The sequence below is a fragment of the Bradyrhizobium sp. KZN70725 genome (assembly GCF_055264925.1).
In genome coordinates this window covers 224,717-334,452 of the sequence record NZ_JBUYWT010000002.1, presented here as the reverse complement: position 1 = coordinate 334,452, position 109,736 = coordinate 224,717, and the positions used below count along the sequence as shown (strand labels likewise).

The 109,736-nt window shown below is 61.6% G+C and carries 118 protein-coding genes and 5 pseudogenes (2 of these 123 running past the window's edge); 71 read left to right on the top strand and 52 right to left on the bottom strand.

Annotation, left to right across the window (positions count from 1 at the left end):
* The 11 genes from ACZBJS_RS03575 to ACZBJS_RS03525 form a co-directional block, all read left to right on the top strand.
* Positions 1-1,431, top strand: partial view of a sugar ABC transporter ATP-binding protein gene (locus tag ACZBJS_RS03575; protein WP_316399201.1) — the 3' portion only. The gene continues 66 nt to the left of window position 1, outside the view; 1,431 of the gene's 1,497 nt are visible here — the last part of the coding sequence; its start codon lies off the left edge, out of view; the stop codon is at positions 1,429-1,431.
* A 15-nt stretch (positions 1,432-1,446) separates the two neighbouring features.
* Entirely contained in the window at positions 1,447-2,388 is a 942-nt protein-coding gene (locus tag ACZBJS_RS03570) for an ABC transporter permease (protein WP_141340193.1), read from the top strand.
* A 3-nt stretch (positions 2,389-2,391) separates the two neighbouring features.
* Positions 2,392-3,339, top strand: coding sequence for an ABC transporter permease (locus ACZBJS_RS03565; RefSeq protein ID WP_463438368.1), 948 nt, complete (start codon positions 2,392-2,394; stop codon positions 3,337-3,339).
* Positions 3,340-3,346: 7 nt separating this feature from the next.
* Positions 3,347-4,030, top strand: a complete 684-nt coding sequence (locus ACZBJS_RS03560) for an SGNH/GDSL hydrolase family protein (RefSeq protein WP_316399197.1) — start codon at positions 3,347-3,349, stop codon at positions 4,028-4,030.
* A 419-nt stretch (positions 4,031-4,449) separates the two neighbouring features.
* Positions 4,450-5,361 (top strand): helix-turn-helix transcriptional regulator, encoded by a 912-nt coding sequence (locus tag ACZBJS_RS03555; protein ID WP_463438367.1) that lies wholly within the window; start codon positions 4,450-4,452, stop codon positions 5,359-5,361.
* Positions 5,362-5,608: 247 nt separating this feature from the next.
* Complete coding sequence (locus ACZBJS_RS03550; protein WP_229189061.1) at positions 5,609-6,121, top strand: GlcG/HbpS family heme-binding protein; 513 nt, start codon at positions 5,609-5,611, stop codon at positions 6,119-6,121.
* 10 nt (positions 6,122-6,131) lie between these two features.
* The gene (locus ACZBJS_RS03545; RefSeq protein ID WP_463438366.1) at positions 6,132-7,181 is read left to right on the top strand and encodes an alpha/beta fold hydrolase; all 1,050 of its coding nucleotides are present in this window, start codon (positions 6,132-6,134) and stop codon (positions 7,179-7,181) included.
* 18 nt (positions 7,182-7,199) lie between these two features.
* Positions 7,200-8,075: an ABC transporter ATP-binding protein gene (locus tag ACZBJS_RS03540; RefSeq protein ID WP_316399190.1), complete on the top strand. Its 876-nt coding sequence runs from the start codon at positions 7,200-7,202 to the stop codon at positions 8,073-8,075.
* Positions 8,076-8,188: 113 nt separating this feature from the next.
* Positions 8,189-8,902 (top strand): ABC transporter permease, encoded by a 714-nt coding sequence (locus ACZBJS_RS03535; protein WP_229189057.1) that lies wholly within the window; start codon positions 8,189-8,191, stop codon positions 8,900-8,902.
* 88 nt (positions 8,903-8,990) lie between these two features.
* Positions 8,991-10,145: an ABC transporter substrate-binding protein gene (locus tag ACZBJS_RS03530; RefSeq protein WP_463438365.1), complete on the top strand. Its 1,155-nt coding sequence runs from the start codon at positions 8,991-8,993 to the stop codon at positions 10,143-10,145.
* A 162-nt stretch (positions 10,146-10,307) separates the two neighbouring features.
* Positions 10,308-11,924 (top strand): dihydroxyacetone kinase subunit DhaK, encoded by a 1,617-nt coding sequence (locus ACZBJS_RS03525; protein WP_463438364.1) that lies wholly within the window; start codon positions 10,308-10,310, stop codon positions 11,922-11,924.
* A gap of 19 nt (positions 11,925-11,943) precedes the next feature.
* Here ACZBJS_RS03525 and ACZBJS_RS03520 read toward each other — a convergent pair.
* A pseudogene (locus tag ACZBJS_RS03520) lies at positions 11,944-12,078 on the bottom strand (nitroreductase family protein); the annotation flags it as partial.
* 97 nt (positions 12,079-12,175) lie between these two features.
* Here ACZBJS_RS03520 and ACZBJS_RS03515 point away from each other — a divergent pair.
* Positions 12,176-12,412: a hypothetical protein gene (locus ACZBJS_RS03515; RefSeq protein WP_456851631.1), complete on the top strand. Its 237-nt coding sequence runs from the start codon at positions 12,176-12,178 to the stop codon at positions 12,410-12,412.
* 149 nt (positions 12,413-12,561) lie between these two features.
* On the opposite strand, the gene ACZBJS_RS03510 is transcribed toward ACZBJS_RS03515, so the two are convergent.
* From ACZBJS_RS03510 to ACZBJS_RS03465, 10 genes are all read right to left on the bottom strand, one after another.
* On the bottom strand, positions 12,562-12,996 hold the full coding sequence (locus ACZBJS_RS03510; RefSeq protein ID WP_456851629.1) for a hypothetical protein: 435 nt from the start codon (positions 12,994-12,996) through the stop codon (positions 12,562-12,564).
* 23 nt (positions 12,997-13,019) lie between these two features.
* Complete coding sequence (locus ACZBJS_RS03505; protein ID WP_309143781.1) at positions 13,020-13,169, bottom strand: hypothetical protein; 150 nt, start codon at positions 13,167-13,169, stop codon at positions 13,020-13,022.
* Positions 13,170-13,267: 98 nt separating this feature from the next.
* On the bottom strand, positions 13,268-13,516 hold the full coding sequence (locus tag ACZBJS_RS03500; protein ID WP_456827375.1) for a hypothetical protein: 249 nt from the start codon (positions 13,514-13,516) through the stop codon (positions 13,268-13,270).
* 26 nt (positions 13,517-13,542) lie between these two features.
* Positions 13,543-14,331 carry a 3-hydroxybutyrate dehydrogenase gene (locus ACZBJS_RS03495; RefSeq protein ID WP_463438363.1) on the bottom strand — a complete coding sequence of 263 codons (789 nt, stop codon included), beginning with the start codon at positions 14,329-14,331 and terminating at the stop codon, positions 13,543-13,545.
* Positions 14,332-14,404: 73 nt separating this feature from the next.
* Entirely contained in the window at positions 14,405-15,196 is a 792-nt protein-coding gene (locus ACZBJS_RS03490) for an acetoacetate decarboxylase (RefSeq protein WP_456851625.1), read from the bottom strand.
* A gap of 29 nt (positions 15,197-15,225) precedes the next feature.
* On the bottom strand, positions 15,226-16,398 hold the full coding sequence (locus ACZBJS_RS03485; RefSeq protein ID WP_456851623.1) for a DUF3734 domain-containing protein: 1,173 nt from the start codon (positions 16,396-16,398) through the stop codon (positions 15,226-15,228).
* 40 nt (positions 16,399-16,438) lie between these two features.
* The gene (locus ACZBJS_RS03480) at positions 16,439-17,041 is read right to left on the bottom strand and encodes a PepSY domain-containing protein (RefSeq protein WP_463438362.1); all 603 of its coding nucleotides are present in this window, start codon (positions 17,039-17,041) and stop codon (positions 16,439-16,441) included.
* A gap of 30 nt (positions 17,042-17,071) precedes the next feature.
* The gene (locus ACZBJS_RS03475) at positions 17,072-17,779 is read right to left on the bottom strand and encodes a hypothetical protein (protein WP_456851619.1); all 708 of its coding nucleotides are present in this window, start codon (positions 17,777-17,779) and stop codon (positions 17,072-17,074) included.
* A 21-nt stretch (positions 17,780-17,800) separates the two neighbouring features.
* Complete coding sequence (locus tag ACZBJS_RS03470; protein ID WP_168857423.1) at positions 17,801-17,956, bottom strand: hypothetical protein; 156 nt, start codon at positions 17,954-17,956, stop codon at positions 17,801-17,803.
* The gene (locus ACZBJS_RS03465) at positions 17,953-18,156 is read right to left on the bottom strand and encodes a hypothetical protein (RefSeq protein ID WP_141340181.1); all 204 of its coding nucleotides are present in this window, start codon (positions 18,154-18,156) and stop codon (positions 17,953-17,955) included. Before ACZBJS_RS03465 ends, ACZBJS_RS03470 begins: the two co-directional genes overlap by 4 nt.
* A gap of 152 nt (positions 18,157-18,308) precedes the next feature.
* Between ACZBJS_RS03465 and ACZBJS_RS03460 the strand changes: the two genes are divergently transcribed.
* The 3 genes from ACZBJS_RS03460 (at position 18,309) to ACZBJS_RS03450 (ending at position 19,728) form a co-directional block, all read left to right on the top strand.
* Positions 18,309-18,560, top strand: a complete 252-nt coding sequence (locus ACZBJS_RS03460; RefSeq protein ID WP_141340180.1) for a hypothetical protein — start codon at positions 18,309-18,311, stop codon at positions 18,558-18,560.
* Positions 18,561-18,631: 71 nt separating this feature from the next.
* The gene (locus ACZBJS_RS03455; RefSeq protein WP_168857422.1) at positions 18,632-19,069 is read left to right on the top strand and encodes a hypothetical protein; all 438 of its coding nucleotides are present in this window, start codon (positions 18,632-18,634) and stop codon (positions 19,067-19,069) included.
* 8 nt (positions 19,070-19,077) lie between these two features.
* Positions 19,078-19,728, top strand: a complete 651-nt coding sequence (locus ACZBJS_RS03450; RefSeq protein ID WP_463438361.1) for a TetR/AcrR family transcriptional regulator — start codon at positions 19,078-19,080, stop codon at positions 19,726-19,728.
* Positions 19,729-19,772: 44 nt separating this feature from the next.
* Here the strand turns inward: ACZBJS_RS03450 and ACZBJS_RS03445 are convergent, their stop codons facing one another.
* Positions 19,773-20,426, bottom strand: a complete 654-nt coding sequence (locus ACZBJS_RS03445) for a TetR/AcrR family transcriptional regulator (protein WP_141340178.1) — start codon at positions 20,424-20,426, stop codon at positions 19,773-19,775.
* 207 nt (positions 20,427-20,633) lie between these two features.
* On the opposite strand from ACZBJS_RS03445, the gene ACZBJS_RS03440 reads away from it, so the two are divergent.
* Genes ACZBJS_RS03440 through ACZBJS_RS03425 form a run of 4 tightly spaced genes read left to right on the top strand, consistent with a single transcriptional unit; the run spans position 20,634 to position 26,840 of the window.
* Complete coding sequence (locus tag ACZBJS_RS03440) at positions 20,634-21,503, top strand: histidine kinase dimerization/phosphoacceptor domain -containing protein (protein ID WP_463438360.1); 870 nt, start codon at positions 20,634-20,636, stop codon at positions 21,501-21,503.
* The gene (locus ACZBJS_RS03435) at positions 21,500-22,624 is read left to right on the top strand and encodes an efflux RND transporter periplasmic adaptor subunit (protein WP_463438359.1); all 1,125 of its coding nucleotides are present in this window, start codon (positions 21,500-21,502) and stop codon (positions 22,622-22,624) included. The genes ACZBJS_RS03440 and ACZBJS_RS03435 overlap by 4 nt, the downstream gene beginning before the upstream one ends.
* Positions 22,621-23,697, top strand: coding sequence for an efflux RND transporter periplasmic adaptor subunit (locus ACZBJS_RS03430; protein WP_463438358.1), 1,077 nt, complete (start codon positions 22,621-22,623; stop codon positions 23,695-23,697). The genes ACZBJS_RS03435 and ACZBJS_RS03430 overlap by 4 nt, the downstream gene beginning before the upstream one ends.
* Positions 23,694-26,840: an efflux RND transporter permease subunit gene (locus tag ACZBJS_RS03425; protein ID WP_463438357.1), complete on the top strand. Its 3,147-nt coding sequence runs from the start codon at positions 23,694-23,696 to the stop codon at positions 26,838-26,840. Before ACZBJS_RS03430 ends, ACZBJS_RS03425 begins: the two co-directional genes overlap by 4 nt.
* A 501-nt stretch (positions 26,841-27,341) precedes the next feature.
* Here the strand turns inward: ACZBJS_RS03425 and ACZBJS_RS03420 are convergent.
* Together ACZBJS_RS03420 and ACZBJS_RS03415 are read right to left on the bottom strand one after the other, a co-directional pair.
* Positions 27,342-27,530 carry a hypothetical protein gene (locus tag ACZBJS_RS03420; RefSeq protein WP_456851604.1) on the bottom strand — a complete coding sequence of 63 codons (189 nt, stop codon included), beginning with the start codon at positions 27,528-27,530 and terminating at the stop codon, positions 27,342-27,344.
* Positions 27,531-27,596: 66 nt separating this feature from the next.
* Positions 27,597-28,493 carry a LysR family transcriptional regulator gene (locus ACZBJS_RS03415; RefSeq protein ID WP_456827385.1) on the bottom strand — a complete coding sequence of 299 codons (897 nt, stop codon included), beginning with the start codon at positions 28,491-28,493 and terminating at the stop codon, positions 27,597-27,599.
* 81 nt (positions 28,494-28,574) lie between these two features.
* On the opposite strand from ACZBJS_RS03415, the gene ACZBJS_RS03410 reads away from it, so the two are divergent.
* The 5 genes from ACZBJS_RS03410 to ACZBJS_RS03390 are packed head-to-tail and all read left to right on the top strand — an operon-like array spanning position 28,575 to position 34,040.
* Positions 28,575-29,150, top strand: coding sequence for a hypothetical protein (locus ACZBJS_RS03410; protein WP_463438356.1), 576 nt, complete (start codon positions 28,575-28,577; stop codon positions 29,148-29,150).
* 2 nt (positions 29,151-29,152) lie between these two features.
* Complete coding sequence (locus ACZBJS_RS03405) at positions 29,153-30,358, top strand: efflux RND transporter periplasmic adaptor subunit (protein ID WP_463438371.1); 1,206 nt, start codon at positions 29,153-29,155, stop codon at positions 30,356-30,358.
* Complete coding sequence (locus ACZBJS_RS03400; RefSeq protein ID WP_463438355.1) at positions 30,355-33,486, top strand: efflux RND transporter permease subunit; 3,132 nt, start codon at positions 30,355-30,357, stop codon at positions 33,484-33,486. The genes ACZBJS_RS03405 and ACZBJS_RS03400 overlap by 4 nt, the downstream gene beginning before the upstream one ends.
* 54 nt (positions 33,487-33,540) lie before the next feature.
* The gene (locus tag ACZBJS_RS03395; protein WP_463438354.1) at positions 33,541-33,897 is read left to right on the top strand and encodes a hypothetical protein; all 357 of its coding nucleotides are present in this window, start codon (positions 33,541-33,543) and stop codon (positions 33,895-33,897) included.
* Complete coding sequence (locus tag ACZBJS_RS03390; protein WP_316398799.1) at positions 33,894-34,040, top strand: hypothetical protein; 147 nt, start codon at positions 33,894-33,896, stop codon at positions 34,038-34,040. Before ACZBJS_RS03395 ends, ACZBJS_RS03390 begins: the two co-directional genes overlap by 4 nt.
* Before the next feature lie 74 nt (positions 34,041-34,114).
* Here the strand turns inward: ACZBJS_RS03390 and ACZBJS_RS03385 are convergent.
* Positions 34,115-34,198, bottom strand: a pseudogene (locus tag ACZBJS_RS03385) (FMN-binding negative transcriptional regulator); the annotation flags it as partial.
* A gap of 247 nt (positions 34,199-34,445) precedes the next feature.
* Here ACZBJS_RS03385 and ACZBJS_RS03380 point away from each other — a divergent pair.
* Entirely contained in the window at positions 34,446-35,312 is an 867-nt protein-coding gene (locus ACZBJS_RS03380) for a LysR substrate-binding domain-containing protein (protein WP_316398798.1), read from the top strand.
* Positions 35,313-35,718: 406 nt separating this feature from the next.
* A pseudogene (locus ACZBJS_RS03375) lies at positions 35,719-35,895 on the top strand (FUSC family protein); the annotation flags it as partial.
* An 80-nt stretch (positions 35,896-35,975) separates the two neighbouring features.
* Here ACZBJS_RS03375 and ACZBJS_RS03370 read toward each other — a convergent pair.
* Entirely contained in the window at positions 35,976-36,923 is a 948-nt protein-coding gene (locus ACZBJS_RS03370) for a helix-turn-helix domain-containing protein (protein WP_463438353.1), read from the bottom strand.
* A 223-nt stretch (positions 36,924-37,146) separates the two neighbouring features.
* Here ACZBJS_RS03370 and ACZBJS_RS03365 point away from each other — a divergent pair, with 223 nt between their 5' ends.
* Positions 37,147-38,823 (top strand): winged helix-turn-helix domain-containing protein, encoded by a 1,677-nt coding sequence (locus tag ACZBJS_RS03365; protein ID WP_316398772.1) that lies wholly within the window; start codon positions 37,147-37,149, stop codon positions 38,821-38,823.
* A gap of 404 nt (positions 38,824-39,227) precedes the next feature.
* Here ACZBJS_RS03365 and ACZBJS_RS03360 read toward each other — a convergent pair whose 3' ends face one another.
* The 10 genes from ACZBJS_RS03360 to ACZBJS_RS03315 all read right to left on the bottom strand — a co-directional run bounded on the left by ACZBJS_RS03360 (position 39,228) and on the right by ACZBJS_RS03315 (position 47,427).
* On the bottom strand, positions 39,228-40,010 hold the full coding sequence (locus ACZBJS_RS03360; RefSeq protein ID WP_463438352.1) for a 3-hydroxybutyrate dehydrogenase: 783 nt from the start codon (positions 40,008-40,010) through the stop codon (positions 39,228-39,230).
* Positions 40,011-40,022: 12 nt separating this feature from the next.
* Positions 40,023-40,427 (bottom strand): hypothetical protein, encoded by a 405-nt coding sequence (locus ACZBJS_RS03355; RefSeq protein WP_463438351.1) that lies wholly within the window; start codon positions 40,425-40,427, stop codon positions 40,023-40,025.
* Positions 40,428-40,460: 33 nt separating this feature from the next.
* On the bottom strand, positions 40,461-41,636 hold the full coding sequence (locus ACZBJS_RS03350) for a DUF3734 domain-containing protein (protein WP_463438350.1): 1,176 nt from the start codon (positions 41,634-41,636) through the stop codon (positions 40,461-40,463).
* 29 nt (positions 41,637-41,665) lie between these two features.
* Positions 41,666-42,457: an acetoacetate decarboxylase gene (locus tag ACZBJS_RS03345; protein WP_463438349.1), complete on the bottom strand. Its 792-nt coding sequence runs from the start codon at positions 42,455-42,457 to the stop codon at positions 41,666-41,668.
* A 70-nt stretch (positions 42,458-42,527) separates the two neighbouring features.
* The gene (locus ACZBJS_RS03340) at positions 42,528-43,460 is read right to left on the bottom strand and encodes an MBL fold metallo-hydrolase (protein WP_463438348.1); all 933 of its coding nucleotides are present in this window, start codon (positions 43,458-43,460) and stop codon (positions 42,528-42,530) included.
* A 76-nt stretch (positions 43,461-43,536) separates the two neighbouring features.
* On the bottom strand, positions 43,537-44,754 hold the full coding sequence (locus tag ACZBJS_RS03335) for an NAD(P)/FAD-dependent oxidoreductase (RefSeq protein ID WP_456851555.1): 1,218 nt from the start codon (positions 44,752-44,754) through the stop codon (positions 43,537-43,539).
* A gap of 112 nt (positions 44,755-44,866) precedes the next feature.
* Complete coding sequence (locus tag ACZBJS_RS03330) at positions 44,867-45,169, bottom strand: hypothetical protein (RefSeq protein WP_463438347.1); 303 nt, start codon at positions 45,167-45,169, stop codon at positions 44,867-44,869.
* Between the two features lie 97 nt (positions 45,170-45,266).
* Entirely contained in the window at positions 45,267-45,530 is a 264-nt protein-coding gene (locus tag ACZBJS_RS03325; protein ID WP_316398780.1) for a hypothetical protein, read from the bottom strand.
* Between the two features lie 212 nt (positions 45,531-45,742).
* Complete coding sequence (locus ACZBJS_RS03320; protein WP_456851553.1) at positions 45,743-46,417, bottom strand: SDR family NAD(P)-dependent oxidoreductase; 675 nt, start codon at positions 46,415-46,417, stop codon at positions 45,743-45,745.
* Between the two features lie 56 nt (positions 46,418-46,473).
* Positions 46,474-47,427, bottom strand: a complete 954-nt coding sequence (locus tag ACZBJS_RS03315) for a helix-turn-helix transcriptional regulator (RefSeq protein WP_456848452.1) — start codon at positions 47,425-47,427, stop codon at positions 46,474-46,476.
* Positions 47,428-47,999: 572 nt separating this feature from the next.
* Here ACZBJS_RS03315 and ACZBJS_RS03310 point away from each other — a divergent pair.
* Positions 48,000-48,686, top strand: coding sequence for a helix-turn-helix domain-containing protein (locus tag ACZBJS_RS03310; RefSeq protein WP_463438346.1), 687 nt, complete (start codon positions 48,000-48,002; stop codon positions 48,684-48,686).
* 5 nt (positions 48,687-48,691) lie between these two features.
* Here the strand turns inward: ACZBJS_RS03310 and ACZBJS_RS03305 are convergent, their stop codons facing one another.
* Positions 48,692-49,555, bottom strand: a complete 864-nt coding sequence (locus ACZBJS_RS03305) for a catalase (RefSeq protein WP_463438345.1) — start codon at positions 49,553-49,555, stop codon at positions 48,692-48,694.
* Between the two features lie 483 nt (positions 49,556-50,038).
* Here ACZBJS_RS03305 and ACZBJS_RS03300 point away from each other — a divergent pair, with 483 nt between their 5' ends.
* The 3 genes from ACZBJS_RS03300 (at position 50,039) to ACZBJS_RS03290 (ending at position 52,024) form a co-directional block, all read left to right on the top strand.
* Entirely contained in the window at positions 50,039-50,617 is a 579-nt protein-coding gene (locus tag ACZBJS_RS03300; protein ID WP_456851547.1) for a hypothetical protein, read from the top strand.
* 202 nt (positions 50,618-50,819) lie between these two features.
* Complete coding sequence (locus ACZBJS_RS03295; protein ID WP_316398786.1) at positions 50,820-51,572, top strand: SDR family oxidoreductase; 753 nt, start codon at positions 50,820-50,822, stop codon at positions 51,570-51,572.
* 62 nt (positions 51,573-51,634) lie between these two features.
* Positions 51,635-52,024, top strand: coding sequence for a cupin domain-containing protein (locus ACZBJS_RS03290; protein WP_316398787.1), 390 nt, complete (start codon positions 51,635-51,637; stop codon positions 52,022-52,024).
* A 736-nt stretch (positions 52,025-52,760) separates the two neighbouring features.
* Here the strand turns inward: ACZBJS_RS03290 and ACZBJS_RS03285 are convergent.
* Complete coding sequence (locus tag ACZBJS_RS03285) at positions 52,761-53,543, bottom strand: hypothetical protein (RefSeq protein WP_456851543.1); 783 nt, start codon at positions 53,541-53,543, stop codon at positions 52,761-52,763.
* Positions 53,544-53,885: 342 nt separating this feature from the next.
* Here ACZBJS_RS03285 and ACZBJS_RS03280 point away from each other — a divergent pair, with 342 nt between their 5' ends.
* Positions 53,886-54,455, top strand: coding sequence for a DUF992 domain-containing protein (locus ACZBJS_RS03280; RefSeq protein ID WP_463438344.1), 570 nt, complete (start codon positions 53,886-53,888; stop codon positions 54,453-54,455).
* 107 nt (positions 54,456-54,562) lie between these two features.
* On the opposite strand, the gene ACZBJS_RS03275 is transcribed toward ACZBJS_RS03280, so the two are convergent.
* Positions 54,563-54,793 carry a helix-turn-helix transcriptional regulator gene (locus tag ACZBJS_RS03275; protein WP_316398789.1) on the bottom strand — a complete coding sequence of 77 codons (231 nt, stop codon included), beginning with the start codon at positions 54,791-54,793 and terminating at the stop codon, positions 54,563-54,565.
* A gap of 122 nt (positions 54,794-54,915) precedes the next feature.
* Positions 54,916-55,551: an AraC family transcriptional regulator ligand-binding domain-containing protein gene (locus ACZBJS_RS03270; protein ID WP_316398790.1), complete on the bottom strand. Its 636-nt coding sequence runs from the start codon at positions 55,549-55,551 to the stop codon at positions 54,916-54,918.
* A gap of 233 nt (positions 55,552-55,784) precedes the next feature.
* Here ACZBJS_RS03270 and ACZBJS_RS03265 point away from each other — a divergent pair, with 233 nt between their 5' ends.
* From ACZBJS_RS03265 to ACZBJS_RS03250, 4 genes are all read left to right on the top strand, one after another.
* Positions 55,785-56,195, top strand: a complete 411-nt coding sequence (locus ACZBJS_RS03265; protein WP_463438343.1) for a helix-turn-helix domain-containing protein — start codon at positions 55,785-55,787, stop codon at positions 56,193-56,195.
* A gap of 402 nt (positions 56,196-56,597) precedes the next feature.
* Positions 56,598-57,083, top strand: coding sequence for a helix-turn-helix domain-containing protein (locus ACZBJS_RS03260; RefSeq protein WP_316398792.1), 486 nt, complete (start codon positions 56,598-56,600; stop codon positions 57,081-57,083).
* A gap of 59 nt (positions 57,084-57,142) precedes the next feature.
* The gene (locus tag ACZBJS_RS03255) at positions 57,143-57,445 is read left to right on the top strand and encodes a hypothetical protein (RefSeq protein ID WP_063790084.1); all 303 of its coding nucleotides are present in this window, start codon (positions 57,143-57,145) and stop codon (positions 57,443-57,445) included.
* 228 nt (positions 57,446-57,673) lie between these two features.
* Entirely contained in the window at positions 57,674-58,615 is a 942-nt protein-coding gene (locus ACZBJS_RS03250) for a hypothetical protein (RefSeq protein ID WP_463438342.1), read from the top strand.
* Positions 58,616-58,625: 10 nt separating this feature from the next.
* On the opposite strand, the gene ACZBJS_RS03245 is transcribed toward ACZBJS_RS03250, so the two are convergent.
* Complete coding sequence (locus tag ACZBJS_RS03245; protein WP_463438341.1) at positions 58,626-58,853, bottom strand: hypothetical protein; 228 nt, start codon at positions 58,851-58,853, stop codon at positions 58,626-58,628.
* A gap of 48 nt (positions 58,854-58,901) precedes the next feature.
* On the opposite strand from ACZBJS_RS03245, the gene ACZBJS_RS03240 reads away from it, so the two are divergent.
* From ACZBJS_RS03240 to ACZBJS_RS03220, 5 genes are all read left to right on the top strand, one after another.
* Positions 58,902-59,621 (top strand): outer membrane protein, encoded by a 720-nt coding sequence (locus tag ACZBJS_RS03240; protein ID WP_057017172.1) that lies wholly within the window; start codon positions 58,902-58,904, stop codon positions 59,619-59,621.
* Positions 59,622-59,820: 199 nt separating this feature from the next.
* Positions 59,821-60,174: an HdeA/HdeB family chaperone gene (locus ACZBJS_RS03235; RefSeq protein WP_076826357.1), complete on the top strand. Its 354-nt coding sequence runs from the start codon at positions 59,821-59,823 to the stop codon at positions 60,172-60,174.
* Between the two features lie 169 nt (positions 60,175-60,343).
* Positions 60,344-61,252, top strand: a complete 909-nt coding sequence (locus ACZBJS_RS03230) for a helix-turn-helix domain-containing protein (RefSeq protein WP_316398794.1) — start codon at positions 60,344-60,346, stop codon at positions 61,250-61,252.
* A gap of 129 nt (positions 61,253-61,381) precedes the next feature.
* The gene (locus ACZBJS_RS03225; RefSeq protein WP_463438340.1) at positions 61,382-62,128 is read left to right on the top strand and encodes an outer membrane protein; all 747 of its coding nucleotides are present in this window, start codon (positions 61,382-61,384) and stop codon (positions 62,126-62,128) included.
* Between the two features lie 88 nt (positions 62,129-62,216).
* A complete protein-coding gene (locus ACZBJS_RS03220; protein ID WP_194295334.1) occupies positions 62,217-62,873 on the top strand; it encodes a hypothetical protein in 657 nt (218 codons plus the stop codon).
* 197 nt (positions 62,874-63,070) lie between these two features.
* Here the strand turns inward: ACZBJS_RS03220 and ACZBJS_RS03215 are convergent, their stop codons facing one another.
* Positions 63,071-63,508, bottom strand: coding sequence for a DUF2721 domain-containing protein (locus ACZBJS_RS03215; protein WP_076826362.1), 438 nt, complete (start codon positions 63,506-63,508; stop codon positions 63,071-63,073).
* A 198-nt stretch (positions 63,509-63,706) separates the two neighbouring features.
* The gene (locus ACZBJS_RS03210) at positions 63,707-65,137 is read right to left on the bottom strand and encodes a DUF1254 domain-containing protein (protein WP_316398795.1); all 1,431 of its coding nucleotides are present in this window, start codon (positions 65,135-65,137) and stop codon (positions 63,707-63,709) included.
* 382 nt (positions 65,138-65,519) lie between these two features.
* Between ACZBJS_RS03210 and ACZBJS_RS03205 the strand changes: the two genes are divergently transcribed.
* The 3 genes from ACZBJS_RS03205 to ACZBJS_RS03195 all read left to right on the top strand — a co-directional run bounded on the left by ACZBJS_RS03205 (position 65,520) and on the right by ACZBJS_RS03195 (position 68,688).
* Positions 65,520-66,959, top strand: coding sequence for a DUF1254 domain-containing protein (locus ACZBJS_RS03205; protein ID WP_253625998.1), 1,440 nt, complete (start codon positions 65,520-65,522; stop codon positions 66,957-66,959).
* Between the two features lie 111 nt (positions 66,960-67,070).
* A complete protein-coding gene (locus ACZBJS_RS03200) occupies positions 67,071-68,195 on the top strand; it encodes an HlyD family secretion protein (RefSeq protein ID WP_229189067.1) in 1,125 nt (374 codons plus the stop codon).
* 61 nt (positions 68,196-68,256) lie between these two features.
* Complete coding sequence (locus tag ACZBJS_RS03195; protein ID WP_316398796.1) at positions 68,257-68,688, top strand: hypothetical protein; 432 nt, start codon at positions 68,257-68,259, stop codon at positions 68,686-68,688.
* 224 nt (positions 68,689-68,912) lie between these two features.
* Here the strand turns inward: ACZBJS_RS03195 and ACZBJS_RS03190 are convergent, their stop codons facing one another.
* Positions 68,913-69,947, bottom strand: coding sequence for a helix-turn-helix transcriptional regulator (locus ACZBJS_RS03190; protein ID WP_463438339.1), 1,035 nt, complete (start codon positions 69,945-69,947; stop codon positions 68,913-68,915).
* Between the two features lie 473 nt (positions 69,948-70,420).
* Here ACZBJS_RS03190 and ACZBJS_RS03185 point away from each other — a divergent pair, with 473 nt between their 5' ends.
* Positions 70,421-70,786, top strand: coding sequence for a helix-turn-helix transcriptional regulator (locus tag ACZBJS_RS03185; RefSeq protein ID WP_082653779.1), 366 nt, complete (start codon positions 70,421-70,423; stop codon positions 70,784-70,786).
* A 637-nt stretch (positions 70,787-71,423) separates the two neighbouring features.
* Here ACZBJS_RS03185 and ACZBJS_RS03180 read toward each other — a convergent pair.
* Positions 71,424-72,029, bottom strand: coding sequence for a MarR family winged helix-turn-helix transcriptional regulator (locus tag ACZBJS_RS03180; protein WP_463438338.1), 606 nt, complete (start codon positions 72,027-72,029; stop codon positions 71,424-71,426).
* Between the two features lie 40 nt (positions 72,030-72,069).
* On the opposite strand from ACZBJS_RS03180, the gene ACZBJS_RS03175 reads away from it, so the two are divergent.
* From ACZBJS_RS03175 to ACZBJS_RS03160, 4 genes are all read left to right on the top strand, one after another.
* Positions 72,070-72,810, top strand: a complete 741-nt coding sequence (locus ACZBJS_RS03175; RefSeq protein ID WP_410469692.1) for a 4-hydroxyphenylacetate 3-hydroxylase C-terminal domain-containing protein — start codon at positions 72,070-72,072, stop codon at positions 72,808-72,810.
* A 16-nt stretch (positions 72,811-72,826) separates the two neighbouring features.
* Positions 72,827-73,207: a cupin gene (locus ACZBJS_RS03170; RefSeq protein WP_463438337.1), complete on the top strand. Its 381-nt coding sequence runs from the start codon at positions 72,827-72,829 to the stop codon at positions 73,205-73,207.
* Positions 73,208-73,228: 21 nt separating this feature from the next.
* Complete coding sequence (locus ACZBJS_RS03165) at positions 73,229-73,999, top strand: DUF3363 domain-containing protein (protein WP_463438370.1); 771 nt, start codon at positions 73,229-73,231, stop codon at positions 73,997-73,999.
* A gap of 105 nt (positions 74,000-74,104) precedes the next feature.
* A complete protein-coding gene (locus ACZBJS_RS03160) occupies positions 74,105-75,247 on the top strand; it encodes a nucleotidyltransferase family protein (RefSeq protein WP_316394739.1) in 1,143 nt (380 codons plus the stop codon).
* A 414-nt stretch (positions 75,248-75,661) separates the two neighbouring features.
* On the opposite strand, the gene ACZBJS_RS03155 is transcribed toward ACZBJS_RS03160, so the two are convergent.
* Positions 75,662-75,805 carry a hypothetical protein gene (locus tag ACZBJS_RS03155; protein WP_316394973.1) on the bottom strand — a complete coding sequence of 48 codons (144 nt, stop codon included), beginning with the start codon at positions 75,803-75,805 and terminating at the stop codon, positions 75,662-75,664.
* Between the two features lie 466 nt (positions 75,806-76,271).
* Here ACZBJS_RS03155 and ACZBJS_RS03150 point away from each other — a divergent pair, with 466 nt between their 5' ends.
* A complete protein-coding gene (locus ACZBJS_RS03150) occupies positions 76,272-76,436 on the top strand; it encodes a hypothetical protein (RefSeq protein WP_463438336.1) in 165 nt (54 codons plus the stop codon).
* Positions 76,437-76,897: 461 nt separating this feature from the next.
* Positions 76,898-77,626, top strand: a complete 729-nt coding sequence (locus ACZBJS_RS03145) for a Crp/Fnr family transcriptional regulator (RefSeq protein ID WP_316394743.1) — start codon at positions 76,898-76,900, stop codon at positions 77,624-77,626.
* On the opposite strand, the gene ACZBJS_RS03140 is transcribed toward ACZBJS_RS03145, so the two are convergent.
* Positions 77,623-77,778, bottom strand: a complete 156-nt coding sequence (locus ACZBJS_RS03140; protein WP_473965366.1) for a hypothetical protein — start codon at positions 77,776-77,778, stop codon at positions 77,623-77,625. The genes ACZBJS_RS03145 and ACZBJS_RS03140 overlap by 4 nt on opposite strands.
* Before the next feature lie 1,132 nt (positions 77,779-78,910).
* On the opposite strand from ACZBJS_RS03140, the gene ACZBJS_RS03135 reads away from it, so the two are divergent.
* A complete protein-coding gene (locus ACZBJS_RS03135) occupies positions 78,911-79,186 on the top strand; it encodes a PRC-barrel domain containing protein (protein WP_316394747.1) in 276 nt (91 codons plus the stop codon).
* Between the two features lie 880 nt (positions 79,187-80,066).
* Here ACZBJS_RS03135 and ACZBJS_RS03130 read toward each other — a convergent pair.
* The 4 genes and pseudogenes from ACZBJS_RS03130 to ACZBJS_RS03115 all read right to left on the bottom strand — a co-directional run bounded on the left by ACZBJS_RS03130 (position 80,067) and on the right by ACZBJS_RS03115 (position 82,031).
* Positions 80,067-80,264 (bottom strand): hypothetical protein, encoded by a 198-nt coding sequence (locus ACZBJS_RS03130; RefSeq protein ID WP_233475604.1) that lies wholly within the window; start codon positions 80,262-80,264, stop codon positions 80,067-80,069.
* 463 nt (positions 80,265-80,727) lie between these two features.
* Positions 80,728-80,877: pseudogene (locus ACZBJS_RS03125) on the bottom strand (ATP dependent DNA ligase); the annotation flags it as partial.
* A 270-nt stretch (positions 80,878-81,147) separates the two neighbouring features.
* A complete protein-coding gene (locus tag ACZBJS_RS03120) occupies positions 81,148-81,309 on the bottom strand; it encodes a hypothetical protein (RefSeq protein ID WP_309143532.1) in 162 nt (53 codons plus the stop codon).
* Between the two features lie 386 nt (positions 81,310-81,695).
* A complete protein-coding gene (locus tag ACZBJS_RS03115) occupies positions 81,696-82,031 on the bottom strand; it encodes a nuclear transport factor 2 family protein (protein WP_057017189.1) in 336 nt (111 codons plus the stop codon).
* Between the two features lie 152 nt (positions 82,032-82,183).
* Between ACZBJS_RS03115 and ACZBJS_RS03110 the strand changes: the two genes are divergently transcribed.
* A complete protein-coding gene (locus tag ACZBJS_RS03110) occupies positions 82,184-82,432 on the top strand; it encodes a hypothetical protein (RefSeq protein ID WP_057017190.1) in 249 nt (82 codons plus the stop codon).
* A gap of 733 nt (positions 82,433-83,165) precedes the next feature.
* On the opposite strand, the gene ACZBJS_RS03105 is transcribed toward ACZBJS_RS03110, so the two are convergent.
* Positions 83,166-83,450 (bottom strand): hypothetical protein, encoded by a 285-nt coding sequence (locus ACZBJS_RS03105; RefSeq protein ID WP_253587186.1) that lies wholly within the window; start codon positions 83,448-83,450, stop codon positions 83,166-83,168.
* Positions 83,451-83,912: 462 nt separating this feature from the next.
* Positions 83,913-85,259, bottom strand: coding sequence for an ATP-binding protein (locus ACZBJS_RS03100; protein ID WP_316394756.1), 1,347 nt, complete (start codon positions 85,257-85,259; stop codon positions 83,913-83,915).
* Between the two features lie 72 nt (positions 85,260-85,331).
* Here ACZBJS_RS03100 and ACZBJS_RS03095 point away from each other — a divergent pair, with 72 nt between their 5' ends.
* Positions 85,332-85,976 (top strand): response regulator transcription factor, encoded by a 645-nt coding sequence (locus ACZBJS_RS03095; protein WP_026192607.1) that lies wholly within the window; start codon positions 85,332-85,334, stop codon positions 85,974-85,976.
* 136 nt (positions 85,977-86,112) lie between these two features.
* Here ACZBJS_RS03095 and ACZBJS_RS03090 read toward each other — a convergent pair whose 3' ends face one another.
* Complete coding sequence (locus ACZBJS_RS03090) at positions 86,113-86,553, bottom strand: hypothetical protein (RefSeq protein WP_057017192.1); 441 nt, start codon at positions 86,551-86,553, stop codon at positions 86,113-86,115.
* 727 nt (positions 86,554-87,280) lie between these two features.
* Positions 87,281-87,427, bottom strand: a complete 147-nt coding sequence (locus ACZBJS_RS03085) for a hypothetical protein (RefSeq protein ID WP_162832411.1) — start codon at positions 87,425-87,427, stop codon at positions 87,281-87,283.
* Positions 87,428-88,483: 1,056 nt separating this feature from the next.
* Between ACZBJS_RS03085 and ACZBJS_RS03080 the strand changes: the two genes are divergently transcribed.
* The 4 genes from ACZBJS_RS03080 to ACZBJS_RS03065 all read left to right on the top strand — a co-directional run bounded on the left by ACZBJS_RS03080 (position 88,484) and on the right by ACZBJS_RS03065 (position 90,811).
* Positions 88,484-88,693: a hypothetical protein gene (locus ACZBJS_RS03080; protein ID WP_092088827.1), complete on the top strand. Its 210-nt coding sequence runs from the start codon at positions 88,484-88,486 to the stop codon at positions 88,691-88,693.
* Between the two features lie 129 nt (positions 88,694-88,822).
* On the top strand, positions 88,823-89,923 hold the full coding sequence (locus tag ACZBJS_RS03075) for a glycosyltransferase family 4 protein (RefSeq protein ID WP_316394767.1): 1,101 nt from the start codon (positions 88,823-88,825) through the stop codon (positions 89,921-89,923).
* 21 nt (positions 89,924-89,944) lie between these two features.
* Positions 89,945-90,151: a hypothetical protein gene (locus ACZBJS_RS03070; protein WP_141343184.1), complete on the top strand. Its 207-nt coding sequence runs from the start codon at positions 89,945-89,947 to the stop codon at positions 90,149-90,151.
* Between the two features lie 147 nt (positions 90,152-90,298).
* Positions 90,299-90,811, top strand: a complete 513-nt coding sequence (locus ACZBJS_RS03065) for a PRC-barrel domain-containing protein (RefSeq protein ID WP_463438335.1) — start codon at positions 90,299-90,301, stop codon at positions 90,809-90,811.
* A gap of 254 nt (positions 90,812-91,065) precedes the next feature.
* Here the strand turns inward: ACZBJS_RS03065 and ACZBJS_RS03060 are convergent, their stop codons facing one another.
* Positions 91,066-91,293, bottom strand: coding sequence for a hypothetical protein (locus tag ACZBJS_RS03060; protein WP_057017197.1), 228 nt, complete (start codon positions 91,291-91,293; stop codon positions 91,066-91,068).
* A gap of 225 nt (positions 91,294-91,518) precedes the next feature.
* Here ACZBJS_RS03060 and ACZBJS_RS03055 point away from each other — a divergent pair, with 225 nt between their 5' ends.
* Positions 91,519-92,631, top strand: a complete 1,113-nt coding sequence (locus tag ACZBJS_RS03055; RefSeq protein ID WP_253587181.1) for a DUF1236 domain-containing protein — start codon at positions 91,519-91,521, stop codon at positions 92,629-92,631.
* Between the two features lie 24 nt (positions 92,632-92,655).
* The gene (locus ACZBJS_RS03050) at positions 92,656-92,973 is read left to right on the top strand and encodes a hypothetical protein (protein WP_057017199.1); all 318 of its coding nucleotides are present in this window, start codon (positions 92,656-92,658) and stop codon (positions 92,971-92,973) included.
* A 103-nt stretch (positions 92,974-93,076) separates the two neighbouring features.
* Here ACZBJS_RS03050 and ACZBJS_RS03045 read toward each other — a convergent pair whose 3' ends face one another.
* Entirely contained in the window at positions 93,077-93,235 is a 159-nt protein-coding gene (locus ACZBJS_RS03045; RefSeq protein WP_159109475.1) for a hypothetical protein, read from the bottom strand.
* A gap of 79 nt (positions 93,236-93,314) precedes the next feature.
* On the opposite strand from ACZBJS_RS03045, the gene ACZBJS_RS03040 reads away from it, so the two are divergent.
* The gene (locus ACZBJS_RS03040) at positions 93,315-94,742 is read left to right on the top strand and encodes a TAXI family TRAP transporter solute-binding subunit (protein WP_463438334.1); all 1,428 of its coding nucleotides are present in this window, start codon (positions 93,315-93,317) and stop codon (positions 94,740-94,742) included.
* Between the two features lie 111 nt (positions 94,743-94,853).
* Here ACZBJS_RS03040 and ACZBJS_RS03035 read toward each other — a convergent pair whose 3' ends face one another.
* A complete protein-coding gene (locus ACZBJS_RS03035) occupies positions 94,854-95,102 on the bottom strand; it encodes a hypothetical protein (RefSeq protein WP_316394780.1) in 249 nt (82 codons plus the stop codon).
* Between the two features lie 532 nt (positions 95,103-95,634).
* Here ACZBJS_RS03035 and ACZBJS_RS03030 point away from each other — a divergent pair.
* From ACZBJS_RS03030 to ACZBJS_RS03005, 6 genes and pseudogenes are all read left to right on the top strand, one after another.
* Positions 95,635-95,835, top strand: a complete 201-nt coding sequence (locus ACZBJS_RS03030) for a hypothetical protein (protein WP_141343189.1) — start codon at positions 95,635-95,637, stop codon at positions 95,833-95,835.
* Between the two features lie 36 nt (positions 95,836-95,871).
* Positions 95,872-96,201, top strand: coding sequence for a hypothetical protein (locus tag ACZBJS_RS03025; protein WP_410469693.1), 330 nt, complete (start codon positions 95,872-95,874; stop codon positions 96,199-96,201).
* 329 nt (positions 96,202-96,530) lie between these two features.
* Positions 96,531-96,893: a PRC-barrel domain-containing protein gene (locus ACZBJS_RS03020; protein WP_057017299.1), complete on the top strand. Its 363-nt coding sequence runs from the start codon at positions 96,531-96,533 to the stop codon at positions 96,891-96,893.
* A 79-nt stretch (positions 96,894-96,972) separates the two neighbouring features.
* Entirely contained in the window at positions 96,973-97,359 is a 387-nt protein-coding gene (locus ACZBJS_RS03015) for a response regulator (RefSeq protein WP_076826395.1), read from the top strand.
* A gap of 677 nt (positions 97,360-98,036) precedes the next feature.
* Complete coding sequence (locus tag ACZBJS_RS03010; RefSeq protein ID WP_463438333.1) at positions 98,037-98,987, top strand: sensor histidine kinase; 951 nt, start codon at positions 98,037-98,039, stop codon at positions 98,985-98,987.
* A 243-nt stretch (positions 98,988-99,230) separates the two neighbouring features.
* Positions 99,231-99,479 (top strand): annotated as a pseudogene (locus ACZBJS_RS03005) (HEAT repeat domain-containing protein); the annotation flags it as partial.
* A gap of 356 nt (positions 99,480-99,835) precedes the next feature.
* Here the strand turns inward: ACZBJS_RS03005 and ACZBJS_RS03000 are convergent.
* On the bottom strand, positions 99,836-100,201 hold the full coding sequence (locus ACZBJS_RS03000; RefSeq protein ID WP_076826400.1) for a PRC-barrel domain-containing protein: 366 nt from the start codon (positions 100,199-100,201) through the stop codon (positions 99,836-99,838).
* A 176-nt stretch (positions 100,202-100,377) separates the two neighbouring features.
* Here ACZBJS_RS03000 and ACZBJS_RS02995 point away from each other — a divergent pair, with 176 nt between their 5' ends.
* Positions 100,378-100,596 (top strand): DUF3606 domain-containing protein, encoded by a 219-nt coding sequence (locus ACZBJS_RS02995; protein WP_375166489.1) that lies wholly within the window; start codon positions 100,378-100,380, stop codon positions 100,594-100,596.
* Between the two features lie 517 nt (positions 100,597-101,113).
* Here the strand turns inward: ACZBJS_RS02995 and ACZBJS_RS02990 are convergent.
* From ACZBJS_RS02990 to ACZBJS_RS02980, 3 genes are all read right to left on the bottom strand, one after another.
* The gene (locus ACZBJS_RS02990) at positions 101,114-103,378 is read right to left on the bottom strand and encodes a thiamine pyrophosphate-requiring protein (RefSeq protein ID WP_463438332.1); all 2,265 of its coding nucleotides are present in this window, start codon (positions 103,376-103,378) and stop codon (positions 101,114-101,116) included.
* A 232-nt stretch (positions 103,379-103,610) separates the two neighbouring features.
* On the bottom strand, positions 103,611-104,795 hold the full coding sequence (locus tag ACZBJS_RS02985) for an ABC transporter substrate-binding protein (protein WP_244558760.1): 1,185 nt from the start codon (positions 104,793-104,795) through the stop codon (positions 103,611-103,613).
* 71 nt (positions 104,796-104,866) lie between these two features.
* Positions 104,867-106,006, bottom strand: a complete 1,140-nt coding sequence (locus ACZBJS_RS02980; RefSeq protein WP_463438331.1) for an acyl-CoA dehydrogenase family protein — start codon at positions 106,004-106,006, stop codon at positions 104,867-104,869.
* A gap of 81 nt (positions 106,007-106,087) precedes the next feature.
* On the opposite strand from ACZBJS_RS02980, the gene ACZBJS_RS02975 reads away from it, so the two are divergent.
* The 3 genes in view from ACZBJS_RS02975 to ACZBJS_RS02965 are tightly spaced (at most 57 nt apart) and all read left to right on the top strand, a layout consistent with a single transcriptional unit that may run on beyond the window.
* Positions 106,088-106,954, top strand: a complete 867-nt coding sequence (locus tag ACZBJS_RS02975; protein WP_083714940.1) for a FadR/GntR family transcriptional regulator — start codon at positions 106,088-106,090, stop codon at positions 106,952-106,954.
* Positions 106,955-107,011: 57 nt separating this feature from the next.
* On the top strand, positions 107,012-107,821 hold the full coding sequence (locus ACZBJS_RS02970; RefSeq protein ID WP_225648237.1) for an enoyl-CoA hydratase/isomerase family protein: 810 nt from the start codon (positions 107,012-107,014) through the stop codon (positions 107,819-107,821).
* Between the two features lie 13 nt (positions 107,822-107,834).
* Positions 107,835-109,736, top strand: partial view of an acyl-CoA dehydrogenase family protein gene (locus tag ACZBJS_RS02965; RefSeq protein WP_463438330.1) — the 5' portion only. 336 nt of this gene lie beyond the right edge of the window; only the first 1,902 of its 2,238 coding nucleotides appear in the window; it begins with the start codon at positions 107,835-107,837; its stop codon lies off the right edge, out of view.

Sequence of the window (109,736 nt, the reverse complement as noted above, 5' to 3'; positions counted from 1 at the left end):
GTCGATTTTCAACTGCTTCCCGGATCGGTTCATGCGCTCATGGGCGAAAACGGAGCCGGCAAGTCGACCCTCATGAAGGTCTTGGCAGGCGTCGTTCAGCCTGATGCCGGCATGATTCGGAAGAATGGTCACATCGTCCGCTTTGCCTCACCTCGTGAGGCGCTCGATGCCGGAGTATCGACGGTGTTCCAGGAGCACTCGCTGCTTCCCAATCTGTCGATTGCCGAGAATATGTATCTTGGCAAGGAGCCGGTCACGAAGTTCGGCACGACCGACACGGCCCGCATGGAGCGGCAGGCGAAAGACATCCTGCGTGAGCTCGGCCTGGATCTTGATCCGGCGACGCTCGTCGGAAATCTTACGATCGCGGAGCGACAATTTGTCGAGATCGCGCGTGGCATCTCGGCACGCGCCGACGTGGTCATTCTCGACGAGCCGACGGCCGCGCTCAACGCCGCCGATGTCGAGGTTCTCAATGCTCAGATTCTCGCGCTCAAGAAGGAGCAGAAGGCGGTCGTCTACATTTCTCACCGCATGGAGGAAATCTTCAAGATCTGCGACACGATCACCGTGCTGAAGGATGGTCGGAATGTCGATGCCGTGCCGGTATCGTCGATCACCCCCAAGCAACTGATCGCGATGATGGTGGGGCGGGAGCTGAGTGAGTTGTTCCCGCCGAAGCCGGATCGGACGGACGGGGAGGTCGTTCTTTCGATCGATGGCCTGCGATTGACGCCGGAGGCGACGCCCTCTTCAATCGTGCTCCGGCGCGGCGAGATCGTCGCGCTTGCGGGCCTGGAGGGACAAGGGCAGCGTGAGCTTGTCAGATCGCTCATCGGACAATATGCGCCCCACGGTGGCAAGGTGGCCGTCAGGGGGCGGGAGTTTGCCCTGCCGCTCTCGGAAGAGCTAGGCATTCGAGAGATGCAGGCGCTGGGCCTCGGCTTTGTGCCCGAGGACAGAAAGCTCGAAGGTCTGTTTCTTGACCTCTCGCTGGCGCACAATCTCACCATCGGTCTGCACAGCCGGCATTTTGAGCTGAAGCCGGCCGCGGCTCATCGCGAGGTGATCGCGAACTCGATGAAGAACCTATCCATAAAGGCCGCAAGACCGTCCCTTCCGGTCAACGCGCTCTCGGGCGGAAATCAGCAAAAGGTTTTGCTGGGGCGATATCTAGCCTTGGGCGCCGACATACTGATCATCGAGGAGCCGACCCGTGGCGTCGACGTTGGCGCGAAGGCCGAGATTTACAGGCTACTTCGCGACTACGCGAACGCTGGCGGCTCGGTCGTCGTCCTCTCGCGGGAGACCCTGGAGCTGATCGGGCTTTGTGACCGCCTCTACGTGATCCACGACAAGCATGTGGTGACCGAAATGCCGGCCAGATCGGCGACCGAGCATGCCATTCTCGAAGCTGCCCTGCGTGGTTGAGCGGACACGATAGTGATGAGCCACCTTGGTCGCATGTTTCTCGGCGCAAATTCCCGGCACGGGTTGTGGACCGTTCCGCTGGTCGCGGCGCTGGCCTGTTGTGCGGGCCTGACCCTCTCGACGGCCGAGTTCGCGAGCTCGCAGAACATTCTCAACTTGGTCGCACAAGCAGCGCCACTCATCCTCGTGAGCATAGGACAGATGATCGTGATCCTCGTCAGAGGGCTCGATCTGTCGGTCGGCTCCGTCGTCAGCCTGACGACGGGAATTCTGTCGCTCAATGCTCCGGCCTATGTTTCGGTGCCCGCCGTCATCCTCGCGGCCGTGGCGATCGGGCTCCTGAACGGAATTTCAGTCACCTCGTTCAGGGTGCATCCGATCATCGCGACCCTCTCGATGACCGGCATCGTGCAGGGCGTCGCGATGTTTGTGCGCCCCTCTGCCGGCGGTGCAGTGCCATCGGAGATTCTGTTCCTCGTGAGCGGTAAGGTTTTCGGCATCTACATGCCTGTCCTATGGGTTGCTGCCGCAATCCTGGTCGCCTGGAAGGTGGTGCACGGCTCCCGTTTCGGCTTGCACCTCTTTGCGATTGGTGGAGGTGAAACGGCTGGCACCTTCGGCATCGCCGAGCAGCGCAATGTCGTCGCGGCATACGTCCTGAGTTCCTGTTTCGCCGCGGTCGCCGGGATCTTCCTGGCGGGCCGCATCGTTTCGGGCGACCCAAACATCGGGGCACAATATGCGGTGGATTCAATCACGGCCGTTGCGCTTGGCGGCACCCAGCTTGCCGGGGGGATCGGCAGCCTTCACGGCACCGTCGTCGGCTGTGCGCTTCTTGCCGTCATTGCGAACGGCATGAACCTGCTCAATGTCTCTGCCTTCATACAGACCATCGTGAAGGGGCTGATACTGCTTGCCGTCATCTCGCTTCAGCCCCGCAAGACGATTGGACTGTAGGTTATGCAGCGACTTTACAGCCTGTCTCGTGTGGCGTTGCGGATGCCGCCTTCCTACATCGTTGTTGCGGTGCTCCTCGTCACCTTGTGGATGATGCGGCCCAATCTGATGAATGTCGCGATTCTCGGCACGTTCGCCCGTCAGGTCGTGCCGCTCGGCATCGTCGTTCTGGGGCAACTGCTCGTCATCTCCTCACGCTCCATCGATCTGTCCGCCGGCGGAGTCATTCTGCTTGTCAATTACTTGATTTCTTCCGGCCTCCTTTACGACCGGCCGATTCTCCAGGTCATTCCTCTCTGCCTTGCTGTCGGACTTTCGGTCGGGCTTTTGAACGGGCTTCTCGTCGGCAAGCGAAGGGCTTCCGCCGTCATCGTGACGCTTGCGGTGAACATCGTTCTGATTGGACTGGTCGAATATCTCGCGAACGGGAAGCCGCCGGGGGACGTCCCGGACCAGTTCCGCCAGCTCTATAATGTGCGGCTCGGGACGCTGCCGGCTCCGGTCATCTTCTGGTTCGTGCTTGCCGGGCTGATGAGTGCGTTTCTCGGAAGATCGGTGTTTGGCCGTTTCGTCTGGTCGATCGGCAGCAATCCGATAGCCGCACATTTTTCGGGCGTGCCCGTCGAACGGACCGTCGTGCTAGCGCATGCGATCTCGGGACTCATGTCTGCCGTGGCTGCGCTGGTCCAGACATCCTCGATAGCCGTCGGAAGCGTGCGGTTCGGACCTGAACTCGTCATGAACTCGATCGCGGCAACGATTCTAGGCGGCGTGGTCTTCGGCCGACCCGCGCAAGTCTGGGGACCATTCGTCGGCGTGCTCTGCTTCGCTCTCTTGTTCGTGGTCATGACGACCATGGGCGTTCAGGAGCCCGGCAAACTCATTGTCCAGGGGCTCATCATTCTTCTCGCCGCCGTCTTCTATGGCGTTCGTTCCAAATCAAACTCGTGAGGGACCGATGACGAAACGTATCCTGTGCTTTGGAGACTCGCTTACCTGGGGATGGGTTGCCGTCCCGGAGGGCTCGCCGACGACGCGTTTTCCCTATGCGGAGCGGTGGACGGGAGCCATGGCGGCGAAACTCGGACCGGACTATGAAATCATCGAGGAGGGCTTGAGCGCACGCACGACGTCGCTCGATGATCCAGCGGATCCACGGCTGAACGGGTCGGCCTATCTTCCATCCGCCATTGCAAGTCATCTTCCGCTGGATCTCGTCATCCTCATGCTCGGGACCAACGATACGAAGAGCTATTTTCGCCGCACCCCTTACGAAATCGCGGTCGGTATGTCCAAGCTGGCGGGGCAGGTGCTCACCTCGGGCGGCGGAGTAGGAACGGTGTATCCCGCGCCCAAAGTGCTCATCGTTTCGCCGCCCCCACTCGCCGATTTGCCGGACCCGTGGTTTCAGGGAATGTTCGAAGGTGGTCGCGAGAAGACGGTTGAACTCGCCAAGCAGTACAGATCACTAGCGGCTTTCCTGAAGGTCGATTTCCTCGATGCCGGGAGCGTGATCTCGACCGATGGAGTGGATGGCATTCATTTCACTGCCAAAAACAATGCTGACCTTGGAACGGCGCTCGCGGAAAAAGTGGCGGACATCTTTTCCGTCATCCAGAAGCGCGAGATGGTGTTGACGTAGTCCGCGTCAACGAGGGCATGCTGCCTTCAGCCCGCTGCGATGGCCGCTTTTGCGAATTGCGCCGCGCCACTGCCGCGTGCGCTCCGTTGTCCCGCATGGGACGTTCCTCCCTGGACTGGTCATGGACGCCATGACCGAGCCCGCTCCTCTTGCGAGGAGCGGGCTTTTTTTGGGGCCAGCCGAGGCCGTGACAAGGTGGTCGTACCTTCAAAGAGATCGTGAACCTCGCTTATTCTTCGCCCCACGAGAAGCTAGGACAAAAACGACACTATCGATCCTGCACTGGCCGATCCGGATTTGACTTGGAAGGGGGGTGGCATAAGATCGAAGGAAGAGCATCTTGTCGCCCGGTGCCCATCTCCCGTAAATTTCGCCAGCCGTACGCCCGCGAGATGGGAAGTCGAAACAGGGAGGAGTTGTTGGGCGCGCAAAGCCATGAAGCGTGGCATATCCCAACCTTTGCAGACGATTTCCGCGAGGATGTCTTTGTAAAGCAGCGGAAGCTGCGCACCCGGCTTCTTGATTGTGGTGCGATCCGCAACGCCCATGCGCGCGATCTGGCCGCCCACATGCTTCTGTATCTTGATGACCTGTCGGGCTGCTGGTCGATTGCGACCAGCTGGCTGCGGGCCGAGCTTCGATGTCAGCGTGTCGACACCGGCTTCGGAATGCGCGAGGCGAGGGACTATTTCCCGGGTTTCGCGGAAGCAAAAGACGCGAACTACGACGTTCCCTCGTTCGGCGGCAAAGCCGTCGATAATCGGGATGCCGCGATGCAGGCGATGTGGCTGGATCCCCACCCGGTGATCTTTGCCGATATCAAGCAGGACAGCCGCATCACGATGCGACTGCGGCAAAGGCTTGCGGGAGCCCGGACGAAGTCGAAGTTCGCCTGGGCGCTTCGGACCGGACGCGGCAGCTACGGCCTGATCTGCGCCGACTGGACTGAACATTTTGCCCCCTGGGAATCTGGCCTGTACGACTGTTTCGAGCAGACGGTGGTCGATGTCCTCAACCCGATCGTGGCCGTTGCCAAGGAGATTGCCGATCGAGATCCGGTGAGCCGGAATGGAGAGGCGCAGGGTGGCTATCCACTGACCTTGTCCATGGGCCTTTCGGCGCCGGCCTGGCTGGCAACTCTTACGCAATCAGAAATCGAGGTTGCCTCGCTGGTCGCGAAGGGCATGAGCTACAAGGAAATCGCCAAGGTTCGCCGCAGGTCCTTTTCCACGATCGATCATCAGCTCAGAAGCATCCGGCAGAAGACCGGCGTTTCAAGCACCTCCGCCCTGGTCAGCCTGCTTGCGCGGACCGAGTTGCCGCCGGTCTGAAGCACCGCGGGAGCAGCGCCGACGAAGGTCGCATTCGTGACATCGCGGAGCGAACGCCTCTCCTGACGAAAACCGGCAATGCCATGATGTTGGATCGATGAAGCCATGCTTCGCCGATTCCGATTGGTATCGCGAACCTTCGCGATAGATGGCCCCACGCGTCGCTTGGTAGACCCGTATTGCACCCGAACCGTCGTGCCGCGCTGAATCATCCTGGACGGATGGTCTTGCGAAGGGGGGAGGCGAGATGACCAGACAAATGCTTGCGGCAGCAATGCTCATGGCTTGCTTGCCAACGCTCAGCGTGGCCGAGGGCTCAAAGAGCAAGCCGATACTTACCTATAACGCGGCTGAAGCGATGATTGCAGCCTGTTTCGCTGCGCAGGCGGCCGCCGGATACGCGAAGGTGAATGTCGTCGTGGTTGACGACGGGGGGCGGCTGATTGCCGCCGCGCGACAGGATGGGGCCTGCAAGGCCTGCACGGACATTGCGCAGAACAAGGCGATCACGTCGTCGCTGTATGCTGCACCGACCCGGACCTTTGCCGACCTGTCTTTTGGTGTGAAGCGCGATGGCGTGAACGCCGGATTGCCGGGTGCGGCCTTTGTCCCTGGCCTTGTGGCGTTTGCAGGCGGCCTGCCCATAAAGACCGCGACAGGCGATGTCGTCGGCGGGATCGGTGTCAGTGGCGGCAGCGAGGATCAGGACGAAAGCTGCGCGCAAGCAGGTCTCAACGCAGTGTCGAAAAGCCTGAACTGAGAGCGGCGCCATGATCAACAACCCGTTCTACGGCCCCGAGACGCAGGGCAATTTCAAGCTCTACGATCTCGGCAATCTGATCCTGGAAAGCGGCGAAACCCTCCGCGGAGCAAAGCTTGCCTACCGTACCTTCGGGAGGCTGAACGCAAGGAAATCCAACGCCATTCTGGTGACGACCTGGTTCTCCGGAACCGGCAAGGTGATGGAGGACGTATATGTCGGCCAGAGCCACGCGCTTGATCCGGACCGGTACTTCATTGTCATCGTGGATCAGCTTGGCAGCGGCGTGTCATCGTCGCCGCAGAACACGCCCGCGCCACAGGCGATGGCGAAGTTTCCGAAGCTTGCCATTGGCGACGATGTCCGCGCCCAGCACCGGATGTTGACAGACCTGTTCGGCATCGAACGGCTCGCGCTTGTGGTCGGTGGGTCGATGGGCGGGCAACAGGTTTATGAATGGGCCGTCGCCTATCCGATGATGGTTGAACGGGCAGCGCCGATTGCTGCGACGGCCCGCGTTTCGCTGCACCAGCAGGTTTTTGTCGAAACCCTGAAGGAGGCGATCACGTCGGATCCCTGCTGGAACGGCGGCTGGTACGCCTCGGGCGTCGTTGTGCGCGAGGGCATGGACCGGATGGCGCGGATCGTCGCGACACTCGCCTGGTCCACGCAGTTCTACCAAGAGGAGCGGTGGCGCAGCATAATTGGCATGTCGTCGCTTGACGATTTCATCAACGGTGTGATGAAGGCCTATTTCGAGCCGATGGATCCCAATGTCCTGTTGTGTGAGATGCACAAGTGGCAACTGGCCGACGTATCGCGGCACACCGCGGGTGATCTCGCTCGAGCGCTGGCGCGGGTGAAGGCAAAGACAATGGTCATGCCGATCAGCCACGACAGTTTCTTTCCTCCGCAGGAATGCGAGGCCGACTATCGACTTGTCCCGCACGCTTTGTTTCGGGTGATCGACTCACCTGAAGGGCACATGGGCCTGAACGGATTCGAACCGCGATACATGGAGCAGGTTGATCGTTACTTGAACGAGCTGCTAGCCACCTGACGATTTCTACACTCAGTTTTGAATCTCCCCCGAGCGCCGTCGCTTCGGGGAACGGGCGGGCATGTCCCGATTACCGCGCCTGAGGACGCGTGCAAGATGCAACAGACCAAAGGCAAGGCGCTCAACGTCAGAGGCGCTACCAAGACCTACAGGACACAATCGGGCGAAGTCCATGCACTGAAGGACGTCGATCTGACCGTGCGGCAGGGCGAATTCATCGCCGTCGTTGGTCCCTCGGGTTGCGGCAAGACCACGCTGCTTTGGTCGATCGCGGGATTGCACAAGCTGACCTCAGGCGCCATCGCCCTTGGCGAGGAATGGATCACCGGCCCGCATCCAAGTATCGGCATGATGTTTCAGGAAGCGAATCTTCTGCCCTGGCGGACGATCCGCAAGAACATCGAGCTTCCGTTCGAGATTCGCCGAACACGCCCGGACGCAGCGCGGATCGATACGTTCCTGCAGCGGGTCGGGCTGGGCGGTTTCGGCGACAGGATGCCTCGTGAACTGTCGGGAGGGATGCAGCAGCGCGCGTCCATCGTGCGCGCGCTGGCCAGTGACCCCGCGGTCCTGTTGATGGACGAACCCTTCGGGGCGCTCGACGCCTTCACCCGTGACGAGATGAACAAGCTGGTGGAGGAGATCTGGCTCGAGTCCCGCAAGACGGTGATCCTGATCACCCATTCGATCGCAGAGGCGGTGTTTCTGGCCGACAAAGTCTACATCATGAGCGCGCGGCCGGGCCAAATCGCGCGAATGGTGGACATTCCGTTTCCGCGGCCGAGGTCTCTGGCCCTGATGGAATCGCGCGAGTTCTTCGACCTCGTAAACATGATCAAGCACGACATTCAGCACCAACGGCCGGCCACGCCAGCGGTCGTCATGGCAAGATGAGGGGTGCCACCATGAGCCAGACAACCCAGACCGGTGCCGGCATCGCGGGCGCAACGGGAATTGCCAGCGGGCTTGGTGACCAGGGAGCCAAGGAAGTCGCCGCGATCATCGCGGTGGCCCTGCTCGTCATCGGCGGAGGAGAGTTGCTGCTGCGTCTGTTCGAGGTGCCGCGATACATCCTGCCTGCCCCCTCGGCCATCGCCAGCGTGTTTTTCTCCCAGGAGATCTCGACTATCTGCGCACACTATTCCTTCACGCTGATCGAGCTCTTTGCTGGTTATGCCATCGGTGCGTCGATCGGGTTGCTCCTCGCTGCGGTCATTACGCAATTCCCGTTCGTGGAAAAAGTGATCACGCCCTACATCCTGCTGCTGGTGACCACGCCGATGCTGGCGCTCGTGCCGCTCTTGATCTTGAATTTCGGCTTCGGATTCACGCCGAGGATCATCGCTGTCTCTCTTGCGTCTGGTCCGATGGTGATGATCAACGCAGCCACCGGATTTCGGCGTGTCGATGCGATGAAGATTGCGCTGGCGCGATCCTGCGGGGCGTCGACCCTCCAGATCTTTACCAAGATCCGCATTCCGATGGCCATGCCGATGGTGATCGTTGGCCTGATGATCGGGGCGATCTTCGGCATGATCACCGCTGTCGGCGCCGAGATGTCGGGCGGTGGGTTCGGGCTTGGCAGCCGCCTGACGACTTATTCGTCAACGCTTCGCATGCCGGAGTTCTTTGCTTGCATCGTGATCCTCGCTGCCACCGGGATCACGATCTACGCCTTCTTTTTCTGGCTCGGAAAAAGGCTGGCCGGCTGGGAAAGCTGACTACAAACGGGCGAGACGCCGCGCGCGACCCGGGAAAGACAAACACGGCGGCCCAACCAACGAGGGAGGAGACCCTATGGCTCACCAAATGATGACACGTCGGCGGCTGCTGCAGGTCAGCGCCACCGGCCTTGTGACCACCACCGTTCTCGGCGGCGGCCTGCTGAACCCCGGCCCGGCCCAGGCCAAGCCCTACAAATCACCCTTCACCTGGATTTCGCCGCGCGGCACGATCGAGGTGATGGACGACTACCCTTACTGGGTGGCCAAGAAGATGGGCTACTTCGGTGACCTTGGGGTAGAGACCGGTATGGAGCCAGGCCCCTCAGACGGGACCGCGGTGGTGAAATTCCTGGCGGTGCAACAGGCCGACATCGGCTTTCCCTCGCCGGGCGTCCTGTCGTTCGCAGTCAACGCGGGGATGGACCTCGTCTCGGTCTTCGGCAGCGGTTGTCTCGATCTCTTCAACGTCGCTTTCCGCAAAGGCGAGGGAGTGAAGGATCTGAAACAGCTCGAAGGCAAGACCGTGCTTCTGGGGTCCGCCGCCTGGCAGTCGATCTGCGACCCAATGTTCGCCGCCGTCGGCGTCAATCCCAAGAAGATCACCTATGTCGAGGCCGGCTGGCCGACCTGGACAACTGCGCTGGCCGGCGGGCAGGGGCATGCCTGCCTCGCATGGGAGGGCCTAAGGGCTGATCTCGGCGCAAAGGGCCTCGATTTCGACTACTGGCTGGGCATGCGCGGCTCACCCCTGCCGTCGAATTCGTTGGTCGTGCGGAGGTCCGATCTCGAGGATCCCGATCGGCTGAAGTTCCTGAAGAAGTACCTGAAGGGCTGGGCGATAGGCAGCGAATTCGCCGACCGCAACCCGCGCGCCGCCGCAGATATCGTCTTCAAGGCGTTGCCGACGACCAAGGCAAACTACGGTCCGCGGGCAGGCACAGAAAGCCTCATGCAGATTCACCGCACCTTCAAGGGCAATATGGCGGCACGCGCGGGCTGGGGAGAGCACAACATTCCGGCCTGGGACAATTTCTTCAAGATACTGAAGGCCATCGGCCAGTCGAGTATCGACATCGATACCACCCGCTATGTCACCAATGAATTCATCGCTGGAGCGAATGAGTTCGACAAGGCGAAGGTTCATGCCGATGCTGACGCTTATGCACTGCCCAGTGACCTTGCGGCGATCGACATGGCCGACGTCGAGGCGAAATTCTACAACAACGTGATCAACGGATAGAACCAGCGACGCTGGCGGCGTGCGTACCGAAGCATGGCGTGATCCCGGTCACCTGAAGGACCAGGCACAGGCATCGGCCATGCCACCTCGCCGGGCACTCACCTCCCGATGCCCGGCGAGGAGTTGCATTCGACCTGATGCCCAAACCAAGAGACGATCAGAATGGCGCAGTTCATCAACTCCAAGGAACACATCGTTCAAGAGGCACTTGACGGCTTGGTTGCCGCTTCTGGCGGCCAGCTTGTCAGGTTGGACGGTTACCCATTCATACGCGTGATCGCCCGGTCGGATTGGGATCAGTCCCGCGTCGCCGTGATCTCCGGCGGCGGGTCCGGGCATGAGCCGGCACACGCCGGCTTTGTCGGCCCGGGCATGCTGACGGCGGCCGTATGTGGCGACGTCTTTGCCTCTCCGTCCGTTGACGCGGTGTTGGCAGGAATCCAGGCCGTGACAGGAGCTGCCGGCTGTGTCCTCATCGTCAAGAATTACACCGGCGATCGCCTGAACTTCGGTCTTGCTGCTGAACGGGCACGAGCACTGGGCAGGAAAGTGGCCATGGTGATTGTCCAGGACGATATCGCCATCCCGGACATCAGCCGTCCTCGGGGTATCGCTGGAACGCTCTTCGTGCACAAGATCGCCGGAGCAGTGTCCGAGAGCGGAGGCGACCTCGAGGCCGTGACTGCGGCCGCGCGTCGCGCGGCCTCCAATGTCATGAGTATCGGGATGTCGTTGGACACTTGCACGGTGCCCGGTTCGCCCAAGGAAAACCGAATCCGGCCGGGAGAGATTGAACTGGGGCTTGGCATTCACGGCGAAGCTGGCGCTGCGAAGTTGCCCTATCTCGGTGCACGTCAGGCCATGGCTGACGCGGTCGCGAGACTTGTCTCAAGAATGAGCGGGAGCGGCTATGCGGCGCTTCTGAACAATCTCGGCTCTACGACAGCCCTTGAAATGCCGGTTCTTGCACAAGAATTGCGGCAGTCCGCGCTCGGCCCTGCGGTGTCCCATATCGTTGGTCCTGCCTCGATGATGACGGCCCTCGACATGCATGGCTTTTCGCTCACACTCTATTCGCTGAGCGCCGAGGACGAAAAACTGCTGACCACAGAAACGCCACTGCGTAGCTGGCCGGGGCTTCAGCCTTTCGTGGCGCCTTGCATCGTGCCCTTGCCCGATGGGTTGGCTCGCGTGCGGCCAACGCCTTCCGCCGATCCTGCGACCGAGGAATTCCTCATCCGGTGCTGCAAGGCGCTGATCGCCGCCGAAGCGGATCTGAACGCGCTCGATGCCAGAGCAGGAGATGGCGATACCGGAACAACCCTTGCGAGCGCGGCGAGCGCCTTGATCCAAAACGTCGGTCAGCTTCCGCTGTCGGACCCCACGCAACTCTATCGCACGCTGGGGCAGGAGCTCAGCCAGACCATGGGGGGCTCGTCGGGTGTCCTGCTCGCGATCTTCTTCGCTGCGGCAGGCGATGCGGTATCAAGCGGCCACAGCCCGATCGACGCGCTCAAGGTTGGATTGGCCAGGATGCAGGAGGTGGGTGGCGCGCAACCGGGTGACAGGACCATGATCGACGCGCTACTGCCCGCCCTTGATGCCTTGCCGCAGGGGCTGAACGACGCAGCTCGCGCAGCAAGAGAGGGTGCGAACCTGACGGCCACCATGTCCAAGGCGCATGCTGGAAGAGCCGTCTACATCAGCGCGGAACGGTTGACAGGGCATGCTGACCCCGGGGCGGAGGCCGTTGCGAGATTGCTTGAGAGCTTGTGCTAAGTCGGCATTGAACGAGTTGCCAGGGCTGGGTGTTCATCGACAACAGAAAGGGCATCGCCAAACCAATGATTTCCGCAATCAGCGCCTTGGGTACTGGATCAGGTTTGTAACCGCGGATACTCCTGCGACCGCGGATAACATCGTCAAACTGCATCTGAGTGGTGGGATGGTGAAATTGTGCCGCGGATTTGCCCGACGTGTCGAGGTTTCGGTGCAAGCCGTCGGTTGCGGCGGGCCGCCGGCTACTTTGCATGGGGTTGTTTTCGATATTTGGCCGAAGCTGCGGCGGCGCCGACCGAACGGCTCTTCAGGCCGGTGCTCAAATCGTGGGTTTTGGTCTGGAAAGGTCGGGAATTCCAGATCTTTCAATGGGGATTGACCGACACTCTCTCCGCCATTTCTACGATCTCGTGCGCCGGTTTACGATCTTGTCCGATTTCGTGCGCCTTGAATTCGTTGTTCGTATCGGGATGCATGCCAAGGGCTAGCTATGACACTCCCAGGTCGCAACTCCGAATGCATCAATGGGAGGCAGGACGACAAAGCCTGGCGTTAGCACACGAACATGGCTCAGCTTGATAGGTCCAATGCTCGTTTAACTGCGCCCCGGGATATGTCTCTGGTAAAGCGAGCGCGCTCAGCTCTTCGAGCTAGAGCCCTTCAGCGCATTCCAAGCCGCTTGGTTGGCCCGATCGAACGCGTTGCGGGATTCCGCGAGCGCTGCGCTCAGCACGGACCATGACTCGCTGCCGGCCTGCTTTAGCTGCTGCAGACGCGCTTCCGCCTCTGATGCATCGGATTTCATCTGCTTGAGGGCTGCATCAAGGTCCCCGGTGTGGGTTGCGGCCACCTTGCCGGCCGCCTCACGGAACGTGTCTGCGGCCTCGCGCCAAGCCTTTGCCTGCGCGGCGGCGATGTCCTTGAAGGTCGCTTGCTGCTGTTCGAGCTGCTTGCCGGCGCTTTCGAAGTAGGTCTTCATCTGCGCCTCGAACCCGCTCCATTGCTTCTCGAGTTCTGTCCTGCTGCGTGCCCAGGCCGCTTCGCCGGCTTCGGTTTGCGCCTTGGGCTGCACCTGGAATTCGTCGCGGCGCTTCTTCAGATCGGCGATGATCTGCCTGCTTTGACCTTGGATTCGGCCTTCGCCTGCCCGGCCTTCATCTCGAACGAGGCGAGTGCGGCATCCATCTCGTCGATGCGCTCCTTGGCCCAATTCAGGTAAAAATGCACGTTGCTCTGCTCTGACATGATCGTCTCCGCTCGGTGCTCGAATTGAATGATCTCCCAAGTCAATTCTGCAGATGTTGACTTGAGTCGACCGCCCCGATTGTCTGATGCAGCGTCCCTCAGGCCGCGAGATAGGGAAACAGCCTTGCCTCATCACCGTGCGCCGTTGACCAAGTGCGCGACGGTCCGGGAGCCATCGCTGCGTAGAAGTCGCTCGGAGCCATCAACTCGGCGTCGCCTGGCAGCACATCCTCATTGAATATCTCCTCACAGGCGCGGAGAGCGTTCGCAAGGCGGTTATCTTCCGAAGGGTTGAGCTGGAAACGGCGTATCGTCTCGTTCCGGTTGGCTCGCCTGACAGGGGACATGATTGAAGCTCCGTGAATTGAACTGGCTAGGCGACCGTCCAGCCCCCATCCATCGAGAGGTTGGCGCCCGTGATTTGAGCGGCATCGTCGCTGCACAGGAACAGTGCCAGCGAAGCAACCTGTTCGGCGGTGACGAACTCCTTCGTTGGCTGCGCGGCGAGCAGGACATCATTGATGACTTCATCCCGCCGCATGCGCCGGGCCGCCATCGTGTTCGGAATTTGCTTCTCGACGAGCGGCGTCCAGACGTAGCCGGGGCTGATGCAGTTGCAGGTGATCTTCGAGCGAGCGAGTTCCAGCGCGACGGTCTTGGTAAGGCCCGCAATGCCGTGCTTGGCTGCGACATAGGCCGACTTGAAGGGCGAGGCGACCAGCGAATGCGCCGAGGCCGTGGTGATGATGCGGCCCCAGCCGCGCTTCTTCATGCCTGGTGCCGCCGCGCGGCTGGCATGGAAAGAGGCAGACAGGTTGATCGCGATGATCGCATCCCACTTCTCGGCGGGGAATTCCTCGATCGGCGAAACGTGCTGGATGCCGGCGTTGTTGACCAGGATGTCAACGCTGCCGAAGATCTCCTCACCGAGAACGATGAGCTCGGCAATCTCGCTTGGCTTCGCCATGTCCGCGGGTGAGTAGATCGCCCTGACCGTGAAATCGCGTTCGATCGCGGCACGCTCCTGCTCGACATCGGCAGGCGCGCCCATGCCGTTGATGACGACGTTGGCGCCCGCGCCGGCAAAGGTTCGCGCGCACGCGAGGCCGATGCCGCTGGTCGAGCCGGTGACGACAGCTGTCTTTCCGTTCAGAAATCCCATTTCGTACACTTTCCTCACTACACATGCGAATGACGATAGCTGCTGCGCCGGAGTTCGCGACGCCCAGTTGAACTTAAAAGACCAAGGCTTTCTCACCGGCTCGAATCGAGCCGCGAGCCGGCTGCTGCAAATAGTCGTGCACCACCTTTCCGAGGCCGAGCGTAAGGTCGGCGCGGATGTGGACGGCAGAGATGATCTCCAGGACCGGAAGGTCGGCAACGGGCGCCAGGGCGTGGGGCGCCAAGGCGAGGGCCGCGGGTCCGGCCCAGGCACCCTTCAGCACGATGTCTTCGAGATGATATTGGACGAGTTCGCAGATGCGGGAGCTGCCGTCGACATGTGGGATGATCTTGAGCAGGAAGTTCGGCTCGTTCAGGGCCGCCTTGATTTTCGACAAGTCGGCCGCGCGATGCTTGTAGCCCATCGTCCCGGTCGCAACCCGGAGCGGGCCGTAATCCAGCGTGCCGATCAATGTGTCGATCTCGGTTCGCAATGTCGGCTGGGCGAGCTTCTTCGGAAAGCCCCATAGCTCGCGCCCGCCCGCAATGGGGCCTTCGTCGTTGAGGAACATGCAATGCGTATAGCCGCCCTTGCGTCCGCGGAAGGAGACGGGGATGACCTGTCCGCTTTCCGTGTAATCGCCAAAGCCGTTCGAATCCGGCATGCGAATGAATTCATACTTGACCAGAGCTTCTCGCACGTCGACCTCAAGCGGCTCAGGAACCACCGCCTGGAGCTTGGCCGGATCGGTGCGATAGGTGATGATCAGGTATTCGCGATCGACGAACCGGTAAGGCCCGGGCGGATACGCCGGGTTGGTCAGCGGCATCGCAAAGGCTCGTTGTTTCACGTCAATCTCGCGCATTTGTGCTCTCCAGGCGGTTGGGGTGGGGCCTACTCGCGGCCGTCTTGTTCGAGATCAAACGTGAAGACCCCGTCGGGGCTCGAAGGCCGCGCGAGCACCTCGGGATGGCGCAGCGTGCGCAGCGCGTCGTGGTAGCCGGCTTGCCAGTGGTCCTGCATCGAAAGGCGCGAGAATTCGTAATCCTTGGAGTGCCCCTCGTGATTGCGCGCGCGATAGATCAGATGGACGATGTTGTAGACGTTGCGGGACACTGCCGTGCTGAGGAGTTTTACGTTCTCGTGCTGGCTGAGATCGTCAGGCAGTCGGCCAAGCAGATCCGTGAGTGCGCGCCGCAGGCGCTGCACGCGCTTGAATTGGTCGGTGCTGGCGCGGGTGCGGCTGGAATACTGGATCTCCTTGTGTCGCGTGACGACTTCAGCCATGTTGCGCGGAAGTTGACCGCGGGCGCTCCAGAGGTCGACCTGGAAGGCAAGCATGTCCTGCGGGGCATCAGACTCGATCACCCATTGCAGCGGTGTGTTGGAGACGAGACCGCCGTCCCAATAGTGCTCCCCCTCGATTTCCACGGCAGGGAAGCCCGGCGGCAGCGCGCCGCTTGCCATGATATGCTCGGGCCGGATCGTATGGGTCGTGTTGTCGAAATAGACGAAATTCCCTGTTCGTACGTTGACCGCGCCCGCGCTGAAGCGCGTCGTTCCATCATTGAGACGATCGAAGTCGACCAGGCGCTCCAGCGTCGTCTTGAGTGCGCGTGTGTCGTAAATACTGGTCGCATCGTTGGCGCCAGCGAGCTGCAGCCAGGGTGGGATGGGGCGGGCGGAAAAAAATCCGGTTGCGCCGCACGCCGCTGCCAGGCCGGCGCTCATTTGATTGATGAGGTTGCGCGTGTTGTCGCTCTTCGCCCAATCAAGGAAAGGTGTTCCGGATAAGTCCCAGGGCGCCGTTGAAGTGACCTGGGTCCAGAAGTCGCGCAGGCGCTCGACACGGGACTCAGGCGGGTTGCCCGCGATGATGGCGGCGTTGATGGCTCCGATCGAAATGCCGGCGACCCAATCAGGATCAATGCTGGCTTCGGCCAAGGCTTCGTACACGCCCGCCTGATAGGCGCCGAGCGCGCCACCGCCTTGCAACAGCAGCGCGATGCAGTCAAAGGGTAACCGTCGTTGCGCGGAAAAGAGCTCGGATCGAGGCTGGAAGTTCATGGTGCGGTTGCTCTTGAGTTTTGCGAAGTGAACACGCGTTTCAGCGCTGGCTTGCGCTCTGCTTTCCAACTCTGCGCGGCTCGAGCATCACTTCCTTCAAATGGTCCCCGGCGGCGACGACGACCACGAAATTCAGCCTGCCTTCTTGTCTCACGAGACCACCGGCGAGCGCACTGCCGGCCGCAGCTCTTTCGGCGACTTGCACCGCATCCGACATTTCCTGCTTGCTCCATTTCAAGGCAGTCATCTTGGCGAGATCGTCCCGATCGAGCTCCTTCAGGGAAGACGCCAGCTCCTTGCCCGTGAAGCTTCCGGTATTTGCATCGATGGCGTTCTCCCACACGTTTTCATTTCTCATCGTGCGAACGCGGTAGACGGGTGGGTTGGCGAGTTCAAAGCTGATGTCGGCAGTCTTCGAGCCGTCATGCAGACGCTCGGCGATCTCCATTGCCCGGCTGAGCGGGACTCGTATGGTGCGGAATTCCGTGAGTACGCGCCGGATCGCAGCGTCCTCGGCTTCGCTTTGCGCCGTCGCGCTCGGCCTGTCCCCGTCTGCGGGATTTTGTGCCACGTCGGCAACCGCGCCGGTCGTCGTGAGCGCAGCGGACCATACAATCAGGGCAAACAAATGCTTCTTCGACATTGGTGAACCTCGTTTAGATTGGTCGACCGCCTACCAAAGGCGAGTGAGGGCGAACGTATCGCTGCAAGAGCTGTGGCCTGCCGAGCCGCAAGATCCCGCAGTGCCATGCGGTGTCGCGCGCCGCGCGGCTTGCCGTCGTTTCTCGGCAGATAGGTGAGAAAGCTTGTGGGTTATCTCCGGCGAAGCCAATACAATGGAATTTCGGGAGACGTCCTCGACCGCCGACTGTGCAAGACTGTTGCGCGGTTGTGGGGGCATCGTCACGGGAGAAACCTCGTCTTCATCGGTTTGAACGTCCGAGCCCGTGTTTTGAATCGTATCGGGTGCATGGTCCGGCTGCGTAGTGGCTGCGGCGATCTCCTTGTCAGCGGATGACGGCAGGAGCTGATTGGTATCGATCACGACTCGCTCCGGTCCCTTGAGGCCGGAGTGGACGCGAATTGAAGGCCGCACAGCATCTGGTCCGGCAAAGTGGTCCGGGAGCTGCACCGGCAGCACCCAGTCGGTCGCCAGAAGCAAGCAGACCAGGGCGCTGCCAACCGTAAGAAAATAGCCGCGCAAGGGAAGGCCGTGATCAGTCGATCGGCTCGCGCGCATGAACTCGAGGGATCGTCGGTTCACGGCACGCGTCGCCTGGCAGCGGAATAATTCAGTCTCATTGTCGGATACTCCAAAGGGCGCGATGCCGGCTCGCGTGCTCGGCATTTGCCACTTCAAAACTTCGGCGATGTTCGGCACGCCAGGACTCCGGATGCCGTCTCACGCGGTGTGCGCGTGATAGTCGATTTCGTCGGGCGCAACGCCTCTGCGCGCCAGTTCGGACTCGATCATGTCGAACATGCATTCGAGCGGCGCGAGCCAGACGTTGACCCAGTAAATGATGCTGTTGCGGGCCATCAGCAGAGCTGGCGTCATGCGAATGTCCTCCGTTCCTGGCCAAGCCTGACGGTACTGAGCCGGCGGACGAGGGTTCGGACCCACGCGACCATCGAGATCGTGATGCCGAGCAGCAGGCTCAGGACCACGAGACACAAAGCGAGGACAACGTTCAGCGACGCCGCGGCGAGCCCCGGTAAGGGGTTTTCACGCATCAACGCGAAGAGAAGAGTTGACATTCTCGACCTCATTAATAAACTATACCGTATATTTCATATAAAACATGCTTCATGGTTGATGTCAAAGGCAAGGGCCTCACAAACGCGTTACGGCGAAGCGAGGCTCCGCTCCGGCGAACCAGAAGCTTCAAGCGGTGAGAGGATTCGACGTGATGAGATTGACGCTGGCGCTGTTCATCGGCGCGGGGGTCGTGGCTGCGAGCTCAGCCGCGTCCGCCCAGGAGAACCGTGGCACTCCGGAGCAGAGAGCGGCCTGTGCGCCCGACGCCTTTCGTCTGTGCAGTGTCTACATTCCCGATCCGTCGGGAGTAGAAGCCTGTCTGCGGCTCAGGAAGTCGGACCTCAGCGAAGCGTGCAAAACAGTGTTCGAGCAGGCGAGCACCGGATCAGACAGGGCCAAATAGAAGCAGCTTCGCAGGGGCGAGATCAGATCCGCGTTGATTGCATCAATCCTTTTGGAAACAGGAGCGACATAATGAGTACCATGTACATACCGGCTTTGGCCGCCTTCGGCGGCTCTGCGTTCGGATCGGTTTCGACCATCGTGAGTGGATGGTTCAGCCGACGACGTAAATTGCGTGAGCGTCATCACGCCCGCTCGTTCTCGAAGCGTGAGCGGCTGTATCGCAGCTTCATCGAGGAAGCATCACGGCTCTACGCCGAGGCCCTGGTCAATGATCAGGCAGAAATTCCGCAGCTCGTCAGTCTCCATACGCTGGTGGGACGAATGCGGATTCTCTCGAGCAACGAGGTTGTTCAGGCCGCCGAGCGCACCGGGCGTCTGATCATCGAAACCTATCTGTCGCCAAATCGCACGTTTGTGGATCTGCCCAACTTCATCGAGGAAATAGATCCATTGCGCGATTTCGGCGAAGCTTGCCGTCGCGAACTCATGAACCGGCCAGCTCCGTGAGAAGCGTGATGCGGGAGCAGATTGACGACCGGACCAGGAATGCGGGCGGGCGCCGCAGGATCGTGCGGGCAGCCAAGGCCCTCTATTGTCAGATCGGTCACAACAAGACCACCGTGGCCGACATCGGCCGGAGCTTGTCGATGTCCTCAGCCAACATCTATCGCTTCTTTCGCTCAAAACAGGCGATCGAGGAGGCTGTCGTAGGTGAATTGCTCGATGAGATCGTGAGCGCGGCAGCCGAGGCGGGGCGCGGCGGCGGGTCGGTGCTGCGGCGCCTGACCGCAATCCTGAAGGCGATTGCCGAGTGTAACGAAGGTCGACCCGCAAGGGACCGGAGACTGCAGGACCTTTTGGCCTCGGCGGTTCGGCAGAATTGGTCCGTCGTCCTCGCCTACGAGGACCAGATCAGGGGGGTGGTCCGGCCAGTGATCGGCACCGGTCAAGAAAACGGGGAGTTGCGGGACGGCAGTCCGATGGCATTGACCTGCTGCCTTCTGGAGGCCCTTGATGTCTACCTCAATCCCTCGCGGACCGGAGTGATGACGCTTCGGCCGAGTTTCGAGGAAATGTTGAGTTTCTGTACGGGTGCGTTGCGCCGCACGCCGTCGGTGCAAGCGCTCGATATGGCATCGCACCTGGAGATAGCGGTGGGCCGCTGACGGATCGGCTCGGGCGGCCCCGCGATCAGACGGCAGGCCTGCAACTAGTGGTACCAGTCCGACTCGCACGCCGCCAGGAAGAAGCCGACCCGTTCGCGCACGAAACCGGGAAGCTCCTTCTTCAGGTCTTTCGGCGTCTCGCCGATGAGCGAGCGAAACAGCATCGGCAGCAGGACCAGGTCAAGGAAGATCTGCGCCGTGGCGCGGCTTCGTTTGGCGCTGAACGGTCCCCTTGGTGTACGGGCAAGCTTCTGGGTGGCGTTATCCAGCCACTGCGACACCGCAGCCAGGGAGCGATCGCGCGCGGCGTCGTGGACGTTGCGGCTCAGTTCGGGAAACCGCTGAGATTCGGCGATCGTCGCCCGGACCATGCCCAGCGACTCCTCGATAACCCTATCGACAATGGCGATTCCGAGGCTCATCAACTTGTCCTCGATGGTGCGGCCTTCGGGCGAGAAGCCCTCAAAATCCGTCAGCCCGTCGATGCTGCGAGCCACCACGGCCGCGAACAGTGCTTCTTTGCCGGGGAAATGAGCATAGATGGTCGGCTTGCTCGCGGGAGCAAGTTCGGAAATGTCGTCGATGCTTGCGCTGCGGAAGCCTTTTTCGAGAAACAGTTGCTGGGCTGCATCGAGAATTCGCGCCTGCGCGTCGCCGGCAAGATCCTTGGGCGGTCTGCCTCGCTTCGTCTTCTTCATTCTTGGACCTCCAAAATCACGAATCTGTGCGCGTCGGTTTCCCACTTGACACGGGCCGCAAAGAAAGGCAAGAAAAAGAAAATATACGGTATAGTTTATTAAGTGGGGGCTCGATGGTTGCGGGCCTGGCGAATGCTCCTGCGAGGATCAGGCTCGCATAGGTGGGGCGTTCGAGCCCAATCGTCCGAGCAAAATGAGGAGAGTGTCGTGACTATCTTGAGCCCAGACCCGTCCGGCTTGCCGGAGCGCGTTCTGTTGCGCGAACTGCATCACAGGGTCACCAACGGGGTTGCCTTCGCCATCGATGTTGTCTCCGCCGCCGCCGTTCGGGTCGAGGGGAAGGAAGCCAAAAGCGCACTCAGCGATGTCGTGGAGCTGCTGCACGGTTATGCCGACGTGCATCGCGCTCTGGCGATGCCTGCGGGAGATACGCTGATTCACGCCGCCACCTACATTCGCAAATTGGAAGGTGGCATGCGCCGAGCGCTGCTGGACCGGATGAACATTCAACTGGCCTTCGCGACTCACTGCCTCGCGCTTCAGCCGGAGCGCTGCTGGCACCTGGGGCTGATCGTCCATGAACTCGTGATGCACGCGGCTAGGCACGCCTGCTTCGACGGGCGGGCCGGGCAGATCAAGGTCAAGCTGACGCGCGCCGGCGCCCTGGTGAATTGCGTCGTTCTGGACAACGGCTCGCGCCCGGCGCGCGACGTCTCTGACCGCGAACTGCGAACAGCGAGAGATCTTGCCAGGGCTCTCGGCGGCCGGATCGAGCAAGGCTTTGGCGCCGAATTCACCTCGATTGTCCTCTCTTTTCCGCTCAGCGAGCGCGAACTGGGTCCAAACCGGTCAATCGCGACGCGCCAGGCGAGGGCTCCGCGCCGCACGAGAGCTGCCGCTTCAGACAAAGTGGTGTTGAAGGCCAGCGCAGCGGCCGATCAATGCGGGCCTACCGCTGCGATAGACCCGTTTGCGGGATTGCTGTGCCAGCACGACCGCGAGCTGGTCCTCCCCTGTCGGTCCGCCGATGTCCTTGGCGGGCTGCTGTCGCCTTCCCATCCTGCGGACGCGTCATGACAACCCATTCTTCCAATCCGACCGATCCGCTTCGGACGCTCCCTGCGGCCAAGGCCCTCGTCGCGGCGGCCGTGCTTGCCGGCGTCGCGCTGAGCGGCTGCAACGACCGCGCGTCACAGACGGCCGCGCGCGCCACACTGGTCCGGACCACGATCGTGCAGCCGCGCGACCGGCAAGCCTCTCTCACGCTGACCGGGGAGATCCAGGCGCGCTTTCGTGCCGATCTATCTTTCCGCGTCAGCGGACGCGTGGTTGCCCGTACCGTGGACGTCGGTGCTCACGTCAACATAGGCGACGTTCTCGCCCGTCTCGATCCGGCGGAGCAACAGGCCGACGTCGATGCCGCGACCTCGGCAGTGGCCTCGGCCGAAGCCCAGCTGCGCGTGGCGAAGGCTACCTTCGAACGTCAGAAAGCGCTCATCGCAAGCGGCTTCACCACCCGGACCGTGTACGACCAGGCCCAGGAAGGTTTACGAACCGCAGAGGGCGTGCTGGAAGCCGCCAAGGCCCAACTGGGCACCTCCAAGGATGCGCTCGGCTATGCCGTCCTGCGCGCTGAAGCCGACGGTGTCATTACCGCTCGAAACCTCGAGGTCGGCCAGGTCGTTCCGGCTGCCCAGCCTGTGTTCTCGCTTGCCCAAGATGGGGAGCGGGATGCCGTCTTTGAGGTCTATGAATCCGTATTTCTTGGCGAGACCGACAGCCGCCGCATCACGCTGGCGCTGGTCTCCGATCCCGCCGTGATCGCGACGGGTGAGGTGAGAGAGATCTCACCGGCGATCGACGCGAAGAGCTCCACGATCCGCGTCAAGGTGTCCATCGACAATCCGCCGGCCGCGATGACGCTGGGCAGCGCCGTCGCCGGAACTGTCAAGACGAAAGCTCAGAAGGACATCACCTTGCCCTGGAGCGCGCTGATGGCCGCAGGCAGGAGGCCTGCCGTCTGGACCGTAGACCCGAAAACGAAGACTGCGTCGCTGAAGTCCGTCACGGTCGGCGCTTATGAAGCCGGTCAGGTGCTGATCAAGTCAGGCCTCGAGCCCGGCGAGCGCGTCGTCGTCGACGGCGGCAAGCTTCTGAGTGTCGGCCAGTCGGTCACTGAGGAGGGAGATCAGTCATGAAGCGACAGGTCATGATGATCGCTGGCACGCTCGCGGCGGCCTCGTTGCTCACCGACTGCCAGCAGGAGATGAACGCGCCGGAGCCCGTGCGCCCCGTGCTCTCAATGGTGGCCAAGCCGAACAGCGGTGACAGTACGGTTGCCGTCGGCGTCGTCGAGCCGCGCTACAAGACCAACCTTGGTTTTCGCGTGCTCGGACGGCTGACTTCGCGCCCGGTCTACGTTGGCGACATCGTCAGCGAAGGACAAATCATCGGGACGATTGATCCCACTGCACTCGATCTCGCCGTTCGCGCGGCCAAAGCTCAACTTGCGAAGGCCGAGGCGCAGTTTGCGACGGCCAAGGCCACGGAGGAGCGGCAACGCACGCTCATCACCAGCGATGCGACCACCAGGCAGACGCTGGATAATGCCGAGCAGGCCCGCGCCGGCGCCGAAGCAAGCGTCGCGCAGGAGCAGGCGAACCTGACCAAAGCCATCGAGCAACTCGGCTATGCCCAGATCAAGGCCGACTTCGGCGGTGTCGTCACCGCCGTCGGCGCGGAAGTCGGCCAGGTGGTCTCGCCCGGTCAAACCGTAGTGACGGTCGCGCGGCCGGACATTCGCGAGGCGGTCGTCGATATCGGGGAAGACCTACCAGTGCCGCTCGAAGTCGGTCTCCCGTTCACCGTCAGCCTGCAGCTCCTTCCCGCGGTTCAGGTCGAAGGCAGCATCCGCGAAATCGCACCGCAGGCCGATGCGGTGACGCGGCTGCGACGTGTCCGGATTGCGCTCGACAACCCGCCCGAAAGCTTCCGTCTTGGCGCGACCGTCACGGCAAAGCTCGGGAAGGACCAGAGCAAGGTCTTGCGCCTACCCGCATCAGCGGTGCTCGCCCGGGACGGCGCAGATTTCGTCTGGGTGGTCGATCAGTCCGCCGGCACCGTCTCGCTGCAGAAGATCGATGGTGTCGCCGAACAGGCGGGCATCCGCGTCACCGGCGGACTTGCCGCCGGCGCCCGCGTCGTCACCGCCGGAGTCCACAGCCTCAAGCCCGGACAACACGTCCGTATCGAACAGGATCAAGAGCCATGAAGTCTTTCAACCTTTCGGACTGGGCGCTCGGCCATCGTTCGCTCGTCTGGTATTTCATGATCGCCTTCATGGCGGCCGGCCTGTTTGCCTATCTCCAGCTGGGACGACAGGAGGATCCTGACTTCACCATCAAGACCATGGTGATCCAGGCGCAGTGGCCGGGCGCCTCGCCCGAGGAGATGACGCGTCAGGTCACCGACCGGATCGAGAAGAAGCTGGAGGAACTGGAATCGCTCGACTACACCAAGAGTGTAACGGTCGCGGGTCAGGCCACCGTCTTCGTCTACTTGCGCGATTCGACCAAGGCGGCCGACGTCAAGCCGACCTGGGTGCGCGTCCGAAACATGATCGCAGACATCAGGGGCGATTTCCCACAAGGCGTGATCGGGCCCGGTTTCAACGACCGCTTCGGTGACGTCTTCGGCAACGTCTATGCCTTCACCAGCGACGGCTTGAGCCAGCGACAGCTCCGCGATCAGGTCGAGGATGTCAGGGCCAAGGTGCTGACGGTGCCCGATGTCGGCAAGGTCGACATTCTCGGCGCGCAGGACGAGGTGATTTATCTGGAATTTTCTACCCGCAAGATCGCAGCGCTCGGTCTCGACGTCCACGCCATCATGAATTCGCTCCAGGGCCAGAACGCGGTGGCGCCCTCCGGCGTGTTCCAGGAGGGGCCGGAGCGGATCAGCGTCCGCGTCAACGGCCAGTTCACCTCGGAGGCGAGCCTGAAGGCGGTCAATCTGCGCATCAACGACCGCTTCTTCCCGCTGACCGATGTCGCGACCATCACGCGCGGCTATGCCGATCCGCCGTCAACCCTGTTTCGGTACAACGGTCAGCCCGCCATCGCCCTCGCGATCGGCATGAAATCCGGCGCCAACCTGCTGCAGTTCGGCGAGGCGCTGAAGGAGGAGATGACGAAGATCATCGCCGACCTGCCGATCGGCGTCGGCGTCCACCTGGTTGCCGACCAGCCCGTCGTGGTCGAACATGCGGTCTCGGGCTTCACCGAAGCCCTGTTCGAGGCCGTGATCATCGTGCTCGGCATCAGCTTTCTGAGCCTGGGCATGCGAGCCGGTCTCGTGGTCGCCATCGCCATTCCGCTCGTGCTCGCGATCACCTTCGTCGTGATGGCCTATTGCGGCATCTCGCTGCAGCGCATTTCGCTGGGCGCCTTGATCATCGCGCTTGGCCTCTTGGTCGACGACGCCATGATCGCGGTCGAGATGATGGTGGCGCGGCTCGAGATCGGCGATCCCCTCGAAAAGGCGGCAACCCACGTCTATACGTCGACCGCGTTCCCGATGCTGACGGGAACGCTTGTCACGGTTGCTGGCTTCATCCCGATCGGGCTCAACAGCAGCAATGCCGGCGAGTTCACGTTCACGCTGTTCGTCGTGATCGCGGTGTCGCTGATCGTCTCCTGGATCGTGGCCGTCTTGTTCACGCCGTTGCTCGGCGTCACCATTCTGCCAGCGAAGATGAAGGGACACCACGAGCAAAAGGGGCGCGTCGCGCAGATGTTCGCGCGCCTGCTGCTGTTCTGCATGCATCACCGTTGGAGCACCGTCGCTGTCACGGCCGGGGCCTTCCTGCTCGCCCTGTTCGGCTTGCAGTTTGTGCAGCAGCAGTTCTTCCCCTCGTCCGACCGTGCCGAACTCGTGATCGACTGGAACCTGCCACAGAACGCTTCGATCACCGAGACCAATACCCAGATGGCGCGCTTCGAGCGCGAGCAGTTGCAGGGCAATGACTCCATCGAGCACTGGTCCACCTATGTCGGCACCGGCGCGCCGCGCTTCGTTCTGTCGTTCGACCTGCAGACCGCCAACACCTGGTTCGGTCAGCAGGTGATCGTGACCAAGGGCGGCATCGCCGCGCGCGACAAGCTCAAGTCGCAGTTCGAGGACTATTTGAGGAAGACGTTCCCGGGCACCGACACCTACGTCAAGCTGCTCGAGGTCGGCCCTCCCGTGGGACGTCCGGTGCAATACCGCCTGAGCGGCCCCGACATCGCCGAGGTACGCAACCTCGCGCAGAATCTCGCAGGCGTCATCCGCAGCAATCCTGACCTCGGCAATGTGGTGTTCGACTGGATGGAGCCGGCGCGCGTCGTCAAGGTCGACGTGCTCCAGGACAAGGCGCGCCAGCTCGGCGTGACCTCGGAAGATATCGCCACCACCCTGAACTCGGTGCTTCAGGGCTCGCCGGTCACGCAGGTGCGTGACAGCATTTATCTCGTCAACGTCACGGGACGAGCGACCGCGCCGGAGCGCGCTTCGATTGATACGCTGCGCGACCTGCAGATGACCGGGCTCGGCGGCCAATCGGTGCCGCTCGGCGCGGTCGCCAATCTGCGCTACGAGCTGGAGCAGCCCACGATCTGGCGCCGCGCCAGGATCCCGACGATTACTCTCAAGGCCGCCGTGGTCGGCAACGTTCAGCCGAAGACGGTCGTCGACCAGCTCGCGCCGAAGGTGGCGGAATTTACCAAGCAGCTGCCCGCGGGCTACTCGATCAAGATCGGCGGCTCGGTGGAGGAGAGTGCCAAGAGCCAGGGGCCGATCGTCGCGGTCGTACCATTGATGCTGTTCATCATGGCGACCGTGCTGATGGTGCAGCTGCAGAGCTTTTCGCGCCTGTTTCTGGTGTTCGCTGTCGCCCCGCTCGCGCTGATCGGCGTTGTCATGGCCATGCTGCCAAGCGGCGCGCCGCTGGGCTTCGTGGCCATCCTCGGCGTGCTGGCTCTCATCGGCATCCTGGTCCGGAACTCCGTGATCCTGATCGTGCAAATCGAGGATCTCAAGAAGGAGGGCAGGCCCGCCTGGGATGCCGTGGTGGAAGCAACCGAGCACCGCATGCGACCAATCTTGTTGACCGCGGCCGCCGCAAGTCTCGCGTTGATCCCAATCGCACGCGAAATTTTCTGGGGGCCGATGGCCTATGCCATGATGGGTGGGATCATCGTCGGTACGCTGCTGACGCTGCTGTTTCTGCCGGCGCTGTATGTGGCGTGGTTTAGAATTCATCCTGATCACAGCGATCAACTGCATGGGGCCGATGCTCCGGTGCACGAAATCGCCGCGCCCGGGCGAAGCTCCCCGCGCGATGCGTCAGCGCCGACCCTTGAGCCGCAATTCTAGCAAGGGAGACGCTATGTCCCGAAAGAAACCGTTGACGCTGGCTGCGACGTTCGCAGCGATTTCGCAGGTGCCAGGTGCGGCGTTTGCGCAATTCCCGCCGCCTCGTGCTGCGGATACGATGCCAATAGCACCTGTTGCTACGCCCCACAGCGCTACCGGCGCGTCCTCATCTCCGATTAGCTCCCGCTCATCCTCCCAAGTATGCTCATGGATATCGTAGGCGCCCTGGCTTGGCTGGTTCGTGTGCCGAAAACCGGCTCGATTTCAGCAGTGGCACGCAGGATCTTTTCCCTCGATCAGTATTTGGGCGTCCGTCCTCTGTGTCGAACTGCGTAGCTCGGTCTATGTTGGTTCCTAAGTCCCACTCCCGATGGTGCCGGTCTTCCAACGTGCTCGCGCAGAGGAATTTTCAATTCTGCGCGTAGCTGAATTGGTGGGTTTTGGTCTACGAAGGTCGAAAATGCTTTATCTTTCAACGGGGATTGACTGACACTCTCTCCGTCACATCATTCGGCTGACAGCGGCTCGCCCGATATCGTCCAGCTTTCTCCTGTCAAAGATCGCTATCCGCAAGGTCTTGAAAGAGGTGTAATCGTCGGGCTTCGCGCCGATCCAGATGCCGGGAAGCATCATCGGCAACCGCTCGCCATGCAGTGACGTCGCCTGGAGGATGAGGTTTTCCGGGGTCAATGCCCCCGTAAAATCAGGCTGATCTGCACACCGAGGATCTCTGGTGTAGCCACATGCCGCTCGTCGTCAGATTGCGGCTGTCGCTGCCACGATGGTGTCGCGCAGCCAGCGATGGGCCGGCACGTCGTCGAACCGGCGGTGCCACATCATGACGCTGCGCAGCCTGGGAGTGTCGAATGGAAGCTCGTGGATCTCGATGGCATGGGCCCGACGAAACTCCTGCGCGAGCTTGCGCCCGAGGATGGCGATCAAGTTGGATTGGACCAGAACAGCACCAGCGGACAGATAGGGCACGTCAAGTGCAACGGTGCGGGTCCCCTTCTGCGTCAATGCCTGATCGATGAACTCCAGATCCTCGCCACTTGAGCTGATCGCAAGATGGGGCGTTGCCGCGAGGGCCTCGACCGTCAGCTTCTTCCGTAGCGCGGGGTGGCCGCCTCTCAAAGCCGCGACATAGCGATCATCGATCAATAGCCGCGAGGCAAATCGCTCGCCGGCCGCTTCCCTCGCGGCGATCGCGAGATCGAGTTCGCCGCGATCGAGCCGATCGGCAAGATTGAGCGTGCCGCTCGGGACCAACGACAACCGCACTTTCGGCGCCTGGGCGCGGACGGCGGCCACGATAGGGCCCACCGCGACGACTGCGGCATAATTGTTGACCGCGATGGCAAAGCGCCGGTCGGCCGTGGACGGCTCGAAGCTGTCGCCTTCCACTGCGAGCTGGAGCTCGTTGAGCGCTTTTCGGACCGGTAGCGCAAGCTGCTCGGCCCGCGGCGTCGGCATCATTCCCGACGGCGTGCGGACGAACAATTTGTCCTTCAGCGCGTGTCGAAGCCTGTTCAGCGCGTGGCTGACTGCGGGTTGGCTGATCGAAAGCGCATCGGCCGCCCGCACGACGCTTCTCTCATGCAGTACGGCGTCAAATACCAGCAGCAGATTGAGATCGAGATTGCGAAGTCTCATGGCGGACTAGATGCACAACGTGAATTGAGAGATAAAGGCAATTCATTTGAATAATAGGCTGAGGAACGCCAGTTTCCCAGCATGTTCTTCGTCAGTCACACCGCGACGCCCTCGGCGCGGCCCAATGCAAGGATCATGGTCGTGCTGATTGCCGGCCCGGAACCGTCGACCCTAGCGCCGGAAGATCTGGCGCCCTGGCGGCAGGTAATCCCCTCCGCAATGTGGGCTCTCATCGGCCTGACCCAGGTCAACCGGACCACGATTCTCGACAATATCGCCGCGCTGATGAAGCGAAGGGCGGCCAACCCCCGGCGGTTGATTCTCCTCGGTTGTGGCGAAACCGGGCGTCGAGCGTTCGAGCTCGTCGCCCAAGGTACGATCGACTGCGCAGGGATCGTCGCGATCGACATACCCTGCCACCCGCTCTCGTTCGCCATCGTTCCAACGCCTGCGGCTATCCGCCTCGTCGTGCATCACCACGGCTCGGGGCGGGCCGGAGATGGCCTCGTCGAGCAATTGCAGCGCGCGGACATTGACGTTCGCGTCATCGGACTTGGTGCTGTCGCCAACAAATCAGCGACAATCGCGAGCGCTGCGGAAGCCTTTGTGCTGGAGCTGGCCGCGATGGTCGGTCGTCACACCGGACACGGAGCTTGAAGATGATGATGCCAAGACCTCTGAAGATGGCGGGTGCAGCTCTTCTAGTCACCGCGGCGGCCGGCTTTGGCGGATATATCTGGCTGGGTTCGGCGAAAAGCGCCGCATCCCGTGGCGAGGCCTCCCGCACGCCTGTCCCCATACAGGCCGCTATCCCGGTGACAGCCGCAGGCGTCGCGCAAGGTGATGCGCCTATCGTTGTGGAAGGCCTTGGCACAGTCAGCCCGCTCAACACCGCGACCATTCGTACTCAGGTGCAGGGCACTCTCGAAAGCGTCGACTTTGTCGAGGGACAGGAGGTGAAACGTGGCCAGGTGCTGGCCCGCATCGATCAGCGCGTCTACGAGGCGCAGGTGGACCAGGCGGAAGCGGCGCTCGTTCGCGACCAGGCAAGCCTGAAAAATGCGAAGGCAAACCTAGCGCGGACACGACCGCTTGCGGACCGTGGCTTTGCCACCCAGCAAGCGCTGGATACGCAGAATTCGCAGGTGGCGCAGGGCGAGGGTACCATTCAGCTCGACCAGGCAGCGCTCGAGGCGGCGCAAACGCAGTTGAGCTTCACCACGATCACCGCGCCATTGGATGGCGTTACCGGCATCCGCCGAATCGATCCAGGCAATATCGTCCAGCCCAGTGATCCCAACGGTCTCGTCGTGCTGACCCAGCTGCAGCCGATCGCAGTAATCTTCACCTTGCCATCCACCGAGATCCCCGATGTGCAGAAGGCGATTGCGGCGGGAGACGTCGCGGTCGACGCCTATGATGCTTCGAACCGCCGCAGGCTCGATCATGGCAGCCTGATGCTGATCGACAATCAGGTGGACAGCTCGACCGGCACGGTGCGGCTCAAGGCCTCCTTTCCCAATGCCGCCCGGACTCTCTGGCCCGGCGCGTTCGTCAACATCCATCTGACCATCGCGGTCCGCAAGAATGCGCTGACCGTGCCACTGACGGCGGTCCAGCAGGGCCCGAACGGCGTCTTTGTGTACGTGATCGGGCCCGACCACAAGGTAACTGTGCGCCAGGTCGTAGCGGGGCAATCGCGTGCCGGCAAGGTGCTGATCGAGCAGGGGCTGTCACCGAACGAGACCGTGGTGACCGCAGGTCAATACCGGCTCAGCGCGGGAACGAGGGTCGAACTCGTTCCGGACAGCCAGAGCAGCCGGGTTCAGAACGCCACCACCGCAAGTGCAGGGATGCTGCCATGAACGTTTCAGCAGGGTTTATTCGCAAACCCGTCGCGACCGCTTTTCTCACCATTGGGATTACCCTGATCGGGTTGGTTGCCTTCTTTCAACTGCCGATCTCGGCGTTGCCGACGGTGGATACGCCCACGATCCAAGTGACCGCGCAGTTGCCGGGCGCCGATCCGCAGACCATGGGCTCCTCGGTTGCAACGCCCTTAGAGCGGCAATTCGGCCAGATTGCAGGGCTGACCGTCATGAGCTCGAGCAGCGGGCTCGGCAATACGCAGATCACCCTGCAATTTGCGCTGAACCGCAGCGTCGATGCCGCCGCACAGGACGTGCAGACGGCGATCAATGCGGCCTCAGGCCAGTTGCCGAAGAACATGCCGTCACCGCCGATCTTCCGGAAGATCAACCCAGCCGATGTCCCGGTGCTTTTGATCGCATTGACGTCGGACACCCAGCCGCTCACCAAGGTCAACGACTATGCCGACAGCATTTTGGGGCAAAAACTCTCCCAGGTGCCGGGCGTGTCGCTGGTCACAATCGGCGGCGCGCAGAAGCCGTCGATCCGGGTACAGGTCAACCCGGCGAAGCTCGCGGCGGCGGGGCTCGATCTCGAACAGCTCCGTGCAACGCTGGGCGTCGCGACCGTCAACCAGCCGAAGGGCGCGCTCTACGGGGCGCAGCAATCCTTCACGCTGGCCACTAACGACCAGATCCTGACCGCCAAGGGCTATGACGACCTCATCATCGCCTATCGGCATGGCGCGCCGCTGAGGCTTCGCGACGTCGGCCAGGCGATCGTCGCCGCCGAGGACATTACGCTGCATGGCTGGTTCAACGACAAGCCGGCCGTCGTCCTTGCGATTCAGCGGCAGCCCGGCGCCAACGTAATCGCCACCGTCGACCGGATCAAGCAGCTGCTTCCGCAGCTGATCTCAGGCCTGCCGTCTGACATCAAGGTCGAGATTGCCTCCGACCGCACCCAGACCATCCGCGCGAGCGTGGCGGACGTGCAGTTCACATTGGTGCTGACGATCGCTTTGGTCGTAGGCGTGATCTTCCTGTTCCTGCGCAACGTCCGAGCGACGCTGATCCCCGGCATCTCCGTGCCGATCTCCCTGATCGGCACCTTCGGGGTGATGTATCTGTTCAACTACAGCCTCGACAACCTGTCGCTGATGGGACTGTCGATCGCGGTCGGTTTCGTGGTCGACGACGCCATCGTGATGATCGAGAACATTTCGCGGCATATCGAGGAAGGCTTGCCGCCATTTGAGGCGGCGTTGAAAGGGGCCGGCGAGATCGGCTTCACCATCATGTCGATCTCGGTGTCGCTGGTGGCGGTGTTCATTCCGCTGCTCTTGATGAGGGGCGTCATCGGACGCATGTTCCAGGAATTGGCCGTCACGGTGTGCGTCGCGATCGCGGTATCCGTTATCGTCTCGGTGACGCTGACACCAATGATGTGCGCCTACCTTCTCGACTCAGGGCACGGCGCGAACCCGGGAGCGCTGTTGCGCGGCCTTGAGCGGGGCTTTGTCGCGATCCAGGCCGGCTACGAAGCCGTGCTCCGGCTCACGCTGCGGTTCAAGCCGCTAACCATGGCGGTGTTGCTCGCAAGCGTAGGAGTCACAGGTGTGCTGTTCGCGGGCATTCCGAAAGGGTTCTTCCCTCAGCAGGACACCGGCATGATCGCCGGCATCACGGAGGCGTCCGCCGATGTCTCGCCGAGCCAAATGGCGGAGCTGCAGCGTCATGTCATCGACATCATCGCAAAAGACCCTTCGGTCGCCAATGCAACCGGCTATATCGGGCCGGGCGGCCCGACCGTCACCGAGAACAACGGTCGCCTGTTCGTGCTGCTCAAGCCGCGCGCGCAGCGGCAGTACTCGTCCGACCAGGTGATCCGTCAGCTCGATGCCAAGCTGCAGACGCAAAAGGGCATTCAGGTGTTCATGCAGTCCACGCAGGACATCAACCTTGCGAGCCGGCTATCGAAGACGCAGTATCAGTTCACGCTGACGGATGTGAATCAGGACGAGCTCAACAGCTGGTCCGACAAGCTGTTCAATAAGCTCAAGACGCTGCCGGAACTGGCCGACGTCGCGACCGACCAGGCCAATGCCGCCCGCCAGCTCAAGCTGAATATCGACCGCGACGCCGCGTCTCGGTTGGGCATCGATCCCGCGGCGGTCGACAATGCGCTCTATGACGCGTTCGGTCAGCGCCACGTCGCCCAGATCTTCACGACGCTCAACACCTACTATGTCATCCTGGAAGCCGATCCTTCGTTCCAGCTTGGGCCCTATGCGTTGAACCGCATTTATGTCAGCTCCTCCAACGGGTCTATGGTGCCGCTGAGCCAGTTCACCTCGATCGAATACGGTGTTGCACCGCTCTCAGTGAACCACCAGAGCCAGTTTCCGTCGGTGACATTGAGCTTCAACCTCGCGCCCGGGACGGCGGTGGGTACGGCGGTAGCTGCCGTGCAGAAAGCCACGGCCGACTTGCACATGCCTTCGACAGTCGCGACCAGCTTCCAGGGCAATGCCCAGGCATTCCAATCCTCGCTGTCTTCTACGCCGATCCTCATCGTTGCCGCCGTGATCGCCGTCTACCTCATCCTGGGCATGCTGTATGAAAGCGCTATTCACCCGGTCACCATTCTGTCGACGCTGCCGTCCGCAGGGCTGGGCGCTCTGCTGACGCTCTGGGCGTTCGGCTTCGGTCTCGACGTGATTGGGTTGATCGGGATTATCCTGCTGATCGGCATCGTGCAGAAGAACGGCATTATGCTGATCGATTTCGCGCTCGAAGCCGAGCGCAACAGAGGGCTAACGGCCGAGCAATCGGCATACGAAGCCTGCCGCATCCGGTTTCGTCCAATCCTCATGACGACGATGTGCGCGATGCTCGGCGGCGTGCCGTTGATGATCGGCACCGGCACCGGCGCAGAGCTACGCCAGCCGCTAGGATACGCCATAGTCGGTGGCCTGATTGTATCTCAGCTGATGACGCTGTTCACCACGCCGGTTGTCTACATCTACCTCGATGGGATGAGCCGGTGGTTTGCCGGCCTGCGTGCGAAGGTTTGGCCCTCGCGAGGCGACCACGGAGCCGGCGCCGCGGAGACGGTTTCGTAAACGCTGCAGGAGATATTCGAGTGCCCTAGACATGCTCGGGTCAGCTGCGTCGCTTTGACAACTCTGCGCACGTTCTGGCTCGCCCAGGCGCTGGTGACCGCATCGGGCGACATCGACGGACAGGCGCTGCTTCGCGGGATCGATCTGAGCCCTTGGGCCGCGGCAGCGGCCATTGTGCCGATCTGCCAGCTTAGCGTTGTGGCCGTGCCGTCCGTGCGCCGACGAAATCCGCACACCGTTTTCTGGGGTGCCATTGCGATGCTGAGCGAGGCGGCGACTGTGTTCGCGCAAAATGTGGACACATTTCTCGGGGTAGGGGACCTGCCCGCCAGCCTCCATGTCGCGGCCTTGCTGCTGCTCGCGATTATCGTCGACCATCGCCTGGCCGGCATGATCGCGGAGGAATCATGATCGCGCTCGTTGGGCTGTCCTTGAGCAGCCAAGTGCTCATGGCAGTGCCGGTGTTCCTGGCCGGATTTTGCTCTTCTGCGGCGGGTTTCGCGCCGCTCGCTTTCTCCGCGACTGTCTATTCGGCCTCAACCGTCAACCGATGAGGTCGAGCGGTGTAGTGGGGACATCGTGCGCTTACTGTCGGCATCGACGTCCGGCAACCCGGGGGCACGAATCGTTGGATTTGCGCACCCACCCAAGTCGGCACCACCTTCCCGGTTTCTTGCTTGGTGGCATACCATGAGGGCGTCACATAGTCCTCGGACTGTTGGTCATCAGCCTGATGCGAGCGGCGCCGGCGGGGCCGCTGACGCCAGCGGGAACATTGAGCGCCGTTCGAAGCTGGCGAAGATTGGCAGCGTCGCTTCTGGCATCGGCAGGGACCACAGCCACGCGGGCGGCGAGCAGCGCAAGGCGATGCTGCATCAGACTTGCTAGCGCAAAGGGGCTTTGGTTCGACTCGCGCCCCGCGACCGCGGCGAGAGTTCTCCAATTGCTTCGGAGCCTTTCTGACCGTGGTCGAGCAGGGCAGTTTGTCCGCGGCGGCGCGCCGGTTGAAAACACCGCTCACAACGGTGAGCCGCAACGTATCTGAGCTCGAGTCTCACCTTCGGACGAAGCTCTTCAACCGATCGAACCGACAGCTGGCGTTAACCGAGACAGGCGCTTCCTACCTTGCGGCCTGCAAGCGTATCCTCACGGACGTGAGTGAAGCGGAGCGTACAGCGTCCGGTGAGTATACCGCGCCGACTGGCGAGTTGTCTGTGACCACCCCGCTGGGTCTTGGGCGTATCATCCTCATGCCGATCATCGTGGACTTTCTCAAGACTTATCCGGATATCAAGGTCCGGATGATCCCTACTGATCAAAAACTGAGTCTGGCTCAGGAGCAAATCGATATCGCGGTGCGGATCGGCGAGCTCCCGGATTCGAGCTTGATAGCGTTACGGCTCGGCAGCACACGCCGAGTGGTCTGCGCCAGTCCCACCTATCTGGCGGCTCGCGGAACGCCGCGCACGCCAGACGATCTGGTCGAGCATGATTGCATCAGTTATGCCGGCTTCTCGCCACCCGATTCCTGGACATTCGTCAGGGACAAGGCGACCATAGCGGTGCCAGTGCGTACGCGGCTCATCGTCGGCAGCGCCGAAGCGGCTTGCGCCGCCGCGTGCGCTGGCGCGGGAATTTCCATTGTCTTTGCCTATCAACTCCATGATGCGCCGGGGGAAGGAGCCTTGACAACCGTCCTCAATGCATTTCAGCCGCCGGCAATGCCGGTCAACCTCGTCTACGCGGCCAACCGTTTTCTGCCGATCAAAGTTCGCGCTTTTCTGGACTTTGCCGCGCCGCGGCTGAAGCGAGCCTTCGCGGAGTAGGCCGCTACGGGGGGCTCGGTCCGAGCTTCCGGAATTTGGAAGCGCGACCCGCGACCGCCCGCGTCGGCTCCATCAATGGCCTCGCCATCCGCCTGCGCAATCTGATCGATGTCGCACGCGACTGCCGGCTCCTGCGTGAGGCAATCGTTGACGATCACGATCCCGATTCACTGCCTCTTGCCTTCCCTCCCAGCCCGTTGGCGATAGCCGTCCCGCATCGGGACTACTGGTCTGCGCTCCTGTCGGCCGGGTCGGTGGCCCTTGCGGTGCTGGGCTGCTGCTGTTTCGTCATTAACGACGAGGAACAGTCCGTAGAAGTTGCGGAACGTCGGAAGGGGATCGTCGACGCCCGCGAGAAGGCTGCCGACGACGGCAGCAGACAATGCCGTCGGTCCAGCCGGTCAGTCTTGCCGTCGCGCTCTGGGTCGGCATTTGCCTATACCTCTCGCTGCTCGACGGCACGCCGCGCAGCTACATATTCATGCTCGCCGGCTACACCGTGGCGCTGCTCGGGTTTCCGATCGTCACAGCTCCGCAGGCGACGTTCGACATTGTGGTCTCCCGGGTGCAGGAAATCACGCTCTGCGGGGTGGGCGCACGAAGGTGGCGCTGCGGACCGGAAAGCACCTGACATTCAGGCCTGCAGGCGCCATAGGCGACGCGCTAACGCGCACGCCGTCGCCAATTGCTCGGGGTATCGCCCGTTAGCTTCCTGAACGCCGCGGCGAACGCGGTTTGGGAAGAATAGCCGAGCGCGACCGCGATTGAGAGCACCGACGCGTCGGTGTCGCGTAGCATATTTTTAGCTTCCTCCAGCCGTTTCTGGCGTCGCCAAGCATGCGGGGAGAGCCCGGTGCTTTCCTTGAAGGCGCGGCAGAAGTGAAATCGCGAAAGACCAGCATCAGAAGCGAGCGCCGCGAGCGATACGTCCGCATCGTTATCCGCACGCAGGCGCTCGATGGCGCGGCGCAACACTATCGGTGAGAGGCCGCCCAGCGTCGGCTGGAACGTGGTCGGCACACCGACATGCGCTGCCAGCAGGCGCGTGGTCACGAGGTCCATCAGCTGATGCCTGAAAAGGGTATCCAGGCCGTTGCCGTCCATGGCACCGGCCGCTGTCAGGAGCAATCGAGATGTAATGAGATCGGGCTGCGCCGTCCGCTCCAGGAGATCGGTTGAGGTGGTGCTGTCGAGCTCACCTGCAACCCGCTCGAGCGTGGTGTGCGGAAGATAGAGTTGGACGACGTCGACAGGCTTCGGAATATCCCACCGAGAGCTCGATCCTTCGGGAATGATGATCACGGCTCCGGGGCGAAGCGTACCGATAGCGACCGCGCTTCCCGTCCGCCGCATTATGCGCTGCACCGTGCCGTTGTACGCCATGATCACGTGATGGCTCATGGGCGCGACGACGTCGTGCAGCGGATCATGCTTCCAGTGGGCGATGCCGGCGCCGCAGGAATCCAAAGCCATGTGAAGTGGGGTGGTCCCGACCACCCGCGCCATTTCTGCACTAGGGTGAGGTCGCTCGACATGGGCCGGAGTGACTTGGCACGCCTCAGGCGCACCTGACGCGTCCTCCAAGGCATCGCGCGAGATGTGCTTGTTCATGAACGTATGCTCGCCTCAGCGGGAATGCAGGTTGTGGCCGTGACCTGGCCTGGCTGGGTTCGTAGGGGGGATGCGCACGTCAGTGCGCGTCGGGTGCAGGGCGGGCAGAACCCTTGTTCCCGAAGGATGTGAAAATGTGTACAGTTTCCAGCGGAAAAGACCTTGCAGCCGGCCCGAATTGCGATTGAGTTTTCCTTGGCTTCTTGTCCAAGAAGGATCACAAGTGCCGTTTCTGTTTGAAGATTATCGCCTGGATGCCGGGCGGCGCGAGCTCAGGCGAGGCTCCGAACTCGTCCCCGTTGGACCGAAGGTGTTCGACCTGCTGCTCTTCCTGGTTGAAAACCGCGAACAGGTCGTGACAAGGGACGATCTTTTGAAGGCGGTGTGGGACGGACGGATCGTGTCCGAATCCACGCTGACCAGCCACGTCAATGCCGTGCGCAAGGCAATAGGGGACACCGGCAAAGAGCAACGTCTGATCCGGACGGTTTCTCGCAGAGGCCTCCGGTTTGTTGGTCAGATCACTGAGGAAGAATTGTCGGCGCGAGCCTCGGTCACGGACCCGGGTGCGGACGTTGGCGTTCCACGTGTAGAGAACATCCAGGAGACAATCAGGGCCTTTGAGGTCGATGCGCCTACTGGAGCGCGAGAGGCTGCGCCATTTCTTGCTGCCGCAACAGAGAGCCCGCCTCCGCTGCCGGATAAGCCTTCCATTGCGGTGCTTCCGTTTCAGAACATGTCCGGCGATGTCGAACAGGAATACTTTGCCGATGGAATGGCCGAAGACATCATTACGGCGCTGTCCCGTTTCAAGGAGCCATTCGTCATCGCCCGAAACTCAAGCTTCACCTACAAGGCGCGGGCAGTCGACGTGAAACAGGTGGGGCGTGAGCTCGGGGTACGCTACGTGTTGGAGGGGAGCGTTCGCAAGGTGGCAAACCGGGTGCGCATCACGGGACAGCTCGTCGATGCCGCCACCGGAGCGCATATTTGGGCGGACCGTTTCGATGGCGAGCTCGGCGACATCTTCGAATTGCAGGACCAGGTGACCGAGAGCGTTGTCGGGGCGATCGCGCCCGCGGTGGAAAAGGCTGAGATCGAGCGCGCCAAACGCAAGCCGATCGCCAGTCTCGATGCCTACGCCATCTATTTGCGCGGTCTGGCCGGTCTCCATCAGTTTGGCAACCGGCAAGCGAACGAGGAGGCATTGCGTCTTTTCAAACGGGCAATCGAGCTCGACCCGGAATTTGCGACCGCCTACGGTCGTGCAGCGTCTTGCTACCTCATCGCCAAAATCAACGGCTGGATCACGGACACGGCGAATGCAATTGCAGAAGTAAAGACGCTCACTCAGCGGGCCGTCGAGTTGGGCAAGAATGACCCCATTGCGCTCTCCGCCGGCGGGAATGCGTTGGCGTTTGTCGTTGGGGAGCTCGGAGTAGGTGCCGGCTTGGTCGACCGCGCGCTGGCGCTCAATTCCAACCTGGGCGAAGGATGGAATTTTGGCGGATGGATAAAAATCTGGCTCGGCGAGCCGGAAGCGGCGATCGAGCGCTTCGCACGCGCCATTCGTCTGAGCCCACTCGATCCGTGGCTGATGGGCATGCGGGCCGGGACCGCGTACGCACATTTTTTTTCGGACCGTTATGACGAAGCGGCATCGTGGGCGGAAATGGCATTGCAGTGCAGCCCGGACTACCGACCGGGATTACGCATCACCGCCGCCAGCAACGCAATGGCCGGCCGCCAGGAGCAGGCACGCAAGGCAGTGGCTCGGCTGCGAGAACTCAGTCCAACGCTGCGCCTTTCTAATCTCAAAGACGTCCTTGGCCCTTATCGACGCGCCAAGGACGTCGCGCGATATGAAGAAGGGCTGCGGCAAGCAGGGCTGCCCGAATGATCATCCCAGCCAAGATGCTCGCGCCGCCAATGGCCCCGAGCGGATGCGCTCGGGTTGCCGTTTCTTCAGACTCGGCGGTGAGGTGAGGCGCGCCTCATGTCGTGGCTAACGTCAAGCCGTGTGAGCCAACTGGCGTCTGTTAGCGCCGCGGCAAGTCCGCTTTCGAGAAGTCGGGTTCCTCCGCGGGGTGGCTCGTTTGCAAGGCGTCGATAGCATGCGCCGCGAAGATACTTGTGCTGACCATTGCGAGGATGGTTATCAACACCTTGATGGATCCACGTTCATCATGAGTTTCCAAAAAAGGGCTATTGTCGGGGGAGAAGCGCGAAGCGCATCTTCACGCTGGAATGCTGCTGCGTGGGCAGGTCCCGCTATGTTTGAAGCCCGTGCCGGTTCACTCGCGCCTATCGCGCGGTCCAACCTCCATCGACGGAAATCGCCGTGCCGGTGATCTGGTCTGCTGCGGCCGAGCACAGGAAGGCGACGGTGCCGCCGAGTTGCTCGGGAGATGCGAAATCAAGGGACGGTTGCTTCTCCGCGAGAAGCTCCTCGGTAGCTTGCTTCTGACTGATGCCCCGCTGCGTGGCGATGTCGCTGATCTGCTTCTCGACCAGGGGCGTTCGCACCCAGCCGGGGCAGACCGCGTTGCAGGTCACGCCGCTTCCGGCGGTCTCGAGGCCGACGACCTTGGTGAGGCCGACGAGGCCGTGCTTGGCGGCCACGTAGGCAGCTTTGTGGGTCGAGGCGACGAGGCCGTGCGCAGAGGCGATGTTGACAACCCGCCCCCAACGCTGCTGCTTCATCTGCGGCACGGCGGCCGAGATTCCATGGAATGCCGCCGAGAGATTGATATCGAGGATGGCCTGCCACTTGGCGGCCGGGAATTCATCAACCGGTGCGGTAAACTGGATGCCGGCATTGTTGACGAGGATGTCAAGACGTCCGAATTTTTCGACGGTCGCATGGATCAATCCGAGCACGGACTCACCCTTCGACATGTCGGCGCCATCGTAGACGCAGCGCACGCCGTGATCGCGCTCCATGCCGCTGCGGATGTTTTCGATCTCATTCGCGTCGCCGAAACCGTTGAGCACGATATCGGCACCGAGCCTGGCGAGCTCCCTGGCGATTCCAAGTCCGATGCCACTGGTCGATCCAGTGACGACGGCTACTTTGCCCTTCAACATGGCAGATTCCTTTCAACGTCGATCTTGCAGTGGAAGCTTGCGGTCCGTCCGAATGGCCTGCAATTCAATCATCGGTCGATTCGTTCGCTTCTGAGTCGCGTCCGAGCCGATCAGCACGGGAGGTTCGTCGTACCCGTTCCGACTGCTGCAGAAGATGAGGGCCGTGAGCCCGCATCCGACGACGAGCGAGAACAGCACGCCGGCGGCCATGGCGACGTAGCCGGCTGCCGAAACCTCGATCCCGTCAGCAAGCGTCCAGCTGACGTAGGCGACGAAATCGGTGGCCACCAGGAGCAGGACGAGCACCAGGATGATCGTCCACGAGGCGGCGCCGGAACGTGCCGGCGCAGATCGCCCGGGCGGTGGACGAAGCTCCGTCGCGGCGTTCTGCTCGGGAGCGTCGGAAAGGGTCGGCATGGTGTTCTCCTGATATAAGGGCGACGCGAAAGCTCAATCGCGGCGATGGATGTCGTGGGTGACGATGCCGAGCTCGGGCGGGGGCGGATCGAGGCGCCGTCCGTTCGCGAGCGTGCGGCGGATGTCTTCCAACCCGCTCTGCCAGTGGGCGCGCATCGCGCTCAGTCCGAATTCGTAGTCCCTCGAATGACCTTCGTGGAGCTTGGTCTGGTAGATCAGGTGGATGATGTTGTGGGAGCGATGGCGGGCCATATCCGCGATCGCGCGGATTTCCGGATCCCTCTTTGCGGCCTCGGGCAGTCGCTCGATCACCCGCTGCAGGGCCTGACGCATTTTCTGCATGCGCAGCGCCTGGTCGGTGACGGCGCGCGTGCGGCTCGAATATTGAATGTCCTTCTGACGGCTAGACACCTCCATCATGTCGTAGGGAACGCGGCCTCTGGCCGACCAAAGGTCGATCTGGAAGGTCAGAGTGTCGCGCGGCTCGCCGGACAGCACGCGTGACAAGGGTGTGTTGGAGACAACGCCGCCATCCCAGTAGTGGTCCCCCTCGATCTCGATGGCTGGGAATCCAGGCGGCAGGGCGCCGGAGGCCATGAAGTGCTTCGGGCAGAGCCGGCGTTCGGCGGTGTCGAAATACGTCAGGTTGCCGGTGCGGACGTTGACCGCGCCGACGCTGACGCGCACCTCGCCGGAATTCAGTCGGTCGAAATCGACGAGCTTCTCCAGCGTCCGGAGCAGGGGCGCGGTGTCGTAGAAGCTGGTCGCCGCATCGCCAGAGAACGGCGAGAAAAGCGGGGAAGGGAAGCGCGGCCGAAAGAAGCCCGGCTGACCCTGAACCAGGGCCCGCATCGCCGCCAGCGCATTGCGGATCGAGTGTATGTCGAAGGCAAAAGGCAGGGCATTGGCCAGTCCTTCTCCCGCCGGCCATTCGATCGACTGGGCGCAGATGATCTCCCAAAACTCGCGCAGCCGTTCCACGCGCTCTTCTTCCGGGGCGCCGGCGATGATGGCAGCGTTGAGTGCGCCGATCGAAATGCCGGCCAGCCAGTTCGGCCGGATCCCGGCCTCATGCAAGCCCTCATAGACGCCGGCCTGATAGGCGCCGAGCGCGCCGCCGCCCTGCAGGACCAACGCCACGACGTCGTAGGGCAGCGACCGGGTCTGCTGCGCTACCGGATGGGTCTGTTCGCGCATCACGTTCAACATTGCAGGGCTCCTTGGATGGTGATGACGGTTCAATCGGCTCTGGCTTCGATGGGGGCTTCGGAGGTCGCTCCGCGTCGCCGCACGGCCGGCAGATAGTCGTGGACCACGGTGCCGAGCCCGAGGGTAAGATCGGCAACGACGTGCTTGGCCGACAACACCTGCAGCACCGGCAGCTCGGCGACGGGCGCAAGCGCATGCGAGTAGAGGTCGAGCGCAGCCGGCCCCGTCCACGCGCCCTTCACGGCGATATCCTCGCAGTGATAGCGGATCAGCTCGCAGATGCGTGCGGTGCCGTCGACATGCGGGATGATCTTGAGCAGGAAATTCGGCGCAGCGAGTTTCTTCGCTTCGGCTTCGATATCGAGGGCGCGATGCTTGTAGCCCATGGTGCCGGTGGCGATGCGCACCGAGCCGTAGTTCAGCGTGCCGACCAGCGTGTCGATCTCGACGGCGAGCTTCGGCTGCGCCAGCTTCTTGGGAAAGCCCCACAACTCGCGCCCGCCGGCGATCGGTGGATGATCGTTGAGGAACATCTGGTGGACGAAGCCGCCTGCCTGGCCGCGAAACGACACGGGGATGACCTGGCCGCTTTCGGTGTAGTCGCCGAACCCGGTGGAGTCGGGCATCCGGATGAATTCGTAGTTCACCACCGGCTCGGTCACTTCCAGCGGCTCGGGCACGATGCGGCGCAATGCCTCCGGATCGGCGCGGTATTGGATGATGAAGTATTCGCGGTTGACGAACCGGTAGGGGCCGGGCGGAAAGGCCGGGTTCGTCAGCGGCATGGCGAACGCGCTCGCGCGCACGGTCTCAAGTTTCATCGTCGTCGAGCTCCAGATTGATCCAGGTGAAAGGGCCGCGCCCCGCCGTCGAAGCGCGGCCCGATAGCGGTCAGTAGTCCCAGACGGCCGGCACCCAGCGGAAAGCATTGCCCGCAACCGCCACATGCCCGATGGATGGGAACGGCATGTGCGTGGCCACCAGCAGACCGCCGGTTTCAGCCACTTCACGCAACAGCTTGATACGAACGCGAACCGCTTCCTCGGGGTCGTGCTCGAAGCCGTTGAACCAGTCGGGGTGCTCGAACCCGACCGTGAAGACAAGGTCGCCGGCGAATGTCAGTTGCTCGCCGCCGGACGTCACGTGAACGATGCTGTGCCCCGGCGTGTGGCCGCCTGTACGCGTGACGAGCACGCCAGGGGCGACCTCGCACTCATCCTCGAACGTCCGCAACTGGTCGCGATACTCAGCCGCGAACTTCTTGGCCGTCTTGCGAAGCGCGTCCGGGAATCCGTCCGGCATGGCGACCTTGGAGAAATCGGGATCCTCCCAGAACTTGACCTCGGCAGCCGCCACGTGGATGCGAAGGTCAGGACGCAGCGCCTCCTTCACACAGTCCATGAGTAGTCCGCCGATGTGGTCCATGTGCATGTGCGTCAGCACCACATCGGTCACGGACGTGAGCTCGACACCGGCTGCCTCGAGCCGAGGGATCACGTGCCCGGCCTTCTCCAGGTCCGGAAACTCCGTCCCCATCCCGGCGTCGACGAGGATGGTCCGGCCGCCACTCTTCACCACGACCACGTTCAGCGCCCAATCGAACGCGTCCGGCGGCAGGAAATTCTCCTTCAGCCAGGCCGCCCGCACCGCCGGTTCGGCGTTGTGGGCCAGCATCGCACCCGGCAATAGCAGCACGCCGTCGCTGACCACCATCACCTCGATGTTGCCGATCTTCAGCGCGTAGCGCGACGGGACCAACTCGTCGACCTTTGGTCCAGCGGAGGGTGAAGTCATGTGCAGGTTCATGTTCGTCTCCCGTTTCATGTATGGCTGCTGGCTGGTTTCACTGGAGCAGGCCGCGCAGCCAGCACGGAGCGCGACCCGTTTCGCGTGAAGGGGTCTAGAGGAAGCCAGTCACGTCGGTCACACGCTCCGGATCCGCCGAGGCGAGCGCGGCGGCGCGCTGGGCCTTCGGCGGATAAATCCAAACGGTGTTGATCTCCTGCTTGGTCTTCTTGGCTACGTCGCCAACCATGGCCACCTTGCGTTCCCAGCCAGTCGTGAAGAGCGCACCGGCCTCGCCAAGGTCCAGGCAGGTCACGTAACCCTCCTGGTGGTAGCGTTTGGTCGGTACCCCCAGCAGCTCCGCGGTAGCGTTGTTGCCTGCGAACGCGCCCATCCGCGTGGCGTGCTGGCAGGACATCAGCGCGTAATTGCCGTCGCTGTCGCAGGCGGCGCGCGCGGCGTCGCCGGTGGCGAAGACGCCGTCAACTCCCGGCACGCGCAGATCGCGGTCGACCAGCAGCCGGCCGAAATTGTCGCGTTCGGCGGGGATCTGCTGGGTCAAGGGCGCGGCGCGAATACCGGCTGCCCAGATCACGGTCTCGCTTTCGATGTGCTCGCCGCTGGAGAGCGTGACGCCGGACTCGTCGAGCGAGGCGACTCCGGCGCCGAGCCGGGTTTCCACGCCGAGCTTGCGCAAGGCGTCCTCGATGACGGGGCGGGGCCCTTCGCCCATGTCGGGGGCGATCGCAGGATTGCGGTCGACGATGATGACGCGCGGCTTGGCCCCTTTGCCGAAGATCTCGCGCAGCCGCGCCGGCATTTCGGTTGCGGCCTCGATGCCTGTGAAACCGCCGCCCGCCACGACGACGGTGTCGCGGCCGTTCACAGCCGGCCGCTTGGCGAGGCCTTTCAGGTGCTTGTCGAGCGCCACCGCGTCATCGAGCGAGTCGACGGCAAACCCGTGCTCGGCGAGGCCCGGAATCTTCGGACGGAACAGTTTGCTGCCGGTGGCTACGACCAAGCGGTCGTAGGACAGCGTCTTCCGGGGTCCTTTGCCAGTTGCGATCTGCACCGAGCGGGACTTGGTGTCGATCGTCTCGGCGCTGCCCTGCACGTAGTTGACGTCGATGGCGTTGAGGACATCGAGCAGCGGCGCCGTCAGGGTCTCGGGCTTCGGCTCGTACAGCCGGGGGCGCACGACGAGCGTCGGTTCCGGCGAAACCAGCGCGATCTCGAGCTCTTCCGGCGAAACGCCCCGGATGTCGCGCAGGCGGGCGGCGGAGAGGGCGGCGTACATGCCGGCGAAGCCGGCGCCGATGATGACTAATCTCATGTCTTTGCTCCTTGGTTTGGACTTCCGAAAGTCCGCGCGCTACCGCCGCCACCCTTCACCAAGGGCGGCGATCGACGACGACGCGAAGGCGTTAAACGAGGGCGTCAGCCCGTTATGGGGGGAGGCACTCCGGCGTGCGCGCTGACATCGGAGACTTCAGCGACCAGCCTTGTCGAAGAACGACGGGCTGAGCCGAGCCCAGAACCCAATCCTGGTAGGGCAGCCAAGGGCGGTCCCGAGTCGTGATGGAGATCGCGGTATAGGTTCTCTGCAGGGATTGCACCGGGATCTCCACCTCTTCGCCGGTTGCCGAGGTGAAGCGCACGGACAGCGAAAGTCCGTACACGACCGCTTTGGCAAGGCCGCGCCGGCGCGATGTGATTGTAAGCTGGTTGACGAAGGTTTTCCGGATCATCGTCGATCTCCAATGGCGTTCGTTGGACGGTGATGGTCTAGTCCGCCCCGCGTAGCGCTGCCCCAGAGGGATGGCCGTACCTGTCGCGCGATTGCTGCTAGTGAACGCGTTTGCGCCGGTCGCTCGGGACAGCGTCGAACGCCAGCCAGGGCTGATGTTTGGCGCGCCACTTGGGGCCGGGGCCGCGCATGTAGTGCAGCTCGGGCCGGTAGCTGTCGCGAATGTCCATGACCAGGTTGCGCACCACGACGGCGAAGTCGGATACGGTCTCGGCCGTCTTGCTGGCGAAGACGGAAATTGTGGACCAGTTCGAAAAATGCAGTGCGATCGCACGGGAATCGACGGTGCTCTTGCGGATCATCTTTCTTCTCCATCCGGTTGGATGTGGGCATTGCGATGATCTAGCGTATCTGAGCTGCGGTCGCCCCAGAGCGATTGCCCTACCTGTAGAGCGATTGCTGCCAACTCATGCGGGTGCGGCAATCGCTCGGGATTGCGGTCACCTCCTGTGACGAATGTGGCCGGCGAGGAACGGCCCCAGTGCGGCTGCGTTAGGAGGACGTCTCGTCCGTATCACGCAGCATTTTCATGTGCCGCAGGGGCGTAGCTGGTTTCGACGGTCCAGGAGTCCTTGGGCTGGCTGTAGAGATGCCAGAACTGCTCGGCCACCGCCGAGGCCTCCTTCGATTCCGGAGACACGAGGGTGCAGACGGTCACCGTCGCGACGTGAATTCCCTTGTCCCGGAGCGGCTCGAAAAGTGCGTGGGCCAGGGCGCGAATGCCGGCCTTGCCGATGCTGATCGAAAGAAAGTCCGCGCTGGGAGCGAGTGCGAAGCCGCCTCCCGTCAACAGGATCGCACCCGATCCTTGCTCTTCCATCATCGGAGCGACAGCCTGCGCTGCCACGAGCGCTCCTCCGATGTTCACGGCGAGATCCTCGTTGAAGCTATCGCGAGGCTGTTCAGACAGAGCCGCCCTGCGCGCGGATGCGGCGTTGTAGTGCAGGACGTCGATCGAGCCGCGCTGTTTCTGAACTTCAGCGACCAGCTCCGCGATGCCATTCGGATCGCTTGAGTCTACCCGTCGTGCGTCCGCCTTGTATCCTTTTCTTGTCAATCTCTCGGCCAGCTCTTTGGTCCTGGCGAGACTGCGGGCGGCCAAAACCACCTGGAAACCTTCTTTGGCGAACCGTTCGGCGGTCGCGAAACCCATCCCCGGGCCCGCGCCGATGCTAAGAAATGTCTTCATTGCCTCTCTCCTTTCGACGCTGTACTTGAAACGTTAAACCACGGTCGCCGAAACCATCACGATATGCGTCTCCGCCAATCGCTGGGGGTTTCGCCGGTCAGTTTCCTGAACGCTGCGGCGAAGGCGGTCTGGGTGGAATAACCGAGCGCGGCTGCGACCGAGACGACCGACACGTCGGTATCGCGCAGCATGTTCATGGCTTGCTCGAGCCGGCGCTGCCGCAGCCAGGCATGCGGCGAGAGCCCGGTGCTTTCTTTGAAGGCGCGGCAGAAGTGGAAGCGCGACAAGCCGGCGTCGGCAGCAAGCGCCGCAAGCGAGACGTCCGCATCGCTATCCGAACGCAGACGTTCGATGGCGCGACTGAGTACCTTGGGCGACAGCCCGCCGATGACCGGCTGGAACGTTGCCGGCGAGCCGGCGTGCGCGGCGAGCAATCGCGTGGCCAGAAGATCGCTCAGTTGGTGCCTGAACAACGAATCCAGCGCGGCGCAGCCTTCCAGGGCGTCCGCCGCGCTCAGCAGCAATCGGGCTGTAATGGGGTCGGGATGCGCCGTTCGTTCCACAAGGTCGCCGGGAGCGGCCGTTCCGGCTTCGTGGGCAACGCGTTCTAGCGTTGTCTGCGGAAGGTAGAGGTGGACGACGCTCAAGGGCTGGTAGATATCCCAGCGCGAGGATGAACCCGCCGGAATGACCGTTACGGTCCCGGGACGCGTCATTCCGTTCAAAAACGCTTTTCCGTCGCGGCGTTCGAATCGAACCGGCTCGGCGGGAAAAGCCATGATCACATGATCGACCATCGGCTTGACCACGTCGTGCAGGGGATCATGCCTCCAGAAGGTGATCACGCCGCTGGACGGATCCGATGCCATCTGCAGCGGCGCCATCTTCAGCACGCGCGTCATTTCCTCGTCGGCGTGCGGGCGCTGCTCGCCGATCGGAAAATCGCGCGGCGGTGCCGGAGTCGCGTCCCGCTGATTGTGCGAAGTATCTTTCAAGCGTGGACTGCTCATGGACCGTCCTCGTCGTTGAGGCGCACCCGGATCGAGCTTTCGAGCTATCCGTTCTAGCCGCAGTCCGATGCGGCGTCTTGCCCAAATTCGCCCCGGATTGTCCAATGCTGAACCGCCGATGTGCTGTCAGGCGCCCGAAATCGCATTCCGTTGCCGCACCGGGCCATGGTCCGTGCACGAGGCGCCGCACATGAGATGGTCAGCACCACTGACGTTCTTGCGTGTCGGAGAGGGCAGTGAAGCTTCGACGAAAGCTGGACGACCGCTTTCTGGCGTCCGATAGTCCACGCACCGTGCGGGGATGACGACATCCGCCGCCCGGCACGGCCAGCAGGACCGGCCCATGGCGCAGAGCGGCTTCCACGGTCAGAAGTACAGCGAATTTCTTCGCCTTCGAGAGGCACCGTCATCGCTGACCACTCGGTCCATCCGAGGTGTCAACGTCGCCGTCACCGAAACTCGGGACGACAATCCCGTTCACGGTCTCTGCGGCGAAATTCCCCTCGAAGACGCGTACATCGTCAGCTTGAAACTTCGCGACTATCCCAACTGCGAATATTGGAGCGGGGCAAGTGCGTTTGAAGGCGGGCACGACGTACCTTTACGACCTGAAGTACAATCCGCGCTTCGTGATCGAAAGGCCGTTCCACTCCCTTCACTTCTACCTGCCGGCGCTGGCGCTTAACGGTGTCGCGCAAGAGGCCGGCGCGCGGCGCGTGGGCCAACTCGACTGCCAGTTCGGCACCGGCTTCCGCGACGAAATCGTTCGCAATATCGGGGCTTCGCTCATGCAGGCATTGCGCCGGCCATCCGAAGCGAACCAGCTTTTCGTCGATCACATGATGCTTGCGCTCACGGTGCACGTCGCCGAGGCCTATGGTGGCCTGCATGTCAGCAAGCCCGCACGCGGCGCCCTTGCTCCGTGGCAGGTCCGGCGAGCTTGCGAAAGGCTCGAAGCCAATCTCGCAGGAACGGTTTCGCTGCAGCAGATCGCGGCCGAGTTCGACCTCTCGGTCAGCTATTTCTCCCGCGCGTTCCGTGTCTCCACCGGTCTGCCGCCACACCGGTGTCTGCTTCGGCAGCGCGTCAAGGTGGCCAAGCAGTTGATGGCCATTCGCGAGTTGCCGCTATCGGAAATCGCGATATCCGCCGGCTTCGCCAATCGAAGTCATTTCACGCGGGTGTTTTCGTCCGCCGTCGGTGTGAGTCCCGGCACGTGGCGCCGCGAAAAACTGGGTTCGACGGAAGCAGAAGCATGAGAAAGTCAGGTCAGCGCCCCCCGGGTCCGTGATGCGGCGTAGGCGGCGCAGCGGGCCGCAAATACCTCGTCCGGCGGATGCCCGATGCCTTCGGCAAGATTTGCCGGATCGAAGGCCAGCCCGTTCCACACCTCATTCGTCTCCAAACCGGTGATGACGATCGTGCCCAGCCGCACCGCTTCGCGCTTGTCCTCGTCCGGCCAGCGGATTGTGACGTCCATGATCGGGTCGCCGGGACAATCGAGCACCGCCATCACGCTAAAGCGGACATCGCGTGCCGCGATCCGCAGCTCGAGGTCATCGTTCCAGACGTCGGCGGACTTTGTCCTAGCTTCGTCCTCGGACAGCATGACCTCCCCGCCGACCGGCTCGACCTTGAATTTGATGAACCGTGTTTCGCCTCTGACATTCGTCGCAGGAAACGCGTGGACGCCCCAGAAGATGGTGCGGGCAAAGCTCCCTCGCTGGCCCCCGGCGGTGGGAAAGTTCGCTTGACGCGGCTTTTCACGATTGGCGGAGGTTAAAGCGTTGCTCTTCGCGCCCGGCCCGCCATTGGACATGCGCGTGTCTACGAAAGGCAGCATATGTTCGAGCATTCTCGCATCGTGTATCGGGGCGCTCTGCGTGAGAATGTCGGAACGCCCGTCAACGTCTCCGAGCCTGAAAGCAAAGTGCCGCAGCACTCCGCTCTCGGCAGCCGCCGTGCCGGGAAAGCCATCGTCCGCGGAGAATTGCGCCAGCACGCGCGATGGGCTGGTGAAGCTCAGCGATCTGGTGATCTCCGCCGCCCGATCCGAGGGAATATACGTCCCGCGGACGCATCGGCCCTCCGTAAAACCTGTCGGTCGTTTTGCTGAACGCTTGGTCACGGCAGTTTCGACCTGAAGCTAGGTTCGGGCCGCTCACGCGGGCGGGTAGTGCTGCCCGGGCCGGCCGTTACCGCGTCTGTGGCGCGGCTTGCGGGGTACGATGATGCTTTTCGGATCATCTTTCATCCGTGCGTCAATATGGGCACGGAGATGATTTAGCGGACCGATGGTGCCGCCGCGCCAGAGCGATTGCCCTGGCTGTAGAGCGATTGCTGCCTTTCTTGCGCGTCCGCCTATCGGCTGCACCGGTTAGCGGCCCCGGCCTGGCTGCCCGGATTCGATCGCACCCGGTCACTTGCAGCGTCCGCTGCGGACCCTCGCGTACGCATAACTCCCGGAAATTGTCGAGGGCGTCCACTAAGCAGCAATATCTCTACAACCGCCTCAATCCCTCTGGGGCACGCGTACGCTCGATCCGTTAAACGGTGGGGCTACGAAACAGATGGAGGCGACAATGGCTTGGATCGAATTCGGAGGCGCATCATGATGCTGGGTATGAGCTTGGCGACGTTCACGATAGTCCACGTGATCATCAGCCTGGTTGCAATCGGGGCGGGCCTGGTCGTGATGTTCGGGATGCTCGGCTCGAAGCGGATGCCGAACCTCACCGCCGTTTTCCTTGCATCCACCATCCTGACCAGCGCTTCGGGGCTTCTGATTCCCCCGCTGCTGATCGATAAGTTGTTGCCGTCCCACATGATTTCCATCCTCTCGCTGGTTCTGCTGGGGATCGCCTGTTTTGGGCTTTACGGCCGGAGGCTCGCCGGATCTTGGCGCTGGATCTACGTGCTCACTGCGCTCCTCTCGCTGTATCTCAACGTCTTCGTGCTGGTGATTCAGTCCTTCCTGAAAGTGCCGGCATTGCATGCGCTGGCCCCAAGCGTGCCGCCGGCCGAGCCGCCGTTCGCCATCGTCCAAGGCATCGTGCTGGTATCCTTCGTGGTCGTGATCATCGGCGCGATCCGGCGCTACCGCCCGGCGTCGGCCGCCGCCGACATGCGTCCCCAACAAGACCTGAACCCGGCAGCCTGGGGCACACGCTCCCTCTCAACGCGCAAATGAGTCGTTCGGGCGGCTGCAGATCGATCAACCCTGTTGACCGATCACGGACCGCCGGCAAAGCCTCGCGTATGGTATCGTTGAATGCGGCCGGGTGAGTTTATCTCGCTTCTCGCCCGCCCCAACATCGCTCGAACGACCGTAGAGTGATGCGCTCATGATGAAGCTAGAACCTGAGCACGTCTAACGACAACGGAGGATCACCATGAAGATCGTTGTGATCGGCGGTACCGGCCTGATCGGTTCGAAGACCGTCGCCAATCTGCGCCAAGGCGGGCACGAGGTCGTGGCCGCCTCGCCCCGAAGCGGTATCAACACCATCACCGGCGAAGGACTCAAGGAGGCCATGGCGGGCACGCAGGTGGTGATCGACCTCGCCAACTCGCCCTCATTCGAAGACAAGGCGGTGCTGGAATTCTTCGAGACCTCCGGCCGCAACCTTCTCGCGGCCGAGGCCGCAGCGAACGTCCGGCACCATGTCGCCCTGTCGATCGTCGCGACCGACCGGACCGACAACGGCTATTTCCGCGCCAAGGTCGCCCAGGAGAAACTGATCGAGACCTCCAGCATCCCGTACACCATCGTCCGCGCAACGCAGTTCATGGAGTTCCTCGGCGGCATCGCCGATTCAAGCGTGGACGGCAACAAAGTCAGGCTCCCGCCCATCCTGTTCCAGCCGATCGCGTCGGACGACGTTGCCGCCATCGTTGCCGATGTGGCACTCGCGCCGCCGCGTGGCGGCTTCGTCGAGATCGCAGGGCCGGAACGCGCCCCGTTCAACGAAATCATCGCCCGCTATCTCAAGGCGGTTGGCGATCCGCGCGAGGTCGTGAGCGATCCCGAGGCCCGATACTGGGGCGGCCGGGTCAGCGAGCACTCGCTCGTGCCGCTCGGCGAGGCGCGCCTCGGCCGCATCGGTTTGGACGAATGGATCCGCCGCTCAAAGGCAGCGGCCTGATCTCCACGGGAGGTACGCCCGGTCTCTCAGGGGCGGATCCCGGGCGAACTAAGGAGGCGACCATGACGATCAAACTCGCGGCATTGATTCTTCTGTGCCTCACGGCCGGCACGGCGGTGGCTCAGCAGCCGAAGGTCACGCCACTGATGTCCAAGGACCTTGCGGAGAGTCCCGGCCGCGAAGCTCTGATGATCTCGGTCGAGCATGCACCCGGCGGCTCGAGCGCCATCCATCGGCACAATGCACATGCGTTTGTTTACGTGCTGGAAGGCTCCGTCGTGATGCAGCTGAAGGGCGGACAAGAGGTGACACTGACGCCGGGACAGTCCTTCTATGAAGGCCCTGCCGACGTTCATGTCGTCGACCGGAACGCGAGCGCCACTCAGCCGGCGAAATTCCTGGTGCTCCTGATCAAGGACAAGGGCGCCCCGGCGCTCGTGCCCGCAAAGTGATCTAGATGCAACCCAAGTACGCCACTGGCGCTGCGCCCGTTGTTTGCTGCCCCGCATGGTCAGCTTGTTGCCCTTACGGAACACTGGCGTCGCCTGCTCAGATGCCTACACCTAGACGTGGAGGGGACTTGGCCTAGTCGGCTGAAGTTGGCTTGTGACGGGAGAACAGACAGCCTGTCCATACTCCGATCAGGGCGTGCACCAGACGACTCGCAGTTCGGCCCGATCGGCGTCGCCTAGCAGCGGCGATTTTGATCAGGTTGCTTACTCAGACAATCCCGTGCGCGCTGTAGATCGAGATAGAACCCGCGCATCATTTTGGACGATAAGGATAGTTGGGGCACCCGACACGATTCGAACGTGTGACCTTTACCTTCGGAGAGCAACGCTCCTTGAGCCCGTTAGGGCCTCTCGCTTGACACCGCTTCGGTAGCTTCCGAAAAGAGCTATCGGACGCGATTGTTTCGGCGGTGATTGATTGAAAGCTAGAAAAGAGTGACGGGCATTTGAAAGGTAATTTGGCTTTCCTGACTAATGGGCGATCTTTCACTGATAAGCTTTCATACAAAACCCTATCAGTCGTCGGTTGTGCTGCAGGGTATTCGCGGCAACTGCTTTCACGAACTTCGCACTCATAAAGCACACTAGAATCATAGGTTTGCTAGTGTCCTTATCGAATCCGAAGTTCGCTCCGAAGGTGCGGCAAATGATGCGAACTTTGGATTCGGGACACTAGCTAAGAGGGACGCGTCAACGACGCGGTTCCGCGAACTGTGCCAATGTGAAGGCCAAAAGGGGCGGCTGCTGACACGCAGAGTGATCGCTGGTCCTTCCACGGGCGGCCGCTAGGCGCCGCCCGGCGCGAGACCTGTTCAGTAACAAGGAGGATAGGGATGATAGCCGCAATGGGGCCGGGCGTAGGCGGCTCCGACGGCGGCAGCTCCGATAGCAGCAGCACCGGCATACATTGCGCCCCGGTATGCCGTGCGCCGCGTGACGCCCGCAAAGGAAAGCGTTGTAAAGGGCGGCCGATGATATCGATGAAGATCGAGGCTGCGCCGTCCGCGCCGGTGAGATCGCGCTCGAGTGTCTGAACGGTGAAGATCAGCTCGTCCCCGTCCAGCTTCGGATTCTTCAGGACGACGACAGCGTCCTTGACGGAGCCGTCCTTGCTGTTGAAAGCCGAAACGGTCGCGTGCGGAGGATCGCTGGCAAAGCTGTCCTTGCCCGCGCCCCAGTCCGCAATGATATCAGCCGTGAGCTGATGGCCCGCGGCGCGCACAGGTCGGTCAGCGAATATGATCGAGTTCGGCGTGATCCCTGTGAGGACAAGGCTATCGCCCTGCAACGTTGCGCCCCGCGAATTGAGAACGATGAGCGATGGCACAATTTGGGCTTGTGCAGCAGAAGGCGTGCCGATCGTCTTCAGGTCTCCGTGCGTAGCACGCGGTCCCGGTGTCGAGCACCAATGTCGCCGCCAGCAATGCCATGCAAATCTACAGGCCTTCTTGTTACGCATCTCGTTCTCCTTACGATCGGCCGGAAGCGTCCGGCAGGTTGGTCGGTGCGGACCCTAGACAGCGCAAAACTGGCCGCCTGTGCAAAATCGGCAGAAATGGAGGGCGGTCCAGTTACGACGTTTTCATCATGGCCCGGCGCGCATTGAGCTGACGGCCCGACATGCGTCAGGTGTTGGGATGTTCTTGCAAATAGCTTTCGCGCGGTTTCGCAAGTAACGCCGTCTTCAAAAAGTAACTGAGGTCCAAGCTTCTGATGTCGCAAACCGCGTCGGATCGACGCGACAGAAAGGCCTGACGACGGGTTCGGCTGTCCGATTTTGCATAGCCTCGTCGGCTCTCACATGCTCCTCTACGAAAACAGAACGCGGTCAGGACCAAGCGCCGGCCCGCGATTAACTAGTCTTTGCGAGATGATCGGGAAGCGAATGCGTGCACCAATTCTGGCCGTCCTCTGCGTTCTCTGCGCATGGTCCGGCTCTGTGTCCTCCGCAGGCGCCCAACAGGCATCGTGGACCCAAATCGGCATGCTGGCTTGCAAGCTCGACCCTAGCGTCGGGTTTGTCATATTTGGCCATCAATCGATGTCATGTCGCTTTACACAGAACCCGCCATTGCCGACTCAACTCTATGAAGGCGCCCTCAATACCGTCGGAATCGATATCGGCGTTTCAGCCGGCGGCGCACTCGCCTGGGCGGTCCTTGCCCCGACGGCAGGCCCTCCGCCCGGTGCCCTCGCCGGCGAATATGTCGGGGCGTCAGGCGACATCGGCCTCGGTTTAGGCGCCGGCGTCAACGTTCTTGTCGGTGGCTCGGGGCGGTCATTTGCGTTGCAGCCCGTTTCGGTAGAGGGCTCGGTAGCCGTCAATGTGACCCTCGGCCTTTCCGGGCTCCAACTGCGTCCGATCTATTGACGCGCCGCCGTCCGACCGCCGCTCGTGCAGACCCGAATTGCTCGACATTGACGAGCACGCGTGAGGCACTTTTCATAGCGAGCTTGCGCCTGCGCCTACGGCGGTCTTCATTTCTCCCGAAATTCGCGTGGCGCAGCGCCGGAAATACGGCGAAATGCACGCGGAAAATGCGTCGGATCGGCATAGCCGGAAGAAAACGCGATTTCGATGATCTTGGCGTCCGTCTCACATAGCAGCTTGGCGGTATTCTCAAAACGGATCAATTCGAGCAAGCTCGAATATGTCAGGCCGACGTTCGAGAGTTTGCGTTGAAAACTCCTGACGCTCGTGCCGGCCATCTCAGCGATTTTTCGCGACCGCCGGGATTCCCTCATCCAGGTAAGAAGGCAGCATCAGCTTAAGTGCGCGGACAAATTCGTCGGCGAACGGCTGAGGCTCGTCCTCGGAGAGATTCGGCACCTTATTGTGTGTCAGGCTGGAGGTCCAGAGGCGCAACGGGTGCATCAATCCAGGAGGCTTCCTGGCAAGACAGAAAGCGCGTATTCCGCCAGAATGCCCGAGCCTCCGAGCCTGGCGCATAATTTGCCTCGAAGGCCATCGTTGAGGGAGTCCACTCCGATCCGGCTAACTGTCGAACGATGTGGACGACAAAGACGTTCTGCAGCCATTGTGAGTGTTCAAGATGGAGCATGCCGGCAGTCCCGCCCAGCTTGCTGCAAATTCTTACACGATCATCGCGGCGCTCCAGCCACATGTACAGGTTCGTGTCTTCGAGCGATGCCCATTTGCACACTTGCTGCAGGGCGACGTACAGCGTCGGAGAGTAGCTGATGATGGTTCGCAGCTTATCGCTCCGGTGGCAGAACTGCAGCCGCCGCGAAGCGGGAAAGCCAATATCCGTGATGCCCTGCGATCTCTGCGCGGCTTGTGCAAACAATATGGCAGGCAATATCGGAACATAATGATCGGCTTTTTCTTGCAGCGCTGTCGGGAGACCAAATTTTGACAGGAGCGTCGCAGTGGGAGCTCCCAGCTCGTTATGAATGTCTGCAAACGGAATCACGAATTGGCAGCGGGTTAGGGGAATTCCGCTCATGTTGCTCGTCTCCTGCCTGCGGCGTTCATTTTTACGGTCGTACTTTGTCGTCGCGGCACTGAGGAGCGATCTCGAGATTTGCTCGCCGGGTGCATTGGGTGTCGCGTCGCAGCGGTGCATGCGAGGCTGGGACGTGTGCAATTGATCTTAATGCCAGAATTGCAATTTAGGCGGCTCATGGCCAGACGGGCCTACCAATTCGATCACATTATAAGAAGATCGTAAGCAGCGGTTTGAGTAAGGAGATCACGCTTGCAATCTTTCATGACGTGCACATGAAACCCGTCTCTTCGCCATCCCGACACTCTGTCCGCGCGGCGATTTCGGTGTTGCTGCGTCAGGATGACGCATCTGTGCAGTGCACTGCGCGCCAACTGGGCGTGAGCGTGCGCTCATTGCAGCGACACCTCGCTGGTATGGGGACAAGTTACAGCGAATTGGTCACCGAAGTCCGCCTCGATACGGCCCGCCGCCTCCTTGCGGAGTCCAACGAGCGCATTTCGGACATCGCCTTACGTCTTGGCTACACCGGAGCGAGCAGTTTCAGCCGAAGCTTTGCGCGTTTGATGAAAATGCCGCCGATTGCATATCGGCAGCAGCAGGCCGCCAAAGGGAATGGCAAGGCCCGCGCCAGCAAAGGTTAGCGCATGGGCGGCTTGCACTGAGTGGACGCGGAAGGCGCGAAAACGCAAGGCCACGACGCAGGTAGCGGCCCCGCATCGCCCCGCGAACGAGCGTCGCGCTAGCATATTACCAGTATTCGAGCTGTGTTTTTTCGGCGGCAAGGCGGCCCGGAAGACCATGCATCAATGATTGGCGCGAAATGGCAAGACGCTTCGCGCTGAAAGACGCGAGATGCAGAGGTAAAGCCAGACGTTGAGGTCAATTATTATGTACTGCGCCGCTCCTATTGCCATTGCCGATCTGATCTGCACATCCGCGCGAAGCGGTCAGTCAGGGGGCCATGCAAACGGGTTGCGTGCCCATATTCGGGGTAGCTTCCTCACTTCATCGGCTTTTTGGATGCGATCGAAAGGCACCGACCAATGATTGGCGGTGCCAGCGATCGATATCGCGTTCTTGTCGCGCGGGCCGAGGCCATCGCTGCGGGGAACGTTGAAGAAACGCCTCGCATCCCCGCGATATGCCACCGGCTCTCAGTGAGCCAGCGTACTCTACGAAAAGCGTTCAGGAGCGTTTACGGCCAGTCGCCGTGCCGTCGAATTCGTGTGCTCCGACTGAATCAGGCGAGGCAGGCACTTCTCGCTGTGGACGGCGAGACAGCAAAGGTGACGGAAATTGCGATCTGCTTCGGCTTTTTCGAGCTTGGACGGTTTTCGGTTGAGTATCGCAAGCTGTTCGGCGAGAGCCCTTCGCAGACGCTTCGAGCGGCGGGCCGGGACAGCGATATGTCGCACGGTGGCAGAGCTGGACTGCGCAACGCCAGGATCGATTACCAGAATCCTTTGTCGAGGGCTTTCAGCGCGGGCGTGATGGACGCGACTCAAGATCGTGATGTCGAAAGCGTATAGCTACAGCGGGTTAGCCGAGACGAGGCGAGCCCGCAGGGAAAACCAACCGGAAGGGCGCCGTGTCGATTGACCTGACGAAGGCCTGGTATGTTTCGTTCGAGGTGCCGAAAAGGATGCGCAAGACATCCACGCAACGACAGCCGAGACAGAGTGAGAGCTTTCCGACAGAACTCGACGCCCAGAGGTTTGCCCGCCAGAAGTTCGAGCAAGGATACATCGTGACCGCGGGCACCATCAACCCCTGCACACCGCGACGGGCGATACCTTCGGCGGTCATTCACCATTGGCTTGCGGAAACGTCCGAACCGCCGTTGGGCGAACCGGCCTTATTCGAGGACACCAAGGAGCCGGATCTGCCGTAGGAGCCTGCCGCGATACGGTGCGCCCGTGCATTGGCAGAATTTGCATAGACCGTTCCGACGAATTGCCGATATCGTTTCAACGATCTTTTCCCGGAATGTGCCGGGTTCACCGGATGGCGCATGGTGGGCGATGACCGAGATAGTGCCTGTCGCTCCCTCGATCGATCAGCTTGGCCGCATCACTACTGTCAGACATCGCCGATAAGGACCCCGTTCGAGGAGAGTGTTTTGCAGGTTACGGGGAAGGTTGGAGCGCTGAACGCGCGCAATTGCGTTGGTTTCCCGGGATTGGTGCTGGCCGTCTTGATTTGCCTCTCCAGCGGAATTGCCCGTGCTGGAGATGAAGACGATGATTCTGCGAACGGGGTGTCGAGCGCGCCGAACGTCTACCTGGACATGAGAACCACCTACGCGAGGGTGCCCGCCGGTGCGCTGGCGGTCGGCTTCGGCAATTCGTCCTTGCTCGCGGCGTTGCAATCCGCTGCCATCTCGAACGCCGGCAGCCTGGCTGCGATTGCGGGCGGTGCGGCGATGCCGGGCGCCCAGAGCGTCGTGGTCGATCTTCCCATGACGATCGACGTGAACGATAATGTCTCGCTCTATGCCGGCGTATCAGCCAGCTCGACCAGCACTCCGATGACCGGCTGGTCGTCCGTGGCGATTACGAGCTGGAATCTTGGATTTCAGGCCGATCTCTACAATCAGAACGGCGGCTCGATTCCGACCCTGAGTTGGCAATCGACCATTACCCAGACGATTCCGAATGGACCGTTTGCTACCACGAGTTTTACAAATGTTTTCGAGTTCGACTATGCGTTCGACCAGGACGAGACTCGTGGGTTGCTCGCGGGTGTGCAGGACACACGGGTTGTCATCGGCAGTCAACTCGCGACCATCCATTCCGATATCATGGGCTATGTCGGCGGTTACTACCAATGGCCGAACAATTGGAAGCTTACGAGCCGCGCGGGCGTGCAGGTTTTCGGCGGCGCCGAGCTCTTGGGCCGCGCGTCGGTCTCCTCCTTTACCCAGCCGATCGTGCGACTGGACCTTGACCGGATGGACGACAACGACAACCGACTGTTTGGCGTGACCGCGCAGATCATGTGGGTACCAAAGCCTGCTTACCAGATCACGCTCAGGACGCCGCTCTATTTCGCAAGCAACTAGGGCTTCCGGGTCAGCATGACGGAGTTTCGGCAAGGTTGAACCTGGCCAGTAGCGCCCGGTCATCGCTCGACACCACCGGATTGTCAGAATTTGCATATTCGTCAGCCTGCTCGCCTGACACCGAGAGGCCATTGGCGCTCAACACCGACTGCGCGCCGATGCTTTCGCTGCGGCAACTTGGCCACAGTCGGGAAAACAGAACGCGCGCGTCAGATTCTGCATAGTGGGTCGCGCGCATTCGATGCGATCACCGCTACACGATTTCTTCAATCAATCAGGTGCGGCAATGAATAAGATTGGAAAGTTTGGGGTTGCGATCGCGGCCTCGCTGATGATGGGTGGTTATGCGGCCGCGGCGGATTTGCCGGCGGCGCCCGCCTACAAGGCGCAGGCTCCGGTTGCCGCCGTCTACAACTGGACGGGATTCTATGTCGGCGGCAACGCTGGGTACGGCTGGGGCAACCAGGACCCGATGGTGCTGTTCGCCAACAGGTTCGATCGAGCCGGTTTTGACATCAGTGGCGGCATGATCGGCGGCACGTTTGGTGGGCAGATTCAGCAGGGTTACGTCGTGCTCGGCCTGGAAGGTGACATCGACTGGGCCAACATCAGCGGGTCCTCCGTCGTAACGCCGAGCATTCTCGGCATCGGACAGGGCGTCACGCTGAACACCTCGTCAAACATCAGCGCGCTGGCGACGGTGAGGGCCCGGGTCGGTATCGCCATGAACAACGTCCTGATCTACGCCACCGGCGGCGGAGCCTTCGTCAAGTCGACCGCCAGCGCATCAACCATCGCCGGCGTGCCCTGCGGCACGGTTGGCGTCTTGCCGGATTGCTCAGCCTCGTCCTGGCGTCCGGGCATCTCCGCGGGTTTCGGCGTGGAATACGGCTTTACACCGAACTGGTCCGTGAAGGCCGAGTATCTCTACACGAAAGTCGTCGGCACCGGAGTCAGCACGGATGAATTGAATGTCGTGCGTGGCGGCATCAACTACCGGTTCTGAACAAGGGACATCGATCACATATTCGGTCCCGTTCGACGGACGATGCGCCGCCTCGAACGTCCGATAGGACTGTCTTGATCCTGATCGTGCATCCGAGCTGATGCTTTTCAGCTCGGATGCTAGTCGCGCGCGAAGGCGCCCGGCCTCTGAAAGTCGTCTGAGATCTTTCTACATCCGATTCATCACAATGGGATCCCCAATGCGTTCGAGACTGCTGCTTTCCGTAGCTCTGCTGGTTGCCACAATGGTGTCTGCCAGGGCCCAGACCCCGCTGTCGGCCTATGTCGACGCGAATGGATTCATCGATGTTCAGAAGCTGACCTGCGCGCAACTCGCCGGGACCTACCAGGAGGACGCCGATGCGCTGACGGCCTGGTACAGCGGCTGGTACAACGGCCTTGCCAAGAAGCATTTCCTCGACCTGCGCAAGGGCAAGCTCGTGGAGCACGAAGTCATCGTCTACTGCAAGGCACATCCCGAAAAGCTCATCATCGACGCTATTGCCGTCGTGTTCAAGGCGGAGCGGGAGATGATGGGAATCCAGATGAAGTAGATTGTCAGAGGGCGGATCGGTCGCACGTTGCCGACCGATCCGCTGTGCGCAGTGTTACTAAGAGCGGCATCGCCTGTTCTATTTTTCTCTTGAATTGCCGCTCAGACGGGCGGGATATTTTGAATTGAATGATTTCGGGCAATACACCGACGCCGTTAGAGGCGCGAGGGTGACATTTCTGAAATCCGCTCCGTCCTCTCACGATTGGGGCGTGAAGTCTCTCGCGTTGAATCGCACGATCCTTCAGTTTGGCACCGACGGCGGCCCCGGGATTGCGCATGGCGTCACCGACCCGAATTTTACGACGTTGATCGTCCAGTCCTCCAACTTCGACGATCGCGTCGTGCTCGATGGTGTGCCATGCCAGGCCTCTGACCTGGTCATTTTCCCTCCGAACTGTCACTTCACCTTTGTCCGTTCCGGTCATGTCGAATGGGTGGCGTGGTCGCTGCCCAATGAGGAGAGCATCGCGAGGAACATGCTCCCTGCGGCCACAACTCAGGCTTCGCCGAAGACCGCCAAGCATCTCGTCCGGTTGCCAGAGCCGATCAAATCGAAGCTGATCGAGGTGTCGAGGCAGGCTCTGCGTTCCTTCTCCGATTCTGCCTTCGCTGACCGGCCTATGATGGCGCGGGAGGCAGAGGACGCCCTGATGGATCAGCTGGCTTGCATCCGGGATAATCGCCTGAGCCAAAGCTTCCTGCCCAACAAGTACACCCTCTCGTACGAGCGAATCGTTCTGGAGGCGCTTGAGTTCGTTGGGACCAGGTCGGAAAGCATCGTCCATATCAAGGACATCGTGAAAGCGACCAAGGTGGAATACCGCACCTTGCTGCGTGCTTTCGAGCGCTATCTCGGCTTCTCGCCAAAGCTCTATCTGAGGCTTCGGCAGCTAAACCTGGTTTATCACGAGATCAGTCGCGACAACGGTGCATCGGTCGGAGTCGTCGATATCCTGTCGGCACACGGCGTCACCGAGTTCGGCAGATTTGCCGGCCACTACCGGTCGCTGTTCGGCGAGTTGCCATCCGAGACATATCGCCGGTCTCGCGCATTGAGGTCTGGCAACGTGCCGTGACCTCGAAGTGGGGTTTTGGTGCAACACCGCTAAGAATTGGTCGGCGGTGACAGTTTCTGCATACCGACTGAGACAAGGTCGATGGCAAGTGGCTCATGTGTTTTCCACGTTCAATGAGGCTTGCAGGCGATGAAGAAAATCAGTTTACTTACCGCAGCGGCGGTGATGTCCGTTGCGTTCACGGGTATTGCAAAGGCCGCCGATCTTCCGCAGCGGCCGGCGTACAAGGCGGCGCCGATCGCAGCGCCCATGATGTACAACTGGTCCGGCTTCTATCTCGGTGTCAACGGTGGATATGGCTGGAGCAACCAGTGCATCGATATCACCGCAATCAATGGAATTGGCGGCGTCTTCGCGGAAGGCTGCAATAGCAAGGGCGGCGGCATCATCGGTGGCCAGCTTGGCTATCGTTGGCAGGCCGGACAATTGGTGTACGGTCTGGAAGCGCAGGGCGACTGGGCCAACATCCGCAACACGCGCATCAGTGCGCAGGACCCGACACGTACTTACAAGTCGACCCTCGCCGGCCTGGGCCTCTTCACGGCTCAACTGGGCTACGCGGCCAACGAGGCCTTGTTCTACGTCAAGGGCGGCGGCGCGGTTGGCAGCCAGGACTTTGCCATCATCGACAATGTGAGCGGCACGGGCCTCGCCTTCGCGAACCGGACCCGCTGGGGTGGCGTCGTGGGTGTCGGCTTCGAGTACGGCTTCTCTCCGAATTGGACGGCCGGCATCGAGTACGACTATCTGTGGCGGGTAAACGAGAGCAACACGTTCCTGACGCCGTCACTCGGGCGCATCACGTCGATCACCGCCAACACCAAGACGGACGCGAGTCTGCTGGCGCTCCGCCTCAACTATAAGTTCGGTTACTAGTGAAGAAAGGAGGTCGTCCAATTCGGCCGGCCTCCATTCTTGTTTCATCATGCCTGGGTCCAGGTAATCCACTATTCCGGAGTTGATCATGCTGTCGAATACGATGCGTGCGATTGCTTTTCTCGGTGCTTTGGCGGCCACAAACATGGTCTTGGCGCAAGACACGGCGTCCCATGCGCCGCTGAAGACGATCGGGGCCAACAAACCCCAGGTCGTTCCATCACTGATCGTCTTCAACTCCAGGGGCGCGAACGTGCAGCCCGGCAAGCTGGTCCTCACTGGCGTCGCGCCAAATGCGATCATATTTGCGGATCGGCCGGTTCGCTCGGCCGGTCACGATCTGACCAGCCATATCGTCGAAGACTGGGGAACCGGCAGCGACAATTTTGCAAAGAATCCGCCCAACGCCACAGTGTCCGTATTCCAGAAGGACGGCAGCACCGTGCGCGATGTCGTTGTCACACTGAAGAATCCCAAGCTCGAAGGTGATAACCTTGCCTTCGATGTCGATATTCTCGAAGGTGACATCAAGGGCGCCGACGGTCCTGCCTCTGTCTTCATCGACATCATCGGCCTTCCGTTTACGCCGCTTTCATTCGCGGGCGTTGCGCGACGCACGGCCTATCGAGGTGCGTATTATGCCGGAGCCGCTGCGGCGGCTGGCGCTGCGGCTGCCTACGCGTACCACCCGTATTACTATCGGCCGCCGGTTTGCGGATACTATCCCTATCCCCCGTGCTACTAGCGGGACCGCGCGGAGTGTGGCCTGGCGTCCTTGCGCCGGGCCAGCCTCTGGCTGATGCGCCTTTGTGTACCATTTGCGTCCAGCCGGCACTGGACGATGATTCTCTCGACTCGAGGAAGCGCCGGCCCGTCCAGAAACGAGCCGATTTCGAGTCTTGGCGCTACAACGCGAAAGAGCCCGGCTGAGCCGGCCGCTTGCTACGGATTGGGCTTGTGATGACTGAGGTCATGCAGTGAAAGGCGGGCCTCGCGCACCAGATCTACAAGCGAGAGCGTGAAGAAGCTGAGAGCGACAACAAAGAGCAGTGCAACGCCGTACTCATGCTGGAATCGAAAGAAGGTACACACGAACGCCAGGATCACCAGCAGCGAGGTGACGATTGCGCTGACCGTCGCGAGAACGATTGCCTTGTTCAGAAGCACAGCGCGACGCCTGAGATGTGGGATATCAGGGTGCGTTCCGGAACGGTCGTCGTCGGCCGTAGCGTGCAATGCCTGTAGCCTGTCGACGACGCGATTCATGCGCCCTATCAAAAGCGACACGAAGGCCGCAACTGCGCCAAGGAGAAATGCGGGCGCCGCTACTTGCGAAATGACCTGCGACAGGTGCGCGGCGGTCGGTGTGTCGATCAGCATGGCTACTTTTCTCCGCGACCGGTACCTGCGCCGCCGCCTACATTGGAGTCAGGGCGAGCGCTCGCAACGAAAGCTTAGCGCATCGTTGGTCACGGGGAGCTTTTTACAACGATGTGAGATCGTTTGCTCAAGATAATCGCTGCGTAGCGTGACGGGCAAGGGGGCGCCGCGAAGCGTCCCCTTGCCCGTCGCTTAAACTTACGTCGCTTTTTTGGCCGCCGGGATCGACCAAGTGCCGTCGAGGATCGACGGGTCGTCCTCGTTCGGCCAATACATGCGCAGCATCAGGATGAACTTGCCGGTCGGTGCAGGCAACCAGTTCGACTCCTTGTCGGCCCCCGGGGATTGATTCTGGATGTACAGGTCCGTTGAGCCGTCCGGATTGACCTTGAGGTTCTGTCGCGGGCTGATCGAGTACCGATTGATCGGGTTGGAGACGAAAAAGTAGTTGGCATCGTACATGGTAACGGACCAGAAGCCGCTCACCGGCGGCAATTGGCCCTTTGGAAAACGCATGACGTATTTGTTCGAGCCGTGATAGTCGCTACCGTCCGCATCCTTTAGCGAAAGCGGATAAACCGCGTCTCTGTTGCGGTTCGCGCCGAGCCCGATCGCGGTGACCAGCGCACGGTTGAGATAGTCGGTCCCGTAGACGCCGGTCTTGGTGTCGTAGATCCATCCGTTGACCTTCTTGATGGCGTCGTTGACCTTGAGCTGGAGCATGATGCGATCGAAAGCGGCGCGGGGAATGCGCTTGACGAAATCCGCGTCCAGCTTGCTGGCATCGAAGTCCTGGCCCGGGACAAGACCGATCTTGGCGAACCGCGCGAGTTCGGGCGCGTCAGCAGCAGAGGGAGGGTTCACTTTCATCAGCTGGGCGAGCAGGCTGAAGTATTCAGCCGCATCCATGCGGTTGACCTGTTCGCGCACGGCCGTCTTCATGTCGATGGACGGATCGACCTTGCCCGAGGGCGGCGTGTAGTCCTTTCCGTAGGAACTCAGCGGCACCAGCTTGAACTGGTCCTGCAAGGCGTGGACGGCTGCGTAGTCTTCCGGAGTGCCCGTGCAGTAGATCCGGCCGAGCAACCAGACTATGTTGGTTGGGGCCTTCAATTCCTTGACGCCGGACGGAAGCGTGCCGCTCCAGCCGGGACCCGTGATTGCATAGGTCTGCGCCCCGGTGCCGGTTGTGCGTTTTCCGGGCACGGCGAACACATTGGTCCAACCGTCGAGCATCGGCAGCAGGAAATACCGGTCCTTCATGTCGGGAACGCTCAACACCCATGGCTCCTTGCCGACGTCGAAAAATGCAGTGGTGTAGAGCGTATCGGCGTTCGGTGCTGTCACATCGCGAAACGAGGCATCCGGATACTGACGCAGCTTGATGATTTGACCCATGGGGGCACGCGTGCCCTCCGCTTTGACGACGTTGGTGAAGACCCGGCGGGTCATCTCGATTGTGACAAGTGGATAACCGAACACATAGGCGTCGGTGGCGAGCCAAAAATCTTCCGCCCCTTCAACGATATCAAATACTGGGCCTTCGTGCGCTCGGAGGATCGACGGGGTCAGTGCAGTGGAAGCGGCGGCAAGTCCGGTCTTCAGCGCAAAACGGCGGGTGATGTCCATCGTTGTTTCCTGGGATTGGTTTCGTTCAAGGCGGCTTTTTGGCAGCGTTGCGGCGCTCCATCTCGTGCCGCGCAAGGCAGGCTAGCCCGTACTTCCCAGCATCGGCTATGCAGTTTCTGACCTTGATCGGGGGCCCATCCGACCAATCGCTTGGCGAGCCGGGGATCCGAGCGGGCGCATGCCGAAGTCGAAGACCCCGCGCTGGCAATAACTGAGCGCGATTTCAGACCATTGCTTCGCGCGGGGCTGGAGATTGCCGAATTTGCATAGTGGGTGGCCGCTTTTTCGTTAGGTTGGCGAGCGGACGAAAAGACGCTTGGCGTGTCAGGCCCGTCCACCACGGAAACGGAGTAGGTTGATGCAAAAGCGATCGAGCCCGAACATGCTGACGAAGCGCGATTTGCTGAGATCTGCCGCGCTGGCAGGCGTCGCCGCTGCTGGCGCCCAATCAAGCCAAGCTTGGGCCCAGTGGTCGGAACGTCCGGGATTCTTCAAGGCCAAGGACATCGCAGAGGCCGGCTTCATCTATGGCCTGCCGATGGTGATGGCCTACGGCGTCATGAACGAGTACGCTGTCGACAAGTCGTCGGGCCAGTACAAGGCGCCGTTCAATACACTGTTCAACGAGGCGCGCGTCTTCACATACGAAGATACCGCCGTGATCACCCCCAACAGCGACACGCCGTATTCGTTCGCTTGGCTGGACCTGCGGGCCGAACCGCTTGTCTTTTCGGTGCCGGCGATCGACCCCAAGCGCTACTATTCGCTGCAGTTGAACGACCTCAACACGTATAATTTCGGCTATGTCGGGACGCGCGCCACCGGCAGCGATGCCGGAAGCTATATGATCGTCGGCCCGCGATGGACCGGCGTGACACCGGCCGGCATCAAGAAGGTATTCCGGTCGACCACCGATTTTTGCCTGGGGCTCTTACGCACGCAGCTGTTCGACCCGGCCGATATCGAGGCCGTCAAGAAGATTCAGGCCGGCTACAAGGCGCAGCCGCTTTCCAGCTTCCTGAATCAGCCGGCGCCTTCGCCGGCGCCGGCGCCTTCTTTCCCCAAATTCGAGAAGGACCTCGTCCGCACCGAGTTCTTCGAATACCTTGATTTCGCGCTTCAATTCGCGCCGGCGCTGCCGGAAGATCGCTGGATCCGCGAGCAGCTGGCGCGGATCGGCGTGGGGCCAGGGAAGAGCTTCGATTTCCGCAGCCTGTCGCTGGAAGACAAGGCGGAGATCCTGCTTGGCATGAAGGAGGGCGAGCGCAAGGTCAGCGAGGCCGTTGCGACCCTCGGCAAGGACATCAACGGCTGGCGCGTCGGCGCGCCGTTCGGCGATGCCGCATTCTTCCATGGCGACTGGCTTATGCGCGCGGCAGCCGCGAAGGCCGGCATCTATGGCAACGACGCGGTGGAGGCCATGTATCCTTTGGGCAAAGTGGATGTCGATGGCAAAGAACTCGACTGCTCGAAGTCGAGCTACACGCTTACCTTCCCGGCGGAGCAGCTGCCGCCGGTCAACGCCTTCTGGTCGGTGACGATGTATGACGGCAAGACGCAGCTTTTGGTGAAGAACCCGATCAACCGCTACCTGATCAACTCGCCGATGCTGCCGCACATGAAGTGCGGTTCCGACGGCTCGCTGACGATCTACGTCCAGAACAAGTCTCCGGGAGCCGACAAGGAGGCAAACTGGCTGCCGGCGCCGGATGGCCCGATCTATGTGGTGATGCGACTGTACTGGCCGAAAACCACGCCGCCATCGATTCTGCCAGCTGGTGAAGGGACGTGGAAGCCTCCCGGCTTCAAGCGCGCGTCCTAGAGATCGAATTTTTATCGGCCGGATGCGCGGCGACAGAGTCGCAATTGCACGCATCCGGCCGGCACGGGCATGGCACCGCCCTTGTGAGTGTTCAATCCCGGTGCACGACAGATGCAGGAGATCATCGTGCTCATCATCCTGACGCTCTATTTGGTCCTGGTCTGGCTCGTCTTCTCGAGGCTCAAGCTGGTCCGATGGGGCTGGGCGTCCGGCACCGTCACCGTGCTGCTTGGCGCGTTCATCCTCGCGGTATTCCTCGCGATGTTCAACTACCTGACCCCGTCGGGAAGCTTAGTCGTGATTTCCCGCGTCATGGAGGTCGCGCCCAATGTCTCCGGCGAGGTGATCGAAATCCCGGTCAAGCCAAACGAACCGGTGAAGGCCGGCGCGGTGCTGTTTCGCATTGATCCGGCACCGTTCCAGTACAAGGTCAACCAGCTCGAGGCATCGCTCGCCCAGGCACGCCAGCAGGTCAAGCAACTGAAGGCCAGTTACGAGCAGGCGACGGCGAATGTCGATGGACTGACCAAGCAGCTCGCCTTTCACACCCAGCGGCTTTCCGATTACCGCAAGCTCGTCAGCGAGGAGGCGCAGACCGCGTTTCGTCTGCAGGACGTCCAGGTGCAATACGACACGGTCGAGTTTCAGCTTCAGGCGGCCAAGGCCGCACAGCTGAGCGCACAATTGGCGATGGAGTCGGAAATCGGCGGCGTCAACACAACCGTCGCACAGATCCAGGCCCAGCTCGACCATGCGAAGTGGGAGCTCGAGCAGACGACGATCCGCGCCATCGGCGACGGTGTCGTTACGATCATGGCGCTGTCGGTCGGCGACCGCGCCATGCCGGCGCGCTCGGTGATGTCGTTCATCGTCGCAAACGATATCGTCATCACCGGCATGTTCCCGCCGAACGGATTCCGGACCATCAAGCCCGGCGCGCGGGTCAAGCTCGTCTTCGACGACGACCCTGGCCGCATCCACGAAGCGACGGTCATGGCTATCCCCCAAGGCGTGGGGCAGGGCCAGATCGCGGTCTCAGGTACGCTGGCGCGGGTCGGCTCGATCGGAGGCGCGAAGGCTTATCCGGCTGCTATTTCGATCCCGAAGACCATCGACCGTAGCCAACTCCGGCTCGGAATGCCGGGCACCGCCACCGTGTTCGCGGACAACGCCGGCGTCATCGGCCTGTTGATGTCGATCCTGGTCTGGATCGGTTCGTATACGGCATATTTATAGCCGCCTTCCATTTCACTCTCGGCTCCAATTGGTAGCTCATCCAGATATCTCCGGAGAAAAAATGGGTCTTCGATCTGCAGGCAGTATTGCAGCCCTCGTTTCGGTCACTCTTCTTGTCCAGTTGTGCTCGGGTGCTCGCGGTTACGCCCAGCAATCAACTGGTCAATTGTTGATCTCATCGGGATTCAGCCCTGTCGCTGCGACCACGCCGGAGCTGTTGAATCGGCTGATGTTGTTCCCGTCCAATCAATTTCAGCTGCGGCAGAGGAGCGGACGTCCCTACTACGTTTACGCGGATCCCTCCGGATGTACCTGTGCGTATGTCGGCAGCGTGGCCGCTATGGACAAATATCGCGCCAGTTATGATGCATTGCCGGCAACTACGCTCTCGGCAGGCGGCTTTACGAATCCCGAAGAGAACCTGATCAACAGCATGGAAAACGATGACGCTTCGGCCCAGTTCAACGATGACGTATTTGGTCCGGACTTTTAGGTTTGCCTGATGTGCGTTCGAGCATGAGGGCCCCGCGCGTTCGCGGCACACGCACCGCACCGACCTGACCGTCGGCGGCGTTCTGTTGATGGAGACCGGCGCTTCAGCTCCTCGGCGCAAAGGAGGAGGGATCTATCCCACCCGAAGTCGTGGCGCTCCCATCCAGCGAAGCCGGGTCCGATCGATCGACGTTGATGTCGTGTCGAATCAAGGGATGCCTTCAATCATTCGGGCAGCATGGCGCCCAAGGCAGGCGCTTGTCCCGGCCGCGATTGCGCACGAAACTGCCGCGGCGTAACGCCGGTAATGCGGCGGAAGGCGCGCGTAAAGTGCGCTGGATCCGTATAGCCGGAGGAGAATGCGATTTCGATGATCTTGGAATCCGTGTCGCGCAAGAGCTTGCTGGCATTCTCGAACCGGATGGTGTCGAGCAGATCCGAGTATGTCATGCCGGCGTACGCCAGCTTACGTTGCAAGCTCCTCGCGCTCGCGCCAGCCATCTCCGCAACCTGAGCGAGAGCCGGAAGTCCCTGGTCGAGGTAGGACGGCAACATCAACTTGAGCGTTGCGATGATGTCATGACCTGACGGGCCAGCCTGATCGTCTTGCAAGGAGAGCACTTGCTCCTTTGCGCGATTGGGAAGGCTGAGGAGCGAGATCGGCACGTCGATCCACGATGCGTCTTGTCCCGACAGGAAACGCGTGTTTGGCCAGAATGATTGACACGCGGGGCTCGGCGTATACCGGGCTTCAAACGCGATTGTAGCAGGAGCCCAATCCGGTCCGGCGAATTGCCGGACAATGTACATGGGGAAAATATTCTGAAGCCATTGTGAATGCTCGAGATGCAGGAGTCCTTTTGTTCCAGTGAGACTGCTGCAAAACTTCACGTGACCGTCGTGGCGCTCGATCCAATTCTTCAAGTTCGAGTCCTCGATCGATGCCCATTTGCAAGCCTGTTGCAGCGCGACCAACAGCGTTGGGGCATGGCCGATCAGAGTCCGGGTTTTCTCGCTCAGGTGACAATAGTGCAGACGTTGGGAGGCGAGGAATCCAAAATCCGGAATACCTTGTGATCTCCGGGCGATTTCCGCGAAGTCGATTGCTCGCAGAATCGGAACGTAGTGATTGGCCTTTTCTTCCAATGATGTCGGAAGATGAAATTTTGCCAGAAACGAACCCGTCGACGCGCCGATTTCGCTAAGGATATCAGCGAAAGGAATGAGGAACTGGCAGCGCGTCAAATGAATATTTGCCACCGGGCCGCCCCTCGATTGTAAAATGGATGCTGCCTGTCGGCGGGAGTTTCGCTGGGACCGGGCGTTGGCGCGGCCGGCAAAAATGGAAGAGTTCGCTGCCCCCTCCCGGCATGCACCGTTCTCTGCACCCCAGCGATCGGCTGCGAGCCACTCCTTCGATGCGGGTCTTGCCGGCTTTTTTGGCGGCTTATGGCCAGACGGCCAACAATTCGCTGCATAGGCTTACTTGAGATCAAAACTACGACCGGAATGGAGGAAAGCTGAGCCCTTCGTGCTGCGTTTCGATGAATTCTCTCTCCGTACCCTCGCAGCATTACGTGCGCTCGACAATGGTTGAACGAGAGCCACTGGGTGATCGAAAGGCGCCCCAGTTTTTCCGGACAGTCGGCCGGAAGGAGGCCCGGAATGCCCATGGCGTCGAAGCATCTGGTATTCTCTAGACGGAGCATAGACTTCGTGCCTCACACCAACAGATGAGAGCCGTCCGTTTGCCTTCGTCCGAAGCGATCCGCGCGGCCATTGTCGCGTCGCTGCGACATGGTGACGCAACCATAAATGGCACAGCTCGCGCATGCAAGATCAGCTCGCGGACGTTGCAGCGTCATCTCGGCCGTATGGGCACAAGCTACCGCGCAATGCTTGCGGAGGTTCGCTTGAATTTGGCTTGCCGGCTGCTCGTAGACTCGAGTAAGCCCCTGTCCGACGTCGCAAAATTCCTGGGCTATTCCAGTGCAAGTAGTTTCAGCCGCACTTTCGCGCGTTTGATGAAAGTCCAGCCCGTTGTCTACAGGCGGCAGCAACTTGCTGGTAAACGTCGGCACGCGTCCCATCGCATATGACCTTGCGCGATCGATAGCTGAATTATTCCACAAGATTGGCGTGAAATGGCAAGACGCACGATTTGAATTGGAGCGAAACGTTCGGCGAGATTTCGGGGCTCCGCGAGGAGCCATTTTGCTTTTTTTGACGTTCAAGAGGCGCAGGGACGCTACGGGAAGCTATATGGCCCGGCCGAAGCAAAAGCAGAGCGACGCAGGCTGGCGAGCACGGTAGGCATCGCGTCATGCAATCACGTCGCCGAGCACGAGCGGCCAGCCGTCGAATCAGCTCCATCCGTTCGCGACAAACAGAAGGCGCTAGGGCTATCCGCCAGACGACCTTCGTCGCGGCGTCGGCGAGCCCTGAGATCGTCCGGTCGGTGCCTGCACAGACCGATCTGGACGCTTACGCCAGTCTCGACCAGCGCATTGTCGATGCGATCGCGGTGGTGTGCCTGGCGCATGGGATAGGTTGATCGTCCAGGCGTCATCGACCCCGACCTTCTGAATATGGTATCGTCGCGACAGCGAGAGGTCTGGCGCGATCTGGTCGGACTTAAGAATTGGCCTTGACCTGACTAGGTCAGCTAGCCTGCTCATGTAGCGGACTCCCGCTACCATTGGCCACGATTTGCTCCGTCACGGCGCAGAACGGGAATTACAGCGGGCCATGACGTGCTGCTGGCCGCTTCTGACGAAGCTTAGGTGCCTTGGCTCGGGAGGCGTTCTGATCCTCCTGAAGTTTGAGCGTCGCTCTGGCGTGTTCGGCGAGTTTCAACGCGTTGTCGGCGTTCGAAGCGAGCCGTGACAGCAACTGGGACAGCACTTTGAACTCCTCACGCGTCAGCATGCTAAACAAGGCGTCGTTGACCGGGCGCTGCAAAGCGGCAAGGCGGATTAGTAGGCTCATTCCGCGTTGGGTGAGCGCAAGTTGCACCCGTCGTCCGTCTTCGGGGTGGGAGCTTTTCTCGAGCAGGCCGTCGGAAACCAGCTTGTTGATCTCGTTAGTGACGAAGGCGCCGCTCAGATATAGCCGCTCGGCGACCTGATTCACGCCCATCGGTTCTTCCGCAGTCGAATTCTTGATCGCAATCAATATCAGATATTGGGTGGGCGACAGGTCGACGAAGCCCGCGAATATTTCGCGGCAGGCCTCAAGACTGCGTCCGAACGCGAAATAATCGTAGAGCAGGCCGCGAAGCGTGCGGTCTCCTTCCTTGTCGAGCAGTTCGGGTTTCGACGCCGTCAGGAGTGCATCGTTCACGCGGTCAATCTCCTCGCCAAATCATGGCATTGCGAGCGCGGTGTTCGACAATCCCCTGTCGAGCCGCTTCGACGAGAATGACTCAGTTCTCTGCTTCGACGACGTGAAGGTGCCTTGGGATCGCGTCTTCATCGAGGGCAACGTCGAGATGTGCCAGAAGCAGTTCCATGCCATGCCTTGTCACGTCTACCAAAACTACCAGGCGATGGTCCCTCTCAGCGTGAAGCTCACGTTCCTGACTGGCCTTGCGCATCGGATCGCCGAAATGAACGGCGTCACGCAATTCCCGCAGGTTCGCGAAATGCTCGGTCAGCTCGCAGCCGAGACCGGCATGGTCGATGCGCTGGTGGCTGCGATGGAGGCAAAGGGCACGCAGGTCGGTCCCTACTTCATCCCGGATCGGCACACGCTCTATTCCGCACAGGTCCTGACGCAGCAGCTCTACGCCCACATCATCAATACGCTGCGCGAGCTCGCCGGCGGCGGCATGATCATGCTGCCTTCGTCGGTGGCGGACTTCGGCAACCCGGAGATTGCTGCCCAGTCGCCGAAGGCCAATTCGCACGACCGCGTGAAATTCTACAAGCTCGCTTGGGACGCCGTCGGCTCCGAGTTCGGGTCGCACCATCAGCAATACGAGATGTTCTACGCCGGCGCGACTTTCGTTACCAAGGGCCATTCCTATCGCACCTACGACTGGACCGGCGCCGATCGGTTGGTGCAGACGATGCTCGATTCCTACGACCTCAACGGCGTCTCGACCTCCAGCAAAGCCGCCTGAATCAGGGAGCAAACACATGCCCGTCAACAAGAAGCACGACGAATTCTACACGCTCGTTAAGACCACCGGGTGGGAAACGCCCGCGGGCTATCCGGCCGGCATCCAGCAGAAGATCATCGCCGGCGGCCGAGATGAGGAGAAGCGGCACGGTACGAGAACCCGGCTGCTCCGTTTTGCGCCGGACGTCTATACGACGGCGCCGTTCTCGCACGAGTATTGGGAAGAGGTCTATCTCGTCTCGGGCGACCTGATCGTCGGCAACGATGACAAGGGCGAGGGCGGCGTGAGCTTCCCGCCGAACACTTACGCCTGCCGGCCTCCGCACGCGCCGCACGGTCCGTTCAAATCCGTCGGCGGCTGTCTGCTCCTGGAGATGCACTACTTCGATCCGGTTTGATTCCGGTTCGCTAGCGACCGCCTGCACCGGGAGTTCGACCCGCAGGCATCGAGCGAATATGTCGGATCGCACGTACGGCGTCTGGAGGCGATGCGGCGTGAGGCAATGGTAAGCCGTCTTGCCGACGGGAGCTGGAATGTCGGCGACGACTATCTCGACCGGGCGCTCCGATACGAGAAGCTGCAGCGCTCGCGCAATCCGGTACGCGTCGCGGTGTTGTCATGGCAGAGACTCGAAGATCTGCCGCAGGCGCTGGGAGCAACGTGGCTTGATCGCAAGCTGATTGGCAAGGAGCCCGATGGGTTCGTGTCGGCTGGCTTCGGGGCGGAAGTCGAGACCGCATTGCGAACCAGGCGGCTATGGCTTATCGAGCAGGGGATGGCGCGAGAGCAAGGGGGGCAAGCGCGGTACGCGCGGAACATGCTCGAGACGCTCGAGGCCCGTGAGCTGGCAAGGACTGCGGCCGACATATCCGCGCGCACCGGCCTTGACCATGTCGACGTCAAGGCCGGCGACAAGGTTGAGGGCGTCTACCGGCGCGTGCTCACGCTGCACAGTGGGCGGTTCGCCCTGATCGAGCGATCCCATGAGTTCGCGCTGGTGCCCTGGCGGCCGGTGCTGGAGCGGGCACGCGGGCAATTGGTCACCGGTCGGGTCGGCGGGGAGGGCATTTCCTGTCGATCGGCATCAAGCGCGGAATTGGACGCTAAGTGGCCGGATTGCTCGGAAAGTCGGTCAATTTCCGTCCAGGAGCGTTCGTGGAACTCATCTGTTGTGCACGCAAGACGTTGAAATTAATGATAGTTATACTATTTTTGCAAGAACAGTATAGCCGATTTGCTGCAGATCTCTAGTGGTTATACTATTCTCGCGAAAGTAGTATAGCGAGGTTCCAAGATGCCGTCGAACCAAGCCCTCGATATCAGCTACCAGACGCTCTATTCGGAGCTTGTCCAGCGAAGCCTGGACGAGAGCTTCACCTCCGAATTTTCCATGAGCGGCCGCTTCGTAGCGGTCGAGGTGAAGGGCAAAAAATACTGGTACTTCGACACGCCGAAGCCCGAAGGCGCCGGCCAACACCGCCGCTATGTCGGTCCCGTCGACGATCCAGAGATCACCAAGCGGGTCGAAGCATTCAAGGATCTGAAGGCCGACCTCAAGGGACGTCGCCGTCTCGTTTCCACACTGACGCGCGAGGCCTATCTGCCGCGTCCTCTACCGATGGCTGGCCAGGTGGTGGAAGAATTGGCGAAGGCCGGCTTCTTCCGCATGAGGGGCGTGCTCGTTGGCACCGTTGCCTATCAGTGCTACGCCGCCGTGCTCGGTCGACGCCTTGATGCGGTCGCCATGCAGACCGGCGACGCCGACTTTGCGCAATTCCATGAAATCTCGGTGGCGGTCAAGGATTCCATGCCTCCCATCCTGGAGGTGCTGCGCCAAGTCGATCCGACCTTCCGCGAGGTTCCGAGCCAGGCCGACGGCAGGGTCTCCACCCAATTCACGTCGAGGGGCAACTTCAAGGTTGAATTCCTGACGCCGAACCAGTGGTCGGACGACCAGGCAGGCAGGCCGGTCCCGATGCCGGCCCTGGGCGGAGCAGCGGCACTGCCCCTCCGCTTCCTCGACTACCTGATCTTCCAGCCGATCCGCGCGGTGCTGTTGCACGGTGCGGGCGTGCCGGTCCTCATTCCATCGCCCGAACGCTACGCCATCCACAAGCTGATCGTCGGCTCCCGCCGCAAGGAGGACCGCGATGCGACCGCAAAAAGCGCGAAGGATCGGCTGCAGGCCCGATCGATTATCGAAGCGATGATCGCCAACAGGCAGCAGGCGGATCTTGCCGCCGCCTATACGGAGGCATGGGATCGCGGCGATCAGTGGAGGGCGGCGATCCGCACCAGCAACGCGACCTATGATGACAGCTTCCAGACGTTGCTCCGGACCGAACTAGGGAAGGGTGTATCCGAGCTCGGCTCCGATCGCGCCGAATACGATCTCGCAGAAAAGTCTACCGACGCGCCAACCTCTCGTCTACAGTGATCCGCGGATTGCAGGCTCAACACCGACGCGGCCGCAACGCAGTCTCGACCGGCAGCGGCGGCAGCACAAGCTGGGCGCAAGAAGATGGGCTCGGCCAGGCGTGCTCTGCCGACGACGTCGACATGCCGAGCATGTCGACGTCATCAAACAAGCTGCTCCCTGCGCGCCGGGACCAACAAGCCTGAGTTGGTCGGCATGCGCACGCCTTGCGGGGTATTTCTCGAACGACATGCTCATCGCTGATCCATCCGGCACTCCGAAGCCCGCGTACAATGAGAAGCAGCTTGGTCATGCAGAATTGAGGCGCGACCACGCGCCGCCTGCCGACAGAGGCAATGTCTCTTCGCTGTTGAGCAACCGATCGCCCGGTGGCTGAGCGCGACATGGCAACGAGATGCAATCTGCGCCAGGTGTTCACGCGCTGTTGAAGCATTCGATGACGCTGTGCTGATCTTGATCTTCAACTTCGGCACTTGATCGGGCTTGATCGAAATCGCGCTCGCTGATGGCGCGACTTTTTATTTCGATTGAAGGCTCGCCGAATTTCGCCGTTCTCATCGTGCCGCTCACGTCGCGTGGGCGGATGGGGCGGCGAATGTTTCCAGCAAAGATCTACATCGGTCAGATCACGATCGTGTTCGGCATCGTCGTCGCGTCGACCTGAGGAGCGACGCAATGGACCGCGGCAGCCCTCGGCTTTCAGCAACGGCTGGGTGAACCCTGGTTCGCGATCGCCGGCTATCCTCGCCTGTTTAGCTTTTTATCGCGGCGGTGCCCTGATCGCCGAGGTCATCTTTCGGATTTCAAATCTCACCCATGCCCGCCGCCGTCAGAACGGGAAGCATGTCATGGTTTCGACGTAGCCCATCTGGTGAGATTCTGAACGCCAGCCGATCCAGCGGACTGACGATGAAGCGCCTAGCTCTGATGTCCCGCAAGACCCAGCGAAGTCGGATAGCCTCGCCCAAGGGCAAGCTCTCCAACTCACTCATCAGCTGGTTTGATCCTACGGTAGTGCATCCCCATGTCACGTCGCACGAGAGATCTGCGCTGGCTGCCGAAGGGTATCCAGCAGCTGCTGCTCTTCATCGATGCGCTGGCGAAAGCGCTCGCGCTCTCGTTCCGAGGTCGCGGTATCGATGAGATACTGGTAGTCACCGACGATCTTCTCGCTAACGCGAATGAGTAGCTTTTAAAGTTCGATCATGGATGTTTTTCTCCCGATCTCCCGGCGGCTGGATGACAGCCGGCATATGCCGAGAGGCGGAGCGTCAGAGGCCACGCCTTGCGTGGCCTCCAGTTCCTCGCCGATGCGCCTTTCGATGAACTGACGCTCCAAGTCGGAAAGCTGCGTTTTCAGAAGCCACCGATAATGGCGGATGTTGGTGCGCGGTGCGCTTGGAGTTGCTCGAGCCGCTGGTCGATCAATCTGGAGTATGGCTTCTCCATCGGGCCGTACCTTGAGACTGCCGGGCTTCAGCCAGGTTATCGAGGAACATCGCGGTCCCCCCAATTGTTATCTAAGCATCATCGGCAACTATCAATTGGGCGCCGGTGGCTGAGAGTGTCGTGCTCCCGATCATTCGCTGGCGAAGCAGGCATTTCACCGCCGGCGCTACGCTCATTTCCTCCAATGCGGGGAGAACGCCGATGGCTTCAAGCACCGCGACTAGCCTGATCACAAAGTTAACTGTCTCCAACCGGCTCGACAGCGATGACATTCAGGCACTTGAGCAGCTGCCGATCCAGGAACGCCAAGTCCCGGCCCAGCACATTATTGTCGCCGATGGCAGCCGGCCAAAGGAATGTTGCCTTCTCGCCGAAGGATTTGCGTACCGTGCAAAAATCACGCAGGACGGCAAGCGGCAAGTCCTCTCGTTGCACATTCCCGGCGAAATACCGGATCTGCAGAGCCTCTACCTCAACGTCATGGACCACGATTTCACGACGCTGACATCCTGCACGCTTGGCTTCATCCCTCATGAAGCGATCAAGGCCTTGTGTAAGCAGCGCCCGAATGTGACAGGTGCGCTTTGGCGCGAAACGCTCATTGACGCGGCGATTTTTAGGGAATGGATCGTCAATGTCGGCCGCAGGTCCGCGGACGAGCGTATGGCCCACCTTTTCGCCGAAATTCATCGTCGATTGAGGGCTGTCGGTCGAACGAGCGACGGTGATTTCGACTTCCCTATTACGCAATCCGATCTTGGAGATTGTCTCGGACTTTCGACGGTCCACGTCAACCGCACGCTGCAGGAACTGCGGCAAGAAGGTATCATGCAAGTCGAGCGGCCACACTACCGCATTCTGGACCACGATAAATTGGAGGAATTGGCCGGATTCGATCCGGCCTATCTTCACTTGCAGCCGACTGGCTAGCTCGAAGGGGAGACGATGCGCTTGGCGGTAACGTCGACTGAAAGATTGCGTTTTGTTCCTCCCTTGACCGCGATCGACCAACGATTGGATTTGTCGAGGTCCAGATTGGACCCGATATCGCGAACCGTCGTCACGGCCTTCTGCCAGGCCATCTCGTCGTTCAGCAGTTCCTCGCCATCGGGATCATCAAACGGACGGTCATTCGAAATGAGGAGCGTAGCCGGCAACTCGTCGTCGAACTAGAGGCGTCTATCCCACTTTCTTATTTAGCCGAGTGTGCTCTAGGTTTTGTACAAGCCACACGGCTGGTCCGAGCGGGCCGCAGCCGCCGCATAGTACCGGGGAAAATAGCAACCGATAGAACGATTGGGTTACCTGATCCGGGGAGCCAAATGCGCTCCGCTAGTGTCTACTACTACGACAAGGCGCGCCCTGTCATGCCCCAGCGCTGAGCAATTGTCGCGGAAACCCGTAGCCGTCCGGTCTCGACTATCGTCGCCACCGATCTAAGCCAGCTCGGCCTCGCGGTGTGATCTCGCGGTCCACTAAGAGGACGGAGCCGCCAAGCCCGACCGTACCCGGATTGGCGGTTCTCTTTTGCACCGAATGCAAAATTAACAGGCAGGTCGCGGCGGCGAGCCTGAGCCTTTGTCGCAATTTATCTGGAAATCGGAACCCGCGACCTAGCAGCTCGGTTTAACGCAAAAGCCCGGCCGTCAACTAGGACGGCCGGGCGAAAGTGATACGAGCTCGATGAACGCTGCGGATATGCTGCGGCGCGGCAGGGCGGTGGGTGCCTCGATTGGAGGGTGTTTAGCCGCCGGACTGAGGCGCGAAAGCATTCACGTATGCCGCTATTCGCGCCGCCGGTGGCGGTCGTAGCTGACGGAATGGAGGCGGCCAATCCGCACCAGCGGTACAATCGCAATTGCTGCGAGATGATCGGTGCTCATGGCGATGTCCTTGCATCGCCCCCATCAATTGGTCTTCGAGCGCGAGCTATTCCCTATAGGCGCCAGGCGTACCCGCCACTTTGCAAGATCAATGCGTCGGCTATGGGCGTTCTAGGTTCCTCATTCCATTCGTGATGAAAATTGAGGAACGAAGACGCCCCGCCAGAAAGCAGCAGGCCCCCATAAGCGCGTTTCACATGTGCTAATGACGCGGTGCCCGCATGATAGAAAACTCGTCTTCGAGCGTGGCGCTCATATGGCGTGGGCTACCGCTCGACCCCAGCGTAAATCGATCGCAGCTTCAGATTACATTTAGGATAGTTGCGTACCCATGAACGAGTTTTTTGACTGCAGCAAACGCGCTTTAAACATCCTCTCCGAACTTCATGCTTCCGAAAAAGAGTTGGTGGGCAAGGGGGTCGTCTTGTCCGATGGGAAAGCCGGCACAATTGAGCACGTATTTGTAGATGACGTCCATGGGCTCCGCATTGCAATTGCGGGACATGAAGGTCGATGGCCAATAGCGATGGTCAAGCAATTGGAAGGGGATCTCTCAAGAAAGCCAATCGCCAAAGCCAAATTACGGCGTGCGATTCACGAAGGTTAATGACTCCGCTGCTGCACACTGCGACGATAGGCTTCCTACGAGCGAGCTTAAAACCATGGAACGCATGAATGGAGTGGAGCGGACATTTGCGTCTGTTACTGCGCTGAGTGTCTCGGTTCTCGTCGCTAGCCTGACCGCATATGCGTTTAGCTAGTGGAGCCAGAAAAGTAGCGGCATCCGAACAATAGGGTAGATAACTTTCATTTCGTATTGTTTCAGCCTTGGAAACAGGCTCGCTGCTTCTCGGCGGACAGCGGTCCTCGATCTGGCCTGGCCCCAGCATGATCCGGATGCTGGGGTCATCTTTTTTGTGCTGCCTAACAGGACGCGCTCCCAGCACAGGCCGATTGCGCCCAAAGCCTTCTGGCCGTCCTTTTCATAGGAGCGGGCCTGACGAAGTTGGGTTACTCTGAAGCCAGGCGCTGATCCCGCCCCACAACGTCTGACGCCGCAGTATGTAAGCAAAGCCCGGTCTCAGCGATTCCTACCGCGCTGAGACCGTTTTACTTTCAGGAACAAGTGGCAATTTGTGGAGTTGCAAGGGAGGTTGCTCTCGGGAGGTGGGACGGGCATCGGTCTCAGTGCTCCCCCGGGGCATTGGGCAGTTCGCTTTCGTGAAGGCAAGCTATGACAGAAGAGCGCCGAGACTGAACACTGATCGTCGGATTTCTCAGTATTGCGGCTCAGCGCCATGCTTGATTAGCCGAACCCAGGTTGAACGGCTCCGAAATGCCTGTGTCGTCCTTCGCGGCCGGCTCAAACGCGAACTGCGGTTCTGGACGTCAATGTTACTCGGATTTTCGCCGCTCTGGATCGTTGGCGGAGCTGCTGATTTTCTTTAGGTTGTAACCGTTCCGCGAGATGCAGCAAATTGCCTAGATCACGGATGCAAAACAGAAAGCAGACGTTGTCGACGTTGCTCGCGGTCAAGTTGATCTTTTCGCATCATCTCGAACTGAGCTTGAGCCTTGATGGTGCTTTCGTTTGACCTCTTTAACTCGATCAGCAACGCCTCCTGCTCCGCGAGTCGTTTTTCTCCCTCCACAACATCAAGTTCAATCTGCCGCAACTCGTCCATGATCGAGTCTTTGTGCATCTTAGTCCATCGCACCCATGCAGTTACAGCCGTGTGAGCTTAACCATTTCCAAGAGCTAGCCGTTCCTTGAATTCGACCTTGCGCTGCAGGATTTTTCGGCAAGCCATGGTGGGAATAAGTTGCAATAGGAACGGCAGGATGAAACGGCGGTTTTACTCTGCCGGCGTCGAACGCTGCGGTCGCCGGCGACGACCAAAAAGCGGAGACTTGGCTTCAGCGCCTTCGGCTGAAGCCATTTTTTTGGAGTAGATGGCAATTCCGGAGACAGAGGCCTCGCTTAATTGTCGACAAGGGTGGCTCGGCGACAGGCCGCTTCCGTTGTTCGACAAGGCTCAGTTCGGATTTCGCTGATCCAAGGGCCGCGCTCGCTTTCGAATATGCCTGCGCTCGTTCAAAATGATCCCAGCGCGTGTCATCGCAGCAGTTGCAGCGCGGTAGGTAGGGTCATAGGTCCTCCCGCACGCCGCGAAAGAACGGATGCCGTACCTTGCCCTCGGCGGATTTGGAGCGGTACTCGATCTCGGCCAGTACTTTCGGTTCAACCCAGATCGCCTTGTGTGCAATGCGCTTGGTATAGGGCTGCTTCTTGCGGATCTACGAATCAGCGCGGGGCGGGAACGGTTGAGCGGCAACTGCCTCGGCACTAGCCTCCGGGCCCAGGAAGCGCTGGGGCCGTTATCCGGCCAACTGAGGCGGCCTGATTAGGCGAAAATGCTCGTCAGCAGCGCAGCAAGCATTGTCGCGCTAAATATCGCAACGCCAAGACAGATGCGCGCTGCCTTCGAATAGGGGTCGAAGTGAGGCTGGTTGATCATGGGCGGCCTATATTGGCGCCTGCAGAGTTTGGGGACATCAGCCACTCGGTCAGATGAGCCACCGCTTCGTCTTGCCGGCCCCCCTCAGCAGGGCCTCTTTCTTGGCTAATGGAGGCACCGCCTTGGCCTTCGAGCGCAGGCGCATGGCCTCGTCAGTCAGACGTTCTCCCAGTGATCGGGTTTGTTTGAAACGACGCCGCTTGCTAGTCATAAAGCTGCTCCTGTTTGTGTGGGGCGGGAGCGCGGTGGCGGCGTTCTCGTCACCGATAGTTACCGAGGGCCGTGCGGTGATGAACTGACAATGACCCCGCGGAAGCTGGGTTTCCATAACACCCGTTAACTGTCTGAAACTCTGACAAGCCTGCTCGGCCGCGGAACGCACGACAGGAATAAGGGCATAGGCCCAGGCGCGGGAACGGAGTTGTCACGACAACTATAGTGCCATGCACTGCAGTCCAAACGCGTGGTTGCCGCTGAGGCGCCATCACGCACGCCCGACAGATTCGATCCGCGCTGACAAATGGCCTCGGTGCCGAGATCAAAAGCGATCTTAAGGCCACGCAAAAAGTGAGCGGAAAGCCGTTGTGATGCTCGAGCCTAATCTCGGGCGGCGCCGGGACCACAGCTAACCGATTTGATCTGTCCAGCTGCATTGAAGATCAGAAGCGCGCTAACTAAGCCACTGGTCGTGATGTAAGAGACCGCGACGTAATCGCGGTTTGGCTGCATGTCGTTCAACCCGAAGGCGGGATAACGCTTGAGCCTGTCGACCCAATAAGCCCGGAGCGCTTCCCGGCCAGTCAGCGTCTTCTGGCCTCCACAATCGCAATGGATCACCGCATCATCGGCAAACATGCCAACGATATCTTCAATGTCGCCAGCGCGGTAAGCATCAAGCCAATCAACCGCCGCGGCCATCGGGTCAAAGGACATATTCCTCACCTACATGCCTAAAGAGGTGAGATTAGAGCGTTTCTAGAGGCGCCGCCTACGAATAGATGTCTGCTTAGCCTGACTTTTTATTTCGGTTCTCTAACAGCCAGCTCTGCGCGATTTCTGAGGCGTCAAACAAGCCGCAGGGGCAGTTGCAGCCGATCGTCGAGATGTCGAACGACAAAGCCCCGCAGGGCCGTCGGCACGTTGGTCTGTGCAGATCGCAACGGCGCTGGATTTCGCGGGCGACGTCTTCGGATACGTCTTCCGACCAGCGCTCGGCGGTGTTGAAGCCGATCAGCCGAATCGAGGTCGGTCGCCACGATGTCGGCCTCGCGCCGCGCGCGGCCGATCGCCCCGAAATCGTCGGCGACCAGGTAGATGGTCTGATCCGTCGATGAAACGATCGAGGGTGCCTAGCTGGGACCGACGCATGACGCAACTCCACGCAACAAGGGAGCGGGCTCGCCCCTTGTTGCCAATCCGCAGCAGAGGCCCCGGCGTGGCGCGTCCGGGGCCTCGCCTTGTGCGGTAGGGTTCTCGGCTTGGAGAGAGCCGAGAAGTGAATTCAAACCCCCATCGAAGGTGGCGTCAAGTCTCGGGAAAAAGCGGAAATTGTCTCGCCAGGATTCACATGGTTTATTTCCGGACCGGAGCGTCGTTGGGATGATCCGACCAACAGGGCAGGTAATTTTTATTTCGTATTTTTTCAGCCCTAGAACGACGACCGTTGCTTCCTGGCGGACAGCGGCTCGGCGACCCAGCTTGGCCCCAGCATGATCCGGATGCTGGGGTTTCTTTTATGAGTAGGAACGAAGCGCAAGCATTGGCATTTGTCGCCCTGTTCGGTGCCGCACCGCTACAGGCACTGAGACGCCCAGCTGCACACTGGTCCCAGCTTCACTGCTGGGGCCCTTTCTTATCACGCCGTCTAGATAGGGCACTGCCGCGACAAACGACAAACTAAGACACCCAATCGCATCGGGAAGGAGTAGCAATTTCTGACACCAGTGTTAGTTTTAAAGCCTCGGGTCACGTCCCGATTCATCAAAGGACGACTGGCCCCGGCACCAGTCTCTAGGCCCCCAAAGGTGCTGGGGCCGTTTTCTGTTAGAGGCCGCCAACTGGGGCGGCCTACATAGGCCTAATTTTTGTTTTCAGCTTACGATCGATCAGCATCTCGGCCCGGCGCTTTGCCAGTTCTGCCAATCGTGTGCGCACGGTATGGCGGGTGGTTTCTCCGCCGATCTCAATGATGATCTCGAACTGATCATCATATAGGCGTTTTACGTCGAAGGTGACGCCCCTGTGGGTGAAGGTGCTTGGCATATGCAGAGGATAGCAAATCGATGTGCGGTCCTTGTACCGGAATGCTACGGGAAATTGTCCCGGTGTAGGAATGGAGCCATGCAAGGCCACTTGCGGAGGTGGCCTTAATCTCCCGCGTCGCTGGTTAGCGGACTTCCTAGGCCGAGGCCTTCATGGTCCGCTCGACCTCATCAGCTAGCTCCGGTGGTGTGCCGCCAGCTTGGCAAACAGGTCTTTCCTTGTCGGATTGGTCGCCAACTTGCTGATCAGCTAGCGCCGCGCTGGATGCGAAGGTCCAACTCGGCCTCGACGCGCTCGGACTGCGCTGGGGCCGTTTTTGCGAAGAGGTCGCCAACTGAAGCCGGCCTCAATTTGTCGCCGTGTTCGTTTGGTTTGCTTATCGTCCCGGTGGCCGCGGATGCCTTCGGGCTCGAAGAGATCACGCCGCAGGACGACGGGGTGCTGGATTGTCTGAGCTATGAAGGCAAGGGGTTCGGATCATCTTTGTATTCGATACCCTTGGTAAGATTTCGCATATGCGGTGCGCCCCTTCCTCGCGGTGATGACGCGTCCTTATCGCGCAACATGGTTCTGGAGTGGAATTCGGCAACGCACGATGGTCTGGCCTTGCTCACGGACCAGCTGCAGCGTTCCGTCGAGCGCGCGCACCCGTTCGTGCATGCCGGTCAGGCCTCTCCCAAAGGTCAGGTCCGGCGGCAGGCCAATGCCGTCGTCCGAAATCTCGAGCTGAATTTGATCGCCGTCGACGATCGCGGCGACGCCCATCGTGGTCGCGTGAGCGTGCCGGAGCGCATTGGTCACTCCCTCCTGGATAACGCGGTACGCGGTTTGCGAGAGCAGGGCATCGAGCTCATCCAGACGATCGTCGAGCCGGGATGTCACGCGGAGGCCGGGCGCCTGGGATCGGGCGTTTCGCAGCAACGTCTGTACGCTTGCGGCTAATCCAAGATCCGCAACATAAAGCGGGCTCAGTCCCTCGAGGACGCGCCTATTCGCCTGTTGCAAGGCTTCGGCTGCGCTGAGGATGCCATGCGCCGGCGAACCCGGCTCGGGCGGGCCCTCCGCCTCGGGATCCGACAGCGCGGTAGCGTTGGCGCGGATCGCGAACAGAAGCGGGCCCATCTCGTCATGTAGCTCCCGGGCGAGTTCGCGGCGCTCCTCGTCCTGCACGGCGACGATCTTGCGCAGCAGGTTCCGATTGTCTTGGCTAAGCCGCCTCAGCGTCACTGCAAGCTGATTGGCTTCCGCACAGCTCTTGCGGATCTCCGGAGGGCCGGCCAGCGGAATGGCGGCATCATAATCGCCGTTTCGCATACGGGTCAGTCCGGCGCCGAGTTGAGCCAGCGGCCGAAGCGCCGCGCCGGTCGTGAAATAGGCGCTCAGCGCGGCGAGCAGCATCAGCGCCGAGCTCGACGAGACGATCGCAACGAAGCCCGCCCATTTCTCCTCGATGTCCGGCGACAGATCGGGACTGAAGACGATGTCCCCGACATGCGACGCTCCGATCCTGATCGGATGCGTGGAGCCGAGCTCCGGAACCTCGAGCAGGGCAGTGAACCACGCGGGAATGTTGCCGCGGTGGCGGTCCGCCGCGCTGCGCTGCGGCCGCGTTCCAGGCGGCACGAATGCGATAGTCTCGGACCTCCCGAGCTTGTCCGCGAATGCGTCGAGGGTTTGCGGCGGATTGCCGGCGACTGCGAGCGCGGCATTCAGCGCATTGGCCACCAGCTCGGCGGAGCGCGCGGCCTGGGCGTTCTCATTCTCGAACTGCTCGGGGGAGACGATCTGCAGGGCGAGGCCGCCGAGCAGCAAGGCGCCGACCACCATCGCGGCCATCGGCAGCAACAGCCGGGCACGAAGTGAGAGGTGGTTCCAGAATCTGTTCCAGAGTCTTGTCACGTCGGGCTCCGTTCAGCGATTCTTCTCTTTCAATTTCCGCGCGAAGTTCTATCAAAGGCAGGGGAGAGAATGATGCACGATACCTCCAAATCGTCCATGAGAGTGTTGATCGTCGACGACCACCCGGTGGTGGTGTCGGGCTGCCGGTCCCTGTTTGCTTCCGACAAGACGGTGAAGATCGAGGAGGCCGCCGATGCCAAGGCCGGCTTGCGCGCCTTTACCCAGAAGCGGCCGGACGTGACCGTGATCGACATCAAGCTTCCCGATGTCTCCGGATTCGAGCTGCTGCGCAGGATCCGGAAAGACGACCCGGTCGCCCGGATCATCATGTTCAGCATGAACGACGATCCCGCCTTCGTGGTGCGGGCGGTGGAGATGGGGGCGCAAGGCTATCTTTCCAAGAGCGACGATCCGCGCCTGTTCGTCAAGGCGGTGCGCAAGGTCGCGGCAGGCGAGCGGTTCATTTCGCCGCATCTCGCGGAGGCGATCGCGTTCGCCGGCGCCGCGATCAAGGCCAGCCCCGCCTCGCAGATGTCGGCGCGGGAGCTGGAGATCTTGCGGTTGCTCGGCCGCGGCGACAAGATCGTCGAAGTCGCATCAGCGCTAGGCATCTCCTACAAGACTGTCGCCAATGCCACGTCGCTGCTCAAGCAGAAGCTCGGCGCGAAGAACCACTCGGACCTGGTACGGATCGCCGTCGAAATGGAACTTGGCTGATCCTTGCATAATTTGAACTGGCCGCGTTCAGTGATGCGGACAGTTCTTCATTGCCGTACACCAGGCGGGATTCATCGGGGCAAACCGACGCGACGAACGCACCGGTGCGACAATATTCAAGCAAGAGCTTTGCGGCTCACCAGCTCGGGAACGACCGGCCCTGCCATTCCGGCTCGCGATAGCTCGCGAAGCGCTGACCGCGCTGTGCAAGTCGCTGGCGTCTCTCGCGCTGCGCCTGCCGGGTGGGCTTTGCATGTCGCGCGCTGCGCTCAAGGCGCGCCGGCGGAGCTGCCCGCGACGCATCAACCTGCGCAATCGTCGCGGGCGGCGCAGCGGGGACCGGTGCCGCGACAGCCGCCGAAGCTGTGGGGGCAGGCGCGGCGGCAGGGAGCGGGGTGCTCGTGTCCATGCGGATCGCCTCCGGCCATTTGTGCTGCGAGCGAATGCGGATGATCGTGCGATCGATGTCGTTGCGAGCGACGGTGACTGGCGCCGGGGCTGAAAAATACCAGTCGGTGAGAAGCAGCAGGCCGAGCAGCGTCGCGCCTGTGAACAGAAAGTACCGGACCAGAGGCATCAACAACCTTCACCGCAATCCCGGACCGCATATCGGCACCGGCGCCGATCAACGGGAGAAAATGGCAAACGTTCCTCGCCGATCGCATGGGCTGAAACATGAAGCCGCCCGCGGCGGCCCCATCACGTCGTCGGTACGCTCACCAGGTCACCCAGGTGCGGCCGCGCCAAATAGCCCGCGCTTTTCGTGCTCGAGGAAGCTCGCGCGGCCCCCAGCGCCAATTGTCGTGAACCACGACGCGGCATTCACGCGGATAATCATAGGTCTCATGGGTGTGCCCGCACACCCGCCCAGCGCACGCGATCGCCGCCGATGCGCTGATCGCGGACACGGCCAGGAAGCCGGCATCAAGCATGGCGCTGCGGCCGTCTTGCCGAGCCGTCTCATTTCATATCTCCTCAGGTCGGAACCATTGCCGCTGCGCCAACATCCGGTTTTGCTGCCGTCCTTTTTGTCGGGAAAAATATGCAAATGGTTGGGAACGGTTTGCCTCGGCGGCAGTTGATGACCTGCTTAAACGAGCACAATCAACTTCCCCAAAGGTTCCGGCGCGGTTCCCCGGCTGCGCCGGAGCCAATTATTGTGCCGGGTCGCGGCGAGCAGGAGAGCGCGCCGACCGCGCCTTTGACGCGCAAGGGATTTTGATCAAGCAATGAGCCGGCTGCGCTGTCTCACACCGCAAAATGGTTGCCGAGTCTGACCGAGCTGAGGCGGCGGATTGCCAGCGCTAAAATGGAGCGCGCACCTGCTGCGCGGCGAGCATCGCCGGATTCTTTGCCGCCCTCGATTGCACGAACAGGCTCGATGTCACGATCAGTGCAAGCGAGAACAATGCCACCACCGACATGCATGCGACCTGATCGCCAGCGCCCATCTCAGCCACTCCGTGTTTTGCCTCGGACGGTGAACGTGGCAGAAACCGGTTCGTTCCTGATGTCGGGAAAAACTGGCAACATGCGGGCGGCTGCCGCCGGCGCGGGTGGCGACCGGTTGATGAAACCCGTCGCATGCGGCAGCCGCGAATCGACAGCGTCCGCCTCGGCGCGGCTCCTGATCGGCACGACACTCGCCTGGTATGCGATACATTTGGTTTTCGTCGAGTCAGGACCATGCCAGTGGCGCCGGCCCGCCTGGTGCTGGTCGGCACGTCGGCTTCAACGTCAGCTTAGCGCTTCGCCTGCGGCGCGCTTCTCGGCCGCTCGGGTGGCAAGGATCGTGGTCACCGCCCGGGCGCGCCCCAGCTCCTTGGTTCGCCTTCCGCTTATCCTGGAGCGGCAAGCCAGCGCTCCTTTCCTTTTGGGCGGCAAATGCAAGGGCGCCATGGTGGCCGTTCGAAGCCGCTCGCCGGCTGATGGCCACCGGAAAACAATGTTCGTATGGTCGTGATGATCAACCCGCCGACGGTCAATGCCGTCCGGCGACCCGAGCGACCGTCAAGCTGATTAAGCCGATCGTCTCGCGCTACTTTTTGCGCAGGATTTTTGACGGCGCCATATCTTCTGGCACCGCTCGGGGTCTCCGCGGCGTTTTACTCCGCCGAACACGAGGGACGCAATTGACGGCGCCTCTGTTCTCAACTCGAAGTGTCCAAGTGCCTTGGGGGCTGCATGACTGTCGGTGCGAAGCGGGCTGGTTGACCACCTGCGGCGGAGAATCGACGCGCTAGTTGATCGCGTGCCTTGGTCATAAGAAATCCACCGTCCATGACACTGTTCGCGCCGTCGACCGGCTTTTGCGGAGCCGTCCTTAGGGGCCATTGATGGCCAGATCATCGCGCTGAATCGGATCCGCGATCACGCGCGGGCGAAAGCTTTCTGATCGGCCCTTCGAGCGCTTCTCCACCAAAGGTCGAAGATTTGGGGAAAAATTGGAAACTTTTGCCATCGCGCTGAGTTGGCAGCGACTGGATGCGGTCGCTTGGAGCGTGAGGATGGTCGACGAAGTCACGGTGAGAAGGGCGGCAGAGACGGCCTGGATCGTGTACCGGGCGGCGCACCCTGACGTTGACGTTCACGACAGCCGCCGCTGCCTGCTCGAGCGCTATTTGCACAGGAGACGGGAAGAGCGAGAGAGCGATGCCGAAGATCTCGCCAGCTTCGGGATAGCCTACTTGCACCAGCCTCCCGAAGACGAAGGTTGACGGGCGTGAAGATGTTCGTCGCGCGGATGGTCTGCGAAAGCACAAAGCCCAGTTGGACGCTGCTAGCGATTTCATACCTCAGTTCCGAGGTCGTTGTGATTGCCATGCAGTCCGTGGTCGGGGCCTAGCATGCGGATCGCCCAGCTTGCTCCATTGGCCGAGAGCGTTCCGCCGAAGCTCTATGGCGGCACGGAGCGCGTGATCGCCTGGCTTGTCGACGAACTGGTCGAGCTCGGACACGACGTCACCCTGTTCGCGAGCGGGGATTCGAAGACAAAGGGAAAGCTCCATCCTGTCTGGCCGCGTGCGCTGCGCCTGGGGCGAAGGGGAACGGATCCGAACGCCGCATGCGCGCTGCTGATTGAAGCCATCGCCGATCGCGCGGGCGATTTCGACGTGATCCACTCCCACGTCGACTGGTTGCCTCTTCCGGTGCTAAGCCGGACCGGCGTGCCGTTCCTGACGACAATGCACGGCCGGCTCGACCTTCCCGGGCTGTCCGATGTGATCGGGGCTTTCCCAAACGCGGCCTTCGTCGCGATTTCCGACGACCAGCGTCGACCACTTCCGGATGCGAACTGGATCGCGACGATCCAGCATGGGCTGCCCAATGATCTGTTCAGGCCGTCCTGCGAACGTGGTTCGTACCTGGCCTTCCTCGGGCGGCTGACGGCGGACAAGGGACCGGAGGCCGCCATACGCATCGCACGCGCCGCGCGGACGCCGCTGCGGATAGCGGCCAAGATACCGCGCGCGGAGACGGCCTACTTCAAGAAGAAGCTCGAGCCGAACATCGATGGCGGGGAGATCCAACTTGTCGGCGAAGTGGACGAAATCGGGAAGCAGCCGTTCCTCGCCGGGGCCGCCGCGTTGCTGTTTCCGATCGCGTGGCCGGAGCCGTTCGGGCTCGTCATGATCGAAGCGATGGCGTGCGGGACACCTGTGATTGCCTACCGAGCCGGCTCGGTGCCCGAAGTGGTGGAAGACGGCGTCACCGGCTTTATCGTGGATAACGAGGAGCAGGCGATCAGGGCAGTGAACGAACTGGGCCGGCTGGACAGAAGAGTGGTCCGCGCCCGGTTCGAGGAGCGCTTCGCCGCAAGTCGGATGGTGAAGGAGTACGAACGCCGATATCGCGAGCTGCTCGGCCGCGGAGGACGCGAAGGATTCGAGACGGGGTCAACCATATCGCGCCCGGAAGTCGGCACGGCTTCAGAGTCTCTTCGTTGAGTCGCCGATCAGGAGGCTCGCATGAAAACCATTCTTTCCACGGCGGCTTTTGTTCTTCTCGCGACGGCCGCCCTTGCGGACGAAGTGCCTCCTCCACAGCCGGAGGTCCAGCAGGCCGGCGACTCCGCAAGGCAAGCGGAAGACTGTTCGAATGAGGTTTGGCAGCTTTGCCTTCACTCCCAAGGCAAAGGAATTGTCGTCCGGCTCGTGAGCACCGAACATCGTTAGTGGACCGGATCCTGACCCCCATCAAGCATGGGTAGAATCCTTTGCGCCCCGTTTCGACTGAAAGGAGCGATCAGGAACAAGTGGCAATCGCGGGCGTTGGGGCCCGGCATCTTGAACGGGTGCGGCTCACGTTGGAGGAGATAATCGATGAAAAGCTTTCTTGCCGTCGCTCTGCTTGGCACTGCCTTGATCGGCGGCGGCGCGTTCGCGCAATCCACCCAGCCCGCCGATCGCGCCGCGCCGGCGGTCACGGCCCAGCCGGCCGATGCGAAGATGGCGCTCAAGGGAAATTGGCGCGCTTCGAAGCTGATAGGCCTGAACGTCTACAACGAGGCCAACGAGAAGCTCGGAGACATCAACGAGCTGCTCGTCGACAAGAGCGGCAAGATCAACGCGGTGGTGATCGGTATCGGCGGCTTTCTGGGCATGGGCGAGCACGACATCGCCGTCTCGATGGACAAGCTGAAGTTCGTCGAAGAGCCGGTCCGGACCAGCTCGAGCAGCACGTCGACCAACTCGCGCGACACCACCACCGGCGCGGCTTCGACGAATACGACGAACCGCAACGCGAACGATTGGGTCCCGGACCACGCGGTCATGAGCGGCAACAAGGAGCAATTGAAGGCGCTCCCGCAGTTCAAATACTCGGACTACAATTAGTGCGGCGAGAACTCACGGAAAAAGGGCCCCCGCTGGGCCCTTTTTTCTGCCGGGCCCAATGGTCCAAAAAAATCGCCCGGTTTGCGGGCGAGCCTTTCATGCGGACTGTTCGCTCAGTGCATGTGAACTATCCAATAGCCGACGCCGCCAACAACGAGCACGGGGGAACGGCCCATAAAGTCAGTACAAGCATTTTCTCCTCCAATGGCCTTCAGAACGTTTTCGCGAGGCCGGCTCGGCCCTGCGATGGCCGTTTACTGTTCGGTGCAGACCTTGGTGGTCTTCACGGCGGACTCGGCTTCCGTCTTGGTCTTGTAGACGCCGTCGCCCACGACCGTCGTCGTGGTCGTCGTCGGCTTGGTGTCGACAACGGTGCACTTTTTGGTCGTTGCATCACGAACGATGTAGAACTCGGCGGCGCTGGCGGCCTGGGTGCCGAGGGCGAAGGCGGCGAGGCCGCCGCACACGATCAGCTTCTTCATTGACTCCTCCAATGGCTTCTAAGTAGTCACTGCCAACGGGCAGGCGGGCGCGAAGTTCCGTTTCTTCCCGGCAGTCGGAAGGCACACCGCTCATGTCGCGAGACTGATTTCTCGCGGCGACAAGAATTTCCACCGGCGCCGTCTCAGCCGATTTGCCGAAACTTCCCGTTCTGGAACCTGGCCCTTCGTCCGGTGTTGTTCGGCGACCAATTAGGAGGATTTCAGATGAACAAGCGTTTATTGTTGGCTACGACCGCCGCAGTTGCGCTCGCGACTTCGGCTCTCGCACAATCTTCTCCGAGCACGTCGAGCTCCAATCCGTCGGCTACGCAGCGTCAACAGGATTCCACGTCGACGCCGCCGTCCTCTTCGACGTCGACACCGTCGTCCAACTCCGCTCCGGGATCCGCGCAGACCAACCCTTCGACGAATGCGGCCCAGACGCAGCCTCCGCCAGCGACCGGCCAGAGCGCTGCAGGCCAAACGTCCAACTCCGGTACGGGCACCAACACCACGCAGGCGCCCACGTCGAACAACTCTACCAACCAGGCGCAGACGAGCCAGCCCTCCAACCAGACTAATCCGCCTTCGAACCAGGCGCAGACCAATCCGCCTGCGAACAATCAGACACAGAGCGCGAACCCACCGGCTTCGGGCACCAATCAGGCTCAGTCTCCGACGGGTAGCAATCCGACCACCACGGCCCGGCAGCCGAGCAGCCAGCAGAACACGGCCAATCGCTCGTCGAGCACGAACGTGAACGCGTCCGTGAACATCAACGATCAGCAGCAGACCCGGATCAGCACGTCGATTTCACACCTGGATGTGCAACCGCTCAACAATGTGAATTTCTCGTTGTCGATCGGCACGGCCGTGCCGCGCGATGTACATCTGCAGCCGCTGCCTGCGGAGGTCGTCGAGATCGTACCCCAGTACCGGGGCTACAACTTCGTGCTGGTGAGGGACGAGATCGTGATCGTGGAGCCCTCCAGCTACAAGATCGTCGCGGTCCTGCCGTACTCGGGCCGCTCCACGGCGGCCGCGCCGGCGCGCACCGAACAGCGCAAGACGACCTTCAGCGACAAGGACCGCGAGGTCATCCGCAAGCACGCCAAAGCGCGGCCGGTCGAGCGCGAGCGTCGCACCACCACCGGCAGCTCGGTTCGTACCGAGATCCGCACCGGAGAGCGCGTGCCGGAAGGCGTGGAGATCGAAGCGTTTCCCGAAGAGGTCTATCGGGATGCTCCGAGCCTTCGCGAGTACCGGTACATCAACCGGGACAGCCGGACCTACATCGTCGAACCCCATGAACGTCGCATCATCGAAGAGATCGACTGATCTCGCCAAGGAAGGAGAATATCCATGAAGAACATCGCGCTTGGAGCTCTCGCCGCGACCTTGATGGCGTCGTCTGCGAGTGCGGCACCTCTTGCACCTGCAGCCATCGCGTCGACTGAGGCTGCGGGCATCGAGCAAGTCCGTCTTGTCTGTAACGAGTATGGCCGCTGCTACCGGACCCGCGGTCCCCGCTATGTCCAACGCTACTACGGCGGAGACGACGGCTACGTGGTTCGCCGCAGCTACGGCTATTACAATGGTCCAGGCTACTACGATCGCGGCTACGGCTACTACGGCGGTGGCCCAAGCATCGGTTTCAGCTTCGGCACCCGGAGCTGGTGAACTAGAAATGGGGCCGCTCTCTGAGCGGCCCTTTCGCCGTCGATTACGTTTTCGCGGTGATGAGATGTCTGCTATTGCGAAGCTCCTGGGACAGAAAGAGCAATTACCGGCGCGGCTCGAAGCCGGTCTCGGCCCGAACGAGCGAGCCGAAATCCAGGCGCTCGCTCCTCGCCAAGATCGAGACTGCGCTGAAGTTGCTCGGCACCCAGGAGTCCGCCGCTGCAGGCGAAGAAAGACGGCGCGTGTCGTGGTTGTTGTTCATCACTCGCTCTTCCACCAAGCGCTCGCGGCAGATATCCTAGGAAGCAGGACGCGCTTTGATCTCTGGCTGGCAGCGGCACATGTCCTCGCCAAGCGATACAGATAAAACCAATGACGCTGCCCGCCGACGGCGAAGAAGGAGCAATTCATTGCTGCTTGTCCTGGCCGTTGGATTTCTAGTCTTTGGCGCCGCAGCGGGCGCACTGTATTATGCGCTGCGGCCGGAAGTTCTCCGGATCGCAGTTGGACCTCCCGGAAGCGATGATCACAAAGTAGTTGAGGCGATGGCCGATGCCTTCGCCAGCGAAAGCAGAACTGTCAGGCTGTCCCCGATCAAAGCCGACGGGGCGGTCGAATCCCTCGCGTTGCTTCGTGCTGGGAAGGCCGACCTTGCGGTCGGTCGCGGCGACCTGGATATGCCCGCCGACGCGCAGACCGTCGCCACGCTGCGTAAGAACTTCGTTGTGCTGTGGGCGCCTTCCGGACTTGCGGGCAAGGCCTCCAAAAGAAAGCACGCGCCGAAAATCAAGGAGATCGCCGATCTCGCAGGGCATCGTGTCGGCGTAATCGGGCGGACCCCGGCGAATGCTGCTATCCTGCGGGTTATCCTTAGCGCCTCCGGCGTGCAGGCGGACAAGGTCGCGATTATGCACTTTGGAACGGACCACATCGAGGAGCTGGCACGCGACCCGACCCTCGATGCATTCATGGCGCTCGGTCCGCTCGATAGCAAAATCACCTCCGACGCCATCGCTGCAACGACCCGCGTGCGAGGCGCGCCGAAGTTTCTCGCGATCGAGACATCGGAAGCCATCGCCCTGAAGCACCCGCGGTATGAATCCGAGGAAATTCCGCCCGGCGTCTTCAATGCCGATCCGGCTTGGCCTGATGACAAGGTTGAGACGGTCAGCGTCAGCCATCTGATCGTGGCGCGAAAGACATTGTCTGAAGCGACGGTGGCGGCCTTTTTCCGGCAATTATTCGCTGTCCGTCAGGCGATTGCCAGACAAGTGCCGGGGGCTGCACACATTACCAAGCCTGACACCGAGAAAGATGCCGAGCTGCCCGTGCACCGGGGAGCGGCGGCCGTCATCGAAGGTAACGAACGCAGCTTTCTTGACAGATACGGCGACTACTTCTGGTTCGCTCTCCTGCTCCTCTCCGCGATCGGTTCGGCCGGCGCCTGGTTGCGTCGCTATTTGAATCGGGACGAAAGGGAGGAAAACACCAGCCATCGCAACAGGCTCCTGGCCATGGTTTCCAGCGCGCGGACCGCGGAAACCAACCAGGAACTGCTGGCCCTGCAACGCGAGGCTGACGCAATCATCGCGGAAACGCTCGAAAGTTACGATGATGCCGCCATCGAAGAAGAAGAGCTGGCAGCCTTTGGCCTGGTGCTTGAACTGTTGAACCATGCCATCGTCGAAAGGCGAGCTGCGTTGCAACGAGGTCCCCTTGAACCGGTTCGAGGCGCGGCAGTGGGTCACAGCCTTCCGCCTCGGGGATAAGGTCTCGTATGAGAAGACTGCACCTTGGGAAAATGATTCTGCGGCTGCCTTCATTCGATACCTTGAAAAGTGACAGTACGCGAACTCGGGCGTGTGCACGTCACCAGCGGATTAGTGGGCCAGCGCGTCCGGACGAAGCTGGAACTGGACCACCAGGGGGCTCGATAGTGTGGCGTCCGTCGCTCCCGGATGTGGCGCGTCGATAGCCTCGATATGAAACGGTGTGCGGTTGTCGGAAGCCACCCGAACAGCCTTCCAGCCCGCTGCGGGATCATCGATCCGCCCATCGATCTGCTTGTCAAAGAACCCATCGGATAGGGCACGCGCCACGGCGCAGCTCGAGATCGGCGCGAACGACATTGGCCGTATCGTCAAAAGTGCGAATGGGCCCGAGGGCGGTGTGTGGGTCATCGCCGAAACCAAAGATCTCGGCACGTGATTACGGAGCATCGTATGCGTCGTCGTAGGCGTATGGCCCGCCTTAGTACCCGGCGCCATTGTAGCTTGGACCGTAGTCATAGTAGCCCGGACCCGGTCCCCAGGCATACGCCGAGGAGGCAAGCCCTCCGATGACCGCGCCGGCGATCACGCCTCCGGTCGCCCCACCATTGCAAACTTCCTCATCGGATCATTCCTTTCTCGTTTCTTTCCCGGCTCGACAACGGGAAAACCAGGCATTGGTTGCTGGTTGTCCGCAATGCCTCGGCGCCGGGGCCCGCGCAACAGCTTGACCGAAGGCAGGTTCAATCCGCACTGCGGTGCGGCCACTTTCTGAGCTGGCCGAGCCGCATCTCGAGTGTAGACTTGGCTGGATATTGGGGCGCTAAACACTTTTGAATTTGGCGCCCATGTGATTGTGATTGCGTTACAATCTTTTTCCTTTGGGGGCCTCATGTTCGATCCGGCAATGACCGCGCTTCTGTGTATCGTCCTCGACGAGGTCTGCGAAGACGTGTCGCGCTATGAGACCGGCGCACGCACCCACGTAGCTTTAAGTATTTTGGAAGCCGCGACGAATGGCGACACCTCGCCCGAGCGGCTGAGGCAGGTCGGCCGCGAGGCTCTTCACGGCGCGCCGACGATGTGGCGATAGCGGGCGGGAGCGGGTGGCCTGAACTTCCAGGTCACGGTGCTGAAGATCCTGGTGAGCTATCCCGACGGATTCGCCGTCATGCCGGACCTCAAGCGCGACCTGGCGATCCTTGCGACGAGCGGACGGGACTGGGGCGAGCGGACCAAGCGCTCGGCCGCACGCATGCTGGATCTCGACATCTTCTCGCAAGGACTGGTGGAGCGCCTGAACGGCGGTTGGCGCATCACAGAGAAGGGCCGCGCGGGGCTGGAGCTCATGGAAGCCGCCCGGCCTTCCGACGTAGAGCTGCGAAGCGAGGGACCCCGGGCCGAGTCTTCGCCTGCAGCGCCCAGATCTCCGCTTCCTGGCTCAACCCGCGAGGGCTAGACCCAACGGCGTCAGCGGCGTCGACCCGTCCGGGAGCGGGCGCGGGCGAAGGCTTTCTGACTCCGCCACGGGCCGCCGTACTGGCGGCGCTTCGGGGAATTCGAAGACTTTCATCACCGTGCTGCGCACCGGCCCACAATCGCAAGGTGGGAGCGGCGCGCCGTGCGTCGTTCCGCTGCGGCAGGAATCCTAGACCCGGGGGTAGGCGTTGCGGTCGCGTCCCGGCCGAATGCTGCCGGAGGGCGAGAACGACGGCACCGAGGCTTCAGCCAAGGAACGGAGCCATGGTCGTCCGGTTGACTTCTGAAGACAAACTTCAGGAGGTCAACATGGCCATGGAAGATCGCGAGACGTTCAGCTTGATCGGAAGTGACAAGGTCGAGGGCACCAACGTGTACGGGGCCGACGGCGAAAAGGCCGGCTACATCGAACGCGTCATGATCGACAAGATCAGCGGCAAGGTATCCTACGCGGTGCTGAGCTTCGGCGGTCTGCTCGGCATCGGTGATGATCACTATCCGCTGCCGTGGCAGGCACTGAAATACGACACCAACCTTGGCGGCTACGTCACCGGCATCACCCACGACCAGCTCCGCGGCGCTCCCAAATATGCCGATGAGAGCAGTTGGAACTGGAGTGACCCCGCGACCACGCGGGCGGTGAATGCCTATTACGGTGTGCCGGTGGCTTGAGGCGGCACTCGGGGCCACGACCCTGCCGTTACGCGAGACCCACCCGCCTTTCCGCCTTGGTCCCGATGGAGACTTAAAAGTGAGTGCTGCAATTCGCGTTCTGGTCGTGGACGATGAAGCTCTGATCTGCAGCTTCATCGAGGACGCCTTGTGCGACGGCGGTTTCGAGGCTTGCTCGGTCCATTCGGGGGAGGTGGCCCTATCCACCTTTCGCGATGGGCGAGAGGGGTGTCGGGCGTTGCTGACGGACGTCAACCTGGGTAGCGGCATCAGCGGATGGGAGCTGGCGCGGCAGATCAGGGAAATCACGCCTGGCTTTCCTGTCATCTACATGACGAGCGCCAGCGCGCCAGACTGGAAATCGCAGAGTGTCGATGGCAGCGTCCTAATCGAGAAGCCCTTTACGCCCGCGCAATTGGCTGCGGCCGTCTCGCAGCTACTCGATACCGGCCTCTCGCCGGGTTGAACCGGGATCATTGTGAGCTTCCGATCCTTCGGTCGAGCCCGCAGATGGTGGCTATGCCGTGAGGGCACTGGCGATCGGGGCCCAACCTCGCCAAGAAGCCGCGCAAGGCATCAAGCGGGCAGAAGGAAATGCTGATGCCGATCAAGGCAAGAAGGCCGCGAATGAGGCCCCAGTGAAAAGCCGACGGCCAGGCCGCAGGGGAAGTCTGCCTGTGTCACGGGCCCCATGGAACGAACGGGCTTACCGCGCGTCGAATCACTTCCCACCCGGCGCACTCCCCCTAAGGCTTCGCCGGGAGAAAGCCTGCCCATCAGGGTTGGCGGTCCTGATGCACATTATTGGGCGAGGACCCTCGGAGGAGGGGCAATGAGCAATGAGCAATCGCATATCGGAGCGGAGAATGCCGACCCCGACCGAAGGAGAAGCTCGAAAGGTCTTTAGTGACGCGGATGCCAAAGTGGCGGTGTCGAGTATGAACGCGCCCAGCAGGCGTTCCATGCGAACCGGGAGTGCCTGAAGGCGGAACGATTGGCCCGCGAGGCGGCAGCGAGACATCTAAGGCCTGAACAGCCAGAGAATCTGAAGATCCGCAAGGTCCGATTCGGCTTGCGATGATGCAGCGACGGTGGGAACACTGTGCATGAGCAACTGAACGGCAAGCCCGCGGTTGGGATCCAATGAACAGGCTTTACCCCCTGGTTCTGGAGCACCGGCTTCCAAGCCCGGTCCGGTACGGCATCTCCGCCTGCATCATGGTGGTGTGCGCCGTGCTGCAGACGGCGCTGCAGACTCAGACCGGGGCGCCTGGATATTTCCTGCTTTTGCCCGGCGTTTTTCTCTCGGGCCTGATCTTCGATCGCGGCTCTGGAATATTCGCGGCCTTCATCGCTATCGGCGTGGGCGCCTACCTCAGCTACGCAGGTGGCTTCGGCATCGATTTCCTCGCGACGAATGCACTGTTCGCGATCACCGCCGCCGGGACAGCCATCGTCGCCGAATTTCAGCGCGCGGAACTCCGACGCGTCATGCAGGCGGACAAGACCAAGACCTTGCTGCTGCAGGAGATGGCGCACCGGACGAAAAACAATCTCGCAATCCTTGGCGGCATGATCCGGCTGGAGGCAAGGCACGGCGGGCCGGAGGTCGCGGCTGCGCTGGAAGCCACCGCCCGCAGGGTGCAGGTGATGGCGGAGGTCTACGACCATCTTGCGCTCAAGGAGGACTCGCGCTCGGTCAACATGCGCTACTTCCTAAATGACGTGGTTGAGAAGGTCTTCCAGTCCTTGGCTCCATCTGGGCCGGTTGCCTTCCAGGTGGTCTGCGAGGACATTCTCCTGCCGAACAACCACGCGCTTGCGATCGGCATGATCACGAACGAATTGGTCACGAACTCGCTGAAGTATGCTTTTCCTGGCGACAGGCCAGGAAACGTCGTTGTTTCTTTGTCGAAAGGAGACGGCATCGAGCTGTCGGCGTCCGATAATGGCATTGGCCTGCGGGAGGGAGCAGAGCCGGGCGGACTGGGCTCCCGCATCGTGCACCTGCTCACTCAGCAGCTCGAGGGCGAAATCGCATACGAACGGCTGGACCCGGGTCTGCGCGTCCAGGTGCGGGCGCATCCGCGTTAGCATTCCTTATCGCTAGGGACAGGTCCATCTGAAGGGGAATTGGCATTGCGTCAGGAGCCGGTGCACCAAGTCCTTCTTGCACCTGCTTGCCTGGCAACGGAGGAGGGCCCATGTCGACCGTCGCAAAGCTTCTTGCACGGAAGCAGGCGCTCCTGCAGCGACTACAGCGTGATCCCGGACCGAACGAGCGGGAGGAAATCGAGGCGCTGATCGCCCAGATCGAGACAGCACTAACGCTTCTCGGCGGCGGAAACGATCATGCGTGCGCTCAAGGACGACGACTGGATGGTGCGCGAGATGGCGGCCGAGACGCTGGGGCTCAATGTCAATGGTGGGTTGGTCGCCGCCGCCGCCGCGTTGGGCGAGATCGCTCATCCGGATGGCGAAGTGTTCCTGGCGGTCATTGCCGATGACCCGGATCCAGATGTCAGAAAGAACGCGCGCTGGGCCCTGCAACAGATCGTGGCGAAGAAGGCAAAGGCGAATTCGTAGGTTTGTACCCGAATTCTGCGAATGAGAGCAACTGCGCTCAATCGGGTTGAGGCAGTGGGTGGAACAGCGTTCGTACGTCGGCTAGGGGCCAGAGTATTTGCTTGCGTGCCGTGGGTCGCGGCCTTGAAGAGAAGCTGCGCGGCCAGCTCCTCAACTCGGGGGCTCCAGCGAACGGGCGAGCCAACCAACCCGATCCGTCTCCGTGGGATCAACGGCAACTGAGACCTTTACGGTCCGCCCACAGGTGGCGCACTCGAACATGCGCTCCTCGAATCCACGCTTGCCGGCCGAGACGCGCGCTAGAGCCATTTGGTGCTTGCACACCGGACACGTCGGGCGATCGTTGGTTGTCGGGCTCACGGAGCTGGAATGCGGCCGTAGTAGTCGTCGACCGATCGGGCGACCGAGGGGTCTGACCAGTTCCAACTGCTCTCGTTGCTGTACCTTGGCGCTCCGCGCAACTGGCTGTCGTTAAGTCCCGTAATGTAGCCGCCGAGGTTGGTGTCGTATTTGAGCGACTGCCACGGAAGGGGATAATGATCGTCTCCGATGCCGAGGAAGCCGCCGAATCCCAGCACTGCGTAGGAGACCTTGCCACCAATCTTGTCGATCATCACCCGTTCGATCGAACCAATGCGTTCATTGTCGGCACCATAAACGGCGGTCCCTTCGACCTTATCGCTGCCGATCAGATTTCCAGTCTCCCGTTCTTCGTAAGCCATGCGATCCTCCTCATGATGGAGCCCAACCCTGGGCAGTTGTGGTCGTTCCTAAGAGACCTTTGGCTCGCCAATGCTTTCACCAAATTTGAGCTAGGCGCACCGGTCAGCGGCCGTCTCAAAACATCGAGTGGCGGAAAGGTACCTCATCCTATTCACCTGAGCGCCGGCGGTTTGATTTGGAAGTATGTACAAAACTGTACACTGGAGGCGAAGGTGCGCGCGTCGCCGCGCGGGTAGGATCAAAGGTGAGCTATGAGGCGAAGAAAACCCGGACTTCGGCAGCGTCGGTGAAGAAGTCCGTCAAGAAGGTGGGCAATAGCCGCAAGAGAGTTGAGCGCCGGCTCGGGTCGGCGGTGAAAAAGTCGTTAGGAACGGCACCTTCGAAGCGTCGTTAGCAATGCGTCGCTCCTCGGCAGAGCGGCATTGGACGAATGAAGGTGCCGCGGCTCTTGCCCCCGAAGACCCGGGGCACATCGATCAGTTTGGAGCGGCCCCGGCCGCAAGCGCGTCGATCGTCGGCCGAGTTGCGGTGCCGGTCGGAGTTAGGGCCTGGTCGGCAGCAATCAACTGGTGCTAATTCGATCCCGAAAGCGCGCTCGTTCGGAAGCGGAATCGCCGCGGGCTGGTCGCAGTCTGTCGCCTCGGCGATCGTGGCGAGTGAGACAATGATCGGCCTCAGTGCTCTCCCCGGGGCGCTGGGCCTTTGCTTCTTCAAAGGTGCCGGATCTCCGAGTGTGGCGGTCGTGCGGACCCCCGTGCTTGCGGCCTTGACCGGCTTCGACCAACGCGAGGCGCAGACTGGCGGGATGGAGCCCGAGACCGGGCAGGACGCGCGCAATGCGACCGTCTGCCGTCACGACAAACGCGGCCGCGGGATGCGCGTAGCGGCCGTGGTCGCGGTCGTAGACCGCTTCAAATCCGAATGCTCGTGTCAGTGCCGCGATATCGCCGGCATCGCCGCGCGAGACGTGGGCGGCGTCGCCCAGCGCTTCGAGGCCGACTTGCGCCTGCTTCATATCCTTCGCGTTCTCCGGGGTATCCTGCGGGTCGAAGCTCACGACGTGCAGATCGAAGTCCTGACCGGGACGCAGGCCGGACTGCCGGAGCGCATCGGAGACGGTGCTGACTACCGGGCCGCACAACGTATCGCAGGTAAAATCTGCGAGGACCCACACGCTGGGTCCGCCGGTGAGCCATTCCCGGATCGGCCGTGCGACGCCGTTTTCGTCGCGCAGGCGGACGCTCAGCGGTAGCACGGCGCCGAGCCGGGGCGATGCGTCGACTCCGGCGAGATCGGACCCGGTCAACTCGGCGCGCGCCGGCGCCAGCGCTGCGCAGACCAAATAGACGGCAAGCATCATCTGGCGATGCATCGCTTCTGGCCTTCACTTCTCCCTGCCGGGCAACACGGTCTCGAGCAGCTGGCGCGCTGCGCCGCGGATGACGCCGACTTCGTTCGGGTCGCCCTTGGCGAGCGCGATCGAGAAGTTCTTGGCTTGCTCGAGCGTAATATGCGGCGGTAGCAGGGGGCACTTCCGGATCGGTCTTGACTTCCAGCACCACGGGGATGTCGCTCGCGAGCGCCTGATCCCAGGCCGAGCCGAGCTGTGCGGGGTCGTCGACATAAATCCCCCGCAGTCCGATCAGGTCGGCGAAACGCGAATAGGAAACGTTGGGGATGCGTTGCGATGCCTCGAACTTGGGATCGGCATTGATGATGCGCTGTTCCCATGTCACCTGGTTGAGGTCTTCATTGTTGAATACGCAGACGATCCAGCGGTGATCGCTCCAGTCGCGCCAGTATTTGGCGACCGTGATAAGCTCGGCCATGTTGTTCATCTGCATGGCGCCGTCGCCAACCAGCGCAATGACGGGACGATCGGGCGCTGCATATTTGGCGGCGATTGCGTAGGGAACTGCCGCGCCCATCGATGCCAGGCCGCCTGACAGCGAGGCGATAAGGCCGGGACGCATCTTCAGATCACGGGCAAACCAGTTGGCGCAGGAGCCGGAATCGCTGGTGATGATCGCGCGATCGGGAATACGCGGCGACAGCTCCCATGTCACGCGCTGAGGATTGACCGGCTTGGCCGGCTGGTGCGCGCGATCCTGCAATGTCTTCCACCAGGTCCGGACGTTGTGCTCGATCGTCTTTCGCCAGCTGCCGTCGCTCTTCTGCTTCAGGCGCGGAAGCAGCGCGCGCAGCGTCTCCCCGGCGTCGCCCACGAGGCCCATCTCCATCGGAAAGCGGATCGATAGCATGCCGGCGTCGATGTCGACCTGGACGCCGCGGGCCTGGCCCTCCTTGGGCAGGAACTCGGAATAGGGAAACGCCGAGCCGATCATCAAGAGCGTGTCGCACTCCATCATCAGGTCGTAGCTCGGCTCGGTGCCGAGCAAGCCGATCGAGCCCGTCACCCATGGCAGGTCGTCGGGCACCACGGCCTTGCCGAGCAACGCCTTGGCGCATCCGGCCGACAGCCGGTCGGCGACAGAGGTGACCTCGTTGGTCGCGCCAAGCGCGCCGGCGCCGACGAGCATGGCGACCTTCTTGCCGGCGTTGAGAATGTCGGCGGCGCGATCGAGGTCGGCCTCTGCCGGAACGATCCTCGGCGGAGTGTATCCGACGCCGGACCGCAGCGTGCCGTGTGCGCGCGGCGGATCCTCGTAATCCTCTTCCTGCAGATCATTCGGCAGGATCAGCGCGGTCACGGTGCGCCGGGCGAGCGCAATGCGCGCGGCGCGGTCGATCAGATGACGGACCTGAGCGGGCGAGGAAGCCTGCGCGACATACGCGCTGGCGACGTCCTTGAACATCGAGACCAGGTCGAGCTCCTGCTGATACTGCCCGCCCAGCGCGTTCCGCGCCTGCTGGCCCACGATGGCGAGCACCGGCTGATGGTCGAGGAGGGCATCATACAGACCGGTGATCAGGTGTGAGGCACCGGGGCCCGACGTCGCGATGCAGACGCCGAGGCGGCCGGAAAATTTGGCATAGGCACACGCCATGAACGCCGCCATCTCCTCGTGGCGCGCCTGGATGAAATCGATCTTGCCTTCGGCGCGATTGAGCGCACCGAACACGCCATTGATGCCATCGCCGGGATAACCGAAGAGATGCCGCACGTCCCAATCCTGGAGGCGCTGCACTACGAAATCGCCAACGGTCTTGGACATCGTGCATATCCCGAAAGTTGAATGTGAGCGGTGAACGGCGGGGATTGGCAGCCGTTCCAAAGCGACCGTCCCTCAAGTAGGAGGTGGCATCGGAGAAGAGATAGGCAGGCGCAATGGTCACCGAACGTGTGAGGATTCGCCGCGACATGATGGGACGCAGCTGCTTGTTCGAGCAGACCTACCCGAGCTTAGCGAGAGCCTTGGTGGCTCTCCGCCCGCAGTCTAGTCTGGTCTAGTCGGCCGATAGAGGAGCGCCGGTCAAGGACCAGCTTTCTCCATCAAATGTCGCAATCCGCAGAGCTCTGAAGGGTGTGTAGTCTCCGGGCCGGGTGCCGATCGCGACGCCTGGGAGCATCATCGGCAATCGTTCGCCATTCAGCGAGGTAGCCTGCTTCATGAGGTTCTCGCGGGTCAGGTCGTCGCCGCATTTGCGCAACGCTAACTCCACGGCGTGCACGTTCATATAGGCCACGAGCACAGAATAGTCGTCCGGGTTGGCTGAAGGTGCGTATGCCTTCAAGAACTGCTTGTAGGCCTTGACCTCCTCATCGTTGGCCCACGCCGGGTCGCCCGGTTGCTTGAGGAATTGCGTTGTAACCAGCCCTTTCGATGCTTCGAGGCCCGCGGGCTTCAGGATAGTTTCGACCGATGCGGTCGAGCCCCCGATCACGTGCAGGGGTTTCCAGCCGAGCTCGTAAACCTTGCGGATCGATTGCGCGGCGGCCTTCGACGACGACTGCTCGATCAGGGTGTCGACGCCGGCGGCCTTCAGCTGCACGATCTGCGAGTCGATCGTCGGATCGGCGAGCTCGTAGGAGGCCTGGGCGACGATCAGCTCGGCCTTCGGACCGAGGCCGGCGCGGAGGCCCTTCAGGTAGTCCTTGCCATAGTCGTCATTCTGATAAAGCACGCCGATTCTGGCGTCCGGCTTTACGGTGAGGATGTATTTGGCGACGACGCGGCCTTCGGTTTCGAAGTCGGGATAGAGCGGGATCGTCCAGGGAAAGGCCTTGGGATCGTTGAAGCGGCGTCCGCCGGCGGTGATGAACAGCTGCGGCACCTGCTTGGCGTTCAGGTATTTCTGGATCGCGACGTTGGGCGCGGTGCCGATCGTGCCGACCTCGGCCAATATGCCGACGTCCTCGATCAGCTTGCGCGATTGTTCGACCGCCTTCGGCGCGCTGTAGGCATTGTCGAGCTGCGTGAAGTTGATCTTGCGGCCGTTGATGCCGCCTTTGGCATTCAGCATCTCGAAGTAGCCGACCACCGCCCGCCCGGCGCCCGCGCCGAACGCGGATGCGGGACCACTCAGCGGCGTCGATTGGCCGAGCTTGATCTCGGTATCGCTGGCACCGGGACCGTAGGCTTTCTGAGCATAGGCAGGTACCGCCAGCAGTACTGACACCGCGCCGGCCATCAGCGCCCGGTTGATGATGTGGTTCAAGTTCGTTCCTCCCTGCAATTGCTTCTTCTTGAAATCGATCCGCGCTAGCGCAGCAGCTCGCGGGCGATCACCACGCGCTGGATCTGGTTGGTGCCCTCAAAAATCTGGGTCAGCTTGGCATCGCGCATCATGCGTTCGACCGGATAGTCCATCGTGTAGCCGTAGCCGCCGAAGATCTGGACCGCGTCGGTCGTCACCTTCATCGCCATGTCGCTGCCGACGCATTTGGCCATGCTGGCAAGCACGTTGAGCCGCTTCCAGTCGCCGGCATCGCCGGCGTGGGCACATTCGTAGACCAGCGCGCGGGCCGCCTCGATCTGCATGGCCATGTCGGCGAGCATGAACTGCACGCCCTGGAACTCGGCGATCGGTTTCTTGAATTGCTTGCGCTCCTTGGCGTAGGCGACGCAGGCATCCAGTGCGCCTTGTGCGAGGCCGACGGATTGCGCGCCGATGGTCGGCCGGTTGAGGTCGAGCGCGCGCATCGACGCGCGAAAGCCCTTGCCTTCCTCACCGACGAGATTTTCCGCGGGAACGCGGACATTGTCGAAGAAGATCGGCGTGTTGGGCGCGCCGCGAAAGCCCATCTTGCGCTCGTGGCGGCCGAACGTGATGCCCGGCATTCTCTTCGGCTCGACGATGAAGGCGCTGATGCCGTCTGCACCGGCGCCGTCACTGGTTCGCGCCATGACCACGATGTAGTCGGCCGCGACACCATAGCTGCACCACTGCTTGCGGCCGTTCAGGACATAACTATCGCCGTCCTTGCGGGCGCGGGTGTTGAGCGCGGCGACGTCGGAGCCGGCCTGCGGCTCCGAGATCGCGATTGCCGTGACCACGCCACCCTCGGCGATGATCGGCAGATACTTCTTGCGCTGCTCCTCAGAGCCGAAATGCAGCAGCGGCATGATGAACATGGTGTTGAGCGCGGCGATCGACGCACAGGCAGGGGAGACCCTGGAGATCTCCTCGCGCGCGATGCAGGCCATGGTCAGGTTGCCATTCGGGCCGCCATAGCGCTCCGGCACCCAGAGCTGCATCAGTCCCATCTCGCCGAACAGCTTGACCAGTTCGAGCGGGAAGCGGTCGGTTTCGTCGATCTCGGCGGCGATCGGCGCCACGTGCCTGGCGACCATTCTGCGCACGTTGTCACGGAACGCGACCTGCTCCTCGGAAAAACTCATGCGAACTCCCGTTTCGTTTTCTTTGCCGGAAGCAAAAAAAGGGCTTCCATTGAATGGGTGATCCATTTAATAATTCACCGCATGAGCACCAAGTCAAGCCCTCGCGCGCCGCGGCGCTCCCGTGCCGCCTCGCCGAGCCGCCGGGAGCGGGCCACCGATCATCGTGCGGCCGGCTCGCCGGCCGCGCCGACATTCAAGCCGATTCACACCAGGCGGACGTTCGAGGAGATCTGCGAGCGCATTCGCGAGCAACTCGCGCTCGGCGTGCTCAAGCCCGGCGACAAGCTGCCGGCCGAGCGCGAACTGGCTCAGCAGCTCGGCGTCAGTCGGAATGTGCTGCGGGAAGCATTGCGCAGCCTCGAAATGGCCGGCGTGCTCCGGCTGCAGAAGGGCGTCAAGGGCGGCGCCTTCATCCAGCAGGGCGACACCCGCCGCATGAACGAGGTCATGCGCGACATGCTGAGCCTCGGGACGATTTCGGTACGGGAATTGTCGGAGGCGCGGGTCCACGTCCTCGACCTCGTGGTGCAGTTGGCTTGTGCCAATGCCCGCCGGGCCGATCTCGATGCATTGGAAGCCAATATCGAGCGGACGGAGCTTGCGACCAAGGAGGGGCGGCTGCTCGACCGGGTCGAATGTTCGCGCGAGTTCTACAAGCTGCTGGCGGCCTCGACTGGCAACAAGGTGATTGCGATGATCGTGGACTCGGTCACCGAGATCCACATGCGCTTCGTCTATGCCAAGGTCGCTTCCAGCGGGGTCGCGATGGCGCGGCTGGCCGAGAAGCGGCGGCAGTTCCTGGCGGCCCTCAGCGAACGGAACGTCGATCTGGCAAGCCGATTGCTGCGATCGCATCTGGAATCCGTGCAGCGCATGCTCGAGCAGGATCCGGGCGCCATGTCGCTTCACGTCGCATTGGCGGATGTGCAGCCCGGGATGCGCCGCTAGCGCGCGCCCGCGTTGCCAATAATCAACAACTCAAACAGCGAAACAATGGAGGCAAACGTGTCCAATTACGCCAAATATGAATGCCTGACGGTCGAGGTCGCGGACAAGGTCGCGACCGTGACCTTGAACCGCCCGCAGGCGCGCAATGCCATCAATCAGAAGCTGATCCGCGAGTTGCGCACGATCTGGGACGACCTCGCCGACGATCACGCCGTTAATGCCGTGGTGCTGACCGGGGCGGGCGACTTCTTCAGCGTCGGTGGCGACGTCAAGGCGATGTCCGAGCGGCCCGGCGGCGACGTGCTCGAAGAGGGCGAGGTGCACGATCCCATGATCAGCCGCCGCGGAGTCACCCGCCAGCTCGAGCTCGACAAGCCCATCATCGCGGCGATCAATGGCGATGCCATCGGCCTTGCGGCGACCCATGCGCTGCTTTGCGACATCACGGTGATGGCGGAAGACGCGCGGATCGGCGACACCCACGTCTCGCGTGTCGGCCTCGTCGCCGGCGACGGCGGCACAGTGATCTGGCCGCTGCTGGTCGGCATCAACAAGGCCAAGGAATTCCTGATCCGCGGCACGCTCCTGAAGGGAAATGAGGCGGAGCGGATCGGGCTGGTCAATCATGTCGCGCCGCGCGCGGAGGTGTTGGCCAAGGCCCGCGCGATCGCGGTCGAGCTCGCCAACGGTCCGACCTGGGCCATTCGCTGGACCAAGCTGTCGATCAACCAGATCGTCAAGGAGCGCGTCAACATGCTGCTGGAGGCGTCGATGGCGCTGGAGCAGGTGACGTTCGAGACTGCCGACCACAAGGAAGCGACTATGTCGTTCAAGGAGAAGCGGAAGCCCAGATTCGGCCAGGCATAGCGCGGGCCTCACCATGGCGGCGATCGAAGCCTCGAATGACGATGTCGCAGGAATGCTGCGCGATTCCTTGCGCGGTTTCCTGGACGAGCATTGGCTTCCACTCGGTTTAGCCGCATCGTCCTCGCCGGACGAGGTGTCGGCGATCTGGCGCAAGCTCGTTGGGCAGGGCGTCGCCGCGCTTGGTGCGGAGAGCAGCGAAGGCGGGCTCGCCGAAATCCTCGTCGTCATGGCGGAACTCGGCCGGGCCGGCTGCACGGCGCCGATGTGGTCTGCGGCGCTCGCCAATCTTGCGATCTCCGGATCGCAGGTCGACGTCGCGGTGGATCTGCTGGAGCGGCTGCAGTCCGGGGAGGCGACCGTCGCCTTCTCATTTGGTGCGCTGGATCCGGACGCCGGCACAGGAGCGGTTGAGGTCACGGACCTCAAGGCAAAGGGCGTGCTTCGTTTTGTCGAGGCTGCCGGAGGCGCGACGCACCTTCTGGTCGTTCTTGACCAGGCCCAGCTTGGGCTGATCAATCTTGACGGTCCCGGTGTCGAGTGCGTCGCAACCCGCGCGATGGGAGCGTGGGGACTCTACGAGGTCCGGCTGAACGAAGCGCCGCTCACGCGCATTCCCATAGATACAGTCGATCTCGACCATCTCCGCATCAAGGGCAGAGCGATGTTGACCGCGCGTGCCTATGGCGCGGCGCGGCGTGCCTTTGAGCTCGCCGTGGACTACGCCAAGGAACGGCACCAGTTCGGGCAGCCGATCGGCAGGTTCCAGGCCATCCAGCACAAGCTGGCCGACTGCCTGATTGCGCTCGAAGGCGTCAGGTTGATCCTCGACCATGCCGCCAGACTGCATGACGGCGGCGAGGGCGGCTGGCGCTACTTCGCCGATTGCGCATCGGCGTTCTCCGGTCATGCGCTACGGCAGGTGTCGCTGGAGGTCCAGCATACGTTCGGTGCGATCGGTTATGCCGAAGAGCACGAGGCGCCAATCCACTTCAAGCGCGTGCATCTCGATACGATCGCGCTTGGCGGCGTCTCGGATGCCAAGAGCAGGCTGGCAGCGCGGCTGTTGGATGCGGGCGGCGTCGGGCTGCCGCAATATGACCTCGGGGCCGCTGGAAATGCGTTTCGCGAGCAGATCCGGCTCTGGCTCGAGCAACACTGGACTGGAGATACGAAGCAAGCATTCGACGGAAGGCCCTTCGCCAAGCGTGAGTTCGATGCCGGCTTCGCCCGCGACATCGGTGAGACCGGATGGATCGGGCTCGGATGGCCAGAGCAATTCGGCGGCCAGGCGCGCTCGCCCCTGGAGCAGATCGCCTTCATGGAGACCATGGAGCGGGGCGAGGCGCCGCGGATCGGCGCGGCGATCCAGGCCAATGCGCTGATGATGTTCGGCACGGCAGCGCAGCAGCAGAAATACCTTCCGGAAATCCTGCGTGGCGAAGCGATGCATGGCATGGGCTACAGCGAGCCGCAGGCAGGGTCGGACCTTGCCGCGCTGCGCACCAGTGCGGCCAGGGACGGCGATCACTGGGTGATCAACGGCCAGAAGATCTGGACCACCACCTGGTGGGGCAAATACATGTTCCTCGCCGCGCGGACCGACAAGGACGCGAAGCCGCCACACGCGGGCATCAGCATGTTCATCGTGCCGATGGATGCGCCGGGCATCACGATCAGTCCATCAGCAACCATGTATGATGGCACGTTTGCCAACATCTTTTACGACAACGTCCGCATCCCCGCCGAGAACCTGGTCGGCGAGGTCAATGGCGGTTGGAAAGTGTTGACCGGCGCGCTGGCCTTCGAGCGCGGGCTGGTTGGTGGCGGGATCGTCCTGAAGGTCGCGCACGCCTTCGAGCAACTGCGTTCGCAAGTGATGGCGAAGCAAGGTGATCGGTCTCTCGCCGATGATCCA

Excerpts from the sequence above, each read along its gene's own strand:
- ACZBJS_RS03570 (WP_141340193.1), top strand. The coding sequence starts at position 1,447 with ATGAGCCACCTTGGTCGCATGTTTCTCGGCGCAAATTCCCGGCACGGG.
- ACZBJS_RS03565 (WP_463438368.1), top strand. The coding sequence starts at position 2,392 with ATGCAGCGACTTTACAGCCTGTCTCGTGTGGCGTTGCGGATGCCGCCT.
- ACZBJS_RS03560 (WP_316399197.1), top strand. The coding sequence starts at position 3,347 with ATGACGAAACGTATCCTGTGCTTTGGAGACTCGCTTACCTGGGGATGG.
- ACZBJS_RS03550 (WP_229189061.1), top strand. The coding sequence starts at position 5,609 with ATGACCAGACAAATGCTTGCGGCAGCAATGCTCATGGCTTGCTTGCCA.
- ACZBJS_RS03545 (WP_463438366.1), top strand. The coding sequence starts at position 6,132 with ATGATCAACAACCCGTTCTACGGCCCCGAGACGCAGGGCAATTTCAAG.
- ACZBJS_RS03530 (WP_463438365.1), top strand. The coding sequence starts at position 8,991 with ATGATGACACGTCGGCGGCTGCTGCAGGTCAGCGCCACCGGCCTTGTG.
- ACZBJS_RS03525 (WP_463438364.1), top strand. The coding sequence starts at position 10,308 with ATGGCGCAGTTCATCAACTCCAAGGAACACATCGTTCAAGAGGCACTT.
- ACZBJS_RS03515 (WP_456851631.1), top strand. The coding sequence starts at position 12,176 with ATGGGGTTGTTTTCGATATTTGGCCGAAGCTGCGGCGGCGCCGACCGA.
- ACZBJS_RS03505 (WP_309143781.1), bottom strand. The coding sequence starts at position 13,169 with ATGTCAGAGCAGAGCAACGTGCATTTTTACCTGAATTGGGCCAAGGAG.
- ACZBJS_RS03500 (WP_456827375.1), bottom strand. The coding sequence starts at position 13,516 with ATGTCCCCTGTCAGGCGAGCCAACCGGAACGAGACGATACGCCGTTTC.
- ACZBJS_RS03495 (WP_463438363.1), bottom strand. The coding sequence starts at position 14,331 with ATGGGATTTCTGAACGGAAAGACAGCTGTCGTCACCGGCTCGACCAGC.
- ACZBJS_RS03490 (WP_456851625.1), bottom strand. The coding sequence starts at position 15,196 with ATGCGCGAGATTGACGTGAAACAACGAGCCTTTGCGATGCCGCTGACC.
- ACZBJS_RS03485 (WP_456851623.1), bottom strand. The coding sequence starts at position 16,398 with ATGAACTTCCAGCCTCGATCCGAGCTCTTTTCCGCGCAACGACGGTTA.
- ACZBJS_RS03480 (WP_463438362.1), bottom strand. The coding sequence starts at position 17,041 with ATGTCGAAGAAGCATTTGTTTGCCCTGATTGTATGGTCCGCTGCGCTC.
- ACZBJS_RS03470 (WP_168857423.1), bottom strand. The coding sequence starts at position 17,956 with ATGACGCCAGCTCTGCTGATGGCCCGCAACAGCATCATTTACTGGGTC.
- ACZBJS_RS03465 (WP_141340181.1), bottom strand. The coding sequence starts at position 18,156 with ATGTCAACTCTTCTCTTCGCGTTGATGCGTGAAAACCCCTTACCGGGG.
- ACZBJS_RS03460 (WP_141340180.1), top strand. The coding sequence starts at position 18,309 with ATGAGATTGACGCTGGCGCTGTTCATCGGCGCGGGGGTCGTGGCTGCG.
- ACZBJS_RS03455 (WP_168857422.1), top strand. The coding sequence starts at position 18,632 with ATGAGTACCATGTACATACCGGCTTTGGCCGCCTTCGGCGGCTCTGCG.
- ACZBJS_RS03450 (WP_463438361.1), top strand. The coding sequence starts at position 19,078 with ATGCGGGAGCAGATTGACGACCGGACCAGGAATGCGGGCGGGCGCCGC.
- ACZBJS_RS03445 (WP_141340178.1), bottom strand. The coding sequence starts at position 20,426 with ATGAAGAAGACGAAGCGAGGCAGACCGCCCAAGGATCTTGCCGGCGAC.
- ACZBJS_RS03435 (WP_463438359.1), top strand. The coding sequence starts at position 21,500 with ATGACAACCCATTCTTCCAATCCGACCGATCCGCTTCGGACGCTCCCT.
- ACZBJS_RS03430 (WP_463438358.1), top strand. The coding sequence starts at position 22,621 with ATGAAGCGACAGGTCATGATGATCGCTGGCACGCTCGCGGCGGCCTCG.
- ACZBJS_RS03425 (WP_463438357.1), top strand. The coding sequence starts at position 23,694 with ATGAAGTCTTTCAACCTTTCGGACTGGGCGCTCGGCCATCGTTCGCTC.
- ACZBJS_RS03415 (WP_456827385.1), bottom strand. The coding sequence starts at position 28,493 with ATGAGACTTCGCAATCTCGATCTCAATCTGCTGCTGGTATTTGACGCC.
- ACZBJS_RS03410 (WP_463438356.1), top strand. The coding sequence starts at position 28,575 with ATGTTCTTCGTCAGTCACACCGCGACGCCCTCGGCGCGGCCCAATGCA.
- ACZBJS_RS03405 (WP_463438371.1), top strand. The coding sequence starts at position 29,153 with ATGATGATGCCAAGACCTCTGAAGATGGCGGGTGCAGCTCTTCTAGTC.
- ACZBJS_RS03400 (WP_463438355.1), top strand. The coding sequence starts at position 30,355 with ATGAACGTTTCAGCAGGGTTTATTCGCAAACCCGTCGCGACCGCTTTT.
- ACZBJS_RS03390 (WP_316398799.1), top strand. The coding sequence starts at position 33,894 with ATGATCGCGCTCGTTGGGCTGTCCTTGAGCAGCCAAGTGCTCATGGCA.
- ACZBJS_RS03370 (WP_463438353.1), bottom strand. The coding sequence starts at position 36,923 with ATGAACAAGCACATCTCGCGCGATGCCTTGGAGGACGCGTCAGGTGCG.
- ACZBJS_RS03360 (WP_463438352.1), bottom strand. The coding sequence starts at position 40,010 with ATGTTGAAGGGCAAAGTAGCCGTCGTCACTGGATCGACCAGTGGCATC.
- ACZBJS_RS03355 (WP_463438351.1), bottom strand. The coding sequence starts at position 40,427 with ATGCCGACCCTTTCCGACGCTCCCGAGCAGAACGCCGCGACGGAGCTT.
- ACZBJS_RS03350 (WP_463438350.1), bottom strand. The coding sequence starts at position 41,636 with ATGTTGAACGTGATGCGCGAACAGACCCATCCGGTAGCGCAGCAGACC.
- ACZBJS_RS03345 (WP_463438349.1), bottom strand. The coding sequence starts at position 42,457 with ATGAAACTTGAGACCGTGCGCGCGAGCGCGTTCGCCATGCCGCTGACG.
- ACZBJS_RS03340 (WP_463438348.1), bottom strand. The coding sequence starts at position 43,460 with ATGAAACGGGAGACGAACATGAACCTGCACATGACTTCACCCTCCGCT.
- ACZBJS_RS03335 (WP_456851555.1), bottom strand. The coding sequence starts at position 44,754 with ATGAGATTAGTCATCATCGGCGCCGGCTTCGCCGGCATGTACGCCGCC.
- ACZBJS_RS03330 (WP_463438347.1), bottom strand. The coding sequence starts at position 45,169 with ATGATCCGGAAAACCTTCGTCAACCAGCTTACAATCACATCGCGCCGG.
- ACZBJS_RS03325 (WP_316398780.1), bottom strand. The coding sequence starts at position 45,530 with ATGATCCGCAAGAGCACCGTCGATTCCCGTGCGATCGCACTGCATTTT.
- ACZBJS_RS03320 (WP_456851553.1), bottom strand. The coding sequence starts at position 46,417 with ATGAAGACATTTCTTAGCATCGGCGCGGGCCCGGGGATGGGTTTCGCG.
- ACZBJS_RS03315 (WP_456848452.1), bottom strand. The coding sequence starts at position 47,427 with ATGAGCAGTCCACGCTTGAAAGATACTTCGCACAATCAGCGGGACGCG.
- ACZBJS_RS03300 (WP_456851547.1), top strand. The coding sequence starts at position 50,039 with ATGATGCTGGGTATGAGCTTGGCGACGTTCACGATAGTCCACGTGATC.
- ACZBJS_RS03295 (WP_316398786.1), top strand. The coding sequence starts at position 50,820 with ATGAAGATCGTTGTGATCGGCGGTACCGGCCTGATCGGTTCGAAGACC.
- ACZBJS_RS03290 (WP_316398787.1), top strand. The coding sequence starts at position 51,635 with ATGACGATCAAACTCGCGGCATTGATTCTTCTGTGCCTCACGGCCGGC.
- ACZBJS_RS03285 (WP_456851543.1), bottom strand. The coding sequence starts at position 53,543 with ATGCGTAACAAGAAGGCCTGTAGATTTGCATGGCATTGCTGGCGGCGA.
- ACZBJS_RS03280 (WP_463438344.1), top strand. The coding sequence starts at position 53,886 with ATGCTCCTCTACGAAAACAGAACGCGGTCAGGACCAAGCGCCGGCCCG.
- ACZBJS_RS03275 (WP_316398789.1), bottom strand. The coding sequence starts at position 54,793 with ATGGCCGGCACGAGCGTCAGGAGTTTTCAACGCAAACTCTCGAACGTC.
- ACZBJS_RS03270 (WP_316398790.1), bottom strand. The coding sequence starts at position 55,551 with ATGAGCGGAATTCCCCTAACCCGCTGCCAATTCGTGATTCCGTTTGCA.
- ACZBJS_RS03260 (WP_316398792.1), top strand. The coding sequence starts at position 56,598 with ATGATTGGCGGTGCCAGCGATCGATATCGCGTTCTTGTCGCGCGGGCC.
- ACZBJS_RS03245 (WP_463438341.1), bottom strand. The coding sequence starts at position 58,853 with ATGCGCGCGACCCACTATGCAGAATCTGACGCGCGCGTTCTGTTTTCC.
- ACZBJS_RS03240 (WP_057017172.1), top strand. The coding sequence starts at position 58,902 with ATGAATAAGATTGGAAAGTTTGGGGTTGCGATCGCGGCCTCGCTGATG.
- ACZBJS_RS03235 (WP_076826357.1), top strand. The coding sequence starts at position 59,821 with ATGCGTTCGAGACTGCTGCTTTCCGTAGCTCTGCTGGTTGCCACAATG.
- ACZBJS_RS03225 (WP_463438340.1), top strand. The coding sequence starts at position 61,382 with ATGAAGAAAATCAGTTTACTTACCGCAGCGGCGGTGATGTCCGTTGCG.
- ACZBJS_RS03220 (WP_194295334.1), top strand. The coding sequence starts at position 62,217 with ATGCTGTCGAATACGATGCGTGCGATTGCTTTTCTCGGTGCTTTGGCG.
- ACZBJS_RS03215 (WP_076826362.1), bottom strand. The coding sequence starts at position 63,508 with ATGCTGATCGACACACCGACCGCCGCGCACCTGTCGCAGGTCATTTCG.
- ACZBJS_RS03210 (WP_316398795.1), bottom strand. The coding sequence starts at position 65,137 with ATGGACATCACCCGCCGTTTTGCGCTGAAGACCGGACTTGCCGCCGCT.
- ACZBJS_RS03205 (WP_253625998.1), top strand. The coding sequence starts at position 65,520 with ATGCTGACGAAGCGCGATTTGCTGAGATCTGCCGCGCTGGCAGGCGTC.
- ACZBJS_RS03200 (WP_229189067.1), top strand. The coding sequence starts at position 67,071 with ATGCAGGAGATCATCGTGCTCATCATCCTGACGCTCTATTTGGTCCTG.
- ACZBJS_RS03195 (WP_316398796.1), top strand. The coding sequence starts at position 68,257 with ATGGGTCTTCGATCTGCAGGCAGTATTGCAGCCCTCGTTTCGGTCACT.
- ACZBJS_RS03185 (WP_082653779.1), top strand. The coding sequence starts at position 70,421 with ATGAGAGCCGTCCGTTTGCCTTCGTCCGAAGCGATCCGCGCGGCCATT.
- ACZBJS_RS03170 (WP_463438337.1), top strand. The coding sequence starts at position 72,827 with ATGCCCGTCAACAAGAAGCACGACGAATTCTACACGCTCGTTAAGACC.
- ACZBJS_RS03160 (WP_316394739.1), top strand. The coding sequence starts at position 74,105 with ATGCCGTCGAACCAAGCCCTCGATATCAGCTACCAGACGCTCTATTCG.
- ACZBJS_RS03155 (WP_316394973.1), bottom strand. The coding sequence starts at position 75,805 with ATGAGAACGGCGAAATTCGGCGAGCCTTCAATCGAAATAAAAAGTCGC.
- ACZBJS_RS03150 (WP_463438336.1), top strand. The coding sequence starts at position 76,272 with ATGTCACGTCGCACGAGAGATCTGCGCTGGCTGCCGAAGGGTATCCAG.
- ACZBJS_RS03145 (WP_316394743.1), top strand. The coding sequence starts at position 76,898 with ATGGCTTCAAGCACCGCGACTAGCCTGATCACAAAGTTAACTGTCTCC.
- ACZBJS_RS03140 (WP_473965366.1), bottom strand. The coding sequence starts at position 77,778 with ATGGCCTGGCAGAAGGCCGTGACGACGGTTCGCGATATCGGGTCCAAT.
- ACZBJS_RS03135 (WP_316394747.1), top strand. The coding sequence starts at position 78,911 with ATGAACGAGTTTTTTGACTGCAGCAAACGCGCTTTAAACATCCTCTCC.
- ACZBJS_RS03130 (WP_233475604.1), bottom strand. The coding sequence starts at position 80,264 with ATGGACGAGTTGCGGCAGATTGAACTTGATGTTGTGGAGGGAGAAAAA.
- ACZBJS_RS03120 (WP_309143532.1), bottom strand. The coding sequence starts at position 81,309 with ATGACTAGCAAGCGGCGTCGTTTCAAACAAACCCGATCACTGGGAGAA.
- ACZBJS_RS03115 (WP_057017189.1), bottom strand. The coding sequence starts at position 82,031 with ATGTCCTTTGACCCGATGGCCGCGGCGGTTGATTGGCTTGATGCTTAC.
- ACZBJS_RS03095 (WP_026192607.1), top strand. The coding sequence starts at position 85,332 with ATGCACGATACCTCCAAATCGTCCATGAGAGTGTTGATCGTCGACGAC.
- ACZBJS_RS03090 (WP_057017192.1), bottom strand. The coding sequence starts at position 86,553 with ATGCCTCTGGTCCGGTACTTTCTGTTCACAGGCGCGACGCTGCTCGGC.
- ACZBJS_RS03085 (WP_162832411.1), bottom strand. The coding sequence starts at position 87,427 with ATGGGCGCTGGCGATCAGGTCGCATGCATGTCGGTGGTGGCATTGTTC.
- ACZBJS_RS03080 (WP_092088827.1), top strand. The coding sequence starts at position 88,484 with ATGGTCGACGAAGTCACGGTGAGAAGGGCGGCAGAGACGGCCTGGATC.
- ACZBJS_RS03075 (WP_316394767.1), top strand. The coding sequence starts at position 88,823 with ATGCGGATCGCCCAGCTTGCTCCATTGGCCGAGAGCGTTCCGCCGAAG.
- ACZBJS_RS03070 (WP_141343184.1), top strand. The coding sequence starts at position 89,945 with ATGAAAACCATTCTTTCCACGGCGGCTTTTGTTCTTCTCGCGACGGCC.
- ACZBJS_RS03065 (WP_463438335.1), top strand. The coding sequence starts at position 90,299 with ATGAAAAGCTTTCTTGCCGTCGCTCTGCTTGGCACTGCCTTGATCGGC.
- ACZBJS_RS03060 (WP_057017197.1), bottom strand. The coding sequence starts at position 91,293 with ATGAAGAAGCTGATCGTGTGCGGCGGCCTCGCCGCCTTCGCCCTCGGC.
- ACZBJS_RS03055 (WP_253587181.1), top strand. The coding sequence starts at position 91,519 with ATGAACAAGCGTTTATTGTTGGCTACGACCGCCGCAGTTGCGCTCGCG.
- ACZBJS_RS03050 (WP_057017199.1), top strand. The coding sequence starts at position 92,656 with ATGAAGAACATCGCGCTTGGAGCTCTCGCCGCGACCTTGATGGCGTCG.
- ACZBJS_RS03045 (WP_159109475.1), bottom strand. The coding sequence starts at position 93,235 with ATGAACAACAACCACGACACGCGCCGTCTTTCTTCGCCTGCAGCGGCG.
- ACZBJS_RS03040 (WP_463438334.1), top strand. The coding sequence starts at position 93,315 with ATGTCCTCGCCAAGCGATACAGATAAAACCAATGACGCTGCCCGCCGA.
- ACZBJS_RS03035 (WP_316394780.1), bottom strand. The coding sequence starts at position 95,102 with ATGTCGTTCGCGCCGATCTCGAGCTGCGCCGTGGCGCGTGCCCTATCC.
- ACZBJS_RS03030 (WP_141343189.1), top strand. The coding sequence starts at position 95,635 with ATGTTCGATCCGGCAATGACCGCGCTTCTGTGTATCGTCCTCGACGAG.
- ACZBJS_RS03020 (WP_057017299.1), top strand. The coding sequence starts at position 96,531 with ATGGCCATGGAAGATCGCGAGACGTTCAGCTTGATCGGAAGTGACAAG.
- ACZBJS_RS03010 (WP_463438333.1), top strand. The coding sequence starts at position 98,037 with ATGAACAGGCTTTACCCCCTGGTTCTGGAGCACCGGCTTCCAAGCCCG.
- ACZBJS_RS03000 (WP_076826400.1), bottom strand. The coding sequence starts at position 100,201 with ATGGCTTACGAAGAACGGGAGACTGGAAATCTGATCGGCAGCGATAAG.
- ACZBJS_RS02990 (WP_463438332.1), bottom strand. The coding sequence starts at position 103,378 with ATGTCCAAGACCGTTGGCGATTTCGTAGTGCAGCGCCTCCAGGATTGG.
- ACZBJS_RS02985 (WP_244558760.1), bottom strand. The coding sequence starts at position 104,795 with ATGGCCGGCGCGGTGTCAGTACTGCTGGCGGTACCTGCCTATGCTCAG.
- ACZBJS_RS02980 (WP_463438331.1), bottom strand. The coding sequence starts at position 106,006 with ATGAGTTTTTCCGAGGAGCAGGTCGCGTTCCGTGACAACGTGCGCAGA.
- ACZBJS_RS02975 (WP_083714940.1), top strand. The coding sequence starts at position 106,088 with ATGAGCACCAAGTCAAGCCCTCGCGCGCCGCGGCGCTCCCGTGCCGCC.